Source organism: Dongia sp. agr-C8, assembly GCF_054658695.1.
Window position 1 is genome coordinate 218790 of sequence record NZ_BAAGHZ010000003.1, and the last position, 110144, is coordinate 328933.

108 protein-coding genes (2 of these 108 cut by a window edge) are annotated in these 110144 nt (G+C 66.6%); 46 read left to right on the forward strand and 62 right to left on the reverse strand.

All coding sequences use genetic code 11. The features are described 5' to 3' along the window. Together ACYQ4T_RS15215 and ACYQ4T_RS15220 are read left to right on the forward strand one after the other, a co-directional pair. On the forward strand, window positions 1-795 hold the 3' portion of the coding sequence (locus ACYQ4T_RS15215) for a phenylacetate--CoA ligase family protein (RefSeq protein ID WP_459855690.1). Its footprint begins 546 nt before the window's first position; 795 of the gene's 1341 nt are visible here — the last part of the coding sequence; its start codon lies beyond the left edge, outside the window; the stop codon is at window positions 793-795. After that, the gene (locus ACYQ4T_RS15220; RefSeq protein WP_459855692.1) at window positions 795-1559 is read left to right on the forward strand and encodes a citryl-CoA lyase; all 765 of its coding nucleotides are present in this window, start codon (window positions 795-797) and stop codon (window positions 1557-1559) included. Before ACYQ4T_RS15215 ends, ACYQ4T_RS15220 begins: the two co-directional genes overlap by 1 nt. Here the strand turns inward: ACYQ4T_RS15220 and ACYQ4T_RS15225 are convergent. The 4 genes from ACYQ4T_RS15225 to ACYQ4T_RS15240 form a co-directional block, all read right to left on the reverse strand. Further along, entirely contained in the window at window positions 1556-2044 is a 489-nt protein-coding gene (locus ACYQ4T_RS15225) for a VOC family protein (RefSeq protein ID WP_459855694.1), read from the reverse strand. The two genes, ACYQ4T_RS15220 and ACYQ4T_RS15225, sit on opposite strands and share 4 nt — an antisense overlap. 15 nt (window positions 2045-2059) lie before the next feature. Beyond that, window positions 2060-2737, reverse strand: a complete 678-nt coding sequence (locus tag ACYQ4T_RS15230) for a glutathione S-transferase family protein (RefSeq protein ID WP_459855696.1) — start codon at window positions 2735-2737, stop codon at window positions 2060-2062. Between the two features lie 106 nt (window positions 2738-2843). Further along, window positions 2844-4178, reverse strand: coding sequence for an ATP-binding protein (locus tag ACYQ4T_RS15235; RefSeq protein WP_459855698.1), 1335 nt, complete (start codon window positions 4176-4178; stop codon window positions 2844-2846). Further along, window positions 4175-5005 (reverse strand): response regulator, encoded by an 831-nt coding sequence (locus ACYQ4T_RS15240; protein ID WP_459855701.1) that lies wholly within the window; start codon window positions 5003-5005, stop codon window positions 4175-4177. The genes ACYQ4T_RS15235 and ACYQ4T_RS15240 overlap by 4 nt, the downstream gene beginning before the upstream one ends. A 249-nt stretch (window positions 5006-5254) precedes the next feature. On the opposite strand from ACYQ4T_RS15240, the gene ACYQ4T_RS15245 reads away from it, so the two are divergent. Next, a complete protein-coding gene (locus ACYQ4T_RS15245; protein ID WP_459855703.1) occupies window positions 5255-6817 on the forward strand; it encodes a DegQ family serine endoprotease in 1563 nt (520 codons plus the stop codon). A 202-nt stretch (window positions 6818-7019) separates the two neighbouring features. On the opposite strand, the gene ACYQ4T_RS15250 is transcribed toward ACYQ4T_RS15245, so the two are convergent. The 3 genes from ACYQ4T_RS15250 to ACYQ4T_RS15260 all read right to left on the reverse strand — a co-directional run bounded on the left by ACYQ4T_RS15250 (window position 7020) and on the right by ACYQ4T_RS15260 (window position 8572). Then, window positions 7020-7337 carry a hypothetical protein gene (locus ACYQ4T_RS15250; protein ID WP_459855705.1) on the reverse strand — a complete coding sequence of 106 codons (318 nt, stop codon included), beginning with the start codon at window positions 7335-7337 and terminating at the stop codon, window positions 7020-7022. Between the two features lie 84 nt (window positions 7338-7421). Beyond that, window positions 7422-8207, reverse strand: coding sequence for an enoyl-CoA hydratase (locus ACYQ4T_RS15255; protein ID WP_459855708.1), 786 nt, complete (start codon window positions 8205-8207; stop codon window positions 7422-7424). Window positions 8208-8215: 8 nt separating this feature from the next. Further along, window positions 8216-8572 carry a hypothetical protein gene (locus ACYQ4T_RS15260; protein WP_459855710.1) on the reverse strand — a complete coding sequence of 119 codons (357 nt, stop codon included), beginning with the start codon at window positions 8570-8572 and terminating at the stop codon, window positions 8216-8218. Window positions 8573-8827: 255 nt separating this feature from the next. On the opposite strand from ACYQ4T_RS15260, the gene ACYQ4T_RS15265 reads away from it, so the two are divergent. From ACYQ4T_RS15265 to ACYQ4T_RS15285, 5 genes are all read left to right on the forward strand, one after another. Further along, window positions 8828-9163 (forward strand): ArsR/SmtB family transcription factor, encoded by a 336-nt coding sequence (locus ACYQ4T_RS15265; protein WP_459855712.1) that lies wholly within the window; start codon window positions 8828-8830, stop codon window positions 9161-9163. Window positions 9164-9179: 16 nt separating this feature from the next. Continuing rightward, a complete protein-coding gene (locus ACYQ4T_RS15270) occupies window positions 9180-9686 on the forward strand; it encodes an arsenate reductase ArsC (RefSeq protein WP_459855714.1) in 507 nt (168 codons plus the stop codon). A gap of 2 nt (window positions 9687-9688) precedes the next feature. Continuing rightward, window positions 9689-10756: an ACR3 family arsenite efflux transporter gene (gene arsB, locus ACYQ4T_RS15275; RefSeq protein WP_459855717.1), complete on the forward strand. Its 1068-nt coding sequence runs from the start codon at window positions 9689-9691 to the stop codon at window positions 10754-10756. Between the two features lie 236 nt (window positions 10757-10992). After that, window positions 10993-11379, forward strand: coding sequence for a thioredoxin family protein (locus ACYQ4T_RS15280; protein WP_459855720.1), 387 nt, complete (start codon window positions 10993-10995; stop codon window positions 11377-11379). After that, window positions 11379-12086 carry a cytochrome c biogenesis CcdA family protein gene (locus ACYQ4T_RS15285; protein ID WP_459855723.1) on the forward strand — a complete coding sequence of 236 codons (708 nt, stop codon included), beginning with the start codon at window positions 11379-11381 and terminating at the stop codon, window positions 12084-12086. The genes ACYQ4T_RS15280 and ACYQ4T_RS15285 overlap by 1 nt, the downstream gene beginning before the upstream one ends. Before the next feature lie 30 nt (window positions 12087-12116). Here the strand turns inward: ACYQ4T_RS15285 and ACYQ4T_RS15290 are convergent, their stop codons facing one another. The 5 genes from ACYQ4T_RS15290 to mutM all read right to left on the reverse strand — a co-directional run bounded on the left by ACYQ4T_RS15290 (window position 12117) and on the right by mutM (window position 17249). Beyond that, window positions 12117-13349, reverse strand: coding sequence for an MFS transporter (locus tag ACYQ4T_RS15290; protein WP_459855725.1), 1233 nt, complete (start codon window positions 13347-13349; stop codon window positions 12117-12119). Next, the gene (locus ACYQ4T_RS15295; RefSeq protein WP_459855728.1) at window positions 13346-14749 is read right to left on the reverse strand and encodes an FAD-dependent oxidoreductase; all 1404 of its coding nucleotides are present in this window, start codon (window positions 14747-14749) and stop codon (window positions 13346-13348) included. Before ACYQ4T_RS15295 ends, ACYQ4T_RS15290 begins: the two co-directional genes overlap by 4 nt. Beyond that, window positions 14749-15063: an ArsR/SmtB family transcription factor gene (locus ACYQ4T_RS15300; protein ID WP_459855730.1), complete on the reverse strand. Its 315-nt coding sequence runs from the start codon at window positions 15061-15063 to the stop codon at window positions 14749-14751. Before ACYQ4T_RS15300 ends, ACYQ4T_RS15295 begins: the two co-directional genes overlap by 1 nt. Before the next feature lie 106 nt (window positions 15064-15169). Then, window positions 15170-16381, reverse strand: a complete 1212-nt coding sequence (locus tag ACYQ4T_RS15305) for an adenylate/guanylate cyclase domain-containing protein (RefSeq protein ID WP_459855733.1) — start codon at window positions 16379-16381, stop codon at window positions 15170-15172. A gap of 43 nt (window positions 16382-16424) precedes the next feature. Continuing rightward, the gene (gene mutM, locus ACYQ4T_RS15310; RefSeq protein WP_459855735.1) at window positions 16425-17249 is read right to left on the reverse strand and encodes a bifunctional DNA-formamidopyrimidine glycosylase/DNA-(apurinic or apyrimidinic site) lyase; all 825 of its coding nucleotides are present in this window, start codon (window positions 17247-17249) and stop codon (window positions 16425-16427) included. Between the two features lie 286 nt (window positions 17250-17535). Here mutM and ubiE point away from each other — a divergent pair, with 286 nt between their 5' ends. Together ubiE and ubiB are read left to right on the forward strand one after the other, a co-directional pair. After that, window positions 17536-18285, forward strand: coding sequence for a bifunctional demethylmenaquinone methyltransferase/2-methoxy-6-polyprenyl-1,4-benzoquinol methylase UbiE (gene ubiE, locus ACYQ4T_RS15315; protein ID WP_459855738.1), 750 nt, complete (start codon window positions 17536-17538; stop codon window positions 18283-18285). A 4-nt stretch (window positions 18286-18289) separates the two neighbouring features. After that, window positions 18290-19846 carry a 2-polyprenylphenol 6-hydroxylase gene (ubiB, locus tag ACYQ4T_RS15320; protein ID WP_459855741.1) on the forward strand — a complete coding sequence of 519 codons (1557 nt, stop codon included), beginning with the start codon at window positions 18290-18292 and terminating at the stop codon, window positions 19844-19846. Here ubiB and ACYQ4T_RS15325 read toward each other — a convergent pair whose 3' ends face one another. The 3 genes from ACYQ4T_RS15325 to ACYQ4T_RS15335 are packed head-to-tail and all read right to left on the reverse strand — an operon-like array spanning window position 19847 to window position 22906. Beyond that, window positions 19847-20962, reverse strand: a complete 1116-nt coding sequence (locus ACYQ4T_RS15325; RefSeq protein WP_459855744.1) for an AAA family ATPase — start codon at window positions 20960-20962, stop codon at window positions 19847-19849. Beyond that, a complete protein-coding gene (gene pnuC / locus ACYQ4T_RS15330) occupies window positions 20959-21573 on the reverse strand; it encodes a nicotinamide riboside transporter PnuC (protein ID WP_459855747.1) in 615 nt (204 codons plus the stop codon). Before pnuC ends, ACYQ4T_RS15325 begins: the two co-directional genes overlap by 4 nt. A gap of 4 nt (window positions 21574-21577) precedes the next feature. Beyond that, entirely contained in the window at window positions 21578-22906 is a 1329-nt protein-coding gene (locus ACYQ4T_RS15335) for an NAD(P)/FAD-dependent oxidoreductase (RefSeq protein ID WP_459855750.1), read from the reverse strand. Window positions 22907-23165: 259 nt separating this feature from the next. On the opposite strand from ACYQ4T_RS15335, the gene coaBC reads away from it, so the two are divergent. From coaBC to ACYQ4T_RS15370, 7 genes are all read left to right on the forward strand, one after another. After that, window positions 23166-24374, forward strand: coding sequence for a bifunctional phosphopantothenoylcysteine decarboxylase/phosphopantothenate--cysteine ligase CoaBC (coaBC, locus tag ACYQ4T_RS15340; RefSeq protein ID WP_459855753.1), 1209 nt, complete (start codon window positions 23166-23168; stop codon window positions 24372-24374). Next, entirely contained in the window at window positions 24367-24852 is a 486-nt protein-coding gene (dut, locus tag ACYQ4T_RS15345; protein ID WP_459855755.1) for a dUTP diphosphatase, read from the forward strand. The genes coaBC and dut overlap by 8 nt, the downstream gene beginning before the upstream one ends. A 10-nt stretch (window positions 24853-24862) precedes the next feature. Beyond that, on the forward strand, window positions 24863-25318 hold the full coding sequence (locus ACYQ4T_RS15350) for an RrF2 family transcriptional regulator (RefSeq protein ID WP_459858009.1): 456 nt from the start codon (window positions 24863-24865) through the stop codon (window positions 25316-25318). Window positions 25319-25368: 50 nt separating this feature from the next. Next, window positions 25369-26331, forward strand: a complete 963-nt coding sequence (cysK, locus tag ACYQ4T_RS15355) for a cysteine synthase A (protein ID WP_459855757.1) — start codon at window positions 25369-25371, stop codon at window positions 26329-26331. 176 nt (window positions 26332-26507) lie between these two features. Further along, window positions 26508-27272 (forward strand): molybdopterin-synthase adenylyltransferase MoeB, encoded by a 765-nt coding sequence (moeB, locus tag ACYQ4T_RS15360; RefSeq protein ID WP_459858012.1) that lies wholly within the window; start codon window positions 26508-26510, stop codon window positions 27270-27272. Window positions 27273-27299: 27 nt separating this feature from the next. After that, complete coding sequence (locus ACYQ4T_RS15365) at window positions 27300-27710, forward strand: VOC family protein (RefSeq protein ID WP_459855759.1); 411 nt, start codon at window positions 27300-27302, stop codon at window positions 27708-27710. A 174-nt stretch (window positions 27711-27884) separates the two neighbouring features. Further along, window positions 27885-29021, forward strand: a complete 1137-nt coding sequence (locus ACYQ4T_RS15370; RefSeq protein ID WP_459855762.1) for a calcium-binding protein — start codon at window positions 27885-27887, stop codon at window positions 29019-29021. A 1-nt stretch (window position 29022) separates the two neighbouring features. Here ACYQ4T_RS15370 and ACYQ4T_RS15375 read toward each other — a convergent pair whose 3' ends face one another. Genes ACYQ4T_RS15375 through ACYQ4T_RS15385 form a run of 3 tightly spaced genes read right to left on the reverse strand, consistent with a single transcriptional unit; the run spans window position 29023 to window position 30885 of the window. Further along, window positions 29023-29373, reverse strand: coding sequence for a GFA family protein (locus tag ACYQ4T_RS15375; protein ID WP_459855765.1), 351 nt, complete (start codon window positions 29371-29373; stop codon window positions 29023-29025). A 43-nt stretch (window positions 29374-29416) separates the two neighbouring features. Then, window positions 29417-29905 carry a GNAT family N-acetyltransferase gene (locus ACYQ4T_RS15380; protein ID WP_459858014.1) on the reverse strand — a complete coding sequence of 163 codons (489 nt, stop codon included), beginning with the start codon at window positions 29903-29905 and terminating at the stop codon, window positions 29417-29419. Further along, the gene (locus ACYQ4T_RS15385) at window positions 29902-30885 is read right to left on the reverse strand and encodes a 2-hydroxyacid dehydrogenase (RefSeq protein WP_459855767.1); all 984 of its coding nucleotides are present in this window, start codon (window positions 30883-30885) and stop codon (window positions 29902-29904) included. Before ACYQ4T_RS15385 ends, ACYQ4T_RS15380 begins: the two co-directional genes overlap by 4 nt. Before the next feature lie 162 nt (window positions 30886-31047). On the opposite strand from ACYQ4T_RS15385, the gene ACYQ4T_RS15390 reads away from it, so the two are divergent. Next, window positions 31048-31548 (forward strand): SH3 domain-containing protein, encoded by a 501-nt coding sequence (locus ACYQ4T_RS15390; RefSeq protein WP_459855769.1) that lies wholly within the window; start codon window positions 31048-31050, stop codon window positions 31546-31548. A gap of 128 nt (window positions 31549-31676) precedes the next feature. Here the strand turns inward: ACYQ4T_RS15390 and ACYQ4T_RS15395 are convergent, their stop codons facing one another. From ACYQ4T_RS15395 to queA, 12 genes are all read right to left on the reverse strand, one after another. Beyond that, window positions 31677-33884, reverse strand: coding sequence for a spermidine synthase (locus ACYQ4T_RS15395; protein ID WP_459855771.1), 2208 nt, complete (start codon window positions 33882-33884; stop codon window positions 31677-31679). 196 nt (window positions 33885-34080) lie between these two features. Then, window positions 34081-34677 (reverse strand): DUF3501 family protein, encoded by a 597-nt coding sequence (locus ACYQ4T_RS15400; protein WP_459855773.1) that lies wholly within the window; start codon window positions 34675-34677, stop codon window positions 34081-34083. 17 nt (window positions 34678-34694) lie between these two features. Beyond that, complete coding sequence (locus ACYQ4T_RS15405; RefSeq protein WP_459855775.1) at window positions 34695-36023, reverse strand: heterodisulfide reductase-related iron-sulfur binding cluster; 1329 nt, start codon at window positions 36021-36023, stop codon at window positions 34695-34697. A 97-nt stretch (window positions 36024-36120) separates the two neighbouring features. Further along, window positions 36121-36540, reverse strand: coding sequence for a rubrerythrin family protein (locus ACYQ4T_RS15410; RefSeq protein ID WP_395020918.1), 420 nt, complete (start codon window positions 36538-36540; stop codon window positions 36121-36123). 200 nt (window positions 36541-36740) lie between these two features. Next, window positions 36741-37154 (reverse strand): iron response transcriptional regulator IrrA, encoded by a 414-nt coding sequence (gene irrA, locus ACYQ4T_RS15415; protein WP_459855778.1) that lies wholly within the window; start codon window positions 37152-37154, stop codon window positions 36741-36743. 75 nt (window positions 37155-37229) lie between these two features. Next, the gene (locus ACYQ4T_RS15420) at window positions 37230-38960 is read right to left on the reverse strand and encodes an SH3 domain-containing protein (RefSeq protein ID WP_459855780.1); all 1731 of its coding nucleotides are present in this window, start codon (window positions 38958-38960) and stop codon (window positions 37230-37232) included. 171 nt (window positions 38961-39131) lie between these two features. Then, a complete protein-coding gene (locus ACYQ4T_RS15425; RefSeq protein ID WP_459855782.1) occupies window positions 39132-40859 on the reverse strand; it encodes a caspase family protein in 1728 nt (575 codons plus the stop codon). Window positions 40860-41038: 179 nt separating this feature from the next. After that, on the reverse strand, window positions 41039-42160 hold the full coding sequence (queG, locus tag ACYQ4T_RS15430) for a tRNA epoxyqueuosine(34) reductase QueG (protein ID WP_459855784.1): 1122 nt from the start codon (window positions 42158-42160) through the stop codon (window positions 41039-41041). Between the two features lie 8 nt (window positions 42161-42168). After that, on the reverse strand, window positions 42169-42633 hold the full coding sequence (gene queF / locus ACYQ4T_RS15435; RefSeq protein WP_459855786.1) for a preQ(1) synthase: 465 nt from the start codon (window positions 42631-42633) through the stop codon (window positions 42169-42171). 10 nt (window positions 42634-42643) lie between these two features. Continuing rightward, window positions 42644-43459 (reverse strand): Cof-type HAD-IIB family hydrolase, encoded by an 816-nt coding sequence (locus ACYQ4T_RS15440; RefSeq protein WP_459855789.1) that lies wholly within the window; start codon window positions 43457-43459, stop codon window positions 42644-42646. Continuing rightward, the gene (gene tgt / locus ACYQ4T_RS15445) at window positions 43456-44571 is read right to left on the reverse strand and encodes a tRNA guanosine(34) transglycosylase Tgt (protein WP_459855791.1); all 1116 of its coding nucleotides are present in this window, start codon (window positions 44569-44571) and stop codon (window positions 43456-43458) included. The genes ACYQ4T_RS15440 and tgt overlap by 4 nt, the downstream gene beginning before the upstream one ends. Beyond that, a complete protein-coding gene (queA, locus tag ACYQ4T_RS15450) occupies window positions 44568-45716 on the reverse strand; it encodes a tRNA preQ1(34) S-adenosylmethionine ribosyltransferase-isomerase QueA (protein WP_459858017.1) in 1149 nt (382 codons plus the stop codon). Before queA ends, tgt begins: the two co-directional genes overlap by 4 nt. Before the next feature lie 105 nt (window positions 45717-45821). Here queA and ACYQ4T_RS15455 point away from each other — a divergent pair, with 105 nt between their 5' ends. Next, window positions 45822-46535 carry a queuosine precursor transporter gene (locus ACYQ4T_RS15455; protein WP_459855794.1) on the forward strand — a complete coding sequence of 238 codons (714 nt, stop codon included), beginning with the start codon at window positions 45822-45824 and terminating at the stop codon, window positions 46533-46535. Here the strand turns inward: ACYQ4T_RS15455 and ACYQ4T_RS15460 are convergent. The 9 genes from ACYQ4T_RS15460 to ACYQ4T_RS15500 form a co-directional block, all read right to left on the reverse strand. Next, the gene (locus ACYQ4T_RS15460; RefSeq protein WP_459855797.1) at window positions 46510-47433 is read right to left on the reverse strand and encodes a DMT family transporter; all 924 of its coding nucleotides are present in this window, start codon (window positions 47431-47433) and stop codon (window positions 46510-46512) included. The two genes, ACYQ4T_RS15455 and ACYQ4T_RS15460, sit on opposite strands and share 26 nt — an antisense overlap. A gap of 2 nt (window positions 47434-47435) precedes the next feature. Further along, complete coding sequence (locus ACYQ4T_RS15465) at window positions 47436-48341, reverse strand: DMT family transporter (RefSeq protein ID WP_459855799.1); 906 nt, start codon at window positions 48339-48341, stop codon at window positions 47436-47438. 22 nt (window positions 48342-48363) lie between these two features. After that, window positions 48364-49764: an NAD(P)H-dependent flavin oxidoreductase gene (locus ACYQ4T_RS15470; protein WP_459855801.1), complete on the reverse strand. Its 1401-nt coding sequence runs from the start codon at window positions 49762-49764 to the stop codon at window positions 48364-48366. A 151-nt stretch (window positions 49765-49915) separates the two neighbouring features. After that, a complete protein-coding gene (locus ACYQ4T_RS15475) occupies window positions 49916-50665 on the reverse strand; it encodes a glycerophosphodiester phosphodiesterase family protein (protein ID WP_459855804.1) in 750 nt (249 codons plus the stop codon). 11 nt (window positions 50666-50676) lie between these two features. Continuing rightward, window positions 50677-52842, reverse strand: coding sequence for a polyribonucleotide nucleotidyltransferase (gene pnp, locus ACYQ4T_RS15480; protein WP_459855807.1), 2166 nt, complete (start codon window positions 52840-52842; stop codon window positions 50677-50679). A 230-nt stretch (window positions 52843-53072) separates the two neighbouring features. Then, the gene (gene rpsO / locus ACYQ4T_RS15485; protein ID WP_459855809.1) at window positions 53073-53342 is read right to left on the reverse strand and encodes a 30S ribosomal protein S15; all 270 of its coding nucleotides are present in this window, start codon (window positions 53340-53342) and stop codon (window positions 53073-53075) included. A 22-nt stretch (window positions 53343-53364) separates the two neighbouring features. Continuing rightward, the gene (gene truB / locus ACYQ4T_RS15490; RefSeq protein WP_459855812.1) at window positions 53365-54291 is read right to left on the reverse strand and encodes a tRNA pseudouridine(55) synthase TruB; all 927 of its coding nucleotides are present in this window, start codon (window positions 54289-54291) and stop codon (window positions 53365-53367) included. Continuing rightward, window positions 54291-54872, reverse strand: a complete 582-nt coding sequence (gene rbfA / locus ACYQ4T_RS15495; RefSeq protein WP_459855814.1) for a 30S ribosome-binding factor RbfA — start codon at window positions 54870-54872, stop codon at window positions 54291-54293. The genes truB and rbfA overlap by 1 nt, the downstream gene beginning before the upstream one ends. Before the next feature lie 34 nt (window positions 54873-54906). Then, window positions 54907-55437, reverse strand: coding sequence for a GrpB family protein (locus ACYQ4T_RS15500; protein WP_459855816.1), 531 nt, complete (start codon window positions 55435-55437; stop codon window positions 54907-54909). Window positions 55438-55601: 164 nt separating this feature from the next. On the opposite strand from ACYQ4T_RS15500, the gene ACYQ4T_RS15505 reads away from it, so the two are divergent. Together ACYQ4T_RS15505 and ACYQ4T_RS15510 are read left to right on the forward strand one after the other, a co-directional pair. Beyond that, complete coding sequence (locus ACYQ4T_RS15505) at window positions 55602-56354, forward strand: MarC family protein (protein WP_459855818.1); 753 nt, start codon at window positions 55602-55604, stop codon at window positions 56352-56354. A gap of 133 nt (window positions 56355-56487) precedes the next feature. Continuing rightward, entirely contained in the window at window positions 56488-57939 is a 1452-nt protein-coding gene (locus tag ACYQ4T_RS15510) for a DUF2252 domain-containing protein (protein WP_459855820.1), read from the forward strand. A 10-nt stretch (window positions 57940-57949) separates the two neighbouring features. Here the strand turns inward: ACYQ4T_RS15510 and ACYQ4T_RS15515 are convergent, their stop codons facing one another. After that, window positions 57950-58633 carry a TetR family transcriptional regulator C-terminal domain-containing protein gene (locus ACYQ4T_RS15515; RefSeq protein WP_459855822.1) on the reverse strand — a complete coding sequence of 228 codons (684 nt, stop codon included), beginning with the start codon at window positions 58631-58633 and terminating at the stop codon, window positions 57950-57952. Between the two features lie 224 nt (window positions 58634-58857). Between ACYQ4T_RS15515 and ACYQ4T_RS15520 the strand changes: the two genes are divergently transcribed. Further along, a complete protein-coding gene (locus ACYQ4T_RS15520) occupies window positions 58858-60123 on the forward strand; it encodes a polyamine ABC transporter substrate-binding protein (protein WP_459855824.1) in 1266 nt (421 codons plus the stop codon). Between the two features lie 121 nt (window positions 60124-60244). Here the strand turns inward: ACYQ4T_RS15520 and infB are convergent, their stop codons facing one another. Genes infB through rimP form a run of 4 tightly spaced genes read right to left on the reverse strand, consistent with a single transcriptional unit; the run spans window position 60245 to window position 65642 of the window. After that, complete coding sequence (infB, locus tag ACYQ4T_RS15525; protein WP_459855826.1) at window positions 60245-62833, reverse strand: translation initiation factor IF-2; 2589 nt, start codon at window positions 62831-62833, stop codon at window positions 60245-60247. 36 nt (window positions 62834-62869) lie between these two features. Continuing rightward, complete coding sequence (locus ACYQ4T_RS15530) at window positions 62870-63538, reverse strand: RNA-binding protein (RefSeq protein ID WP_459855828.1); 669 nt, start codon at window positions 63536-63538, stop codon at window positions 62870-62872. A 20-nt stretch (window positions 63539-63558) separates the two neighbouring features. Beyond that, the gene (gene nusA / locus ACYQ4T_RS15535) at window positions 63559-65064 is read right to left on the reverse strand and encodes a transcription termination factor NusA (protein ID WP_459858020.1); all 1506 of its coding nucleotides are present in this window, start codon (window positions 65062-65064) and stop codon (window positions 63559-63561) included. A gap of 59 nt (window positions 65065-65123) precedes the next feature. Then, window positions 65124-65642: a ribosome maturation factor RimP gene (gene rimP / locus ACYQ4T_RS15540; RefSeq protein ID WP_459855830.1), complete on the reverse strand. Its 519-nt coding sequence runs from the start codon at window positions 65640-65642 to the stop codon at window positions 65124-65126. 493 nt (window positions 65643-66135) lie between these two features. On the opposite strand from rimP, the gene ACYQ4T_RS15545 reads away from it, so the two are divergent. Further along, window positions 66136-67950 (forward strand): S8 family peptidase, encoded by a 1815-nt coding sequence (locus ACYQ4T_RS15545; RefSeq protein WP_459855832.1) that lies wholly within the window; start codon window positions 66136-66138, stop codon window positions 67948-67950. Window positions 67951-68038: 88 nt separating this feature from the next. Then, complete coding sequence (locus ACYQ4T_RS15550) at window positions 68039-68854, forward strand: hypothetical protein (RefSeq protein ID WP_459855834.1); 816 nt, start codon at window positions 68039-68041, stop codon at window positions 68852-68854. Between the two features lie 4 nt (window positions 68855-68858). Here ACYQ4T_RS15550 and ACYQ4T_RS15555 read toward each other — a convergent pair whose 3' ends face one another. Beyond that, the gene (locus ACYQ4T_RS15555; RefSeq protein ID WP_459855836.1) at window positions 68859-69863 is read right to left on the reverse strand and encodes a Gfo/Idh/MocA family protein; all 1005 of its coding nucleotides are present in this window, start codon (window positions 69861-69863) and stop codon (window positions 68859-68861) included. A 128-nt stretch (window positions 69864-69991) separates the two neighbouring features. Between ACYQ4T_RS15555 and ACYQ4T_RS15560 the strand changes: the two genes are divergently transcribed. Continuing rightward, a complete protein-coding gene (locus ACYQ4T_RS15560) occupies window positions 69992-70939 on the forward strand; it encodes a 2-hydroxyacid dehydrogenase (RefSeq protein ID WP_459855839.1) in 948 nt (315 codons plus the stop codon). Window positions 70940-71021: 82 nt separating this feature from the next. Here the strand turns inward: ACYQ4T_RS15560 and ACYQ4T_RS15565 are convergent, their stop codons facing one another. The 3 genes from ACYQ4T_RS15565 to ACYQ4T_RS15575 form a co-directional block, all read right to left on the reverse strand. Further along, a complete protein-coding gene (locus ACYQ4T_RS15565; protein WP_459855842.1) occupies window positions 71022-71729 on the reverse strand; it encodes a hypothetical protein in 708 nt (235 codons plus the stop codon). Next, window positions 71729-72544: a class II aldolase/adducin family protein gene (locus ACYQ4T_RS15570; RefSeq protein ID WP_459855845.1), complete on the reverse strand. Its 816-nt coding sequence runs from the start codon at window positions 72542-72544 to the stop codon at window positions 71729-71731. Before ACYQ4T_RS15570 ends, ACYQ4T_RS15565 begins: the two co-directional genes overlap by 1 nt. A 63-nt stretch (window positions 72545-72607) precedes the next feature. Next, window positions 72608-73024: a response regulator transcription factor gene (locus ACYQ4T_RS15575; RefSeq protein ID WP_459855847.1), complete on the reverse strand. Its 417-nt coding sequence runs from the start codon at window positions 73022-73024 to the stop codon at window positions 72608-72610. A gap of 225 nt (window positions 73025-73249) precedes the next feature. Between ACYQ4T_RS15575 and ACYQ4T_RS15580 the strand changes: the two genes are divergently transcribed. The 3 genes from ACYQ4T_RS15580 to htpG all read left to right on the forward strand — a co-directional run bounded on the left by ACYQ4T_RS15580 (window position 73250) and on the right by htpG (window position 77489). Beyond that, window positions 73250-73639 (forward strand): putative pterin-binding protein, encoded by a 390-nt coding sequence (locus tag ACYQ4T_RS15580; RefSeq protein ID WP_459855849.1) that lies wholly within the window; start codon window positions 73250-73252, stop codon window positions 73637-73639. Beyond that, entirely contained in the window at window positions 73636-75510 is a 1875-nt protein-coding gene (locus ACYQ4T_RS15585) for a two-component system sensor histidine kinase NtrB (RefSeq protein ID WP_459855851.1), read from the forward strand. The genes ACYQ4T_RS15580 and ACYQ4T_RS15585 overlap by 4 nt, the downstream gene beginning before the upstream one ends. Window positions 75511-75611: 101 nt before the next feature. Continuing rightward, window positions 75612-77489 (forward strand): molecular chaperone HtpG, encoded by a 1878-nt coding sequence (gene htpG, locus ACYQ4T_RS15590; protein ID WP_459855853.1) that lies wholly within the window; start codon window positions 75612-75614, stop codon window positions 77487-77489. Between the two features lie 10 nt (window positions 77490-77499). Here htpG and ACYQ4T_RS15595 read toward each other — a convergent pair whose 3' ends face one another. From ACYQ4T_RS15595 to ACYQ4T_RS15615, 5 genes are all read right to left on the reverse strand, one after another. Then, window positions 77500-78051: a hypothetical protein gene (locus ACYQ4T_RS15595; RefSeq protein ID WP_459855855.1), complete on the reverse strand. Its 552-nt coding sequence runs from the start codon at window positions 78049-78051 to the stop codon at window positions 77500-77502. A gap of 91 nt (window positions 78052-78142) precedes the next feature. Then, the gene (locus tag ACYQ4T_RS15600) at window positions 78143-80182 is read right to left on the reverse strand and encodes a hypothetical protein (protein WP_459855857.1); all 2040 of its coding nucleotides are present in this window, start codon (window positions 80180-80182) and stop codon (window positions 78143-78145) included. 99 nt (window positions 80183-80281) lie between these two features. Beyond that, on the reverse strand, window positions 80282-81229 hold the full coding sequence (gene lhpI, locus ACYQ4T_RS15605; protein WP_459855859.1) for a bifunctional Delta(1)-pyrroline-2-carboxylate/Delta(1)-piperideine-2-carboxylate reductase: 948 nt from the start codon (window positions 81227-81229) through the stop codon (window positions 80282-80284). Between the two features lie 65 nt (window positions 81230-81294). Further along, the gene (locus ACYQ4T_RS15610) at window positions 81295-82170 is read right to left on the reverse strand and encodes a DUF1223 domain-containing protein (RefSeq protein WP_459855861.1); all 876 of its coding nucleotides are present in this window, start codon (window positions 82168-82170) and stop codon (window positions 81295-81297) included. Window positions 82171-82400: 230 nt separating this feature from the next. Continuing rightward, window positions 82401-82571: a DUF1674 domain-containing protein gene (locus ACYQ4T_RS15615; RefSeq protein WP_459855863.1), complete on the reverse strand. Its 171-nt coding sequence runs from the start codon at window positions 82569-82571 to the stop codon at window positions 82401-82403. A 69-nt stretch (window positions 82572-82640) separates the two neighbouring features. Here ACYQ4T_RS15615 and htpX point away from each other — a divergent pair, with 69 nt between their 5' ends. Continuing rightward, window positions 82641-83570, forward strand: a complete 930-nt coding sequence (gene htpX / locus ACYQ4T_RS15620) for a zinc metalloprotease HtpX (protein ID WP_459855865.1) — start codon at window positions 82641-82643, stop codon at window positions 83568-83570. On the opposite strand, the gene ACYQ4T_RS15625 is transcribed toward htpX, so the two are convergent. Further along, window positions 83567-84571 carry a GlxA family transcriptional regulator gene (locus tag ACYQ4T_RS15625; protein ID WP_459855867.1) on the reverse strand — a complete coding sequence of 335 codons (1005 nt, stop codon included), beginning with the start codon at window positions 84569-84571 and terminating at the stop codon, window positions 83567-83569. The genes htpX and ACYQ4T_RS15625 overlap by 4 nt on opposite strands. Window positions 84572-84638: 67 nt before the next feature. Between ACYQ4T_RS15625 and ACYQ4T_RS15630 the strand changes: the two genes are divergently transcribed. Continuing rightward, window positions 84639-84893: a DUF1272 domain-containing protein gene (locus tag ACYQ4T_RS15630; RefSeq protein WP_459855869.1), complete on the forward strand. Its 255-nt coding sequence runs from the start codon at window positions 84639-84641 to the stop codon at window positions 84891-84893. A 24-nt stretch (window positions 84894-84917) separates the two neighbouring features. On the opposite strand, the gene ACYQ4T_RS15635 is transcribed toward ACYQ4T_RS15630, so the two are convergent. The 3 genes from ACYQ4T_RS15635 to ACYQ4T_RS15645 all read right to left on the reverse strand — a co-directional run bounded on the left by ACYQ4T_RS15635 (window position 84918) and on the right by ACYQ4T_RS15645 (window position 88740). Next, the gene (locus ACYQ4T_RS15635; RefSeq protein WP_459855871.1) at window positions 84918-85979 is read right to left on the reverse strand and encodes a calcium-binding protein; all 1062 of its coding nucleotides are present in this window, start codon (window positions 85977-85979) and stop codon (window positions 84918-84920) included. A 303-nt stretch (window positions 85980-86282) separates the two neighbouring features. Continuing rightward, window positions 86283-87350, reverse strand: coding sequence for a calcium-binding protein (locus ACYQ4T_RS15640; protein WP_459855873.1), 1068 nt, complete (start codon window positions 87348-87350; stop codon window positions 86283-86285). Window positions 87351-87504: 154 nt separating this feature from the next. Continuing rightward, a complete protein-coding gene (locus ACYQ4T_RS15645; RefSeq protein WP_459855875.1) occupies window positions 87505-88740 on the reverse strand; it encodes an MFS transporter in 1236 nt (411 codons plus the stop codon). 134 nt (window positions 88741-88874) lie between these two features. Between ACYQ4T_RS15645 and ACYQ4T_RS15650 the strand changes: the two genes are divergently transcribed. From ACYQ4T_RS15650 to ACYQ4T_RS15660, 3 genes are all read left to right on the forward strand, one after another. Continuing rightward, entirely contained in the window at window positions 88875-90215 is a 1341-nt protein-coding gene (locus ACYQ4T_RS15650; RefSeq protein WP_459855877.1) for an RsmB/NOP family class I SAM-dependent RNA methyltransferase, read from the forward strand. Next, on the forward strand, window positions 90215-90895 hold the full coding sequence (locus ACYQ4T_RS15655; protein ID WP_459855879.1) for a hypothetical protein: 681 nt from the start codon (window positions 90215-90217) through the stop codon (window positions 90893-90895). The genes ACYQ4T_RS15650 and ACYQ4T_RS15655 overlap by 1 nt, the downstream gene beginning before the upstream one ends. Before the next feature lie 123 nt (window positions 90896-91018). After that, the gene (locus ACYQ4T_RS15660) at window positions 91019-91846 is read left to right on the forward strand and encodes a PAS domain-containing protein (RefSeq protein ID WP_459855881.1); all 828 of its coding nucleotides are present in this window, start codon (window positions 91019-91021) and stop codon (window positions 91844-91846) included. Here the strand turns inward: ACYQ4T_RS15660 and ACYQ4T_RS15665 are convergent. Next, complete coding sequence (locus tag ACYQ4T_RS15665) at window positions 91843-92304, reverse strand: YaiI/YqxD family protein (RefSeq protein ID WP_459858023.1); 462 nt, start codon at window positions 92302-92304, stop codon at window positions 91843-91845. The genes ACYQ4T_RS15660 and ACYQ4T_RS15665 overlap by 4 nt on opposite strands. Window positions 92305-92362: 58 nt before the next feature. Here ACYQ4T_RS15665 and ACYQ4T_RS15670 point away from each other — a divergent pair, with 58 nt between their 5' ends. From ACYQ4T_RS15670 to ACYQ4T_RS15680, 3 genes are all read left to right on the forward strand, one after another. After that, entirely contained in the window at window positions 92363-92614 is a 252-nt protein-coding gene (locus ACYQ4T_RS15670) for a type II toxin-antitoxin system Phd/YefM family antitoxin (RefSeq protein WP_459855883.1), read from the forward strand. Further along, entirely contained in the window at window positions 92604-93014 is a 411-nt protein-coding gene (locus ACYQ4T_RS15675) for a putative toxin-antitoxin system toxin component, PIN family (protein ID WP_459855885.1), read from the forward strand. The genes ACYQ4T_RS15670 and ACYQ4T_RS15675 overlap by 11 nt, the downstream gene beginning before the upstream one ends. A gap of 129 nt (window positions 93015-93143) precedes the next feature. Continuing rightward, the gene (locus ACYQ4T_RS15680; RefSeq protein ID WP_459855888.1) at window positions 93144-93791 is read left to right on the forward strand and encodes a CPBP family intramembrane glutamic endopeptidase; all 648 of its coding nucleotides are present in this window, start codon (window positions 93144-93146) and stop codon (window positions 93789-93791) included. Window positions 93792-93793: 2 nt separating this feature from the next. On the opposite strand, the gene tdh is transcribed toward ACYQ4T_RS15680, so the two are convergent. Further along, window positions 93794-94819, reverse strand: coding sequence for an L-threonine 3-dehydrogenase (tdh, locus tag ACYQ4T_RS15685; RefSeq protein ID WP_459855890.1), 1026 nt, complete (start codon window positions 94817-94819; stop codon window positions 93794-93796). A gap of 217 nt (window positions 94820-95036) precedes the next feature. Continuing rightward, window positions 95037-96239: a glycine C-acetyltransferase gene (locus ACYQ4T_RS15690; protein ID WP_459855893.1), complete on the reverse strand. Its 1203-nt coding sequence runs from the start codon at window positions 96237-96239 to the stop codon at window positions 95037-95039. 230 nt (window positions 96240-96469) lie between these two features. On the opposite strand from ACYQ4T_RS15690, the gene rpe reads away from it, so the two are divergent. The 3 genes from rpe (at window position 96470) to purH (ending at window position 100742) form a co-directional block, all read left to right on the forward strand. Beyond that, window positions 96470-97144 carry a ribulose-phosphate 3-epimerase gene (gene rpe, locus ACYQ4T_RS15695; protein WP_459855896.1) on the forward strand — a complete coding sequence of 225 codons (675 nt, stop codon included), beginning with the start codon at window positions 96470-96472 and terminating at the stop codon, window positions 97142-97144. A gap of 8 nt (window positions 97145-97152) precedes the next feature. Further along, entirely contained in the window at window positions 97153-98997 is a 1845-nt protein-coding gene (locus ACYQ4T_RS15700; RefSeq protein ID WP_459855899.1) for a heparinase II/III family protein, read from the forward strand. A 161-nt stretch (window positions 98998-99158) separates the two neighbouring features. Beyond that, window positions 99159-100742 carry a bifunctional phosphoribosylaminoimidazolecarboxamide formyltransferase/IMP cyclohydrolase gene (purH, locus tag ACYQ4T_RS15705; RefSeq protein ID WP_459855902.1) on the forward strand — a complete coding sequence of 528 codons (1584 nt, stop codon included), beginning with the start codon at window positions 99159-99161 and terminating at the stop codon, window positions 100740-100742. A gap of 74 nt (window positions 100743-100816) precedes the next feature. On the opposite strand, the gene ACYQ4T_RS15710 is transcribed toward purH, so the two are convergent. Beyond that, the gene (locus tag ACYQ4T_RS15710; RefSeq protein ID WP_459855905.1) at window positions 100817-101404 is read right to left on the reverse strand and encodes a GNAT family N-acetyltransferase; all 588 of its coding nucleotides are present in this window, start codon (window positions 101402-101404) and stop codon (window positions 100817-100819) included. 89 nt (window positions 101405-101493) lie between these two features. After that, complete coding sequence (gene acnA, locus ACYQ4T_RS15715; RefSeq protein WP_459855908.1) at window positions 101494-104205, reverse strand: aconitate hydratase AcnA; 2712 nt, start codon at window positions 104203-104205, stop codon at window positions 101494-101496. Window positions 104206-104881: 676 nt separating this feature from the next. On the opposite strand from acnA, the gene ccmA reads away from it, so the two are divergent. The 7 genes from ccmA to ACYQ4T_RS15750 all read left to right on the forward strand — a co-directional run. Then, a complete protein-coding gene (gene ccmA / locus ACYQ4T_RS15720; RefSeq protein WP_459855910.1) occupies window positions 104882-105493 on the forward strand; it encodes a heme ABC exporter ATP-binding protein CcmA in 612 nt (203 codons plus the stop codon). Window positions 105494-105500: 7 nt separating this feature from the next. Then, the gene (gene ccmB, locus ACYQ4T_RS15725; protein ID WP_459855912.1) at window positions 105501-106166 is read left to right on the forward strand and encodes a heme exporter protein CcmB; all 666 of its coding nucleotides are present in this window, start codon (window positions 105501-105503) and stop codon (window positions 106164-106166) included. A gap of 224 nt (window positions 106167-106390) precedes the next feature. Continuing rightward, a complete protein-coding gene (locus ACYQ4T_RS15730; protein ID WP_459855913.1) occupies window positions 106391-107122 on the forward strand; it encodes an OmpA family protein in 732 nt (243 codons plus the stop codon). Between the two features lie 220 nt (window positions 107123-107342). Further along, on the forward strand, window positions 107343-108134 hold the full coding sequence (locus ACYQ4T_RS15735) for a heme ABC transporter permease (RefSeq protein ID WP_459855916.1): 792 nt from the start codon (window positions 107343-107345) through the stop codon (window positions 108132-108134). Continuing rightward, window positions 108131-108289, forward strand: a complete 159-nt coding sequence (gene ccmD / locus ACYQ4T_RS15740) for a heme exporter protein CcmD (RefSeq protein ID WP_459855919.1) — start codon at window positions 108131-108133, stop codon at window positions 108287-108289. The genes ACYQ4T_RS15735 and ccmD overlap by 4 nt, the downstream gene beginning before the upstream one ends. 8 nt (window positions 108290-108297) lie before the next feature. Further along, window positions 108298-108786 carry a cytochrome c maturation protein CcmE gene (ccmE, locus tag ACYQ4T_RS15745; RefSeq protein WP_459858025.1) on the forward strand — a complete coding sequence of 163 codons (489 nt, stop codon included), beginning with the start codon at window positions 108298-108300 and terminating at the stop codon, window positions 108784-108786. After that, on the forward strand, window positions 108783-110144 hold the 5' portion of the coding sequence (locus tag ACYQ4T_RS15750) for a heme lyase CcmF/NrfE family subunit (protein WP_459855921.1). The gene runs 615 nt beyond the window's last position; only the first 1362 of its 1977 coding nucleotides appear in the window; the start codon lies at window positions 108783-108785; its stop codon lies off the right edge, out of view. The genes ccmE and ACYQ4T_RS15750 overlap by 4 nt, the downstream gene beginning before the upstream one ends.

Genomic DNA, 110144 nt, shown 5'->3' on the forward strand with positions numbered 1-110144 from the left:
CAGGTGATCCGGCCGGAAGCCCTGGTCTGCACGCCCTCCTATGCGCAGTATCTCGGCGAATGGCTGCGCGGGCGCGGGATCGATCCGGCCGGCCTCGGCCTGAAGCGCATCTCGGTCGCGGGCGAGCCCGGCGGCGGCGAGCCCGCGTTCCGCGCAGCGATCGAAGCCACGTTCGGCGCCAAGGTGTGCGAGGCCATGGGCATCGGCGATGTCTCGATCTCGCTCTGGGGCGAATGCGAGCACCAGCAGGGCATGCATTTCTGCGGCGGCGACTTCGTGCATGTCGAGCTGATCGATCCCATGAGCGGGGAGGCGCTGGCGCTGGAAGATGGCGCCGAGGGCGAGCTGGTCTATACCGCGCTCCAGCGCGAGGCCGCGCCGCCCTTTCGCTTCCGCAGCCGCGACCATGTGGTGATCTGGACCGCACCCTGCGCCTGCGGCCGCCGCACGCTCCGCACCCGCTGCATCGGCCGCACCGACGACATGCTGATCGTGCGCGGCGTCAACCTGTTCCCGACCGCGATCCGCGACGTGGTCGCCGGCTTCCGCCCGGCGGTGAGCGGCGCGCTGTTGATCAAGCCGTCCGCTCCCGGCACGCGCCAGGAGCCGCCGGTGCCGATCGATGTGGAGCTGGCTGAGGGCGGTGCGGCGCCTGCGGATCTCGCCGAGAGAATCGAGGCGGCGATCCGCGCCAAACTGGTCGTGGCGACCCGCGTCACCCTGGTGCCCTTCGCCAGCCTGCCGCGCAGCGAATACAAGACCAAGCTGGTGAAGCCCAACCTGGACAAACATTGATGGCACAACTGCCGAAGACCCATATCGCCACTTCCGATGCCGATTCGATCACCGTGCGCGGCCGCGATCTCGTCAACGAGTTGATGGGCCGGCACAGCTACACCGAGGTGCTCTATTTCTTGATCACCGGGCGCATGCCGAAAGCGGGAGAGACCAAGGTGCTCGACGCCTGTCTCGTTACGCTGATGGAGCATGGCTTGACGCCGAGCGCAATTGTCACGCGCCTGGTCGCCGACAATGTGCCCGACGAACCGCAAGCCGCGTTGGCTGCGGGCCTGCTCACGGTCGGCAACGTCTTCGTGGGCACGATGGAAGGCTGCGCGCGGGTCCTGAAGATCGGCGTCGAGACGGCGGGTGATGCAGAGACCTATTGCCGCGACGTGGTCGAGGCGCACCGCCAGGAACGCCGCGCCTTGCCCGGCTTCGGCCATCCGATCCACAAGCCGGACGATCCGCGGCCGCCGCGCCTCTTCGCGATCGCCGCCGAAGCCGGTTGCGAAGGCCGCTACATCGCGCTGCTGAAGACCCTGGGCGCCGAGCTCGACCGCCGGGCCGGACGGCATCTCACCATCAATGCGACCGGCGCCATCGCCGCCCTGCTGCTGGAGATCGGCCTGCCGCCCGAGAGCCTGCGCGGCATCGCCGTGGTGTCCCGCGCCGGCGGATTGGTCGGTCATCTCCTTGAGGAACGCGCGACCCATTCCGGCCGCGCGATATGGGAGCTGGTGGATGGCGCGATCTCGTACGAGGATCCGGAGGCTTAAGCCGCCGCGGTCTTGCCCTTCTGCCAACGGTCGAGAATGTCTCGAGCCTTGTTGGTCGCGGGATCCATCGCCTTGTCGTGACCGGGCTTCTTGGCGGTGAGCTCGATCACATAGCCGTTGGGATCGCGGAAGTAGATCGAGTCGATGAAGCCGTGATCGGAGATGCCGCGCACCTCGCGGCCTTCGGCCTTGCCCTTGGCCATCATCTTCAAGAGCGCCTCGTGCTCGACCTCGAGCGCGATATGGAGATCGAAGTCGTGCTGCTCCTTGAAGGTGAACGGCCGGTCCGGCGCCTCGAAGAAGGCGAGATAGGAGCCGTCGTCCATCTCATAGAAGGTGTGCAGCACGTCGGTGTCGCGGCCGGTCTTGGTCTCCTTGATCCAGAGCGAGCCGGCCAGCGGCAGGCCTAGAAAATCCTCAAAGAAGCGCCGCGTCTCCTCGGAGTCGCGGCAGCGATAGGCGTTGTGGTGGAGGCCTTTGATCATGACGATCCTCCTCGATTAAACCGCGGCGAACTCTTTGCCCTTGAGGCTGGCGGTCAACTCGTTGAATGGGCCGAACACCTCGGCATAGCCCGGCCGCTGCTTCATGCCGTCGAGCCAGCGCTTCACATTGGGATAGTTCGCGAAGTCGCAGCCGACCAGCTCGCCGCTGGTGAGAATGCCGAGTCCGAAATAGTCGGCGATGGTGATCCGGTCGCCCACCAGATGATTGCGCTTCGGGCCGAGGAGCTTCTGGTCGAGAATACCGAGCCAGCCTTGGCAGCGCTCCTTGGCCCAATCGAGCGTGCCCTTTTGCAGCTCGTCGCTGGGGCGCTTGTGGCCGGGAAACACCTGCGGATAGACCAGGCCATAGCCGAAGTCGCGGTAGAAGTTGACGTTGATCCAATCCATCAGCTCGTTGATCTTGGCGCGGGTCTTGATGTCGCCCGCCGGATATGCCGGCGATCCCGCCTTCTCCGCCAGATATTTCAGGATCGCCGAGCTCTCGGTCAGGATGAAACCGTCATCGTCGAGCACCGGCACCATCTTGCTCGGATTGAGGCTGGTGAACGGCTCCTTGACATGCTCGCCGCTGAACAGATCGACGGTGACTTCGTCGACCTTGATTCCGGCATCATGCACGAAGAACAGCACGCATCGACTGGTGGTCGATAGCGGATGGCAATGGAGCTTCATCGTCTCCTCCCCGACTGTCATGGTTCGAGCTTATTGCTCGTTATTCGTGCCAAGGATAGAAGCCGAAACGGGCAGAGTCCACCCGGCCCAAGCGGTGCGATTCCTGCTATTTCGGCAGGGTGACGGTCGCCTGAAGCCCGCCGTCCGGGCGGTTTTTCAGCAGGATATCGCCGCCATGGGCGCGGACGACGCTGCGCGCGATGGCGAGCCCCAGCCCTGCCCCGCCGGACTCCCGGTTGCGCGACGCCTCCAGCCGGTAGAACGGGCGGAACACGCGCTCGAGCTCGGCCTCGGGGATGCCGGGACCGTCGTCCGCGATGCCGATCTCGAACTCCTTCGGCGTCTGGCCGAGCCGCACCCGGGCCGACTTGCCGTAAACGACGGCGTTCTCGACCAGGTTGGCAACGGCACGCTTCAGCGCGATCGGCTGTGCCTCGATGCTCGCGTCTTTCAGCGCCGGATCGATCTCCAGCGTCACATGCGCCATGCCTTCGACGCTGTCGGCGACCAATTGCTTGAGGTCGAGCCTGGCGCGGGCTTCCGGATTGGCATCCTCGCGCGCCAGCGCCAAGGTCTCCTTGATCATGGCCTCCATCTCGTCGAGATCGCGCAGCATCTTCTCGCGCTGCTCCGGATCCTCGACGAACTCGGCGCGCAATTTCAGCCGCGTGATCGGGGTGCGAAGATCATGCGAGATCGCGGCCACCATCTGCATCCGGTCCTCGAGCAGGCGGCGGATGCGGCCCTGCATCTCGTTGAAGGCACGGGCGGCGCGGCGCACCTCGCTGGCGCCGGTCTCCTGCAAAGCCTCGGTGCGCCCCGAGCGGCCGAGCGCCTCGGCGGCCCGGGTGAGACTTTCCAGCGGGCGCGTGACCCGGCGGAAGGCGTAGTAGCTCAAGCCCAGCACCAGCAGCACGCTGGCGGCGGTCCAGGCGATGACGCGGATGGTGGCGAGCGGCAGCGATTCGATCGCCGCGAACTCGAAGTTGATCCAGGCGCCGTCCCGCAGCGCAATCGAGGCGCGGATCGGCATCAGGCCCCGGGCCTTCTGGTCGTCGGTCGGCGCCGCCTCGGCGACGCGGATCTCCTGCCAGCCGGTGCCGTGCAGGCGCTCCGCCACCGCCTTGGCCAGATGGCCGAGGCGGCGGTTGCGGACCTCGTCGTCGGGCACATTGGAGCGGCTGGTGACCTCGACGGTCATCGATGGGCCGCTGAACGACTGCGCGACGCTCGGGCGCAGCACCGGGGCGGTATGCTGCAGGAAAGTGGCGAAGGTCGCGACCCGCTCGGCGGCACGGAGATCCTCGATCTCCACGATCGCCTCGTTGCGGTCCATGTTGTGGGCAAGCGCGGTCAGCGCCTGGCTCGCGGCAAGCCCCGCGACCAGAATCAGCGCCAGCCATCCGAGGATGCTGTCGGGCGCGAAGCGCCGGAACTTCATGAGCCGGATTTCATGAGCGGCGGATTCGCGGATCCCTCTCCTGTCGCCGGATTGGCGGCCCCGGACGCGGGCTTGCCGCCGCGGGTCACTTCCGGCGCGAACATGTAGCCGCCGCCGCGCACCGTGGTGATGATCTTGGGCTCCGCCGGGTCGCGTTCCACCTTGCGCCGCAGCCGCCCGACCTGGACGTCGATGCTGCGGTCGAAGGGCTGCGCGGCGCGACCCTTGCACAAGTCGAGCAGCTGGTCGCGGGAGAGCACCCGGCGCGGCCGTTGCGCCAGCGCCGAGAGGAGGTCGAACTCGCCGGCGGAAAGATCGATGTCGTTGCCTTCCGGTCCGGTCAAGCGTCGGGCGCCGAGGTCGAGCTGCCAGCCGTCGAAATGCAGGATCATCGCGCTGTCGGCCTCGCCGATCGGCCGGCCGCCATCCTCGCTGCGGCGGAGCACGGCGCGGATCCGCGCCAGGAGCTCGCGCGGGTTGAACGGTTTCGGCAGATAGTCGTCGGCGCCCATCTCCAGGCCGACGATGCGGTCGGTGTCCTCGCCGGCGGCCGTCAGCATGATGATCGGCGTGCGCGCGGCACCGGCACCGGACGGGCCCGGGATGCCCTGGGCCCTGAGCTGGGCGCAAATCTGCAGCCCGGTCTCGCCCGGCATCATGACGTCGAGAACAATGAGGTCGATCTTCGCGTCGGCCAGGATCTTGCGCATGTCGCGGCCGTCGGCGGCGGTGCTGGCCCGGAAGCCGTGCTTCTGCAGGAAGCGCGAGAGCAGGTCGCGGATCTCGCGGTCGTCATCCACGATCAGGATATGCGGGGTCTTTTCCATCAGTCTTCTTACGCCTCGAAACGCTCAGATTCGGAGATGCCGAAAGGGTGCCGCGGTCATCTTGTAAGCGCGCCGCGCCGGCGCGACCGGAAAAGTGTAACCGATTGTAACAGCCTCTCCAGGCGTCGCAATTCGTTACCAATCGAGGCTTTGGTCGACATCGCGTTGCGGCGATAACACCCCAATATCCTTCGCAACAGAGCGGGGGCACTTCCCCAGCCTCGACACCTTTCCGGAGGATCCAGTCTAATGTTCGATCTCTTCAAACAGAACCGCGTGGCGCGCAAGCTGGCCTTGGCCGCGACCGCGGCCAGCTTCGTGGCGGTCCCCGCCTTCGTCGGCGGCCTCGCCCTCAGGGACGTGCCGGTGATCCAGCCGGCGCATGCGGAGACCAGCCTCACCGACCAGGCCGGCGGCGCCGTGCAGATGGTGCCGGCGACCTTCGCCGACCTCGCCGCGCACGTGACGCCCGCCGTGGTCAACATCTCCTCGACCCATGTCGAGACCGCCGACGTGCAGCAGCCCAACATGCCGGACCTGCGCGGCACGCCCTTCGAGCAGTTCTTCAAGCAGTTCATGGAGAACCAGGGCCAGGGCAGCAAGCCGATGAAGCGCAAGGCCACCGCCTTGGGCTCAGGCTTCGTGATCGACCCGACCGGCTACATCGTCACCAACAACCACGTGATCGAGTCCGCGACCGATATCCAGGTAACCACGACCGACGGCGTGGATCATCCGGCCAAGCTGATCGGCGCCGACCCTAAGACCGATCTGGCGCTGCTGAAGATCGAGACGACCAAGCCGCTCGCCTATGTCGAGTTCGGCGACAGCGACAAGGCGCGGGTCGGCGACTGGGTGTTGGCGGTCGGCAATCCGTTCGGCCTCGGCGGCACGGTCACGACCGGCATCGTCTCGGCCCGGAGCCGCGACATCCATGAAGGTCCGTTCGACGACTTCCTGCAGATCGACGCCTCGATCAACCAGGGCAATTCCGGCGGCCCGACCTTCGACATGAAGGGCAACGTGGTCGGCATCAACACCGCGATCTTCTCGCCCTCGGGCGGGTCGGTCGGCATCGGCTTCGCGATCCCGTCCAACCTCGCCAAGCCGATCCTGGCCGAGCTCAAGGACAAGGGCTCGATCCAGCGCGGCTATCTCGGCGTCGAGATCCAGCAGGTGACCCCGGAGATCGCCAAGGCGATCGGCCTCGACGAGCCGAAGGGCGCGCTGGTCGCCAGCATCCAGCCGGACAGCCCGGCGGCCAAGGCCAAGCTCGAGCCCGGCGACGTGATCGTCTCCTACAACAACCAGCCGGTCCACGAGATGCGCGACCTGCCGCGCCTCGTCGCGGAGACTGATCCCAACGCCAAGGCGGAGCTCGGCGTCTTCCGCGACCACAAGGAGATCACCGTCTCCACCACGGTCGGCAAGATGAAGGACGACGAGAAGGTCGCGAGCAACGACGCGCAGAGCCAGGACGACGGCGCTGCCGATTCGAACAGCGGCGTGCAGGTCTCGGCGCTCGGCGCGACCCTGGCGCCGGTCACGGCGCAGACCCGGCAGATGTTCAATCTCGAGGACGGCGAAAAGGGCGTCGTGGTCGCCGACCTCGACTCCGACGGCCCGCTGGCCGACCAGGGCATCCGCCCCGGCGACGTGATCAAGCGGGTCTCGGACTCCGCGGTGGCTTCGCCGGCGGACGTGAAGCGCCTCGCCGAGAAGGCGAAGGAGAACAAGGAGAATGTGCTGCTGATGCTGGTCGATCGCGGCGGCCGCAGCCTGTTCGTCGCGGTGAAGCTCGACAACGCATAACGCTGATCAGAGATAGGACCCTACGGGCTGCGGCCAGCCCCTGCCTCCACGCCCCGCGAGGCCGTAACCGGAAGGTCCTTTCGTCGGCGCGGGTTCCACCCCATCCCCCGGAACCCGCGCCGACAACCCCTAAAGCCCCCTGCCCAACCCCCACGACTGAAAAGCCCGCCTCGCAAGAGGCGGGCTTCTTTCTGCTGGGCCCTCAGCGCGTGTTTTCGTCGGTGAGCAGCTTGGTGAGAATCGCGCGCCATTGCGCGGTGGGCGGGCGGTATTTGATGTCGAGGCCGCGGGAATCGTTGGAGATCACGACGCCGTAGGTCGGCAGCCGGCGCTCCTTGCCCTGGAGATCCATGACGAAGGAGAAGTCGAGGCGCTGCTTCGGCGCGATCCAGTCCGGCGCGCCGCCGATCATCACCTCCTGGATGTTCATGCCGACGACCGGGTAGAGCTTCAGGTCGATCGACACTTGCATGCACTTCAGGGTGAAGCGCGGCAGGGTTGAGGCTACGGGATGCGACATGGTGCTTGCGCCGGGTCCAACAATCGTTCGACCCTAGAGAACCGCAATATGGTTACGAAACCGTTAGCCCCGAGCGGTTTCCCTCTACCGGTTCTTGAAGGCGGGTTTCCGCTTATCGACGAAGGCGGCCATGCCCTCCTTCTGGTCCTCGGTGGCGAAGCTGGCGTGGAACATCCGGCGCTCGAACTGGATGCCCTCGGCGAGCGTGGTCTCGAAGGCCCGGTTGACCGATTCCTTGGCCATCATCGCCACCGGCAGGGACATGGACGCGATCTTCTCCGCCGCCGCCATGGCCTCTTCCAGCAGCTTTTCCGCCGGCACCACGCGGGCGACCAGGCCGGCCCGCTCGGCTTCCGCCGCGTCCATCATCCGGCCGGTGAGCACGAGATCCATCGCCTTGGCCTTGCCGAGAGCGCGGGTCAGGCGCTGGGTCCCCCCGGCGCCGGGGATGATGCCCAAGGTGATCTCCGGCTGGCCGAACTTCGCGGTCTCGGCGGCGATGATGAAGTCGCACATCATCGCCATCTCGCAGCCGCCGCCGAGCGCAAAGCCCGCGACCGCCGCGATCACCGGCTTGCGGCATTGGGCGACCCGCTCCCAGCCGATGGTGATGAAGTCCTGGGTATAGACCTCGATGAAGCTCCGGTCCTTCATCTCCTTGATGTCGGCACCCGCGGCAAACGCCTTCTCCGAGCCGGTGATGACGATGGCGCCGATCCCGGCATCCGCCTCGAAGGCGTCCAACGCCCGGCCGAGTTCCGCCACCAGCGCGTCGCAGAGCGCGTTCAGCGCCTTCGGCCGGTTGAGGGTGATGAGGCCGACCCGGCCCTGGCTGGAGACGAGGATGTTCTCGAAGGCGGTGCTGCTCACGTGGGGGCTCACTGATTCTGGGAAGAGAGGGTGTAGCTGACGTTGACCGGGCCGGCGTCGGGACCCCAGACGTCGATCTTCAGGATCTCGTTCTTGCGGTGATAGGTGCCGGCCTTCTGGCGGTCCCAGCCCAAGGCCGGCAGGGTGTCGTCGTAGAAGTCGAGCACGGCGGCGGGCTTCAGGTTGCCGGTCGCATAGGCGTTGACGATCCGCCCCAAGGGCGTGTCGAAGACCGTCGCCTTCTCGACCTGCTCCTTCAGCCCCTCGGCCAGGGGCAAGTCACTGACCGCCTTCAGGTATTCGGCGGCCGAGGCGGGCATGGCGGCGGCGAGGAGCAGGATCAGGACAGCAATCCAGCGGCGCATTTGACCTCTCCGGAACGGGGGTGCCCCTTCTAGCCCGGATATTCGCCGGAGGCCAGTTCGCGCGAGAGCCGGGACCGGCTTCGCGATTCTGTACATGCACTGTCTATGCAGGCGGGCAAAAAGCGGCTGAGAACCGGACCCGTGCTGCGTCCGGGTTTGCCTTAGCAACGCAGTATAGTTCTTCTTTTGTTCGAGCGCAAGCGGCCATTCCAAGCTCGGCTTGACAGGCCCATACACTTCTGTATTTCTCGAAATATGAAAAAGATACTCGCCCTCGAAGCCTTCGGCGCACTCTCCCAGGAGACCCGGCTGGACATCTTCCGCCGGCTGATCCGCGAATTCCCGGAGCCGATGGCGGCAGGAGACCTGGCCAGGGAGCTCGACGTCCCGCCGAGCACGCTGTCGACCCATCTCGGCATCCTCAGCCGCGCCGGCCTGGTGAAGGCCGAACGGCAGGGGCGCACGATCCTCTATGCCGCCGACACCGAGGGCGCCCGCGCCCTGCTCTCCTACCTGATCAAGGATTGCTGCCGCGGCCAGCCGGAGATTTGCCAGCCGCTGCTGGAAGCCGCAACACCCGCCTGCTGCTGAATTGGGAGCGACCGAAATGGGTCTGGTCTTCAACGTACTCTTTCTCTGCACCGGCAACTCCGCCCGGAGCATCCTGGCCGAAGCGATCCTGAACCGCGAGGGCAAGGGCAAGTTCGTCGGCTATAGCGCCGGCAGTCAGCCGAAGGGCCAGGTGCATCCCTTCGCGATCGACCTCTTGAAGAAGCTCAACCACCCGACGGATCAACTGCGGTCGAAAAGCTGGGACGAGTTCGCAGCACCCGGTGCGCCGGAGATGGATTTCGTCTTCACCGTCTGCGACAACGCGGCGAGCGAGGTCTGCCCGATCTGGCCCGGCCAGCCGATGACGGCGCATTGGGGCCTGCCCGATCCGGCTGCGGCCGAGGGGTCAGAGGTGGAGCGGCGGCTCGCCTTCGCCGACGCCTATCGCCAGCTCAGCAATCGGATCTCGATCTTCACCAGCCTGCCGATCGCATCGCTCGATCGCCTGAGCCTGCAGCGGCGGCTCGAGGATATCGGCCGCAAATTCCCGGAATCGGCCTGATCATGTCCGCCTTCGAGCGCTACCTCACCCTCTGGGTCGGCTTGTGCATCCTGCTCGGCATCGCGCTCGGGCATTTCATGCCCGGCGTCTTCACCGCGATCGGCGGCGCGGAAATCGCGCAGGTCAACCTGCCGGTCGCGCTGCTGATCTGGCTGATGATCATCCCGATGCTGATGAAGATCGACTTCGCGGCCTTGGGCCGGGTCAAGGAGCATTGGCGCGGCATCGGCGTCACCCTCTTCATCAACTGGGCGGTGAAGCCCTTCTCGATGGCGGCGCTGGGCTGGCTCTTCATCGGCAGCCTGTTCCGCGACTATCTGCCGGCGGAGCAGATCGATTCCTACATCGCCGGCTTGATTCTGCTGGCGGCCGCGCCCTGCACCGCCATGGTCTTCGTCTGGAGCAATCTCTCCGACGGCGAGCCGCATTTCACCCTGAGCCAGGTGGCGCTCAACGACGTGATCATGGTCTTCGCCTTCGCGCCGATCGTCGGGCTGCTGCTCGGGCTTTCGGCGATCACCGTGCCTTGGCAGACCTTGCTGCTCTCGGTGCTGCTCTACATCGTCGTCCCGGTGATCATCGCCCAGGTCGCGCGGCGCAGCTTGCTCGCCGGCGGGGCCGAGCGGTTCCGCGCGGCGCTGGCGAAGATCCAGCCGGTCTCGCTGCTCGCCTTGCTGACCACGCTGGTCCTGCTGTTCGGCTTCCAGGGCGAGCAGATCATCGCCCAGCCGCTGGTGATCGGCCTGCTGGCGATCCCGATTCTGATCCAGGTCTATTTCAACGCCGGCCTCGCCTATCTGCTGAACCGGGTGACCGGCGAGGCGCATTGCGTCGCCGCACCCTCGGCCTTGATCGGCGCCAGCAACTTCTTCGAGCTGGCGGTGGCGGCGGCGATCAGCCTGTTCGGCTTCCATTCCGGCGCCGCGCTGGCGACGGTCGTCGGCGTGCTGATCGAGGTGCCGGTGATGCTGTCGGTGGTGAAGATCGTCAATGCCAGCAAGGGCTGGTATGAGCGCGGCGCGGGCGCGCGGGCACAGGCTGCGCTGGGCGGGGCCAGCGAAAGGGACTAGGACGAGCCGCCGTGCGGGCCGCATCCGTTGCCCGACGCCAGGTCTTCCAGGATCACGCAGGCACTGGCCGCACCGCCCGCGCAGGCCGCGTTTCAGCCTGCGACAAAGCGCGCGCGGTTGAGCTCGAGCGGCGCGAACCCTTCCCCTGTAACCATTCCGATCTTTCAAACGCACTGTTCTTGGCCGAGACAGGACCTCAAGCCGCTTGAGGTTCAAGAGAACAAGGAGATCGTGACATGAGGCTGCTGCGCCGAACCTTCCTGCTTTCGACCCTGCTGCTCCCCTTTGCAACGGCGCAGGCCGCGACGCGACAGAGTTTCGATCCCGCCGCCTTCCAGCAGGCGCAGGCCGCGGGCAAGTCCATTCTCGTTCACGTGACGGCGCCCTGGTGTCCCACCTGCAAGCGGCAGAAGCCCATCGTGGCGCAGCTCGAGCAGGACGCCAAGTTCGGCGAACTTATGATCTTCGAGGTCGACTTCGACAGCCAGAAGGATGCCCTGCAGCTGCTTCAGGTGCAGGCGCAGAGCACGATGATCGCGTTCAAGGGCAAGACCGAGACCGGCCGCGCGGTCGGCATCACGGATCCGGAACAGATCGAGGCGCTGATGGACAAAGCGCTCTGATGGCGCTGGCATTCCTGGCCGGCCTGCTCTCGACGCTCTCGCCTTGCGTCCTGCCGCTGTTGCCGGTCGTCTTCGGTGCGGCGGTCTCCGAGCACAAGCTGGCGCCGCTGGCCCTGGCGGCGGGTATCGCGCTTTCCTTCACCGGCATCGGCCTGTTCGTCGCGCTCGCCGGCTTCGCGCTGGGGCTGGATGCCGGCCTGATCCGCATCGGCGCCGCGCTCCTGATGATGGCCGTGGGTGTCGTGCTCGCGGTGCCGCCGATCCACGGCCGGTTGGTCGCCGCAGCGGGCCCGGTGAGCAACTGGGCGTCCGACCGGTTCGGCGGCTTCTCGGTTGCAGGCCCGCAGGGCCAGTTCGGCCTCGGCCTGCTGCTGGGCGCGGTCTGGTCGCCCTGCGTCGGGCCGACGCTCGGCGCGGCTTCCCTGCTGGCGGCGCAGGGCCGCAACATCGGCCAGGTGACCGGCACCATGCTGCTGTTCGGCATCGGCGCCGCGGTTCCGCTGCTGCTCGTGGGCCTGGCGTCGCGCAGGCTGCTCGACCGCTGGCGCGACCGCATCATGCTGGCGCAGTCATCGCTGCGCATGCTGCTCGGCGTCGTGCTGGTGCTGTTCGGCCTGCTGGTGCTGACCGGCGCCGACCGCAAGATTGCCACCGCGATCGAGAACGTGGCGCCCGATTGGTTGACAGGCCTGACGACACGCTTCTAGCCTGCCGCCGCCGTCCTGGTCGACCCGCGCTCAGTCTCGAGCGGGCGGGCGCCGCAGCGGTGCGGTCATCGCCAGCAGGACCATCCCCAAGGCGAAATTGCCGAAGGCGACGATCCCGACAGTGCCGAGCGTGGCTTCGGCGCCGAGGCCGGCGATCAGCACGGCACCCAGCGAAGGCGCGGCGGCCTGGGCGATCAGGCTCGGCATCGCCAGCTTGCCCATGATCGGCGCGTAATTCGCGGCGCCGAACAACGCCAGCGGCAGCGTCGCCCGGGCAATCGATTCCAGGCCGATCCCGGCGCCGTAGAGGATCAGCGCGACCGCGACCAGCGGGATGCCGGCCCAGAACAGGCCGAGGCCCAGCGCCATGAAGGTCACCGAGGCGATCTTGGTCCAGATCGGATGGTGGTAGCGGCTGATCAGCATCTCGGTGAAACGCGCGCCGACTTGCGCCGGACCGATCATCGCCCCCAGCGCAACCGCCGCACCGAGCGAGATGCCGCGAGCCTGGAGCAGGGTCATCAGATGGACGGAGATGAGGGTCGTCAAGGTCGAGCTGACCATGATCGCGACCGCGAGCAGGATGAAGATCGCGCGCAGGCGCTGCGGCTGCTGCGCGGCGGCCGGACTGACGAGGGCCTTGTCCGCTTCCGCCCAGGACGGCGCATACCGGTCGCCGATCGCGATCAGATAGAGCGGCAGCGAGAACAGGAGATGGATCGCGGCATAGGTGCCGCAGGCGCCGCGCCAGCCGAGTTCCGTCACCAGGAAAGCCGAGAGCGGCCAGCAGGCGGTGCTGGCCAGTCCGCCGAACAGCGTGAGCGTGGTGATGTGGTGGCGCGCGGCGTGGCCGTAGAGTCGGCCCAAGGTCGAGAAGGCCGCGTCATAAAGGCCTGCGCCCATCCCGAGGCCGATCAGAACCCAGGCGGCGATGAAGCTGGGCAGGTTCGGCGATAGCGCGAGGCCGAGCTGACCGCTGCCGATCAGGATCGCGCTCGCCGCCAGCACCGGTCGTCCGCCGCGGCGGTGGATCTGCCGGCCGACCAGCGGCGAGACCAGGCCGGCGATCAGCAGCCCCAGCGACAGCCCCGCGACGACCCAGGTCAGCGGCCAGCCGGTATCGGCGGCGATCGGCTGCGCCAGCACCGCGAGCAGGTAATAGGACGAGCCCCAAGCCAGGATCTGGGTGAGCCCGAGCGCGGGGACGATCAACTTCGGGGACGGGACCGCGACCGCAGCGCCTTCGGCGGTCGAAAGGGTCAAGCGGCGACGCCGCAGCCGCAGCCCTTCCGGCCTTCGTCCTTGGCGACCTCGTCGGCGACGCAGCAGGCATCTTCCCGCACGATCGCCGGACCGCCGCAGCATGCCGCGGCCTTGGCGGCGACCGGCGCGCAGCAGCCGGCACCGTCTTCGTCGAAATCAGTTTGGCAGATGCCGGTATCGGGCAGGACCAGCTGCACGTTGTCGGCGGCCACCATGTCGCCGGCGATCGCCGCCGCCACGGAGCGCGCCTGCTCATAGCCGGTCAGCAGCAGGAAGGTGGGCGCGCGGCCATAGCTCTTGACGCCGATCGTGTAGAAGCCGGGCTCGGGATGCGCGAGTTCGCGGTGCCCGTGCGGCTCGACCGAGCCGCAGGAATGCAGGTTGGGGTCGATCATCGGCCCCAGCAGCTTGACGCTTTCCAGCCAGGGATCGAGCTCGAGCCGGAGCTCGCGGGTCATCTCGAGATCGGGGCGCTGGCCGGTCGCGACGATCACCTCATCGACCACCGGCAGAGTGACGGGCTCGCCATCGACCCGGCCCGAGAGCGTGACGCCGTTGCCCGAGCGCGCGATGGATTCGGTCGCGAAGCCGGTGACCAAAGTGACCCGGCCGGACTCGACCAGGCTCTTCAGATGCTGGCCGAGCCTGCCGCGCGCCGCCAGCTCGTCCGCATCGCCGCCGCCGTAGATCTTCGCCATGTTCCTGCCGCGCACGACCCAGAGCAGCGTCCCGGCCGCTTCAAGCTTGGTCAGGTCGAGCAGCACGTTGATCGCGGAATAGCCGGCGCCGACCACGGCGACGCGCTTGCCCGCATAGCAATCGCGCTGGCGCCCCAGGATGTCGGGCATGCCATAGGCGAGATGATCCAGCGCCTCCGCCTCGCCGACCGCCGGCAGGCCGGAGGCGCCGAGCGGGTTCGGATTCTGCCAGGTGCCGGATGCGTCGATCACCACGCGGGCGAGATCGACGCGCTCGGCGCCGTCGCGCTTGCGGATGCGGAGCGCGAAGGGCTTGGTCTCGCGGCCGCGGCTCGCCACTTTGTCGATGCCCTGGCGCGAGATTGCCGTGACCTTGGCGCCGGTCTCGATCGCATCGGCGAGGCCGGGCACGCGGCTCAGCGGCGTGAGATAGCGGTCCACCAGATCGCCGCCGGTGGGCAGGGCATTGCCCTGCGGCAGCGACCAGCCCTCGGCCTCCAGCAGCCGGCGCGAGACCGGGTCGATGCTCTGCTCCCAGCTGGTGAAGATCCGCACATGCGCCCAATCCCGGAGATTGGCGCCGACCGCGTTCCCGGCTTCATAGACCCGGACGGGAATGCCGCGCGCGACCAGGTTCGCCGCGGCCGCGAGGCCGATCGGTCCAGCGCCGATCACGGCAATCGGGAGGTCGTTCATCGTCATCAGGCCACCTTCTTTCCGCCGGCGCAGGCCGCGTCCATACAGCATTCGTCGACCAGATAACCGACCAACCCGTTCATCGCGTCGTAGTTGGCGCGGCAGATCAGGGTCGTCGCCTGCCGCTCCTGGGTGATGAGCCCGGCTTCCCGCAGGTGCCGGATGTGATGCGATAGAGTCGACGCCGCGAGATCGAGCTTCGCCTGCAAGGTGCCGACGGAAAGCCCGTCCTGCCCCGCCCGCACCAAGGCGCGGTAGAGCTTCAGCCGAAGCGGGTTGCCGAGGGATTCGAGCTGGTGGGCGGCTATTTCGAGTTTCATGGAAATAAGATGCGCGCGAAGCTGGGCGCCGTCAAGGGGTATTTCGAGAAAAATGGAAATATAAGAGGCGACGTGCGCGGATTGCGGCACGGCAGAATCCGCACGGCTAGGACGCCCGGCGGGCGCTGCGGTCGATGGTGAAGAGTTCCTGCGGCTGGCCGACGCCGCGCAAGGCGTAGCGGCCGAGCGAGACCAGGTCGCGGCGGCGCGGCCCCGCCCCCTCGGCAAAGGCCGAGGAGACGATCACCCGCTGGTCCAGCGAGCGGCACATGCCGCCGATGCGGCTGGCCTCGTTGACCGCGGGACCCAGCACGGTGAAGTCGAGGCGGTTGGCGCTGCCGAAATTTCCGAACAGCAGATCGCCGCAATGGAGCGCCAGATAGAAGTCGGTGGTGCGCTGGCCCTGGGCCAGCCGCGCTTCGCTGAGCGCCGCGATCCTCGCCTCGGCGCGGAAGGCGGCATCCAGGGCGTTCGACCGCGCGATGCCCATGTCGTCATGACCGAAGATCGCGAGGATGCCGTCACCGATGAATTTCAGCACCTCGCCGCCATGCGCCTCGATCGATTCCACCAGGCAGGCGGCGTATTCGTTGAGGAAGCTCAAGAGATGCTCGCGCTCGACCTCGTCGGCGATGCGGGTGAAATGCTGCAGGTCGCTGTACCAGATGATGGTCTGGATCGCATCGGCCTGGCCGCGGTTGATGTTGCCCCCCAGCACGCGTTGCGCGGCGCCGGCGCCGAGATAGGTTTCCAGCAGGGTGCGGATGGTGCCGTGGAGCGCCCGGCTCTGATAGCTGAGCGCGAAGGCCGAGGCGACCCGATCGAGCTGCGCGATCTCGAGATCGCTGTAACCGCCGGGCCGGTCGATGGTCCAGGACGAGACCATGCTGCCGACCTTGCCGCTGACTTCCGGATCGCCGTTGCGGTGGATCAGCGCATAGTAATCCGTGCAGCCCTCCGCCTTCAAAGTATCCAGCAACTCATACTCGCCGAGGCGATAATCGCCGTCGAGGCGACGGCGCATGGAAGTCTCATTGCCCTCGACCAGGGTGCGAAACGGACTCTTCTCCCAATCCGCGAGCGAGACGCGGTCGTGGAAATATTCCTCGCGCTGCACCGGCTCGCCGCGCACCCAGCGAAAGCCGCGGGAATCGATGGTGGGATGCAGCAGGCCGGACCCCGCCGCGACACGTTTCAAGGGGAGCCCACCGGCGACGAAGCGATCGCAGAGACCCTGCAGCAACTCGCTTTCGCTGCTCCCGGCGAAAGCCGCCTGGATCAGCCAGTCCACGGCGGCGGTGACGGCTTGTTCCTGCATAAAATCGATAGCCCTTTGGGGTGACGCTGTCGTTCGCAGATGGTTAGCGCTGGCACTTCGGACAATAGAAAGTGCTGCGGCCACCCTGGGTGATGCGGCGGATTTTGCCCGGGCCGTTGGGGCAGGGCTGGCCTTCCTTCTCGTAAACCCGCCAGCGGTGCTGGAAATAACCGAGCTCGCCGTCGGCCTGGACATAGTCCCGCAGCGAGGAGCCGCCGGCCGCGACGGCTTCGTTCAGCACGGTCTTGATCGACCGGGCGAGCTTCTCGGCGCGGTCGCCCTGCACGGTATAGGCCAGGCGCTTCGGGCTGATGCCGGCGCGGAACAAGGCTTCCGAGGCGTAGATGTTGCCGACGCCCGCGACCACTTTCTGGTCGAGGATCGCGGCCTTGATCGAGGTCTTCTTGCCCTTCAAAACCGCGGCGAGAATCGGGCCGCTGAATTCATTGCCGAGCGGCTCGGGGCCGATGCCCTTGATCAGCTTGTGCTGCTCCAGCTGGTCGGTGCGGACTAGGTCCATCATGCCGAAGCGGCGCGCGTCGTTGAAGCGCAGGCACCAGCCGTCATCGGTCTCCATGATCACATGGTCATGGGTCTCGAGCGTCTCCGGCCGGCCCTTGGAGAGCAGCATCCGTCCCGACATGCCGAGATGCGCCAGCAAGGCATTGCCGTCGTCCAATTCGGCGACGATGTATTTCGCGCGCCGCCGCACCTTGATCACCTTGCGTCCGGTCAGTTTCTCGGTGAAGCCCTTCGGAAAGGGCCAGCGCAGATCGCCGCGCCTGGTCTCGACCTTGACCAGCTTGTGGCGCTCCAGCCTCTTCGCGAGGCCGCGGGCGACGGTTTCGACTTCGGGCAGCTCGGGCATGGGACCCTTGGAAAGGCGCTGGGGGATGTTCGACGGAAGTTCCAAACTTAGCGCGTCGGCTGCCGTGTTCCAAGGTCGGCCACTGCCAGCGCGTGTCAGGAGCGGAGAGAATCATTGCGGGGCACCCCCTCCCAACCCTCCCCCAAAGATGGGGGAGGGCTCCGCACCGCGCTCTGTTTTCTCCCTCCCCCGTCTTCGGGGGAGGGTTGGGGTGGGGGTGCCCCAGACTTGATGCCGCATCGCCGCGCACTGGCCTATTCAGACTCCCGCCGCTATTGTCCGGCGCATGAATGAAGGACAGCAAGAAACCTGGTTCGGCTTCCGCCGCGTCGATGCGGCGGAGAAGACCGAACTCGTGCGCGGGGTGTTCTCCTCGGTCGCCGGCCGCTATGACCTGATGAACGACCTGATGTCGGGCGGCATCCATCGGCTCTGGAAAGGGGCGATGATCGACTGGCTGAACCCCCGCAACGGCCAGCGCTTCCTCGATGTCGGCGGCGGCACCGGCGACATCGCCTTCCGCATCCACGAACGGGCGCCGGAGAGTGCGATCACGGTCTGCGACCTGACGCCGGAAATGCTGAGCGTGGGGCGCGACCGGGCGATCGACCGCGGCGTGCTGTCGGGGATCGACTGGGTCTCCGGCAATGCCGAATCGCTGCCGGTCTCCGAGATGCAATTCGACGCCTATACCATCGCCTTCTGCCTGCGCAATGTCGGCGACCAAGCCAAGGCCTTGCGCGAGGCCTATCGCGCGCTGCGGCCCGGCGGGCGGTTCCTCTGCCTGGAATTCTCGCATGTCGCGGTGCCGGCGATCGCCAAGCTCTACGATGTCTATTCCTTCAAGGTGCTGCCCTGGCTCGGGCAGCATGTGGCGCAGGACCGCGACTCCTATCAGTACCTGGTGGAGTCGATCCGGCGCTTTCCCACCCAGGACCACCTGGCCGGCATGATCGCGGAAGCCGGATTCCAGAACGTGTCCTATCGCAATCTCTCCGCCGGGATCGCGGCGCTCCATTCGGGCTGGCGGATCTAGATTCATGCTGCGGGCATTCCGGTCACTCTATCGCCTGTTCCAGATGGCGCGCAGCGCGGCGCGGCACGGGGCACTGTCGCCGTTCGAGGAAGCGCTGGCCGGCGCCGGCCTGACGCCGGTCGTCCTCTTCCTCATCCGCGTGATCTTCGGCCGGCCGGTCGGCGATCTCCGACCCGGCGAACGCCTGGCCAATGCGCTGAGCGAGCTCGGGCCTGCCTTCATCAAGTTCGGCCAGGTGCTGTCCACGCGCTCGGATCTCTTGGGCGAAGAGGTCGCGGCCGATCTCGCCAAGCTGCAGGACCAGCTGCCGCATTTCAGTTCCTTCGCGGCGCGCAGCACGATCGAGGCGGAGCTCGGCGCGCCGATCGATCTGCTCTACCTGCAATTCGACGACGTGCCGGTCTCGGCCGCCTCGATCAGCCAGGTCCATTTCGCGGTCACCACGCCGGATGCGGCACACCCCGAGGGCCGCGCCGTCGCGGTCAAGGTGTTGCGCCCCGATATCGAGCTCGCTTTCGCGCGCGACATCGACCTGCTGCTCTGGATCGCCGAGGTCATCGAGCGCACGCAGCCGAAGCTGCGCCGCCTCAAACCCGTCGAGGTGGTGAAGACCTTCGCGGCGACGGTGCGGGTCGAGATGGACCTGCGGCTGGAAGCGGCCTCGGCCTCGGAGCTCCGGGGGAATTTCGAGGGCGATCCCACCTATCGCGTGCCGGAGATCGACTGGAGCCGGACCGCGCGCCGCGTCATGACCCAGCAGCGGCTCTCCGGCATTCCCTTCGACGACGCGCCGGCGATGCGCGCGGCCGGCCTGGATGTCGACGAGATCCTGACCAAGGCCGCGGGCGTCTTCTTCCACCAGGCCTTCCGCGACGGCTATTTCCACGGCGATCAGCATCCCGGGAACATGAGCGTCGGCCTGGACGGCGCGATCCAGGTTGTCGACTTCGGCATCATGGGCCGGATCGACAAGAAGACCCGCTATTTCCTGGCCGACATGCTGATGGGCTTCGTCGAGCACGATTACGCGCGGATCGCCCAGGTCTATGTCGATGCCGGCTATCTGCCGGCCTCGCAATCGGTCGAGGACTTCACTTTGGCCTTGCGCTCGATCGGCGAGCCGATCCACGGCAAGCCGCTGGCGGAGATTTCCTTCGCCCGGATCCTCGGCCAGATCTTCGCCGCCGCCGAGACCTTCGACATGGAAGTGCAGCCACAGCTGCTCCTGCTGCAGAAGAACATGCTGATCGCCGAGGGCGTCTCGCGGCAATTGAACCCGCATCTCAACATCTGGCAGCTCGCCCAGCCGCTGATCGAGCAATGGATGATCGAGAATCGCGGACCGCAGGCGCGGATCGAGCAGGCGGGCGCGGAATTCGTCCACGCGATCGAGCGCCTGCCGGCGGTGATGCGCAACATCGACCGGCTGGTCGGCCACCTGGCCGAAGGCGGCCTGAAGCTCGATCCGGAAGCGCTGAAGGTCATCAACCGCACCGGCAGCAACTGGTGGCTCTGGATCATCATCGCCGTGCTGGCCGCGGGGCTGCTGTTCACCCGCTGATCACGTCTCCGGCGAGAGCGGCGGCGCGAAGCTGAAGGCCGTGCGCAGTTCGGCTTCGATCGCTTCGACCGCCGCCGTCAGGCGCTGCCGGCGATCGCCCCGCAGGACCACGAAGCGGCGCCCGGTCTCGGTGAGGCGGGCGACGAAGCGCTCGGTCATCCATTCCCGCGGCTGCGAGTCTTCGCGCAGGCCGTCCGGCGCGTAGGGCACATCGGCCGGATGGGTCAGCAGATAGAGCGGATGCCGCCGCGACGCCGCGATCGCCGCGACGGCCGCATTGTCGCCGCCGACATAATGCTCATGCCAGACCGTGGTCGCGAAGGCATCGGTGTCGCAGATGAGGATCGGCCCGCCCAAGGCCGCCGCCGCGTCCTCTTGCGCAAGCTGGGTCCGCGCCACATGCGCGAACTCGGCGCTTTCCCAGGGGAGATCCTCCTTCGCCGGCGGCGGCTTGCCGGCGAGCTGGGCCGCGGCGCGGGCGCGCGCAAATTTCTCGAGCGAATAGGCGCGGCCGAACTCCGCAACTGATCGCGTCAGGCCATGGGCGCCGCCGCGGGCCCGCCAATGGTCGGCGAGCGCGGAAACCAGCGTGGTCGTGCCGGTCGATCCGGCGCCGAGCACGACCGCGCGGAAGGCAAGCCCGGCACGGGTCGGCGCCGCCAGGTATTCCCAGCCGGCGACGAGATCGCGGCGGATCGCGCGGGCGGAGACCGGCACCAGGCGGCGATCGGGATCGACCGCGACAGGGACCGCCGCGAAGCGCCGCGCCAGCTCGGGCCCGTAGGCTTCGGAGCTGAAGACCGCGGTGACGCGCGGCGCCTCCAGGGCGGCGAGGCCCTCGCGCATCAAGGCGACATGCGCTGCCCAGGCCGCATCGCTTTCGAAGTCGACCGGGTGCTCGTCCATCACCCCGGTCACCCGGACGTTCGATTCGCCGGCATGCGCGTCGGCCAGCCAGGCGACGCGGTCGGCGAGCGGGATCGATTCCACCGCCGAGGCCATGACGACGACGCTCACGCGCCGGCAAGCCGCGGCGGCGGTGCGGATCACCAGGTGGTGGCCGAGATGCGGCGGATAGAACTTGCCGATCACCAGGGCATGGTCGCCGGCGCTCATGCCGCAACAGGCGTCGAACGCCGGCGCAGGTCCCGGAGCCAGTACCAGAGGCCGAAGCAGCAGATCACCAGGAAGACCGCGTAGAGACCGGCGAAGAACGGCAGCCCGCGCTCGAGATAGACCGGGATCGAGATGACATCGACCAGGATCCAGACATACCAGCTCTCGACCGCGCGCCGCGCCTGCAGCCAGGTGGCGAGCACGCTCAAGGTCAGGATCGAGGCGTCGAACACCGGCAGGCGGCCGTCGGTCCAGTAGGTGAGCGCGAGGTAAATGCCCGCGGTGGCGACGATCGTGACGGCGAAGGCGACCAGAAGATCGCGCCAGGGGCAGCGGATGACCGGCGCGGGCGTGCCGCCGCCGCGCCAATGGATCCAGCCGTAGAGGCTCAAGACCGCGAAGAAGACCTGCAGCGCCGAATCGGCGTAGAGCTTCACATGGACGAGGATCACGAAGGAACAGGCCACATTGACCAGGCCGACGGGCCAGTTCAGCACGTGGTTCCTCGCGGCCAGGGCGACCGTGACCAGGCCGGTGACGACGGCGATCAGCTCCAGCGCGCTCGACGGCTGGCCGAGCAGCGTGACCGGTGCGAACAGAAGATCGAGCATCGCCTCAGATTCCGCCGATCAGCTCGATCTTCGAGCCGTCGAAGAAGCGACCGAGCCGGAAGTCCTTCGGGTCCACCACCGGACGCGCGTTGGTGACGAGGTCGGCGGCGAGCTTGCCGGCGGCCGGGCCGATGCCGAAACCGTGGCCCGAGAAGCCGGTGGCGATCACGAAGCCCGGCAGGCTATCCACCGGCGAGATCACCGGCACCGCGTCGGGCGTGACATCGATCATGCCCGCCCAATGCTGCGCGATCCTGGCGCCGGCGAAGCCCGGATGGTCATCGATCAGGGCCTTGAGCGCGCCTTCGGTCGCCTTCCGGTTCGGCACCGGGTCGAGGATGCGCGTCTTCTCGAACGGCGTCACGTGATCGAGCTGCCAGCTGCGCGGCGTGTTCCATTCCTGGAGGAAGGCGCCGCTGAGATGGATGCGCAGGGCCTTCCATTGGCTGCGCAGGGCCGGCGCGAATTTGGTGAGATAGCGGAAGCTGGCGGGCACGATCTCGACATCGTTGGCATCGCCGTCCGCGATCGTATAGCCACCGTCGAGGCGCTTGCGGAAGGCGTATTTCGAAGACCAGGTCGCGGTTTCCGGCAGGCCTTCCAGCGGCTCGGTGCGCAGCACCGAGTTCATCACCTTCAATTGCGGCAGATCGATGCCGAGACTGCCGCAGAAGAGATTGGACCAGGCGCCGCCGGCCAGCACGACGCCGGAGCAATCGACGCGCCCGCGCTCGGTGACCACGCCGGAGACCCGGCCGCCCGCGCGCTCGATGCCGCGCACCGCGCAGTTCTCCATGACGACGGCGCCCTTGGCCTGTGCCGCGCGGGCGATCGCGGGGGCGGCCTTCTGCGGCTCGGCCCGGCCGTCGGAAGCGGTGTAGAGCGCGCCGGCGAATTTGGTCTTCATGCCGGGAAGGAGATTCGCGGTCTCTTGCGATGACAGCATGCGCGTGTCGAGCTGATAGGGGCGCGCGTGTTCGATCCAGCCGGCGTTGCGCGCGACCTCGGCTTCGTTGGCGCAGGTGTAGAGGATGCCCGCCCTGCGAAAGCCGGTCTCGCTGCCGGTGCGTGCGTTCAAGCCGTCCCAGATCCGCAGCGATTCGATGATCAGCGGCAGCTCGCGGGGATCGCGGCCCATCTTGCGGACCCAGCCCCAGTTGCGGCTGGACTGTTCCGCGGCGATCTTGCCCTTCTCGCAAAGCACGACCGAGAGGCCGCGCTCCGCCAATTCAAGCGCCGCCGAAGTGCCGATGATGCCGCCGCCGATGACGACGACGTCGGCCTTGGCGGGAAGCGCGCCGTCGCTGGTGATGCTGTCGGGTGTCGGACCCATGAACTGATGATTCCCCGGGATCAGAATGAAGGCGGCGGATACTAGAGGGCCGGCGGCTGCCGGCAAACCCGCCGCGATTTAACCATGCTGCGCCATTTTCCCCGCGGAAAGTGGGGAACGCGGCGACCTTGTCGGGGTTAAGCCGTTGGGACACGCCTCATACTCAATCCACGCAGCCTTGATGGTTAATTCCGCCAAACTTGAAAATAGTGCCTTTGCGGAATAAATACTGGCAAGAACTGTGGAATTTGGAGGTCCGATGCTGGCGGGGAAGCGGATTCTGCTGATCGTCGCCGGCGGCATTGCCGCCTACAAGACGCTGGAGCTGATCCGGCGCGGGCGGGAGCGCGGCCTTTCCTTCCGGGTGATCCTGACCAAGGGCGGCGCCGCGTTCGTGACGCCGCTGAGCCTCTCGGCCATCTCCGAGCACAAGGTCTACCAGGAACTGTTCTCGCTGACCGATGAAAGCGAGATGGGTCATATCCGTCTCTCGCGCGAGGCGGATCTGGTGGTCGTGGCACCCGCCACCGCCGATATCATGGCGAAGCTCGCCCACGGGATCGCCGACGATCTCGCCACCACGACCTTGCTCGCGACCTCGGCGCCGGTGCTGCTGGCGCCGTCGATGAACGTGCTGATGTGGCAGAATGCGGCGACCCAGGCCAATATCGCGATGCTGAAGGCGCGGCAGATCCGGATGGTCGGGCCCGATGCCGGGGATCTCGCCTGCGGCGAAGTCGGATCCGGCCGCATGGCGGAGCCCAACGACATCCTGAAGGCGATCGAGACCTTGCTGGCCGATGCCGCGTTGAAAGGTTTGCGCGCCCTGGTGACCTCCGGCCCGACTTTCGAGGCGATCGATCCCGTGCGCTATATCGCCAACCGTTCCTCCGGCAAGCAGGGCCATGCCATCGCCGCGGCGCTCGCACGCATGGGTGCGGAGACCATCCTGGTTTCCGGTCCGACGCGCTTGCCCGATCCACCCGGCGTCACCACCCGGCATATCGAGACCGCGGCGGAGATGCTGGCGGCCTGCGAGGCGAGCCTGCCCGTGGATGTGGGCGTGTTCGCCGCCGCCGTGGCCGACTGGAAAGTGGCGAAGCCTGCCAACCAGAAGATCAAAAAGGACGATTCCGGCCGCACCCCGGCGCTGGAACTTGCCGCCAATCCCGACATTTTACAGAGCATGGCGCAGGCTGGCTCCAAACGCCCGAAATTGGTGATCGGCTTTGCCGCCGAGACCGAGAATCTCATCGCCAACGCCCAGGCGAAGCTGGCGAAGAAGGGCTGCGACTGGATCCTGGCCAATGATGTCTCGCCGGACCGCGGCACATTCGGCGGCGACCGTAACACCATCCATCTGGTGACGAACGACCGCAGCGAGGATTGGCCGGATCTCTCCAAGCTCGAGGTCGCCGACCGCCTCGGCCAACGCATCGCCGCGCATTTTGGAAGAGTGAATGCCTGAGTCCGCCATCATCGTCAAAGTCACCCGCCTGCCCCATGGCGCCGACCTGCCGCTGCCGCATTACGCCACGGCGGAGAGTGCGGGGCTCGACCTGGTCGCCGCCGTCGCCGACGAGTTTCGCCTGGCCCCCGGGGAACGGGCGTTGATCCCGACCGGCTTCGCGATGGCTTTGCCGCCGGGCTATGAGGCGCAGGTGCGGCCGCGTTCCGGCCTCGCGCTGAAGCACGGCGTCACCACCTTGAACACGCCCGGCACCATCGACGCCGACTATCGCGGCGAGGTCGGCGTCATCCTGATCAACCACGGCCAGGAGGTCTTCACCATCAAGCGCGGCGACCGGATCGCGCAGATGGTGGTGGCGCCGGTCACCCGCCTGCAATGGTCCGAGCAGGCTACACTGGACAGCACGGCGCGCGGCACCGGGGGCTTCGGCTCCACAGGAATCAAGATTTCAGTATCGGAGGGTCTCCATGGATAGGGCGGTTGCCATGTTGCACCCTTCCAAGCGCCTCCTCTTCGCGATCGAGGCGGTGCTGGACATTGCCTATTACGGCGGCTCCCAGCCGGTGCAGTCCGGGGAGATTTCCGGCCGCCAGGGCATCCCCCGGCGCTACCTGGAACAGGTCTTGCAGCATCTGGTGCGGGCGGGCATCCTGGCGGGGCATCGTGGCCCGAAAGGCGGCTACATGCTGGCCAAGGAGCGGCGCCGCATTTCCATGGGCGAGATCGTTCGCGCGGTCCGCCAGTTCGAAGGCGGAAGCGATCCGGTCGAGACCGCTTCCGGATCAAGGGTCGGGCTCGAAGTCGTTCGTCCGCTCTGGCGCCAGCTGCAGCTCGAAATGCTGGCCAAACTCGATGCCGTGACGCTGGAGGATCTGTGCACCAAGGCGCAGAACGCCGGCATACGTTCGGACGCGCATCAACGTTTGGATTTCAGCATCTAGGCCCAAACCAGGCCTGATCATCGAGCTTCACATTCTTCTCAGGGGCGGTCATGACCGAAGCAGCGGCCCGGTTTCGCGGGCGGATTTACGACACCTTCTTGGACACCATCGGCGCGACGCCGATCGTGCGGCTGGCGAAGCTCGCCAAGTCGGAGAATGTGAAGGCCGATCTCCTGGCCAAATGCGAGTTCTTCAATCCGCTCTCCTCGGTGAAGGACCGGATCGGCCTCGCCATGATCGACGCGCTGGAGGCCGAGGGCAAGCTGAAGCCGGGCGCCACCCTGATCGAGCCGACCTCCGGAAATACCGGCATCGCGCTGGCCTTCGTCGCGGCGGCGAAGGGCTACCGGTTGATCCTCACGATGCCGGAGAGCATGTCGATCGAACGGCGCAAGATGCTGCGGCTGCTGGGCGCGGAGCTGGAACTGACGCCGGCGCCGCGCGGGATGTCGGGCGCGATCCAGCGCGCCGAGCAGCTGCTGAAGGAAATTCCGAACTCGATCATGCCGCAGCAGTTCAGCAACCCGGCCAACCCGGAGATCCACCGCAAGACCACCGCGGAGGAGATCATTGCCGACACCGGCGGCAAGCTCGATTACTTCCTCGCCGGCGTCGGCACCGCCGGCACCATCACCGGCGTCGGCGAGGTGATCAAGGCGAAGATTCCGGGTGTCAAAGTGGTCGCGATCGAGCCCGAGGATTCGCCGGTGATTTCGGGCGGTCAGCCCGGCCCGCACAAGATCCAGGGCATCGGCGCCGGCTTCATTCCCGACAACTTGAACCGCGCCATCATCGACGAAGTCCTCACCGTCTCGAATGCCAACGCCTTTGCGATGGCGCGCAAGGCCGCCCGGGTCGAAGGCATGCCGGTCGGCATTTCCTCCGGGGGTGCGCTCGCCGCCGCGTGTGAGCTTGGCCGCCGCCCCGGCATGGAGGGAAAACGCATACTTGTGATCCTGCCCTCTTTTGCGGAGCGTTACCTCTCGACGGCCTTGTTCGAGGGTTTAGAATAGCGGCCTATGTGTCGCACCGACCCTTGCAGCCCTCTCGGTCGTCATCCCGCGACTTGGTCGCGGGATCCACGCCTTTGCGTGCGACCGAAGAAAGGCGTGGATGCCGGGACCAAGTCCCGGCATGACGGTTCAGTGTGGAGCGACCACCGTACCCACCGAACCGAAAGCACCGCGTGATGCTCGAACTCAGCGACCGCCAGCTCGAACGCTATGCTCGCCATGTCATCCTCGACGAGGTGGGCGAGGAAGGCCAGGCCAAGCTCATCGCCGCCCGCGTGCTGGTGGTGGGTGCGGGCGGCCTGGGCGCGCCGCTGCTGCTCTATCTCGGCGCCGCGGGCATCGGCACCCTGGGCGTGGTCGATGACGACACCGTCGATCTCTCCAACCTGCAGCGTCAGGTGATCCACGACGAGACGACGCTCGGGATGCCGAAGGTCGACAGCGCCAGGCAGCGGCTGGAGAAGCTCAACCCCGACGTCACGGTGGTCACGCACCAGGAGCGGCTCAATGCCGAGAATGTCGAGCGGCTGATCGCGGGCTACGACATCATCGCCGACGGCAGCGACAATTTCCGCACCCGCTATCTGCTGAACGATGTCTGCTTCAAGCTGAAGAAGACCCTGGTCAGCGCGGCGCTGCTGCGCTTCGACGGCCAGCTCTCGACCTACAAGGCGCATCTCGGCGACGGCCACCCCTGCTATCGTTGCATCTTCCCGGAGCAGCCGCCCGCCGATCTCATCCCGCGCTGCGAGGAGGCCGGCATCTTCGGCGCGGTCGCCGGCGTCATGGGCTGCCTGCAGGCGACCGAGGTCTTGAAGGAGATTCTGGGCTTGGGCGATTCGCTCTCCGGCAAACTGATGATCTATGACGCGCTGGCGCCCGCCTTCCGCACCGTGCGCATCGCCAAGGATCCCGATTGTCCGTGCTGCTCCAGAATTTGAGCGCGGCGGGTGATGCAAGACCCGCTGATGTCCCAAGGCTATGACATCTGGACGCCGACGCTCCGGATCGTCCGCCCGACGGACAATATCGAGGCCTTGCTGCCGTTCTATTGCGAGGGGCTCGGCTTCCAGATCCTGACCCGGTTCGAGGATCACGAGGGTTTCGCCGGCGTGATCCTCGGCCATCCCGGACAGGCCTATCACCTCGCTTTCACCCATCACAAAGGCCACAAGGCCGGGCGCGCGCCGACCAAGGACAACCTGCTGGTGCTGTATTTGCCGCAGCGCCTCGCCTACCAGGCGGCGATCGGGGCGATGGTCGAGGCCGGATACAGGCCGGTCGCCTCGAACAACCCGTATTGGGACCAGTACGGCAAGACCTTCGAGGATCCCGACGGCTATCGCGTCGTGCTCACCAACCAGAGCTGGGACCGTTAGCGTTAGCGTTTTCCGGCCGGTTTGACCGCGTGGTGTGCGGGCGGAGATTTCCCGCCCGGAATCGGTGCGGATCGTCACGTTCCGGGTCAGATGTCACCAACCCCGCGGCCGGCGGCGCGACCGATTTCGGACGGCGTCCTGATCGTCAGGCGCGATGCTCCGAAGGAGGATCCCATGCCCGCTTTCATGCTCAAGCAGCTGCCCTGGTGGATGCAGGCACAGACCACGATCGGCGACGCCAGCGACAACACATTGTATGGCGGCAGCCTGGTCCACAATCTCATCGACGGCGGCGACGGCAATGACTCGCTTTGGGGCAATGTCGGCGACGATACCCTGCTCGGCGGCACCGGCCGCGACAACCTCTACGGCGGCAGCGGCAACGACACGCTCTGGGGCGGCGATGGCGACGACACCTGGCTGGACGGCCAGGACGGCGACGATCACGTCTACGGCCAGGCGGGAGACGACCTCGTGCTGGGGGGCGCGGGCGACGATTTCCTCTCCGGCGGCTATGGCAACGACACGCTGATCGCCGGCACCGGGCATGACGAGCTGCACGGCGAAGAGGGCGACGATACGCTGGCCGCGGGGGACGACGGCAGCCTGCTGTACGGCGACCAGGGCAATGACACGATCTTCGGCGCCGGCGGCACCGACATCGTCTACGGCGGCGACGGCGATGACGACGTCTATGCCTATGGCGGATACGACGAGCTGCATGGCGGCGCCGGAGACGACCAGCTGCGACTTTACGACGGCGGCGGGGCAGCCTTCGGCGACGACGGCAACGACTTCCTCGGCGGCGGCAACGACGTCGACGGGCTGTTCGGCGGTGACGGCGAAGACCTGCTGATGGGCGGCGGCGGCAACGACACGCTGTGGGGCGGTGCCGGCCATGACAACGTCGATGCCGGCGGCGGCGACGATTTTCTCATCGCGACCGTCGATGACATCCGCAAGGACGACATCCACGGCGGCGCCGGAGCCGACACGCTGTTCATCACCGAGGACATCTCGATCTATCTCGGCGTCGAGAAAGGCCACATCAAGGGCGTCGATATCATCGACTGCCAGAATGCGTCGGTCTCATTGCACCTGACGCCGCAGGATGTGCTCGACTTCACCGATTCCGGCTGGCTGCGGGTGTATGGCGAGGAACACGACAAGGTGGAATCACTGGGCAACAACTGGCACCAGGAAACCCCCTATCTCGACAACGGTCACGTGATGGACACCTATAGCGCCAGCGTGAACGGACAGACGGTCTACCTTTCGGTCGAGCAGTCGATCAACACGGCGATTGCCTGAGCTAAAGCGACGCCCCGTCGAACTGCTGCACCTGGAGCGCATCGAGATCGGCTTCCGGCACGCAGCGCAGGTTGATGGCGCGCGTGTCGGTGCCGTCCGGACTGATGGCGGCGCCGAAGACATGGATGCCACAGGTCTTGCAGAACTGGTGCGCGATGCGGTGCTTGTTGAACTTGTAGGCCGCGAGCGCGCCTTCACCCTGGTCGAGCTTGAACTTCGCGACCGGGAAGAAGGCCATCAGCACGCCTTTGCGGCGGCAGATCGAGCAGTTGCAGCTCATCGCCTGTTTCGGCAGATCGGCATCGACGGTGAACTTGACCGCGCCGCAGTGACAGCTGCCTTGGAACGCCATGATGCTTTCTCCCACGTCTTTTACGTGGTGGAAGCCTAGCACATCAGGCGAGCTTCAGCTCCATGTAGACCGAGGATTCGTTGTCCGGGTAATCGCCGAATGGGCCGCGGCTGGCGAAGCCGACCGAGCGGTAGAGGCTCAGGGCCTCGAGCTGCTTGTTGCCGGTCTCGAGCCGCAGCACACCGATGCCGCGTTCCTTCGCATGGCCGAGCAGGCGGTCGAGGATCAGGCGGCCGATGCGCCGGCCGCGCGCGGCGGGCGCCACATACATGCGCTTCACCTCGGCCCAGGCGAGGCCGGCCGCGTCGGCGGAGCGCAGCGCCACGGCGCCGAAGCCGAGCAGCCGTGCCCCGTCGCGTGCGACGTAGAAGGCGATGCCCGGCTGCTGCAGCGCCGAGATATCGAGCAGGAAGTTCTCGTCGGCGGAATAGAGCGTGGCGTAATAGCGATCCGCCTCTTCCAGGAGCGCGCGGATCTCCGGCTGGTCGGGATCCTCGATCCCGATCCGGACCGGCGACGATTCAGTGTTCAGAGCATTGCCTCCAGCACGCGGTCGGGCGGCTTGTGGCCGTCGGCGAAGGTCTTGATGTTGATGATGACCTTCTCGCCCATGTCGACCCGGCCTTCGATCGTCGCCGAGCCCATATGCGGGAGCAGGACGACGTTGTCGAGGCGGAGCAGCTTCGGGTTGACCGCAGGCTCGTGCTCGAAGACGTCGAGCCCGGCGCCGGCGATTTCCTTCTTCTCCAGCATGCGGGTCAGCGCATTCTCGTCCACGACCTCGCCGCGGGCAGTGTTGACCAGATAGGCGTGCTTCTGCATCAGCTTCAGCCGCCGCGCCGAGAGCAGGTGGTAGGTCGCCGGCGTGTGCGGGCAGTTGATGGAGATGATGTCCATCCGCGCCAGCATCTGGTCGAGACTCTCCCAATAGGTCGCCTCGAGCTGCTGCTCGAGGGAGGGATGGACGCGGCGGCGGTTGTGGTAATGCACCGAGAGGCCGAAGCCCCGGGCCCGCCGGGCGACCGCCGTGCCGATCCGCCCCATGCCGACGATGCCGAGGCGCTTGCCGGAGATCCGGTGGCCGAGCATGAACATCGGCCCCCAGCCCTTCCAGTCGCCGGAGCGGATCAGCCGCTCGCCTTCGGAGACCCGGCGCGCCACGGCCAGGAGCAACGCCATGGTCATGTCGGCGGTGTCCTCGGTCAGGACGCCGGGCGTGTTGGTGACGGTGATGCCGCGCTGCCGGGCGCTGGCGAGATCGATGTGATCGACACCGGTGCCGAAGGAGGCGATGAGGCGCAAATTGGGGCCGGCCTGGGAGAGGACGGCGTTGTCGATCCGGTCGGTCACGGTCGGGACCAGGACGTCGGCGGTCTTCACCGCCTCGATGAGCTCGGCCTGCTCGAGCGGCCGGTCCTCGAGATTGAGCTTCACCCGGAACAGCTCCATCATCCGGGTCTCGACGCTGTCCGGAAGCTTCCGCGTGACGACGACATAGGGCTTGCCGGGCATTGAGAGACCTCTCGGATGCGCCTCCCCCGGCGCTGGAACTCATGCAATAGCAAGCCGGGCGCCGCATTGTCCAGCGCTCGGCCCCGATCCCGCCAAAGGGTGGAAAATCCAATCCAAGTCGCGGCTTGACGCGAGTCCGATCCCAATTAGATTGGTCGGGAAATGCCCGATTCGCTCGCCGCGCGCGTCCTCTTCGGCCTGATGATGCTCGCCTGCGTCATTCCGGCGCAGCCGACCCATGCGCAGGAGAACCTGCCGCTGCCGCGCTTTGCCTCGTTCAAGTCGAGCGAGGTCAACCTGCGCGCCGGGCCGGGCGAGAATTATCCCAAGCAATGGGTCTACCAGCGCTCCGGCATGCCGGTGGAGATCTTCGAGGAATGGGACACCTGGCGGCGGATCCGCGACTACCAGGGCGTCACCGGCTGGGTGAGCGTCAACCTGCTGACCAGCAAGCGCATGGCGATCGTGATCGAGACCCGCCGGACCCTGCATGATTCCCCGAGCGAGGCCGCGCGGCCGGTCGCCGAGCTGGATCCCGGCGTGATCGCCCGGATCGAGGAATGCAAGGACGACTGGTGCAAGCTCGAGGTCAAGGGCTACGAGGGCTGGCTGAAGCGCAGCTGGATCTGGGGCGTCAACCCGACCGAGAATTTCAAGGAATGAATTGAAGCGTCATTGCCGGGCTTGAACCGGCAATCTCGCGCCGACCGGAACCAGATGACCGGGTCCCGCCCGCGAATGCGGACATTCGTCCGCGGGGCCCGGGCATGACGACCAGAATGTCGGCTCGGCTATCGCCAGGGCCAGCGGATCACCGAGAGAATATCGACATAGTCATCGGTCCAGACCCGCCCTTTCATGAGCACCGGGAAGCGCTGCCAGCGCGCATCCGTCGCCAGGGATCCGAGATCCGATTCGTCCCGTGCCAGCACCGCCCATTCCGAGGGGGAGATCAGACTGTCCGCCGGCGACGCGCCGGGGAAGAACTGAAAGCGCCCGACCAGGTTCCGGTCCGCCGCCAGCCGCGCGACCGCGGGCAGCAGCTCGATGTTTCGGTTCGAGAGATGCATCAGGAGCATGCCGCCGGGCTGCAGCTTGCTGATGTAGAGATCGAGAGCTTCCCGGGTCAGCAGATGCACCGGAATCGAATCCGAGCCGAAAGCATCGAGCACCAGCAGGCGATAGGAATCATCGGGTTCGAGCGCCAGCTTCAAGCGGCCGTCGCCGAGCACGACCCGTGCATCGGGCGTGCAGTTTTCCAGATAGGAGAAGTATTCGGGGTTGCGCGCGGTCGCGAGGATCGCGGGATCGATCTCGAAATAGGTCCAAGCCTCGCCGGGTTGGCGCAAGCAGGCCATGGCGCCGGCGCCGAGGCCGATGACCCCAACCGGCGAGACCGGTTGTGCCGCGCGCATCGCCGCGATCGCCTGCCCGGCCGGTCCTGCCTTCGCGTAGTAGAGCAGCGGCTCGCGCTGCCGCGCCGCATCGGTGAATTGCGCGCCATGGGTCGTGTTGCCATGCATCAGGAAATGTACCGGCACGGTATCCGACCCGCCGAGCTCGATCCGATGCACGCCGAAGAAGCTGCGATAGCGCGCCAGCTCCGGCCGAAGCGAGATGTCCGAACCGGCGGCCAGCACCGCAGCCGCCAGCAGAGTCATGGCGACGGGTTTCCGTCGCGCGGCAAAGCAGAGCACCGCCGCGACCGCTTTCGCCACGACCAGTCCTTGCAGCGCGCCATGCCCTGATGCAAAAGTCATAACGCCGCGCAGGACGAGGAACAGCGCAACCGCCGCGGCGAGCCATTTCCAATTCAGCCAGGCTTTCGGGTCGATGCCGCGCCCGATCGCCCAGAGCGCGATCGCGGCGAAGACGGCGAGCGGATATTCATAGACTCCCGAGAAGACGAGCGGCGCCAGCACCGCATTGAACAGCCCGCCGAGCGCACCGCCGAGCGACATCAGCAGGAAGAACTCGGTGAGCTGCCGGGGCGCCGGCCGCAACGCCACCAGCTCCGAATGGCAGCTCAGCGCCAGGAAAAACAGCAGCGCGAGGCCGATCGCGATCTGCGGCAGCCCGATGCTGGTTTCGAAGCCCGACACCAGGACCGCGATGGTCGCGACATAGGGAATGCTGCGCGCCACCCCTTCGCGTGTCAGCAGCGGCCGCCGCGCGAAGGCAATGACGAAAGTCAGCAGATAGACCATCAATGGCAGGATCCAGAGCAGCGGCACCGAGGCGATGTCGGTGGAGATCTGCAGGGTCACGCCGAGAAACAGGCTGGAGGGTGCCGCCGCGAGCGCCAGCCAGTGCAGGCGGCGCTTCCAGTTGAGGTCGCGCCCGGCATCGGGTGCCGGCATGCAGAGCACGACCGGCGGAACATATTGGCGCAACGTGACCCAGCCGCAGGCGATCAAGCCCGCCAGCAGGACCAGGTAGGTCGCCGCCCAAAACCCGCTCTGGTCCTTGAGGCCGAGCTCGGGCTCGACCAGGAGCGGATAGAGGATCAGCGCGGCGAGACTGCCGAGATTGCTGGCGGCGTAGAGGAAATAGGGATCGCCGGCATCCTTGGCGCCGGTCAGCGAGTACCAGCGCTGCAGCAAAGGCGCGGTCGCCGAGACCACCACGAAGGGCAGGCCGACCGTCAGCGCCATCATCAGGATGAGATCGCCTTGCGGCGGCCGATCGGCGGGCGGGGCCCAGGATTCCGGCACGACGACGGGCAGCAGGAAGATCGCGGCCACGGCGAGGAACGCGTGCGCCGCCATCTGCAGGGGCGGCTTCAACCGCGCGGAGATGACATGGGCGTAGAAATAGCCGGCGAGCAGCGCGATCTGGAAGAACAGCGAGACAGTGATCCAGACCGAGGCGGCGCCGCCGAGCTTGGGCAGGATCATCCGCCCCAGCATCGGCTGGATCAGGAACACCAGCCAGGCGCTGAGCAGCATCGTGCCGGCGAACAGCCAGGTGCTGCGCGAGGTCGGCGCTTGCGCTCCCACTCTCTCCCCCGATTCGGCTCGTCGCTAAGCAGCATACCGGCAAAGCAGGAGTCTGAGTATGCCAGTAGCTCCAGTCGTCATCCCGGGACTTGGTCCCGGGATCCACGCCTTTCCATCGAGCGGCACCCAAGGCGTGGATCCCGGCGCCTAGCGCCGGGATGACGGAAAGAGCGCGTTTAGACTGGATGCAAGAGGCTCAGGCGAAATCGCCGGCCAGTTCGGCGCGGATTTCTTCCGGGAGGACGGCCATGTGGCTGTATTCCGGGTGGCTGAAGCCGAGGATCACCTGGCGGTCCTTCGCGCGGAACAGGGCGACCTGCTCGGGCGTGAAGGGGAAATGGATGAACTGCACCGAGGAGGCCTTGCCCTCTTCGTTGGTGCGGTCCTGGTCGGCCTCGGGCACGCCCTTCACCATTTCGCCGTCGAGCTTGATGAAGGCGGTGTTCTCGACACCGCCCAACCGCGCCAGGAACCGCGCGCGGCGCACCGGGTCGTCGATCTCGAACATGACGGTCGCGGTCAATTCGCTGCCCTGGGGGATCAGCGGGTTGTAGGCGCGGAGCTCGTCCTCGATCTGCGCCTCGCCGCCCTTCTCGATATGCAGCATCTCCTGGACCTGCTGCAGCATGGTCTCGTAGCATTCGAAATAGAAGGTCGCGACCGGGCCGACTTCCATCCGCCGCTTGCGCTTGCGCGCGACCACCGCCTTGCGGAGTTCCGCGCGCTTCGCCGCGTATTCCGTGGGCGGCAGGATGTCGGCACGGCTGATCGCCGTCTTCTTGGCAGCAGTCATCGAAGAACTCCGAAGTTTCAGTTCAGCCCGTAGGCGCGGGCGAAGAGCTGGATCGGGTGCCAGGCGTGTTCCGGCGCCTTCCCGGCATCCAGCCGCTCCATGCCCTGGACGATATGCTCGCCGGCCAGGGGGCATTCCGAGGCGACAAAAGCCTTGCCCGCCGTGACCGCCTGGCGTGCCACCGGACGGCCGACCTTCAGCGCGGTCTGGAAGTTGCCCTTGAAGATGCCCCAGGAACCGCCATGGCCGGAGCAGCGCTCGATCACCGCGAGGTCGGCGTCGGGAATGAGCTTCAGCATCTCCGCCGCCTTCTGGCCCATGTTCTGGGCGCGGGAATGGCAGGCGATATGCACCGCCATCCCACCCGGCAGGGCGCTCAAGCCGGGCGCCAGACCTTCCCGTCTTGCTATATCGACCACGTATTCGCTGACGTCGTAGGTCGCGTCGGCGAGCGTCTTGATCCGCGCGTCGTTGGGCAGGATCAGCGGCCATTCGAATTTCAGCATCAGCGCGCAGGACGGGACCAGCGCGATCACGTCATAGCCGTCGGCGACGTAAGGCAGCAGCGCGTCGGCGACGGTCACCGCATGCTCGGCAACGCGGGCGACATCGCCGCGCTCCAGATGCGGCATGCCGCAGCAGCGCGGGTAGACCACCTCGGTCGCGACGCCGTTCCGCGCCAGGACGGCGCGGGCCGCGGTGCCGATCTCGGGATTGTTGTAGTTGGCGAAGCAGGTCGCGTAGAGCACCGCTTTGCGGCCGAAGGCGGGTGCCCCGGTGTTGACCTCGGGCTTCTCTTCGGCGGCGCGCAGCACCAGGGTGCGGCCGTGGAATTTCGGCAGATAGGCCTCGCGGTCGACATGCGCGACCTTTTCCAGCACGGCGCGGGCGAGGCCGTTCTCCGCGGCGGCATTGGCGAGCGGCGCCACGAGCGCAGCGGCCTTGCCGTTGCGATCGGTCTCGGTGAACTGCGCGCCGATCTTGTCTTCCTTGCCGGCCTTCAATTCGGCCGCACGGTAGCGCAGCATCAGATGCGGGAAGTCGAGCGCCCATTCATGCGGCGGCACATAGGGACACTTGGTCATGAAGCAGAGGTCGCAGAGCGTGCAGGCATCGACCACCTGCTTGTAGTCCTTGGGATCGACGCCGGCCATTTCGTCGGGCGAGGCATCGACCAGGTCGAACAGGCGCGGGAAGGAATCGCAGAGATTGAAGCAGCGGCGACAGCCATGGCAGATGTCGAAGACGCGGTGCATCTCCGCTTCGATCTTCGCCATGTCATAGAAATCGGGATCCTGCCACGCGATCGGGTGGCGGACCGGTGGCTCTAGGCTGCCTTCGCGCATCGCCCTATCCGAGAGAGGTTCGACCGGAGAGTAAGCATCGGCCGGACCGCCGCTCAAACCGAGCGGCGGCACCGGCGGATGTCATCAGCTGAAAGAATCAGCCGAGCGTGTCGAGCGCCTTCTGGAAGCGGCCGGCATGCGACTTCTCGGCCTTGGCCAGGGTCTCGAACCAGTCGGCGATCTCGTCAAAGCCCTCTTCGCGGGCGGTGCGGGCCATCCCCGGGTACATATCGGTGTACTCATGGGTCTCGCCGGCGATCGCCGCCTTGAGGTTCGGCGCGGTGCCGCCGATCGGGAGACCCGTCGCGGGATCTCCGGTCGCTTCGAGGAACTCGAGATGGCCGTGGGCATGGCCGGTCTCGCCCTCAGCGGTCGAGCGGAACACGGCGGCGACGTCGTTGTAGCCTTCGACATCGGCCTTTTGTGCGAAATAGAGATAGCGGCGGTTGGCCTGGCTCTCGCCGGCGAACGCCGCCTTCAGGTTGCCTTCGGTCTTGGAGTTCTTGAGGTTTGCCATTTGCTTGCTCCCTTTGCAGTGGCGGAGTCGTTTCTCGGCAGTGTTCTTGTTGAAACGATCTCAAGGCCGGGCCGGCGCAGAAACGACCCGATCCTCGGCGCGAATCATAGGCAGCCGAAACTGCCCCTGTCAACAGATTAGAACTACTCTAAAGCGAGCGTCTTGCGACTGAAATAAAAGGCGAAACGAGCAACCAGTTGTCAGTCGCGGGTGACGCGGACAATGACTTCGACGCGCTCGATGCGGGTCCCCTGCGGCGGGTCCGGCAGGCGCGCGAGGGCCACGGAATCCCCGGGAATGTCCTCGAGATGGCCGTTGGATTCGATGAAGAAGTGGTGGTGGTCCGAGGTGTTGGTATCGAAGTAGGACCGACCCGGCTGCACCACCACCTCGCGCAGCAGGCCTGCGGTGGTGAACTGGTGGAGCGTGTTGTAGACGGTCGCGAGCGACACCCGGACCCGCGCCGAAGTGGCTTCCTGGTGCAGCTGCTCGGCGGTGACATGGCGATCGCCGGCGTCGAACAGCAGCTTGGCCAGGGACATGCGCTGGCGGGTCGGACGCAGACCGGCGGACCGCAGCTTCTGGACCATGGGGGTGAAGGGGCGCGCTTCCATGACGGGAATATTGCCATATCCGCCGAAGGCTTGGAACCCGATTTTATAATCGTTAAAGAACCGGTCCGGATGTCCTTAGCCGCCCATATTGGCGAGCCGGGCCTTGGCCGCGGCGAATTCCAGCGTCCAATAGGCGCGGGTTGCCACCGCCGCCTGCAGTGCGCTACGCGCCGCGTCCTTGTCGCCGGAGAGATAGGCCCATTCGCCGGCGAAGAAGTTCAAGGCGCAGAGCTGCTCGAAGCCGGTGTTGGCGTCGCGGTCCTTCGCCGCCGCCTTGGCCTTCGCGAGCGGGGTGGCGCCGGAGAGCGTGTCATAGATCGGTCCCGGCCAGGCCTCGCCCGAGGCGCCCTTGCCGCTTTCGAGCGCGGCAGTGGCCCCGCCGGCATCGCCCTTCGCCTTCTTCGCGAGCGCGGCCCAGAGCGGCGCGGTCGGCGCGCTGGAGGCCGACGCCTGGCTCGCCGCGGCGTCGTTGTTGCCGGTGAAGTAGTTCACCGCCGCCAGGATCAAGGAGCGCCGGTTGGCATCGGCGGCGCTGCCGCGCTCGAGCGCAACCTTGGCCGCGGCGAGATCGCCGCGCGCGATGTTGATCTCGCCCAGCTTCTCGTAATAGAGCGCCGGGTCGTTGGGCACCAGCAAGGCGCGCTCGACCTCGAGCTTCGCCTTCTCGAAATCGCCGACCCCGATATAGGAGAGGCTGCGGTAAAAGACGATGTCGCTGTCCTGGTTGTCGAGCTGAGCCGCCTTCTCGAAGGCGGCGCGCGCTTCCGGGAAGCGGCGCTGGTCGAGCCGCACCAGGCCGATCCGGGTGTAGATCGAGGGATCGCGCGGCGCCAGGACAGCGGCCTGCTCGTATTTGCGGATTGCCTCGTCGCGGCGCTTCGCCTGGTTGAGCGCCGCGGCGAGATCGCCCAAGGCCGCGATCTTCGCCTTGTCATCGGTTGCCTTGGCGACCAGGCGCTCGCAGGCGGCGACGCGACCGTTGCCCGAGGCCGCGGAGGTCGGCTTGCAGATCTCCTCGTCAGGGCCGGTCGGTTCCGGCGCGGCAGCCGGCTCAGCCTTCTTCTTCTGCGCGACGGCGACCGGCTTCTCGCTCAGCACCGAGCGGTGCATGTAGCCGCCCTGCCCGGCGACCTCAACCCGCCACCACTTGCCGTCGGTGGAAAGACCGGTCGCTTTCACCTCGGTATTGGTCTTCAGCTTGGTGACCAGCGCCGCCTTGGAATCCGGCTCGGCCCGTACCTGGCCGCCGTTGGTGGCATAGAGCGTCGCATTCTGCGCGACGAAGGTCAGTGCCGGTGCGACGGCAGCAGGCTCGTTTGCGGGAGGCTCGATGGCGGCGGGCTGGGCCGGTTGCTCGACGGCGGCCGCTGGGGCGGCCGGCGCCGGGGCGCCGTATTGCTCGACCCTGAGCTTGGCGAGATCGACGAACTCGCCGTTCGGGTATTTCTCGAGATAGGCCTTGTAGTCGTCGGCGTTCTTGCTGGACTTGATCGAGTTCCAGTAGGCGATGTCCTGCTGCTGCGGATCCGCCGCCGGCTCGGCCGGTGCGGCTGCCGGCGCCGCCACCGTGTATTTCTTCACCCGCAGCTTGGCGAGATCGGCGAAGTTGCCGTTGGGGTATTTGTCGAGATAGCCCTGGTAGTCCTCGGCCTGCTTGCTGTCCTTGATCGCATTCCAGTAATCGAGCTCGCTCTGCGCTTGAACGGTCTGGACGGGCATCGCTGCGGATGGGTCGGCGCTCGCGGGCAGGCTCGGAAACGACGCCGCCAGGAGCAGCGCGAAAGACCATGCAAGCTTCGGATTCATTCGGAACGTCGCTCCCTGCTGATCGGTGGCGGTCGTTGACCCGAGCGCGTAGCTCACGCCGGTGACGCAGAGCCAACCGCATAACAGGATGCTCAACAGGGCGCGGCCGGCCAAGGCACGCATCGCCCGGTCCTCCCCCGGTGCCCGCCCCGACCGCCGGAGCCGGCGGCCTTACTTTACAACGGATTGCATCGGGACATAACCCTCGCCGCGCCCGGTCGGGAGGGAGACCTTGTACCAGCGCCCGTCGCTGCTCTGCGCGGTGGCGATCAGCGGCCCGCCCTGCTTCGCCTGAAAGATCGGCTGGCCGCCCGCGGCGTCGAAGATCATGGTGCCGGCGCGGACGTTGATGGTCTTGTAGATGTCGTTGAAGGACAGCGAAGACGCCGTTTGCTGCGGCTGGGGCTGCGGCATGGGCTGCCCCTGCGGGATGGTGATCCCGAATTGACTGGCCGCCTGCGACAGAAACTGCTGGGCCACATCGTTGCCTTGCGGCACGGAAGGCTGCGGTTCCGACGCGGCAACCGGCACGAGGGCCTCGGCGCCGAGGGTCTGCGGCTGGGCCGGTTGCGCCGGTGCGGCGGAAGCCATCTGCACCGGCTGCTCGGAGACCACGCTGTTGTGCATGAAGCCGGTCTGGCCGTCGGCCAGCACCACACGCCACCACTTGCCGTCGGTCGAGATGCCCGACGCCGTCACTTCGGCATTGGTCGGCAGCTTGGAGAGCATCTGCGCCTTGGAACTCGGCTCGGCGCGCACCTGGCCGCCGTCCTTGGCATAGACGGTCTGGTTCTGCCCGATGAAGCTGGGCCCCGCCGCCGGCTTGGCCATGGTCTGCGCGGCGGCATCGGGTTGTTTCGATGCGGTCTGCCCCGCATCAGCGCTCGCGACCTGGGTGCTGCCCCCCTTCAGCTCCGCGAGCTTGGCCTTCGCACGCTCGACATAGAGGCCGTTGGGGTATTTCAGCAGATAGAGTTCGATGGCATCCGAATCGCTGCCGTCGGCGACGCTGTCCCAATAGGTCTTTTCCACGGCCAAGGGATCATCCGCGGCGGGGGCGGCGGGCGTTGCCGGGGCCGGGGTGAGCGCAGCCACCTGCCCCGCCTCCGGCGGCTTGAAATAGAAGCGGCCGGTGAGCGAGGAGGAATCCCAGGGCGTCTGCGTGTTGCCAGTCGAGGCCAGCACCTTGGTGCGCACTTCCTGGAACACGTCGGCAATGGAGAGGCCGGGCTGGGTGATGACCTCCGCCAGGGCCGTTGTATAGGGGCTGTTGACGCCGTCGCCGTCCGCGGCGGTCGAGCCCGGCGCGGTCGAATAGGCGATGAAGCTGCCGCGCGGCGTCGCCTTGATCTCGGCCAAGCCGCGGCTGGCGCTGCGGGCGGAGCTCGGCAGCGGGTTGTTGCGGCAGGCATCGAGGATGATGATGTTCACCGCGCTGCCGGCGAAATCCATCTGCTGCAGCACCGTCGAGGCGGCGACCGCCTGCAGCGCCACATCGGCTTCGCGTTCGAGCTTGGCGTCGACCGGGATCAGGTAATTCTCGCCGGCCACCTGCACGCCGTGACCGGCATAGAAGAAGAGACCCGTGCCTTCGGAGCCCGCCGCCGCCAGCTTCTTGCTGAACGCGGCGATCGCCTGCTTGATCTGGTCCGCGCTGGCATCCTCCGCCTCGACCACGTCGAAGCCGACGCTCTTCAGCGTCTTGACCATCAGCTTGGCGTCGTTGGCGGGATTGGGCAGCGCCGGCAAGCCGCCCTGATAGGCCGAGTTGCCGATGACCAGCGCGACGCGCGGCTCGGCCAGCGCCGGATCCGCGAAGACCAACCCGAACGCGAGCGCACAGCCGGCGCTCAGAGCGCCCAAGGCTTTCACGCGACGCCGAGAGAAGGAAAGCTTCATGACTGTCAGGTCCCGCGCGGCCGGCGCGCTGAAACGACCGAACCGCGAAAAAAGTCCAGAGGAATGGCGAAGATTATAGGCCTATTCGGCACCAGCTCATAGCCGAGCCGGGGCTGCTGCCCCACACTCAAGTGCAAGAAATTTAACCCTAAATTGACAGCGGCGGTGCTTTGACGGCCTCAGCGCAAGGCCGCGCTTTCATCCATGCCGATGCGCCATTCCTCGGCCACCCCCAAATGGGGGTCTTCTGCGGCGGGCTTGAGCGCCCGCATCTCGGCCGACGAGCAAAGCCGTCCCAGGGCCCAGACCGCGGCCTCGCGGACGAGGGGCGAGGGGTCGGCAAGATGCGGCCGGGCGGCGGCCTTCAGCGCCCCGGCACCGCTGTTGCCGATGGCGATCAGGACGTTGCGCAGGAACCGATCGCGGCCGATCCGCTTCACCGGCGAGCCGGCGAAGCGCTGGCGGAAGGCCGCGTCGTCCAGCGTTGCCAGCTCGGCCAGCGCCGGCGCAGTGAGATCGGCGCGGGCTTTCAGCTCCGGCTGCACTGCGGCCTGGGCGAATTTGTTCCAGGGGCAGACGGCGAGGCAGACGTCGCAGCCATAGATCCGGTTGCCGATCAACGGCCGGAGCTCGCGCGGGATCGCGCCCTTATGCTCGATGGTGAGGTAGGAAATGCAGCGCCGCGCATCGATCCGATAGGGCGCGGGGAAGGCCTGTGTCGGGCAGGCATCGAGGCAGCGCCGGCATGCGCCGCAATGATCGCTTTCAGGCGCCTCGGCTTCGAGGTCGATGGCGAGGAACACCTCGCCGAGGAACAGCCAGGACCCGAGATCGCGCGAGACCAGGTTGGTGTGCTTGCCCTGCCAGCCGATGCCGCCGGCTTGCGCGAGCGGCTTTTCCATCACCGGCGCGGTATCGACGAAGACCTTCACCTCGGTCTTGTGGGTGTCGGCAATCCAGCGGCCGAGGGCTTTCAGCTTCTTCTTCAGCACGTCGTGGTAGTCGCGGTGCCTCGCATAGACCGAGATGTTGGCGCAGTCGCCCGGCAGATCGAGCGGCGCTTCTTCGGGTCCGTAATTCAGGCCGAGGACGACGACGCTTTTCGCCTCGGGCCAGAGCAACTTGGGATCGCCGCGGCGATCCGCCTTGGCGGGCATCCAATCCATCTCGCCATGCAGGCCCTGGGCGATGAAGGTCTTGAGATTCTCTTGTGCTTCCGGCGCGAGTTCCGCCTTGGCAAAGCCCACGGCATCGAAGCCGAGCTCCAGGGCTTTGCTGCGGATGGCGTCGCGGAGGCTCATGCTCCGCGCTATCCCCGACCGCGGTAGGGCTCGACCTTCTGATCCGGCACCCATAGATCGGCCGGCTTCTTGCCCTTCTCGAAGAAGACATCGATCGGCATGCCGCCGCGCGGATACCAATAGCCGCCGATGCGGATCCATTTGGGCGCGATCGCCTGGATCAGGTCCTTGGCGATGTCGAGCGTGGTGCCTTCGTGGAAGCCGCCATGGTTGCGGTAGGAATGGAGATAGAGCTTCAGCGACTTCGATTCGACCAGCCATTTGCCGGGCAGGTAGTCGATGACGAAATGCGCGAAGTCCGGCTGCCCCGTGACCGGGCAGAGGCAGGTGAATTCCGGCGCGGTGAATCGCACGGTGTAATTCTCACGCGGATGCGGGTTGGGCACGCGCTCCAGGGTCTTGACGCTGGGTTCGGCCGGCAGATCGCTCTTCGCGCCGAGCTGCGTGAGGGCGGTGTATTTCGACTTGGCCATTGCGTGTCTCCTACTCCGCGGCCTTCGAGCGGGCCGCGACCAGCGCCTCGATGACCTGGGCGACGCCGTCCTGGTCATTCGTGCCGGTGGTTTCGTAACCTTCCGCCATCACGTCGGGATGGGCGTTGCCGACGGCGACGCCGCGGCCGACAAAGGAGAGCATCGCGAGATCGTTCGGCATGTCGCCGAAGGCCACCACGTTCTTAGGGTCGACGCCGAGCCGCTTGCATGCATCGGCGAGGCCGAGTGCCTTCGAGACCCCGGCCGCGGCCACTTCGACGAAATGCATGCCGGAGAAGGTCACCGAGAGTTCGTTGCCCGCGACGGCGCGGACCAGCTCCGCCAAGGTCTCCACCGCGTGATCGGGGTGATGCACCGCGAGCTTGATCACGTCCTCGGCGCAGAGCGCGTCGATGTCGCCAATCTTCGGTGCGATTCCGCTGACCCAGGTATCGGGCCGCGGGAAATGCGGCTCGGTGCCGACATGATGGCCGTGCTCGGTGGCGAAGCAGACGCTCGGCTCGCGCTCGCGCAGGCGCAGGATGATGCTTTTCAGGACATCGCGCGGCACATGCCGGTTCTCGATCACGGCCTGTCTATCGAAATCGTAGAGAATGGCGCCGTTGGAGGCGACCCCTATGTTCTTGAGCCCGAGCTGATCCGCGATCGGCTGCATCGTGCGCGGCGGGCGGCCGCTGGCCAGCACCATCTGGAAGCCGGCCTTGACGGCCGCCTTGACCGCGGCGACGGTGCGTGGCGAGAGGCTGCCGTCATGGCGCAGCAAGGTTCCGTCGAGGTCGCTGGCGATCAACTGGATGTCGGTCACTCTTTCTCGCTTTCCGCTCGTTGGGCGTGGAAGTCGGCGACGAAGGCATCGAGATTTCCGGCCTCGATCGCACGGCGCAGGCCCTGCATCACTTCCTGATAATAATGCAGGTTGTGCCAGGTCAGCAGCATCGGCCCCAGCATCTCCTTGGCCTTGATCAGATGGTGGAAATAGCCGCGCGAATAGTTGCGGCAGGCCGGGCAGGTGCAATCCGGATCGATCGGACCGGTGTCGTCGGCGTGGCGGGCGTTGCGCATGTTGAGCTCGCCGCGCCGGGTGAAGGCGAGGCCGGTGCGGCCCGAGCGCGTCGGCATCACGCAGTCGAACATGTCGATGCCGCGCTGGACCGCGCCGACGATGTCCTCCGGACGGCCGACACCCATCAGGTAGCGCGGCCGATCCTGGGGTAGGAAATCCGGCGTGAAGTCGAGCACGCGGAACATCTCCTGCTGGCCCTCGCCGATGGCGAGGCCGCCGATCGCATAGCCTTCGAAGCCGATCTCGCCCAGCGTCTTCGCCGACTCTTCGCGCAGGTCCCGGTAGATCCCACCCTGCACGATGCCGAACTGGTGATAGCCCGCGCGTTCCCGGAAGGCCTTGCGGCTGCGCGCGGCCCAGCGCATCGAGAGGCGCATGGAATCCGCGGCCTGCTGCTCGGTTGCCGGGAAGGGCGTGCATTCGTCGAAGCACATGGTGATGTCGGCATCGAGCAGGCGCTGGATCTCGATCGAGCGTTCCGGGGTCAGCATGATCTTCGCGCCGTCGATATGCGAGCGGAAGGCGACGCCCTCCTCGGTGATCTTGCGGAGCTGCGACAGGCTCATGACCTGGAAGCCGCCGGAATCGGTCAGGATCGGCCCCGGCCAGTTGGCAAACTTGTGCAGGCCGCCGAAATGCGCGACCCGCTCGGCGCCCGGGCGCAGCATCAGGTGGTAGGTGTTGCCGAGGATGATCTCGGCGCCGGTCGCCTTCACCGATTCCGGCAGCATCGCCTTCACCGTGCCCGCGGTGCCGACCGGCATGAAGGCCGGCGTGTTGACGATGCCATGGGCGGTCTTGAGCTGGCCGCGCCGCGCCTTGCCGTCGGTGGCGAGGATCTGGAAATGACTCACGCGGCATTCTCCAAAAGACAGGCATCGCCGTAGGAGAAGAAGCGGTAGCCGCTGTCGATCGCGTGCTGGTAGGCCGCGCGCATTTTCTCGGTGCCGGCGAAGGCGCAGACCAGCATGAAGAGCGTCGATTTCGGCAGGTGGAAATTGGTCAGCAGCAGATCGGCGGAACGCACGGTCTTTCCCGGATGGATGAAGATATCGGTCTCGCGCGCGAAGGGCTGCAGCTTGCCTTGCGTATCGAGCGCGCTTTCCAGCAGGCGCAGCGAGGTGGTGCCGACGGCGACGATGCGCCGGCCTTCGGCACGGGCGCGGTTGAAGGCCGCGGCGGTCGCGGCCGAGACTTCGCCCCATTCCGCATGCATCTTGTGTTCGGCGATGTCGTCGACCTTGACCGGCAGGAAAGTGCCGGCACCGACATGCAGGGTCACCCGCGCCTGTTCGACGCCGCGCTGCTCCAGTGCGGCGAGGAGCGCGGGCGTGAAGTGGAGACCCGCGGTCGGCGCGGCGACGGCGCCTTCGCGCGCGGCGAAGATGGTCTGGTAATCGGCATCGTCCTCGGCCGAGACAGCCCGCAGCTTGCGGATATAGGGCGGCAGCGGCATCGAACCGATGCTGTGGAGTGCGGCCATGACCTCGGTCTCGGCGCAGTCGAAGCGGAGGGAGATTTCGCCGGAGTCTTTCTTTTCAAGAATGGTTGCCGTCAGTGCGGCGGCACCCCCTCCCCAGCCCTCCCCCGAAGACGGGGGAGGGAAAGGACGGTCTCGCTGCGCCCCTCCCCCGGCTTCGGGGGAGGTTGGGAGGGGGTGCGACTGATGACTCGCACCGAACGTGACGACATCCCCCAGCTTCAGCTTCTTCCCCGGCTTGGCGAAAGCGTCCCACTCCCGGGCATCCTCGGCCGAGCGGCGGATCAGGGTGACCTCGATCCGGGCCTCGCCCTTGCGGCCTTCGAGCTGGGCCGGGATCACCTTGGTGTCGTTGACGATCATCAGGTCCCCGGCCCGGAGGATCCCCGGCAGCTCGCGGACCGACCGATCCTCCAGCGCCGCCCCGACCACCAGCAAACGCGCGGAATCCCTGGGCTTTGCCGGGTGTTGCGCGATGCGGTCCGGGGGCAGGGGGAAGTCGAAATCGGCGGTTTTCAGGCCCATTGCGCGGGGCTATAACAGCGCGCGTTCGGGAAAGCCACCCCCGGAAATTCAACCCAGATCCGCCCGTTTGGGCCGCCCGATTGGACCCCCGAGACCTCGATGCAAACCAAGCTTCCCAAGGCCGAACATTCCACGCTGTATGTCGCGGTGGTGGCGTTCTTCGTCGCCGACCTGCTGATCTCCAACGTGATCGCGGTGAAGATGATCTCGCCCTTCACCGTGTTCGGCTATCCGGTGACGCTGCAGGCCGCCGACCTGATCTTCCCGGTCACCTATATCCTCGGCGACGTGCTGACCGAGGTCTATGGCTTCAAGCGGGCGCGCAAGGCGATCTGGATCGGCTTCGGCTGCAATCTCTTCGCCGCGGCGGCGATCTATCTCGGCCAGCAGCTCCCGGCCAACCCGGAATGGCACGACCAGGGCGCCTATGACGCGATCCTCGGCACCCAGTTCCGCATCCTCGGCGCCTCCTTCGCCGCCTATCTGGTGGGCGAGTTCGTGAACTCCACCATCCTCGCCAAGATGAAGGTCTGGACCGCGGGTCGCTATCTCTGGAGCCGCACGATCGGCTCGACCATCGTCGGCCAAGGCTGCGACAGCGCCATCTTCTGCACCCTCGCTTTCTACGGCGAGCCTTGGATGCCGAACGAGGCGCTGCTGAGCCTCATCATCTTTCAATGGCTGTTCAAGGTCGCCTACGAGACCGCGGCGACGCCGCTCACCTATCTGGTGGTGAATTATCTGAAGCGCCACGAAGGCGTCGACGTCTACGACCGGGACACCAAGTTCAACCCGTTCGCGCTGGCGGATTAGCCCTCGCCCGCCGCCACTCCGCCCAGGCGAAGAAGGCGATGGCGAAGAGGATGATGCCCAAGCCTGTGGCCTCCAGCGGCGCCGGGCGTTCGGCGAGCTGGATCCAGCTCGATGCGAGGCCGATCGCCGGTGCCAGCAGCACGCCGAGCGCCACCATGCCGGCTTCCAGGCGCGAGATCAGCAGGAACCAAAGATAGACCGCGACCACGGTCGCGAGCAGCGTCGTATAGGTGAGCGCGCCGATGAAGGGCCAGGTCCATTGGATCGCGTGCTCGCCGGGCACGAAGGGGATGAAGAGGCCCATCGAGAGGCCGCCGACCAGGAGCTGCCAGGCGGCGAAGACCGTCGGCTCGTCGCCGTGCTTCTTGTGGAAATGCTGGTAGAGCAGCACGCCGCTCGCCCAGCAGACGCCGGCGATGATCGCGAGCAGCACCGGCATCAATTGCGCGACGCCACCGGCCAGCGCCACCAGCAAGGTGCCGACGCCGGCGAGAGAAGCGGCGATCCAGCGCCGCGGCCCCGCGCGCTCGCCGAGGAAGAGGAAGCCGAGCAGCAGCACCCAGAAGGGCATGGTGTAGGTGAGGACGGCGCTCTTGCCCGCCTCGCCGAACTTCACGGCGATGGCGCCGAGGCCGAAATTGCCGGCGGTCTGCACGATGCCGACGATGATCGCGGCCTTCGGTGATTTGAGACGCAGGCTGCCGCCGCGCAGCTTCACGATCGCCAGCATCAGGGGCGCGGCGATGATGCAGCGGATCGCGGTGTAGGTCATGCCGCCGCAATAATAGAGGCCGATCTTCATCACCGCCCAGTGATAGCCCCAGATGATCGAGAGGCCGACGATGATGATGAGCGACATGCTCGGCGACAGCGTCCGGCTGCGGACGTCGCTTGCCATCGTCAGCCCTCGGCCTGGGCGGTGACCGGCAGCTTCTTGCGCTGGCTCAGAACCATGACGGCGATCCCGGTCAGGATCAGCGCCATGCCGACGGCGTCGGGCCCGGTCGGCCGCTCGCCCAGCTGCAGCCAGCCGGCGGCGATGCCGACCAGCGGCACGATCAACACGATCAGCGAGAGCACGTTGGCCTCGATCCGCTGCTGCAGCATGAACCAGAGCAGGAAGGCCACGGCGCTCGCCGGGCCGACATTGTAGATCAGCGCCAGGACGAGGCTGGTGGTCCAGTGCAGCGGCGCTTCCGGTACGATGAAGGCCAGTGCGGTCAGCACCACCCCGCCGATGCAGAGCTGCCAGGCGGTCAGCGTCAGCGCGTCGATCCGGCCGCTGTGACGGCGCATCAGCGCCTGGGTCACGATGGTGCCGGCGCCCCAGCAGATGCTGGCCGAGAGCGCGAAGACGATCGGCTCCCACGAAACCGCCTTGCCGTTCAGGAAGGTCATCACCATGACGCCGGTGAAGGCCACCAAGGTCGCCAGCCATTGCATCGGACGCGGCCGTTCTTTCAGGAACAGGAAGCCGAGGATCATCACCCAGACGGGCAGCGTGTAGTTGAGCACGGCACTCTTGCCGGCCTGGCCGCCGTGGAGCGCCATGGCGATCAGGCCTTGCGCCAACGCCGTTTGAAGCAGGCCTATTAAGGCCACGGTCCAGGGCTCGACGATCTTGAAGCTGCGCCGGAGAGCGAGCAGCACCAACCCCAGGATGATCGCGCCGCCGAGGCAGCGGATCGCGGCGAAGGCGACCGGACCGGCATCCGCCAGACCGATCTTCATCACCACCCAATTGTAACCCCAGCAGACGGCAAGGCCGAGCAGCAGCAGGAGCGATCCGGCATGCGATCGGGACAAGGTGGGTGATCCTTACTGGTGACTAGTCGCCGGTGACCAGGCGCTCGACCAGTTGCTTGACGGTGGGGATGAAGCCGTTCGCGTAGAAGGGATCGTCCTTGAAGCGATAGGCCTTGTTGCCGGCGAACATCAGCTGGTCGTCGATCTTGTCCGAGTGGCTGATCTCCTGCAGCGTCTTCTGGATGCAGAAGCTGCGGGGATCGGCCTTGCGGCCGGTGGTGCCCTGCTCGTTCTGCGACCAGTTGGAGAAATTGCAGGCCGAAAGACAGCCCATGCAGTTGATCTGGTCGGTCAGGATCTCGTTGGCCTTCGCGGGGGTCACGAAGATCAGGGTGGAATCCGGCGTGCGGAGCGCCTCGGTCAGGCCCTGGTCGACCCAGCTCTGGGCCCGGAGCTTGTCGGCCGCGGTCAAGTAGACCAAGCGGCCGCGGGCGCCGACCGGGAAGGGCCATTCATGCTCGCCGACTTTGTTCTGGCTGTAGGCGACCTGGTGCTCGGCCCGCGCTTTCAGCTCGTCGAGGAACGGGTTGCTGACCGCCGACGAATAGAAACCGGTCGGGCTGAAGCGGTTGAGATACACGTCGCCCTCGTTCAAGTGCAGCAGGCGCTGCTTCCAGGCGTCGGAGATCGGGCTCTCCTGGGTGAGCAGCGGCCTTGTGCCGAACTGAAAGGCGATCGGCCCCATCTCCGGGTTGCCGATCCAGTCGGCCCATTCACGCAGGTACCAGACGCCGCCCGCCATGATGATCGGCGTCTCGGCGAGGCCGCATTCGTCGCGCATCAGCTGTCTGAGCTCGAGCACGCGCGGATAGGGATCCTGCGGCTTCTTCGGGTCCTCGACATTGGAGAGGCCGTTATGACCGCCCGCCAGCCACGGGTCCTCGTAGACCACGCCGCCGAGCAGGTCGTGGAACTTGTGATAGGCGCGCTTCCAGAGCGCGCGGAAAGCCCTGGCAGACGACACGATCGGATAATAGTGGATGCCGTAATGGGCGCAGATCTCGGCGATCTTGTAGGGCATGCCGGCGCCGCAGGTCACGCCATGGATCAGGCCCTTGGCGCCTTCGAGCACGCCGTGCAGCACCCGCTCCGCCCCGGCCATTTCCCAGAGCACGTTCATGTGGATGCGGCCGCGGCCGTTGGAGGCCTCGTAGGCGATCTTCGCCTGGGTAATGCCGCCCTTGATCGCGTAGGCCAAGAGCTCCTCATGGCGCTCGCGCCGGGTCTTGCCGTGGTAGATCTGCGGGATCGGGTTGCCGTGCTCGTCGTAGGAATCGGCGTTGACGCCGGAGAAGGTGCCGATGCCGCCGGCCGCCGCCCAGGCGCCGGAGGATTCGCCATTGGACACCGAAATGCCCTTGCCGCCTTCCACCAGCGGCAGCACATCGATCCCCGACATCTTCAGCGTGTTCAGCGGCTTCAAACTCTTACTCCCAGGCAGATGGACTCGATGGTCCTTCATTCTCCGTCATGCCGGGACTTGGTCCCGGCATCCACGCCTTTCAACGGTGCGACTTCCAAGGCGTGGATCCCGGGGCCTAGCCCCGGGATGACGGCTCAAGCAGAGCCGTCAATTATACGCCTTTGGCCAAGCGGGCCAAGACGGCGCCGGGGGCGTCGGTGAAGACGCCGTCGGCGCCCCATTCGATCAGCCGCGCGGCGCGTTCCGGTGCATTGACGGTATAGACCAGCACGCCATAGCCGGCTTGGCGCAGCTCGGCCATCCAGCTCTGGGTGGCATGGTCGCTGTCGATGTTCATGGTGGCGGCCGCAACGCTGCGCGCCTTGGCCAGCCAATCGACCTCGCGGCCCCAGATCAGATAGCCACGCGGGAATTCCGGCGCCTCGGCCTGCGCCGTGCGCAGGCATTCCAGCTCGAAGCTGGAGATGAGCGGCTTCGGCTTCGATGCGGGCCAGAGCTGGCGCAGCTCCTGCATCACCGCCTTCGCCAGCGCGGCGTGGCGTTTCTCCGGGTCGCCTTTGATCTCGACATTGGCCATGAGGTCGAGTTCGTTGAGGAGTGCAATGGTCTCGGCCAGGGTCGGGAGCTTGGCACCCTCGAACTTCCGGCCAAACCAGAAGCCGGCATCGAGGGCTTTAAGCTCGGCGATTGATTTCAGGTGCGCCGGGCCTTTGCCGCTGGTGGTACGGTCGAGCGTGTCGTCGTGCAGCACGAAACACTGGCCGTCGGCCGAGAGACCGACGTCGAACTCGACCCACTTCGCGCCCTGCCTCGCCGCCTCGCGGAAGCCTTCCAGGGTGTTCTCGGGGGCGGCCAAGGCCGCACCCCGATGCCCGATCACCTGCGGCAGGTGCAACGCCACGCGGGCGTCTCCTACTCCGCCTGACGATCCGCGTTGCGCGCGGCGCGGCGCTCGGCGTCTTCCTTGGCGATCTGGTCGCTGATGTCGGCGCCGGTCGCCTGATCGACCACCTTCATCGAGAGCTTCACCTTGCCGCGGTCATCCATGCCGATGACCTTCACCTTCACCGCCTGGCCGACCTGCACGACGTCGCCGACCTGCTTCACCCGCTGCGGCGCGAGCTCGGAGATGTGCACCAGGCCGTCGCGGCTGCCCAGGAAGTTCACGAAGGCGCCGAAGTCCATGATCTTCACGACCTTGCCGTCGTAGATCACGCCCTGCTCCGGCTCGGCCACGATCCCCTTGATCCAGTTGATCGCCTTCTCGGCGGCGGCGGCATCGACCGCCGCGACCTTGATCGTGCCATCGTCCTCGATGTCGATCTTGGCGCCGGTCATCTCGGTGATCTCGCGGATCACCTTGCCGCCGGTGCCGATCACTTCGCGGATCTTGTCCTTCGGGATGTTGATGACGGTGATGCGCGGCGCGTTCTGGTTCACGCTGTCGCGCGCGCCGGTCAAGGCTTTCGCCATCTCGCCCAGGATGTGGAGCCGGCCGCCCTTGGCCTGCTCCAGCGCGATCTTCATGATCTCGGCGGTGATGGACGTGATCTTGATGTCCATCTGCAGGGCGGTGATGCCCTGGTCGGTGCCGGCCACCTTGAAGTCCATGTCGCCGAGGTGATCCTCGTCGCCCAGGATGTCCGAGAGGACGGCGAAGCGCTCGCCTTCCTTGATCAGGCCCATGGCGATGCCCGCCACCGGACGCTTCAGCGGAACGCCCGCGTCCATCAGCGAGAGCGAGGTGCCGCAAACCGTTGCCATCGAGCTGGAGCCGTTGGATTCGGTGATCTCCGAGACGACGCGGAGCGTGTAGGGGAAGTCGTCGCCCACGGGGAGCATCGGGCGCACGGCGCGCCAGGCGAGCTTGCCATGGCCGATCTCGCGGCGGCCCGGCGAGCCCATGCGGCCGGCTTCGCCGGTCGAATAGGGCGGAAAGTTGTAGTGCAGCATGAACTTCTCGCGGTACTCGCCCGCGAGCGCGTCGATGATCTGCTCATCCTGGCCGGTGCCGAGGGTGGCAACGACGAGGGCCTGCGTCTCGCCGCGGGTGAACAGCGCCGAGCCGTGGGCGCGCGGCAGCACGCCGACTTCCGAGACGATCGGGCGCACGGTCTTCAGGTCGCGGCCGTCGATCCGGCTCGAGGTGTCGAGGATGTTGCCGCGGACGATGTCCTTCTCGAGCTCCTTGAAGAGCTTGCCGACCAGCTCGGCCTTCTTCTCGTCGGTGCCGATCGCTTCCTTGGCCTTGGTCTTGACGTCGGCCACCTGATTGGTGCGGTCCTGCTTCGCGGTGACCTTGTAGGCGGCGGCGAGCGGCGCGGAGAACTGCGCCTTCAACGCGCTGTAGACTTCCTCGGCGGCGGGGTCCTTGTCGGCAAGGGCCCAGGGCTCCTTCGCCGCCTGCTCGGCCAGCTCGATGATCGCGTTGATCACCGGCTGGAACTGCTGGTGGCCGAAGTTGACGGCGCCCAGCATGACGTCCTCGGAAAGCTCCTGCGCCTCGGATTCGACCATCAGCACGCCCTCGGCAGTGCCGGCGACGACGAGGTCGAGCTTCGATTCCGGCAGGTCGCTGAGCTTCGGGTTCAGCACGTACTCGCCGTTGATGTAGCCGACGCGCGCGGCGCCGATCGGGCCCATGAAGGGGATGCCGGAGAGCGTCAGCGCGGCGGAAGCGCCGACCAGCGCGACGATGTCCGGATCGTTCTCCATGTCGTGGGAGAGGGTGGTGCAGACCACCTGGGTCTCATGGCGATAGGCGGCGTGGAACAGCGGGCGGATCGGGCGATCGATCAGGCGCGAGGTGAGAATCTCCTTCTCGGACGGGCGGCCTTCGCGCTTGAAGAAGCCGCCGGGGATCTTGCCCGCGGCGAAGGTCTTCTCCTGGTAGTTGACGGTCAGCGGGAAGAAGTCCACGCCCGGCTTCGGCGCCTTGGCGCCGACCGCGGTGCAGAGCACCACGGTATCGCCATAGGTGGCGAGCACGGCGCCATCGGCCTGGCGCGCGATGCGGCCGGTCTCGAGCACCAGCTTGCGGCCACCCCAGTTGAGTTCTTTCCGGAAAATCTTGAACATTCGTTGAGTCCTTTCAGACTCCCGACCCATCCAGATTGATCGGCGGGAGTTTCATACAGCGTTGCGACCGATGCGACGCCGGACCCGCGGAAGCAACGCTGCTCAAGTTTTGTGATGCGTTGCTTGCGTCGGCCCGGCCCCGAAAGATCCCGCTTGCCGGTCGCGGTAATTGGGCGGGATCCTGAATGCGACAATCCCGCCCCTTTGCAGGGACGGGATTGCTGGTGTCGTTAGCGGCGCAGGCCGAGACGGCTGATGATCTCGGTGTAGCGCGCGTTGTTCTTCTTCTTGAGATAGTCGAGCAGGCGACGGCGCTGTCCGACCATGACCAGCAGGCCGCGGCGGGAATGGAAATCCTTCTCGTGGCCCTGCAGGTGTTCCGTCAGATTCTTGATCCGCTCGGAGAGGATCGCGATCTGAACTTCAGGGGAGCCGGTGTCGTTGGCGCCCTTGGCGTATTCCTTGATGACTTCCGATTTCCGCTCTGCGGTAATCGACATCGGGTTTCTCCTTTCGAGAAATCTAAAGGTTCATCACGCGCACCGGGACGAGCTCGCCTGCTTCGAAACGGGTCAAAGCAACCAGCCTGCCTTCCGACATGGCGCAAACCATGTCGCCCGGGGCAAATCCCCGGATACGGTCGCGGTCTAGACGGTGGAGAAGCCCAACCGGTTGTCCGGACCGAAGGCGTATCGCCTCGGTGGCCGTCAAGGCCAGCGCCGGGATGTCGTCCAGCGCGGTCTCGATCGGCAAAACGTGCTTAAAAGCGGCGGGACTATGTCCCAAAGCCTTCAGGGGGTCCAGCGAAATCGCCCCCGCCTCGGTGAAGGGCCCGACCCCCGTCCGGCGCAGAGCTGAGACGTGACCGACCGAGCCCAAGGCCAGCGCGATATCCCGGGCTAAGGCCCTCATATAAGTGCCTTTTCCGCACTTTACCGCGAAGGTCGCATGGTCCGGGTCGGGCCGTTCTACGAGGGTCAGATCGTGGATTTCCACGGTCCGGGGCGCGAGCTCCACCACCTCCCCGTCCCGGGCCAGGTCATAGGCCCGCTCGCCCTGGACCTTGATGGCCGAGAAGGCCGGTGGGACCTGGGTGACCGAGCCGGTGAACCGCGGCAGGACCGCCCGGATCTCGTCGTCGGTCGGCCGGTGGTCGGAACGGGCGGTCACCTCGCCCTCGCCGTCATCGGTCGAGCGAGCTTCGCCGAATCTCAGAGTAAAACGGTAGGACTTTTCCCCGTCCATGACGAAGGACATGGTCTTGGTGGCTTCGCCGAGTGCAATCGGCAGCACGCCGCTCGCCAGCGGGTCGAGGGTGCCGCCGTGGCCGGCCTTCTGGGCATCGAACAGCCGCTTCACCGCCCCCACCGCCGCGGTCGAGGTGATGCCGACCGGCTTGTCGAGGATCACCCAGCCATCGACCTTCTGGCCCTTCTTGCGCCGGGCCATCAGTGTTCTTCTTCGTCGTTCCGGCGGTGTTTCGCACCCCCACCCCGGCCCGCCCCCGATTCGGGGGCGGGAGAAGAATCCCCCTCCCCCGAATCGGGGGAGGGTTGGGGTGGGGGTGTGTCTGTTTCGGCAGTATCGTCGTCTTCGAGCTCGAACTCATCGTCGTCGCCATCGGGCGCGAGGTCGCGGGCGACGGCGGGGTCGTGCAATACGGCTTCGATCCGGCTCGCCTCGTCGAAGCTCTCGTCGAGCTTGAAGCGGATGGTCGGCGAGAACTGCAGCCGCACTTCCTTGGCCAGCATCCCGCGGAAATAGCCGGCGGCGCGATTGAGCGCCTTGATCAGCGGCCCGGCGTCATAGCCCTCGACCGTGGCGCCCAGCGGCACCACGAAGGCGGTCGCGTTGCGGAGATCGGGGCTGATCCGGACCTCGGTCACGGTGACGCTCTTGCCGTAGAGATCGGGATCGTCGAGCCGATCCATCTCGAAGGTCAGGATATGCGACAGCGCATGGCGAATCTCTTCGCCGACCCGCAAGGGGCGCTGTCCGGTAGGGGTGGAGGATTTCTTCTTTCTGGGCATTTCCGCGCTGCAATTGCCCGGATCGCTCCCCGAGTCAAGCGCCCCGCGCGGAATACCAGGCCAGCGCCTGCGCCTCCGCCTGGTCGATCCAGGGCTGCTTCTCGGCGCCGTAGGCATGGGAATCGCCGGGATGCAGGTCCCGCGCGCGGCGCTTCACCGCGGCATAGGCGGCGGCCGCGCCCGGATGGGCGCGCAGATAGTCCCGAAAGGCGAGATGGCGGCGCGCCGCCGGCGACCCCATGGTGAAGAAATGGAGCTGCGCCACGCGGCGATCCCCGATCTCCGCCGTGCAGTACCGGCGCCCGGGAATGCCGACTTCGCCATGCCAGCGATAGCCGAGCGCTTCGACCGCCCCGCGCTCCAGATCCAGCGCGGTGAGATCGCTGACCAGCGGCATGAGATCGATGATCGGCTTCGCGATCAACCCGGGCACCGCGGTCGAGCCGATGTGATGCACGGCGAGCAGCACCGGCTCCAGCACCCGCAGCCGCGCGATGCGCTCCATCGCCTGGCGCGGCCAGTCGGGATGATAGTCGACGAGACGGACCGGAAACGCGCTGAGCATCCGGCGATGCTACCGCTTTCCGATCGCTGCGCCCACCTTCGCGCGGCGCCGACCGTTACCGTAAAGTACTTCCGCGCGCCTCGGCGGCACCGGAGACTGCCCGCGGCCGTCGGTCGAACGGCAGGTCTCGATCTGTTAGGCCCCATAAGGGAGCTGGCGCGGCGATGCTGCATTGGCGGGAAACGGGCCGGATCATCGGGGCGGCGGCCATCGGCGCGCTGGCGCTGTTCTCGCTTGGCGCGGCCGCGCAGGCGCAGGCCACCGGCGCCCCCGAGTGGCCGGCGGTGCGGATTCCGGACCTTTCCCAGGTCTTCGTCCTGTTCTTCGTCATGCTGGGCCCGATCAAGATCATCGCGCCCTTTGCCGTGATGACCAAGGACGCGTCGGAGAGCGCCTGCCGCAAGCTTGCATTCCAAGCTTTCGGCGTCTCCAGCGCCACCGCCCTGATCGCCGCCGGCGCCGGGCGCGCGATCCTCAACAACTGGAACGTTTCCCTGGGCGCGCTCCTGATTGCCGGCGGGTTCATCCTGTTCCTGGTCGCGCTGCGGCAGGTGCTGCAGCAATACGCGCCCGCGACCGACACGGAATCCGCGCATCCCGCTGCGCCGACCGGCAGCGCCGCCATTCGCCTGGCATTCCCGACCATCGTGACGCCCTACGGCATCGCCACCTTGATCATCGTGCTCTCGATCAGCCCGAGCTTCCGCTACGTCGCCGGCGTCGGCGCCGCGTTGATCGGGGTGATGGCGCTCGATCTCCTCGCCATGCTGTATGCGCGCAGGATCCTCAAGGCGATCGGGACGATGCCGCTGCAAATCATTGGCACCGTCCTGAGCGTCATGCAGGTGGCGCTCGGCGTCCAGCTGATGCTGGGCGGCCTGCGCACGATCGGGCTGCTCGGGCCACTGCCCACGTGAACGCAGATCCTGTTCCCTGGGATTCCGCCAGGTTGACTCATGTCAATGATTCGGCCGCCGAACCCGGATGTCATTCCATTCCGGCATGCCCGAAGTCTCCTGACCGGCGCCGGCAAAGATCATGAGGAAGAAGATGAGCAGAGACCAGACGCTCTCTCGCACAAAAGACGGCGCGGTCCAGGCCGCCGCGGCGGCGGCAGGGTCTTCCGAAGTTCCGGGACCGGATCGACCCTCGGCCGCATTGCGCGCGGCGGGAAGGGCGCTCCGCGACAAGCTTCCCCGCCACGACCAAGGCGTCTTCAAGCGCGACAAGAAGGTCGACGCACTCGCCATCCTGCGCGCCGGCGACCAGGGTCGCGTGAAGCAGCTGCTCCCGATCCGCTACGGCCGCATGCTGCAATCGCCGTTCACCTTCTTCCGCGGCTCCGCCGCGGTGATGGCGGCGGACCTCGCCAGGACGCCCAGCACCGGAATCCATGTCCAGGCCTGCGGCGATTGCCATCTGATGAATTTCGGCGGCTTCGCCACGCCCGAGCGCAACATCCTGTTCGACATCAACGATTTCGACGAGACGGCGCAGGCGCCCTGGGAATGGGACCTCAAGCGCCTGACGACCTCCTTCATGCTGGCAGCGCGCAGCATCGGCCTGCCGGATGCCAAGGGACGCGACATCGCGACCAGCTGCGCGCGCAGCTATCGCAAGCATCTCGAGGCCTATTCGGAGATGAGCCCGCTCGATGTCTGGTATTCCCGCATCACGCTCGACGACCTGGTGGAGGCGGCGCCGGCGGCGCTCAGGAAGTCCCATGGGGCCGCGCTGCAGGGCCGGATCAAGAAAGCGACGGCCGACAATTCCTCGGAGCTGGTCTATCCCGAACTCGCCGGCATGGTCGGCGGCCAGATTCGGATCCATGATGCACCGCCGCTGATATTTCATCCCGACGACATGAGCGCGGACGAGTGGCATGCGCTCCTGGAGGCTGGCCTGCGCGACTATCAGAAGACGCTGGCCGAGGACCGGCGCATGCTGCTGGACCAGTACCGACTGGTGGACGGTGCCGTGAAGGTGGTCGGGATCGGCAGCGTCGGCACCAGGTGCCTGGTCATCTTGCTCATGTCGGCCAACAACGACCCGCTGTTCCTGCAATGGAAGGAGGCCGGGCAATCCGTGCTCGAGCCCTATGCGGGCAAGAGCGCTTACCCGCATCCCGGCCAACGCGTGGTCATGGGGCAGCGGCTGATGCAGCCGGCCACGGATGTGTTCATGGGATGGGCGACCGGGCGCGGCGGCAAGCGCGGCTACATGCGCCAGCTGCGGGATGTGAAGATCAAGCCGCTGGTGGAGACAATGGACGCAGCGGCCCTGTCCTTCTACGCGAAGATGTGCGGCTGGGTTCTGGCCCGCGCCCATACCAAGGCGAGCGCGCGGGAGCTGGAGATCGCCGGCTATCTGGGTGGTCAGGACAATTTCGACGCGGCGATGGGCCGGTTCGCCGTCGCCTATGCCGACCAGGCGGAGCGCGACCACGCCATGCTGAAGAAAGCCGTGCGCGCCGGAAAGATTGCGGTCCACACCGAGGCGTAGCCCGGGACGGCTACTTCCGGATCGGCCCCTTCGGCGTGAAGTGCCGCGGGAACAGCATGGCGAGATGCGCGAGCGCGGTCTTGCGGGTCTCGTTCAAGGTCATTGGCGTCGAAGTCGAGGTGAGCTCCATCCAGAGCCCGCCGCCCAGCGCATCGATGCTGCGCGCGCAGATCCGCGCGTCATGGCCCTGGTAGCGCCCTTCCTTGATCAGCGCCGCGCAGAGCTCGGTCATCAGCCGCAGGTATTCGACATTCCGCGCGCCGAACTCGGCGAGGTATTCGCGCCGCAGCCGCCCCTCGGCCCAGAACGCCTTCCAGGCCATGATCTTCTTCGGGGTGCAGATGCTGGTCGCGAACTCGGCATCGGCCAGCACCCACAGCTTCTCGGCGGCACTCGGCCCGCTCGCCGCCAGCGCCCGCTGCCAGTTGTCGTGATACTCGCGCGCCACCATGCGCTGCGCCTCCAGCAGCAGCAGGTCCTTGGTGCGGAAATGCGAAAGCACCAGTGCGGTCGAGATGCCGATCGCGCGCGCGACATGCCCGATCGTGATCTCGGCGAAGCCGGTCTCGGCCAGCACGTCGAGCGTCACCTCGAGGATCTGCCGGCGGCGGTCACTGCCCTTCGCGCGCCGGCGCGGCGGAATTGCCGCCGCCGTGCTCCGCAACTCCGCCGCCTTGCCGCGCTTTCGCTCCATCGCGCGCACCATCCCATCGCCGTTTGACAGTCTGATTGCTAATTGACCGATGAGTCAGCGTCAATCCCAGGAAATCTTCGTGGCGCTCGGGCAAAGCGGTCATTAATCAATTGAAATAATTGCCATTATTGAGATCCGCTGGGCGCGGTCCTGAGCCAGCCGGTCTTGCCGTAATTGACTCTCCAGTTATAAAATCACCGAAACGGCCAAACGGGGGACAGATCATGGGAAACGGGATCTCGATGCAGCGCGTGATCGCCGCGCTGGCGCAGGGGCGCATGACGCGGCGCGAGGTGGTGAAACTGCTGATGGCGTCGGGCGCGGCGGCGACGCTGCTGCCGGGGCTCGGGCGCGCCGAGGATGCGACGGTCGGCGGCATTCCGCTGGCGCGTCCCGACCAGCCGGTCACGCTTCCCACCTTCCAGAAGCCGATCGAGAGCGGCTTGAAGCCGGAGAGCGGCGGCGACTTCTTCATCTTCAACTACGATGAATATGTCGATCCGAAGCTGATGACCGACTTCGGCAAGAAATACGGCGTCAACGTCGTGCTGAACATCTTCGCCGACATCGACGAGGCGATCAGCAAGCTCGCCAACGGCACGGTCGAAGCCGACGTCACCGAGCTCACCAACAACCGCATCGCCCAGGCGGTCGCCGGCAAGCTGCTGCAGCCGATCAACCACGACTATATCCCGAACCTGAAGGCCAATGTCTGGCCTTCACTGCACAGCCCCTACTACGACCAGGGCTCGCAATACACCGTGCCCTACACGGTCTATTCCACCGGCCTCGGCTGGCGCGCCGATCTGGTCGCCGAGGACATCGCGGCCATGGACAATCCCTGGTCCATTCTCTGGCAGGCCGAGAAGTACAAGGGCCATGTCGGCATTCTCTCGGATTCGCGCGAGGCGATGGTGCTGCCGATGCTCTATCGCGGCAAGCTCGACGTGAACACCGAGGATCCCGCGGCCTACGCGGCGGCGCTCGAAGACCTGATGGCGCTGATCCCGATCTGCAACCCGAAGATCGTCTCGACCGGCTATCAGACCCTGCCCGACGGCAACACCTCCCTCCACCATATCTGGTCGGGGCAGATGCTGGCGGCGGCGATGTACAACGCGCCGGACGGCTTCGATACCCACAAGCTGAAATACTGGGCGGCGCCCAAGGGCAAGGTGCCCGTGCAGAACGACGTCTGGGCGGTCACCGCCCGGTCGAAGAAGCCGGTGCTGGCGCATCTCTGGCTCGACTTCCTGCTGGACAACGACAATGCCTATCAGAACTTTGTGGACTACAACGGCTATCAGCCGCCGATCACTTCAATCACCGCGGAACGCCTGATCGCGGCCAACCTGATTCCCGACACCCTGCACAGCGCGCTGCTCAGCGCCGACGACTTCGGCCCGGGGACGCTGCAGGAAGGCCAGCTCACGCCGACCGGCCAGAAGCTGGTGCAGGAGGCCTACGCAAAGTTCAGCTCGGGCGCCTGAGCCTCGCGCCGCCCACTCGCTCGAGCCGGTTGCGGCAGTGAGCGCAAAAAACAAGGAGGCCGGATGTCACCATCCGGCCTCCTGATCTCTCACTTCGTCATGCGCGGGTGACGATGTCAGCTTAAGCCAGCGCCCGGGCGACTTCTTCCATCTCGAAGCATTCGATGACGTCGCCTTTCTGGATGTTGTCGTAGTTCTCGAAGGCCATGCCGCATTCGAAGCCTTCCTTCACCTCGCGGACCTCGTCCTTGAAGCGGCGGAGGGTCTTGAGCGTGCCCTCGTGGATCACCACGTTGTCGCGCAGCAGGCGCACCTTGGCGCCGCGCTTGACCTGGCCTTCGGTCACCATGCAGCCGGCGACCTTGCCGACCTTGGTGATGTTGAAGATCTCGCGGATCTCGGCGTTGCCCAGGAACTGCTCGCGCAGCGTCGGCGCCAGCATGCCCGACAAGGCCGCCTTGGCGTCATCCACCACGTTGTAGATGATCGAGTAGTAGCGGATGTCGACATGGTCGCGCTTGGCCAGTTCGCGCGCCTGAGGATTCGCGCGGACGTTGAAGCCGATGATGAGGCCGGCCGATGCCCGCGCCAGCGTCACGTCGGATTCGTTGATGCCGCCGACGCCGGAATGCAGGATCCGCACCGCGACCTCGTCGGTCGAGAGGTTGTTGAGGCTGTTGACGATCGCCTCGACCGAGCCTTGGACGTCGGCCTTGATCACCACCGGCAGTTCCTTCGCCTCGCCGGTCGCGATCTTGGAGAACATCTCCTCGAGCGTGCCGCGAGCCCCCGCCGCCGCCTGCTTCTGGCGGAGCTGATGCTGGCGGAACTCGGTGATCTCGCGGGCGCGGGCCTCGGATTCCACCACCGAGAAGACGTCGCCGGCCTGCGGCGTGCCCTGGAGACCGAGCACCTCGACCGGGGTGGCGGGACCGGCGGTCTCGACGTTTGCGCCGCGCTCATCGAGCATGGCGCGGACGCGGCCCCATTCGGTGCCGGCGACGAAGATGTCACCGACATGGAGCGTGCCCTTCTGCACCAGCAGGGTGGCGACGGCACCACGGCCGCGCTCCAGCTTGGCCTCGATCACGGCGCCCTGGGCCATGCGGTCCGGGTTCGCCTTCAAGTCGAGGATTTCCGCCTGCAGCAGCAGGGTTTCCTCGAGCTTGTCGAGATTCATCTTGGTCTTGGCCGAGACTTCGACGGTCAGCACGTCGCCGCCCAGCTCTTCGGTCACCAGCTCGTGGTTCAGGAGCTCCTGGCGGACCTTCTGCGCATTGGCGTCCGGCTTGTCCATCTTGTTGATGGCGACCAGGATCGGCACTTCCGCGGCCTTGGCATGGCGGATCGCCTCGACGGTCTGCGGCATGATGCCATCATCGCCGGCAACCACCAGCACGACGATGTCGGTGACATTGGCGCCGCGGGCGCGCATCTCGGTGAAGGCCGCGTGGCCGGGGGTATCGATGAAGGTGATCTTCTTCCCCGACGGGGTCGTCACCTGATAGGCGCCGATATGCTGGGTGATGCCGCCCGCCTCGTGGGCCGCGACATCGGCCTGGCGGATCGCGTCCAGCAGCGAGGTCTTGCCGTGATCGACATGGCCCATGATGGTGACGACCGGCGGCCGCGGCTGCATATGCTCCGGCGCGTCCTCTTCACCCTCGACACCGACTTCGACGTCGGCCGCCGAGACCCGGCGCATGCGATGACCGAACTCGCTGATCACCAGTTCCGCGGTGTCGGCATCGATAGTCTGGTTGATCGTCGCCATTACGCCCATTTTCATCAGTGCTTTGATCACGTCGCCGCCGCGCTCCGCCATGCGGTTCGCCAGCTCCTGGACGGTGATCGCTTCCGGCACGATGACGTCGCGCACGACCTTCAAGGCCGCGCCCTGATCCTGCATCAGCGCGCGCTTCTCCTTCTCGGTGCGGCGGCGGAAAGCCGCCACCGAGCGCGTGCGCTCCGAGGTCTCGGCGTCGAGCGCCTGGACGACGGTCAGCTTGGCGCCGCGACGGCGCTCGTCGCCGCGGGTGCGGGTCGGCGCGGGCTTCGGGGCCACGGCGGGACGACCCGGCCCGGCGACGCGGCGACGCGGCGCGTCGTCCGCTTCCTCGGTCGCCTGCTTGGCCATCGCCTTGTTGAGATGCATCTTGCCGACATGGGCATGGGCACCCGCATCGGCGGTCTTCTCGGCGCGCGCGGCCGTCACCGCCGCGGCCTGCGCCTGGGTCTCGCGCGCCACCTTGGTGGCTTCCTCGGCGGCCTTCCGCTCTTCCTCTTCGCGGCGGCGCTTGTCGACTTCGGCCTTCTCGCGCTCGGACCTTTCGGCGGCGCGCTTGGCCTCTTCTTCCTCGAACTGCTTGCGGACGTCCTCGTCGCGCTTGGCCTGCTCGAGCGCCTTGGTGCGGGCGACCCGCTCATGCTCGGTCAGGGTGTGATGCGGGCGATCGTCGACCTCCGGGGCCGGCGGCGGGGTGGTAAGGCCCAGCTTCGCCTCGGCCTCGTGCGGAACCTCGGTCATCTTGCCGCCGGCGCCCTGGGTGTAGGTGCGCTTCTTCTTCAGCTCGACCGTGACCGTCTTGGTGCGGCCATGCGGAAAGCTCTGGCGAACCTGGCCGCCATCGACCGTCTTCTTCAGCTCCAGCTTGCCCGGCGAGGACAGCTTGAGCGGTTTCCGGGTCGGGGCTTCGGTTTCGTTGCTCATCGTTGCTTCAGTTCCAGTTCCGCTTGGTCGCTTCGTTTACTCGGTTCGAGGCTGAGCCGATGCGTGGCCCGCACCGGCAACCCCGTCGTCAGAGAGTCCTTGTTGGCGCCGCAGCACCATCTTGAGGCGGTTGGCTAAGCCGCCCGGCGCAACCGCGACATGCACCGCGTGGTCCCGCCCGATGGCCCGGCCGAGCTGCTCGGCTGTCAGCGGCGACCATATCTCTACCCCAGGAAGGGTGTGTCGCGCCAGCTTTGCGCGCCCATCCGCCCCGGCATCCTTGGCTTCGATCAGCAAAACCGCCTTGCCGGTGCGCAAAGCGACATCGACCTTTTCGAAACCGGTCACCAAACTGCCACTTCGCCGGGCCAGGCCCAGCAGATCGACGACCTGCCGGTCGATGAGGCCCGCCACCCGGTCCACCAGATCGGGATCCGGCCTGACCGGTGCCCGCATCGCCTTGGCGAAGGCGTTCTTCTTGACCGCCTCGGCCAGGACCTTGCGGCTGGCGGTGACCCAATAACCCCGGCCGGGAAGATTTTCCGAAAGGTCCGGCACGATCGCATTGTCGGGCCCGAGCACGAAACGGATCAGCTGGTCCTTCTCCAGGGCCTGCCGGGTCACGATGCAGCTCCGCTCGGGCATGGAACGGCCGTCCGCATCGCCTTGCGGCGCCGCGTCTTCCCCGTCCAGGACCGTGGTCATCGCTGCTTCCATGCCGTTCCTTAGGCCTTCTTCTCGTCCTCAAACCAATGGGCGCGGGCGGCCATGATGATGGCGTTGGCGTCCTCGGTCGAAACCTCGAAATCCTTGAGGATTCCGTCCTTCTCGTCGTTGAGTTCGTCGGCGGCGAGGTCGGCGAGGTCGTCCAGCGACTTGATACCCTTCTCGCCCAGCGCGACCAGCATGGCCGGGGTCAGGCCCTCGATGGCGGCGACATCATCGGCAACGCCGAGCTCGCGGCGGCGCGCGTTCATGCGCTCGGCCTCGGCCTCGATCCAGGCCAGGGCCCGGGTCTTCAGCTCGGAGGCGACGTCCTCGTCGAAGCCCTCGATGCCGGCCAGATCCTCGGTCGGCACGAAGGCGACTTCTTCGATGGAGGTGAACCCTTCGGTCACCAGCAATTGGGCAATGACGTCATCGACATCAAGGGCGTCCATGAACATCTGCGAACGGGTCTTGAACTCTTCCTGACGCCGCTTGCTCTCCTGCTCTTCGGTCAGGATGTCGATGTCGAAGCCGGTGAGCTGCGACGCCAGGCGCACGTTCTGGCCGCGGCGGCCGATCGCGAGCGACAGCTGCTCGTCAGGAACGACGACCTCGATACGGCCCGAATCCTCGTCGAGCACGACCTTGGCGACTTCGGCCGGCGCCAGCGCGTTGACCACGAAGGTCGCCGGATCCGGCGACCAGGGAATGATGTCGATCTTCTCGCCCTGGAGCTCCTGGACCACGGCCTGGACGCGGCTGCCGCGCATTCCGACGCAGGCGCCCACCGGATCGATGCCGCTGTCATGGGAGATGACGGCGATCTTGGCGCGGCTGCCCGGGTCGCGGGCGACGGCCTTGATCTCGATGATGCCGTCATAGATCTCCGGCACTTCCTGCGCGAACAGCTTCGCCATGAAATCGGGATGGGTGCGGGAGAGGAAGATCTGCGGGCCGCGCGGCTCCTCGCGGACGTCGAGGATCAGGGCGCGGACGCGATCGCCGTTGCGGAAGGTCTCGCGCGGCAGCAGCTCGTCCCGGCGCAGCATGGCCTCGCCACGCCCGAGGTCCACGGTCACGTTGCCGAACTCGACGCGCTTCACCAGGCCGTTGATGATCTCGCCCTTGCGGTCCTTGAACTCCTCGAACTGGCGCTTGCGCTCGCTCTCGCGGACCTTCTGGACGATGACCTGTTTCGCGGTCTGGGCGGCGATGCGGCCGAAATCGATCGGCGGCAGCTCGTCGATGATGAAGTCGCCGACCTTCAGGCTGGCGTCGCGGCGGTGCGCGGCCTTCAAGGGGATCTGGGTCGCCTCGTTCTCGACGACCGTATCGACCACTTCCTGCACGCGGGTCAGCTTGATCTCACCGGTCTTGCGGTCGATCGCCGCCCGGATGTCGTGCTCATGGCCATACTTGGAGCGGCCGGCCTTCTGGATTGCCTGCTCCATCGCAATCAGCACTTCGTCGCGGTCGATGCTCTTCTCGCGGGCGACCGCGTCGGCGACCTGCAGCAGCTCCATCCGGGGGATGGCGATCGTGGTGTCCATGGCCATGGCTTCTTCTCTCTAACCTCGGTCTCTCAATTCAGGTTTTCTGGTTCGTCGTTGGCGCCACCGTCATTCGCCTCATGCGCGGCAATGAGATCGTCGGTCAGCACCAGCTTGGCTTTTTCGATTTCTTCCAGCGGCAGCGCGAGCGCCGCGCCTTCCACTTCGATCTTCACGCTCTGCGCTTCCAGGCCCAGCAGCTTGCCCTTGAAGCGCTTGCGGCCGTCGATCGGTGCCCTGGTCTCGAGCTTCGCCTCGAAGCCGGCAAAGCGCGCGTAATCCTTGGGCCGCGTCAGCGGCCGGTCGATGCCCGGCGAGGAGACTTCCAGCGAATAGGCGCCCTCGATCGGGTCCTCGACATCCATGACCGCGGAGATCGCCCGCGACAGATGCGTGCAATCGTCGAGCGACATGTTGAGCCCATCCTTGCGCTCCGCCATGACCTGCAGGGTCTTGCGGTGCCCGCCGGAGACGGTGAGGCGCACGAGCTCGTAGCCCATGCCTTCCACAGTCGGCGTGATGATGCGTTCGATCTCCTGGCTCAGCGCCATGCTTCTCTGTCAGTCCGTGTCGCTATTCCTCAGGCGCCGCATGAGAAGCGGGCAATAAAAAAGGCGGGCCGTTGGCCCACCCTTATCTGGATCTCATAACGACCCTGGGATTTGCCGGGAATATAGGCTTTTCCAGCGGCGAGGCAAGCGCGAAGTCAGGATCGTCGCCCGGGAAGGTTGCCTGCGCGCGCGGGTGCCGCCTTGCATTGACGGCGTCACCCGTCCGGAGAGGAAAAAAGATCCTAAACCATTGATATTATTGATAAGATGGCAAGAGAGCCGGAGCGGCGATACGGCATTTCGTACATGCGCTGTCTATGCAACCGGCGATGGCCGAGGCGGGCGCAGCGAGAGCGCAAAATGGAAATGTACTCTTTTTGTTCCAGTCGGTCAATCTGTCCTGGCCAGGGGCGCCCATCACAAGCGCTGCGATATTCCGAAATCCGGCGTAGATTAGCCCGTGTGGGACGGACCCTTTCCATGGGGGACCGAGATGGCGAGGGGCGTTCGAAAAGCAGCCGCCAAGCGGCGTCACCGTGGCAAGCCCAAGCCCGCAAGGACCAAGCCGCGCGCCAAGCCAAAGGCCAAGGCGAAGCCCGCGACCGCGGGCGCAATCACAAGGCGGGCCGCGCAGCGGCTGATCGCGCGCAGCATTGGGGTGCGCGACCCCAATCGAGCCTTCGAACCGATCGAGCGCGATCCCGGCCTGCTCTCGCTGGTGATCGAGGCGGCGCCGACCGCGAGCGCCGCGACGTTGCGCCAGCATCTGGAGCAGGTCTATGGCGACGTCAACCTGGAGCGCCTGTTTCCGGGCTACCGCGCCGGCGAAGACATCCCCTCGCTCAGGAACTACTACGTGGCGACCCTGCCGGCGGTCAGCCTCAGCAGTCTCATCGCCAACCCGCATGACATCGCCTATGCGGCGGTCGAGAAGGGCTTGGTCGCCGGCGCGGAGCCGGATCTCCCGGCCTCGCCGCTCAACGTCATCTGCAAGGACCCGCGCGCGGAATCCCACCCGGACAAGCGCTGGTCACTGACCCAGATGCGCGTGCCGCGGGCCTGGAACAAGCTGGCCGATGCCGGTAAGGATCGCGGCGGCGGGATCACCATCGGGCATATCGACACCGGGATAACCAACCACGCGCTGCTGTCCCGCCAAACCAACCCGATCGGCGGCTTCGACGAGATCCGGGGCACCCCCAGGGGCGAGGATCCGCTTCCGAGCGGCCAGAGCTCGGCGCTCGGCGAGTTCTTCGGCCATGGGACGCAGACCGCCAGCATCATCGCCGCCGATCCCGGCACCAATAGCACCGAGCTGAGCGGCATCGCGCCCGATGCGAAGCTGGAGCCGATGCGGGTGACGCGGTCGGTCGTCCTGGTCTCGCCCAGCATTGCCGCCCAAGGCATCGACCGCGCGGTGCGCCAGAACTGCGACATCCTCTCGATCAGCCTCGGCGGCGTCACCGGGACCGGCGTCTGGGCGGCAATCCGCAACGCCTATGCCCGGGACATGCTGATCTGCTGCGCCGCGGGGCAATGCGTGCCGGTCGTGGTCTGCCCGGCGCTCTATCCGCAATCGATCGCCGTCGGCGGCGCACGGCGCCGGACCGATGCCGGCGGCGGCATCATGGAGGGCCCCTGGAGCCGCAGTGCCTGGGGACGCCTGGACATCGCCGCCTCCGCCGAGAATGTCTGGAATGCCACGGCCAGCCGGCTACTGCCTTCAGAGGGCACCAAGCAATCGGAAGGGACATCGTTTGCAGCACCCGCGGTGGCGGCGATCGGCGCGCTATGGCTGCGCTTCCATGACGACAAGGGTTTGAAGGCGCGCTACCGCCGACGCACCGCGCTCAACCGTGTCTTCCGGCAAGTGCTCGCGGCTTCGGCGCGCATGACGCCCTATTGGCCGGACCATGGCTGGGGCCCTGGCATCGTCGATGCGGAAGCCGCGCTGAACGCCTCGCTGCCGCCGCCCGGGCCGCTGATCCCGATGCCGCAGTTCCTGCTCGACAACGACCAGCCGGATCTCTTCGGCCTGTTCGAGCGCATCTTCTGGGACCAGCCGGCGGCGGCGATCCGCGCCGTGCTCGGTCGGATGTTCGGCGCCGCCGATCCCGAAGCCTTGCGCGATCAGCTGCAGTTATACGGCGGCGAGCTCACGCGCTTGCTGCAGCAGACCGAGGAGAATTTCGACCGGGTGCGCGACGCCGTCGCCGCCGAAGCGCAAGGCCAGGCCGACCGCGCGGCGGAAGCGGCGCATCACGTCGCCCAGTCCGCCTCCGACAAGCTGCGCTCGGTGTTCGGCTAGGCGGCATCAAGCGCGATTTGGCGGCGCTCCCACTCACGCGCTATGGTATGCTGATCGTTGGCACCAGCCGAAGCAGCCTCGAATCTCGATGACGCAGCCGGACATCCAGGACGAGGCCGCCGCCGGACAGCGTGAATATGCCTTCGCCAAGGCCTATACCGAAGCGCGGGCTCGGCGCGGGCACGGGCGGCGATATCTCGCCGGCCTCGGATGGCTGGGTGCGATCGTATTGCCGATCCTCTACGCCGCGGTGACGCCTTGGCTGTCGGCCGGGGCCGCTCCGGCATGGATGCGTGCCACCGCGTATCTGGGTGAGGCTTTCACCATTCCCTTTCCGAAGCTGGGTATCGTCGCGCAGCAGATCTTCGGGTCCGATCCAGACGGCGCGTCGAAATTCCTCAGCATCGCCGGCGTCGATCTCCTTTGCATTGTCGGCGCCTGCCTGTGCGTCTTCAGCTTCCTGCCGCGACCACGCCTGCGCCCAACGGCAGACGGCATGCAGATCTCGTTCCTCAACGATCTCGCCAAGGGATTCCGCCTGGGAAAGAAGCGGCATGCGGTGAGGGTCGGGGGCGAGGCCGGCGGCCTGGCTTCCGCCATGCTCGTCGTCGCGCTCATTCTGTGGGGCCTTCACGCGCTGTTTCTGCAGCCGATGCAGAAGGGAACATTCTTCGCGGATGTCCGGGTGGATTGCGCGGTGAATACAGCTCCGCTGGAGCTGGAAGACACGGGCGAGCCCATCACGCCCAATTGTCTCGAGACCCAAGCTTGGGAAATCGCCTGGGGCGCCAGCTTCTCAGCGGTCGTGGTCCCGATCGCCCTGCTAATCGCGCTCAACTACGCGATCTATCCCTTCTGGCTCCTGAGCGGCCGGCCGACGCGGGATGACCGCGCCGGCCACTGAGGCCCTAGACCGCCTCCCACTTGCCGCTGTCGCCGCTCTTATAGAGCGCGTCGATGATGCGCATCTGCTGCACGGCGTCGGTGATCGGGAAGGGCCAGGCTGCTTCCTTGCGGACCGCCTTCGAGAAGGCCTCGGCCTGCAGCGTGTACTGGTCGCAGGGCTCGACGGCGATGGTTTCGATGCTGCTGCCCTTCAAGTCCTTGCCGCTGTCCTTGAATACCCGGCAGGGATAGCCCGGGGGCGCGTTGAACGGAATCTCGATCTCGATCCTCCCCTTGGTGCCGAAGACCTGGACCCGCTGGTAGGGGACGAGCTGGGTCGAGACCATGAATGAGAGCTGGCGATTCCCGGGGAACTTCACCAGCGCGCTGGCCAGGCGGTCGGTGCCGAACTTCGGATCACGGTCGATGATCGAGACCACGCGCTCGGGCTCCATGCCGAAGAACCAGCGGCCGGAGATGATGCAGTAACAGCCGATGTCGTAAATGCCGCCGCCGCCGATGTCGTTCATGTTGCGGACATTGTTGGGGTCGTCGTTGAAATAGCTGAAGCTGACCTGGACCGCGCGCACCTCGCCGATCTGGCCCTCGGCCACCAGCTTGCGCGCCGTCAGCCATTGCGGATGCCAGCGCACCATGAAGGCTTCCGCCACCAGCTTGCCGGAGGCGCGCTCGGCTTCGACCAGCTGCTCGGCTTCGGCGGCGGTCAAGGCAATCGGCTTTTCGCAGAGCACATGCTTGCCGGCTTTGAGCGCCTGGATCGTCACCGGCACGTGGAGATGATTGGGGAGCGGGTTGTAGACCGCCTCGATCTCCGGATCGGCGAACAGCTCTTCATAGGAGCCATAGGCCTTGGGGATGCCGAGCTGCTTGGCGGCCGCCTGGGCCTTGCCGAGATCGCGCGAGGCGATGCCGCGGAACTCGACGCCCTTGGCTTTGAGCATGGCCGGATTGACCTTCTCCATGCCGATCAAAGCCGTGCTGACGACGCCCCAAACCACCGGTTTCATCGCTCCACTCCCCTGTGCTGCATGTTCGGAAAGGCCGCGAGTTTAGGGGCTCGGTCCGGCTCCGTCGAGATGCTGGATCACGCCGCGGAGTTCGGCCAGAATGAATCGGAACCTGCCGGGGACATGACTTGCCGCTGATCGCTTCACCCGACGCCTCGCCGGAAACGGTCGGCCTGCTCCAGAGCTGGAAGCTGCCGGAGGGCGTGACCTTGGCGGTCGAGACCGGCACGGTCGACAACGACGCGCTGCTGATCGAGCGCTGTGCCAAGGCCGATGCGATCCTCCTGAACTGGGCAAAAGTCTCAAAGGCGGCGATCGAGGCCTGCCCCAACCTGAAGATCATCTCCTTCCTCGGCATCGGCGTGGACGGCTTCGTCGATTTCGACGCGGCGAAGGCACGCGGGATCCGGGTCGCCAATACGCCCGGCTACGGCGACCGCACGGTGGCCGAGCATGCGATCGCCTTGATGTTCGGCGTCGCCCGAAGGGTGGTGCAGTTCGACGGCATCGTGCGCGGCGGCGGCTGGGCCGAGCATCCCTCGGGCCTCGAACTCAAGGGCCGGCGCATCGGCCTGGTCGGCTTCGGGCCGATCGCGCGGGAGACTGCCCGCATGGCGCTGGGCTTAGGGATGGAGGTGGTGGCCTGGACCCGCAGCGCCGGCCGCTATCGCCGCAATTTCTCGACCGTGAAATTCATCGACCTGGCCGAGCTCTTCGCCACTTCGGATGTGGTGTCGCTGCATCTTTCGCTGAACGACGCGACCCGCGGGCTGATCGATGCGGTGCTGCTCAATACCCTGAAGCCCAACGCGATCGTCATCAACACCGCGCGGGGTGGATTGATGGACTACGACTGCCTGGAGAAGCTCCTGGCCGAGAACAAGATCTACGGCGCCGGGCTGGACGTCTTCCCGATCGAGCCGATGGCGGAGCGGCCACTGATGCATCTGCCGAACGTGGTGCTGACCCCGCATATCGGCTTCAACAGCACCGCGGCCCTGGAGCGGCTGGTGCGCGGCGGGTTGGACAATATCCTCAACTTCTTCGCCGGGAAGCCGCAGAATTTGATCGTCTGAAGCGCCTCATCTCGCGGGAGCAGATGGCCGGGTCAATCCCCGGAGCCAAGTCCGGGGACGGCCATGACGGCGAAAGGAAGGTTCAGGGCTGGCGCTTCAGGGTCTCGGTACCGGCCTTCTTCGGCGCGGCGATATTGTAGCTTCCGTCGCCGGTCTTCTTGACGCCGAGGCCGGCCCAAATTCCATCCAGAGTGTCGGCGTCGGTTGCCTTGTAGGCCACGACGCCGGGCAGCTTTTCCGGGTTGCTGCTATAGGCCACGACCAGCATGTCGTCGAGCAGGACGCCGACGCCGATGCTCGGCGGCTTGGCGATCGGCCAGTAGAAGACGAAGGTGTTGCCGGTGCGCTTGATCTCGATCGTGCCGGTGTAGTTGGTGAGGCCGTCGCGATTCTGCCCGAGCGTCACCTGGTAGGTGCCGCTGAGATCGGGCGAGCCTTCGAGCGTCTCCTTGCCCAGCTCCGACTTGAGATCGCCGCTGTCGACCCAGAGGCCTTCCAGCCTGCCGCCATTGACCTTGTAGACCGCGACGCCGAACTTGGTGTCGGCGCCGCCATAGCCGACGCCGATCTTGTCGCCCAGACGAATGCCGATGCCCTTATAGGCGGCGCCGCCGGCGAGCTTCCACAACACGATGTGGACCTTGCCGAGCTGTTCGATCTGGACCGCCGCCTTGTAGTTGCGACCTTGCGGATCGACGCCGGCGGCCGCGTATTTTCCGACCAGATCGTCCGCCGTCGCCGGGCCGAGCGCGGCAACGAGGAAGACCAGCGCCAGGAAGAGCCGGCGCATCAGTTTTTGTAGCCCGGGTCGATCCGGTCCAGCAGGCGCAAGAGCGCGCTCCAGGCGAGATCGTAGCCGTCGGGATCGCTCAAGGTACGGCCGTCGCTCGAAGGCAGCGGCGGCGCGTTGAACTGGCGCTCGGCATGCTCGCAGACATTCTTCGGCGGGATCAGCAGCGCTTGGCCGCCGGCTTGCGCCGTCAATTGGATCTCGCAGGCCTTCTCCAGGTAGTACATGCGCAGGAAAGCCTGCTGCGCGTCCTTACCGACGGTCAGGAGGCCGTGGTTCCGGAGGATCATCACCGACTTGGTGCCGAGGTCCGCCACCAGCCGCTTCTGCTCGTCGAGATCGAGGGCGATGCCTTCGTAATCGTGGTAGGCGACGTTGTTGTAGAACTCGAGGTTGATTTGGTTGACCGGCAGCAACCCGTCCTTCTGCGCGGCGATGGCGCAGCCCGCCTTGGTGTGGGTGTGGAGCACGCAATGGGCATCCTCGCGCGCGCCGTGGATCGCGCTGTGGATCACGAAGCCCGCCGGGTTGACCGGATAGGGCGTGGGCTCGACCGCCTGGCCCTGGAGATCGATCTTCACCAGGTTGGAGGCGGTGATCTCGTCGAAGAACAGGCCGTAGGGATTGATCAGGAAGTGATGCTCCGGCCCCGGAATCCGCATCGAAATATGTGTGAAGATCAGGTCGGTCATCTTGAAATGGGCGATCAGCCGGTAGCAGGCGGCGAGCTCGCGGCGCAGACGCCATTCCTCATCCGAGCGGGCGCTCGCCGGCGTGTTGGAAGCCGGAACGGGCTGCAGGCGGGTGGCGGCCATTTCATCCTCCGCGAGGGCAATAGCCCGGCATGCTGCCAGAACTCGCGGCGATTATGAAGCGGGTCAGTTCGGGCGGGCGGGCGAGCCCTCGGCGAGCACTCTGGCGACCGTCGCGAGGAAGCTTTCCGTGACGAAGGGCTTGGCAATGGTCGCGGCGGCGCCGAAATCATCCGCGACCTGAAGATAGTCGATGCGCAGCATCGGGCTGCCGCCGGAGATCGCAATGACCGGTGTTCCGGGCCAGCGGCGCTTGACCAGATTGAGGGTCTCGATCCCGTCGCCGTCCGGCATGAAGATGTCGGTGATGACCAGCTTCGGTCCCCAGTCTTCCAGCAGGCCGGCTGCAACCAGTCCGTTCTCGGCCGTGGTCACGGCGTAGCCGGCGCGCTCCAGCATCAGGGAGACGGCTTCCCGCACCGTCTCGTCGTCTTCGACCAGCAGGACCGTGGTTTTGCTGGCAGTCATCTCGTTCGCTGACATCTTCCCTCCCTCGGGCCGCGCGACGCCGGATCGGTACCGGCAAAGCCGCCCGGAAACTATCCGAATAGGTGTTAATTCCGCCTTAAATCACGCATGCCATCCTCGCCGGGGCGTCAACACGATTGGGCAGGAGTGGTCATGCGGGCATTTCGCCTTGTATTGGCAGCGGTTTGTGCGGGTTTCATCGGATGCGCGGCGGCGGCGGCACAGGACCAGCCGGAGTCCTTGGCCCTGGCCATCGGCACCGCGGGCTATAAGGTCACGGTCGCCGATCTGGAAAAGATGCCGCAGGCCCGGATCGTCACGGCGACCCCCTTCCTGCCGGGAAAGACCACCTTCGACGGCGTGCTGCTGCGCGACCTGCTGAAGGCCGCCGGGCTCGCTTCGCCGAAGCTGGTGATGACGGCGCTGAACGATTACAGCGTCGAAGTCCCGCTCAGCGATGCGGCGAACTACGACGTGATCGTCGCCTACAAGGTTGACGGCAAGTATATGCGGGTGCGGGACAAGGGGCCGTTCTGGCTGATCTATCCGCTGGACCAGCATCCCGAGCTGCAAAACGAAGCAACCGCCACCAAGATGATCTGGCAGATGAAGACGATCGGCGAAGAATGAAGCCGCGCGTCCTTCGTCTCTTTCACTGGATCCTGGTCGCCGCCGCCCTGACATCGCTCGCGGCAGGCACCTATCTCGCACAGGCGCTGATCCAGCAAAGCCAGCTGATCGAGCATACCTATCGCCAAGGCAGTTGGGGCGCCGTGCAGATGGACTCCGAGGCCCTGAAGCTGGCCTTGGCGCTCGAGCGCTTCCGTCGCGACCGGACGGCGGAAAATGCGCAAGCGCTGGATCTCCAGCGCGAGATCTACATCAGCCGCCTACTGTTCCTCCGGGATTCCGCGGAGGCTCACCAGATTCGTGCCTTGCCGCAACTCGATGCCGATCTCTCCAGTCTCGACGGCACCATGGGCATGGTCGATACGAGCGTGGATCACGTCATCGACGGCGACCGGGCGGCGGAGGATCCATTGGCCTCGCTGATCGCCGCGCAGCGGCTGAAGACGCGGAACATGACCCAGTATCTCCTGCTGAACGACTCGACCCTGCTCAATCGCGCACGCTTGAGCGAGGTGCTCGAGCAGATGATCGGCTCGGTGCTGCTGCTGCTGCTCGCCGGCGGCGCGCTGGTCTATCTCACGATCCGGCAGGCCGGCGCCGCGAAGGCGTCCGCGCGCGAGGCCAGGGCCGCACGCGCCGAGACCATCCGCCAGCGCGAGCGGCTGGAAAGCGCGCTCGACACCTCGGCCGACCCGTTCGTCGTCAGCGATCGCCAGGGCCGGGTGGTCTTTGCCAACCAGGCCTATCGCGCCTTGCTCGCCGGGCAGACCGCCAGCGCCGATCCCGGGGCGGCGCTCGACCGGCTGTTGCAGGCGGAGGCCCGCATGCTGGATGACAGCGACCCGGCGGCCGCTGCGCTCAAAGCGGACTTCCCGGCCCGGGTCACCACGCCCGCCGACAACTTCCTCGCGCGCCTCATCGATGGCCGGACCTTCCTCTATCGCGCCCATCGCGGCCCGGAGGGCGGGCTGGTGCTGATGCGCACCGATCTCACCGAGCGGACGCGTCTCGAGCGCGAGCGGGCCGAGTTCCGCGACCAGTTCCACCATGCCATGAAGATGGAGGCGATCGGGCGCCTGGCCGGCGGCATCGCCCATGACTTCAACAACGTGCTGACCGCGATCCTGACCTTTGCCGAAATGCTGAAGGCGGACCTGGCCGACCGGCCGCAGCAGCAGCGGATGGCGGACAAGATCGTCGGCGGCGCCACGCGGGCCTCCGGCCTGGTCAAGCAGATCCTGAGCTTCTCCCGCAAGGACGCCGCAAGCGAAGGTCGGATCGAGGCAGAGGTGGACGTGGTCGCCATCGCCAAGGAGACCCTGGCGCTGCTCCGCGCCACCACGCCCCAGAGCATGCTGACGTCTCTCACCGGCAGCGAATCCGCCGCGATCCGGGCCGATGCCGGGCAGATATCGCAGATCATCATGAATCTGTGCGTCAACGCCCGCGATGCGATCGGCATGCGGCCGGGCGCCATCGAAGTCGCGATCCGCCAGCCGGCCTTCGACCTTGCGGCCGACCGGATCGGCGCCAAGCACATGCCGCCCACCGGCGGCGCGCCGCTCGCGGTCGTGACCAGCACCGACGGTCGGACGCATTTCGTTCATGTCGGCACGCAGCCACCCGACCGGCCCTGCATATGCCTCAGCGTCCGGGACAATGGCGGCGGCATCCCGCGCGCGGTCCTGGAACATATGTTCGAGCCCTTCTACACGACCAAGGGATTCGGCCAAGGGAGCGGGCTCGGGCTCGCCGCCGTGCACGGCATCGTCCTGGGCCTCGAGGGGACCATCTCGGTCGAGACCAACGAGGGCCTGGGCACGACGTTCCGGATCTACCTGCCGATGACGCAAATGGCCAAGGCCGCCTGAAGCCGCCGCCCTGAACCTCCGCAAAACCGCATCTTGAATCCGGAGGGGAAATTCCGCATATCAGCGGCCGCAATCAGGCTTTTGCGGAGGAGTATCGGATCATGGTGGCGGAGCGGACCGCTGAGAAACACGGGTTCCAGGCGGAGGTCAGCCGCCTGCTCGACATCGTGGCGCATTCGCTCTACAGCGACAAATCGGTCTTTCTGCGGGAGCTCATTTCCAACGCCTCCGATGCCTGCGACCGGCTGCGCTATCTGAGCCTGACCCAGGCCGGCCTGCTGGGCGACGACCCGGATCTCGCCGTCACCATCACGATCGACAAGCCGAACCGGCGCTTGACCATCGCCGACAACGGGATCGGCATGAGCCATGACGAGCTCATTGCCAATCTCGGCACCATCGCCAAGTCGGGCTCCGCCCAGTTCATGAGCGAGCTCGAAGCCGAAACCAGCGGCGACAAGAAGGTCTCGCTGATCGGCCAGTTCGGTGTCGGCTTCTATTCGGCCTTCATGGTGGCGGACAAGGTCACGGTCACCTCGAAACGCGCCGGGGAAGACAATGCCTGGACCTGGGAATCCGAAGGCCGCGGCGAGTTCAGCGTGACGCCGGCCGAGAAGACGGGCCGCGGCACCGAGATCGCCCTCCACATCAAGGCGGGCGAGGAGCAGTGGCTGGACGGCGCCAACGTCTCCAAGGTCGTCGCCAAATATTCCGACCACATCGCCCTGCCGGTGCGGCTGAACGACGGCACGGGGGAAAAGCACGTCAACCAGGCGGCGGCGCTCTGGACGCGCTCCAAGTCGGAGATCACGCCGGAGCAGTATACCGAGTTCTATCACCACATCGCGCATGCCTTCGACGCGCCCTGGGCGACCCTGCATTTCAAGGCCGAGGGCAAGATCGACTATACCGGGCTGATCTTCGTGCCCAGCGCCAAGCCCTTCGACCTCTTTCACCCCGACCGCAAGCAGTCGCTGAAGCTCTATGTGAAGCGGGTCTTCATCACCGATCATTGCGAGGACCTGCTGCCGGGCTGGCTGCGCTTCCTCAAAGGCGTGGTGGATTCCGAGGACCTGCCGCTCAACATCAGCCGCGAGACCCTGCAGGCCAATCCGCTGATCGCCAAGATCCGCGCCGGCCTCGTGAAGAAGGTGCTGGGCGAGCTCGCCAAGGTGGCCGAGAACGAGCCGGAACGGTACCTCAAGTTCTGGGACAGCTTCGGCGCCGTGCTGAAGGAAGGCATCTACGAGGACGAGGCGAACCGCGCCGCACTCCTGAAGCTCGCACGCTTCCGCACCACGGCCGGGGATACGCCGGTCAGCCTTGCCGATTACGTCGGCCGGATGAAGGAAGGCCAGAGCGGGATCTACACGATCAGCGGCGACGAGGTCGAGGCGTTGCAGCGCTCGCCGCATCTCGAAGGCTTCCGCAAGAAGGGCGTCGAGGTGCTGCTGCTGACCGATGCGGTCGATGAGTTCTGGATGCAGGCGGTGAGCGATTACGACGGCAAGCCGTTCAAGTCGGCGACCCGCGGCGCCGCCGAGCTCGACGCGGTGAAGAAGGCGGACGGCGAGAAGGACGAGAAGCCGGAACCCAAGGCGGAAGGCATCGACAACCTGATCGCGCTGATGCGCCTCACCTTGAAGGACGCGGTCAAGGACGTGCGGGTCTCCGATCGGCTGACCGACAGCGCCTGCTGCCTGGTCGCGGCCGAGGGCGATCTCGACATGCATCTGGAAAAGCTGCTGCGCCAGCACAAGAAGCTGGAAGCTTCGCTGCCGCGGGTGCTGGAAATCAACGGCACCCATCCGATGATCGCCAGCCTGGCCAAAGCCGTCTCCAAGGGCGGCCAGAACAGCGCGCTCGACGACGCCTGCTGGCTGCTCTTGGACCAGGCGCGGATCCAGGACGGCGAGGCCCTGCCCGACCCGGCTGCATTTGCGCGCAGGATGAACGCTTTCGTGCAGCGGGGTTTGTGACAGGTCCGGTTCAGTCCGGAACCGCCTTGGCGCAATTGGAGATCACGAGGTCGATCGCAGCCTCGGCGCCGTCGAGGGTGAAGCTGCTGCGGTCGAGCGGGGCATCGGAATCGCCCATCACCAGCGTGACCGAGCGGTGCTTCTTCAGTGCCACCACGACCGCGGCGAAACCGGATTCGTAATCCTCGATGGCGTAGCCCGTGTCGCCGCTCATCCAGCGCTGCGTGAGCGTGCTGTTGCCATCCAATGTCAGCGTCACCGGGCGCCATGTCTCCTCGATGGACAAGCTGGAGCCGAACGTGACGCCGAGGAGCACGCCTTTCTGCTTCGAGGTGCAGCCGATCAGCAGCGCGGCGTCGCGCTCGACATTGGCGATACCGGCATGGGCATAGAGAACCCGGTCGCCCCGCCTCTCCACATGCGAGTACCAGGTGTCGGTCGGCGCGAATGCAGGAACCCCTTCACGCGATGGATTCCTGTCGCCGGTCGTCGGGGCCTGGACGCATCCGGCCAGCAGCAGCGCGGCCGCTAGCGGCAGCTGCCCGATCCGCCCACCCCGCATTCGCCCGCCCGCCCCATTGCCCTGCAACGCCCGATGGCAGCGAGTGTGGGGCTCACCTCCCGCCTTGTCAAACAACCGGATGCCGGCCGCGTCACTCCGCGATGTTCGCTTCCAGGATCTCGCTGCCTTCGAATCGGTCGGCGAGGATCCAGCGACCGGTCGGCGTGGTCGGGCCGCCCGAGGTGAAGCGGCGCAGCTTGTTGGCGTAGAGATACCATTTGCCCTCGCGCTGCTCGGCGGTGGTGACCTGGAACTCGTCCCAGACCCAGTGATACACGCTGACCACCAGGTCGCTGCTGGTGTTCTCGTCGATGCTGCCGGTCATCTTGTCGAAATGCTGCAGGTCGGCATTCACCACCAGCCGCTTCCACTGGTAGGCATATTCCGGTCGCTTCAATACCTCCTCGGCGATCGCGACAAGCTCGGCGCTTGATGAGCGCGCCTCTGGCATGCGCACCGAAGCCAGCGCCTCGGCATGGCTGCCTTGGTATTTCTCCAGCGCGCCGGCGATCTTGGCGCGCTGGGCGGCGCGGTCGGGCGCGTCGGTCCGCGCCACCGCCGCATCCAGCGCCGATGCCGCATCGACGGCGACCAGGCCGGCCGCGAGGTTGTTCTGGTATTCCTCGAACTTGCCGGCGCCGGTCATGAGGTTGGCCTGGTCGTCGGCATTGCCGGCATCGGCGTTGTTCAGCAGTTCGGCATAGGTGAGACCCTGCTGGACCGCGGCGTCGAGCGTGGCCTGGGTGTTCAGCAGCGACTGGTTGACCTCCTGCGGCGTCGTCACGGCCAGCGCCGCCTGGGAACGGTTGAAGCTTTCGATCTGCTCCGGGTTCAGCGGCACCTTACCGTTGATGCTGTCGAGCCAGGTGAGATCCTCCGCGCTCTGCCGGCGGATCTCGGCGATCGCCGCGCCGTAAGCCGCCGCCTCGTCCTTGGTCGCACTGCCGGCCAGCGGCGGCGGCACCTTGAAGGCGCGGGCATGGCCATCGATCTCGGCAAGCCGCGCATTCACGTCGCCATATTGCGCGGTGGCGGCGCCGGCGGACTGCGCGCGCTGGTCGATGGCGCCGGCGACCTGGGTGATGTCCTGGCCGAGCGCAATGACGCCGGCATCCTGCGGCGCCGCCAGGGCGTCGAGATCCGCGCGCAGGCCATCGAGATCGCGGCGCAGGCCATCGACCGTCTCCGCCACGACGAAGTCGGTCGAAGTCAGGGCATTGACCCGGTCGATCTCTTTCTGGAGCGCTTCCTTCAGCGCCGCGACCCGCTTCTCGACGATGGCGGATCTCAGCTTGGCGCGATGGGCATCCGTCGCCTGCCATTCCGGCGTGCTCTTGTCCGGCAAGGCGTTGAGGGTCTGGCTGATGCGGTCGAGATCGGCGAGGAAGCGCTCGCCGAGGCGTTTGTCCCCGGGCTGCATCGGCTCGACCTGGCGCTCGATCAGCGAGAGCTCGTGCTCGGCGCGTTCGACATTGACGTCGCCGCGGGTGCTTGGCGACGGTGCCGCGCCATCGCTGTTGGCAGCGGCGATCAGCGCGTTCATTTGCGCGACGAGGTCATTGTAGCCATTGGCCGCGGCGACCCAAGCGGGATCGCTGGCATTCTGCGAAGCGCTGAGCTCCCGCGCCAGCGCGTCAAGCTCGGCGCGCTGCTGCTTGATCTTGTCGATCTCGGAAGGCTGGGTCGAGGCGACCGCTGCTTTCAGCTGCTCGAGATGCGCCTGCGCGGCGGCGACCTTGGGATCGGACGAAGGCGCGGCCGGTTCCGCCGGCGCCGCGGGTTCCGCACCCGTCGCCCCGGGCTCAACAGGCGCGGCGCCCGGCGTCTTGCCGGCCGCGAGGTCGGCGAGGGCCGCCTCGGCCTTCGCGACGCGGTCGGCGGCAGAGGGGTAATCCGGATCGCTCTTGTCGGCGCCGTCGAGCCTCTGCTTGGTGACCGTCAGGAGATTCTGCAGCCGCTTGATGCCGGCACCCTGGCCCGGCGTCAGCGCCGAGATCTGCGGCTCCAAGCGGGCGAGATCGTCGAGCGCCGCCTTGACCGCGGCGTCCTGCGCCCAGGCCGGAACGGAAAGGACGGCGCCCGCGATTGCGAGGACCGCCCACACGCGCACCAACGCCAAGACCCGCGTCATCGCTTCCCCCCAATACGTGCAGGCGTTCCGCCTGTCGCCGCCACGCAGGAAAGAATACCCCGCGGCCGGAGCTTGGCAACGGGGCTTAGGGTTAAGACCCTACATCCGCTCCAGCATCAGCTTGGCGGCGGCGAGGTCCTCGATGGCCGTGCCGACGGATTTGAACAGCGTGATCTCATCGTCGCGCGTGCGGCCCGGATGCTTGCCTTTGCACAGGTCGACGAGGTCAGCCACGACCTTGCTCTCCTGGATGACGCCGGATTTCAGCGGCTGGACCAAGTCGCCGCCTTCCTTCAGCGCGCCGCCGCGGGTGTCGCAGAAGAGCGTCGCGCGCTTGACCGCCTCGTCGTCGGATTCGCGGAGTTCGGGCGTGTAGGCGCCCACCAGGTCGAGATGCGCGCCGGGCTTCAGCCAGGCGCCGCGGATCAAGGGCGCGGACGAGAGCGTCGCGCAGGAGATGATGTCGGCCGACCGCGCCGCCGCTTCGAGATCGGGCGCGACCTCGACGGCGATACCGGCCCTGGCGAGTTGCGCAGCTTTCGCCGCCGCCTGCTCCGGCTTGCGCGCCCAGAGCAGGGTCTTCGTGATGGGGCGCGCGGCGCGGTGCGCCTCGATCAGCGGGCGCGACAGCGCGCCGGCGCCGACCATGAGATGCGTCGCGGCGTCCTGGCGGGCGCAGAAGCTCGCCGCCAGCGCCGAGGCCGCGGCCGTGCGGCGCACCGTCAACGTGGTGCCCTCCATCAGCACCTTGGGGATGCCGGTGGCACCATCGAGCAGCAGATAGATGCCCTGCACCGCGGGGAGATGGCGGGCGCCGTTGCCGGGCGTGATGGTGACGAGCTTGACGCCGACCGACTTCCCGCCTTCCCAGGCCGGCATCAACAGCAGGGTCTGCTCCGGCTCGCCGGGGATTTCGACGGCGTGGTGATGGCGCACCGGCACCGTCCAGTCGGCGGCGAAAGCGGCCTTCAGCGCCGCGATCAGCGACGGGTAGTCGAGCTTGGCGTCGAGCGTCGCCGATGAGACGAAGGGAATGTTGTCGGTCATGGATGCCCCTGGTGTTGCGCGGGCAAGCTACGCGTTTTCGGCGCGTTCGGGAACCGGCCGCGCGGCTACCAGGCGTCGCCGAAGTCGAAGGCGACGGCGGCGACGATCGGGCCGTAGTCGGCGAGGTTGGCGATGATGGCGCAGCCGTTGGGATTGGCGGCCTTGGCCTTGGCGTCGAGCTTCAGCGGCAAGGTGCTGCGGCCGCCGTTCCAGACCGCCACCTTCTGCAGCGAGCGCACGGTGTTGAAGGATTCCGACTTGTGGCCATTGTTCTCGCCGCTGTTGATCGCCGACTCGTCCTTGTACTGGTAGGTGACCAGCCAGATCGTCGCCGGCACCGGCAGCTTCGCTTCGGGCAGTTCCAGCAGGACCTGGCCGGTCTGCGGGTCGCGCACCACCTCGATCGGGTACATCTTCTGGCGGGCCTTGGCCTCGCGGATCCGCTGCTCGATGATGGCGCGGTTGGCACCCTGGGCATCGCTGGAGCCGGCGACCACGACCTGCGGCGTGTAGACCATGTGCTGGCCGAGCGTCATCGCATAGGCGCGCTGGCGGCCGACATAGACGGGGTCGGCGAACTGATCCTTCCAGCCGATATAGTCCCAGTAGTCGACATGGAAGGAGAGCGGCAGCACGTCCTTCCGCCGCGCGAGCGTGCCGAGATAGGCATCGGCCGCGGGGCAGTTGCTGCAGCCCTGCGCGGTGAAGAGCTCGATCACGATCGGCCGCGATTCGGTTTCCGGGCGGATCAACTGGCGCTGCGGCGCGGGCGCGGCGACGCCGACCCCGGCCGCCGGCATGTTGGCGGCGGGGATCGTGCCTGGAGTCACCGCCTCGTAGCCCGGCGGGGGCGAGGGTTGGGTGCCAATCACCGGCACGCTGGGCGGCTTCGGCGTGGTGAGCGGCGTCGGCAGCGGCACCGCGGGCGCTTCCTGCGCCACGGCCGAACTTCCAAGATTCAAGGCCGCGAAGGCGGCCAAGCCGCCCGCGAGCAATACAACAAGGCCCGCACTCCGCCATTGTCTCAGGAGGGGGCCGTCAGGGTACCAACCGAAGCGCATATCGCCAGAACCTAAGTCCGCCAAGGAAGCAGCGGCCAATCACGTTCGGGTGACGGTGTAAGCCTCTGGAATTCCATGCCTTAAGACTAACCGGGCCGGGTGAAGAAAGGCTAAAAATCGGATACCCGTCCGTTGCGCTCCCAGTCTCCGTAGCGGGTCGGCTCGGGGCCCTTGGGGCCGCCGATCTCCTTGGGCAGAGCGGGCTTCGCCGCCGGGGAATGCGGGGGCGATTCGGGTGGGGTTGCGGGCATGGATTGGGGCGACTTCGGCTTCTCGGTCATGCGGCGACGCTAGCTTGAAAAACCCGGGCGGCACCACGATTTTCTGCGGGAAAGGAGATCGATACGTCCATGGGTTACGCACGCACCGCTCTGCTTCTTGCGGCTTTGACCGGCCTGTTCCTGGCCTGCGGCTGGCTGATCGGCGGCCAGACCGGCATGATGTTCGCCTTCGGCCTGGCGCTGGTGATGAATGTCGGGAGCTACTGGTTCTCCGACAAGCTGGTCCTGCGCATGTACGGCGCCCAGCCGGTGGAGAACACCGACTTGAACGCGATCGTCGAGGAGCTGGCGGCGCGCGGCGGCATGCCGGTGCCGAAGGTCTATCTGATCGACAGCGACCAGCCGAATGCCTTCGCCACCGGGCGCAATCCCGAAAATGCCGCGGTCGCCGCGACCCGCGGCTTGATGCGGCGCCTCAACCGCGACGAAGTCCGCGCGGTGCTGGCGCATGAGCTCGGCCATGTCCGGAACCGCGACAGCCTGACCATGACCATCACCGCGGTGCTGGCGGGTGCCATCGGCATGCTGGCGCAGTCGCTGTTCTTCTTCGGCGGTCTCGGCGGGCGCGACCGGGAATCGCCGCTGGGCGGAATCGGCGCGCTGCTGGTGATGATCCTGGCGCCGATCGCCGCGATGCTGGTGCAGATGGCGATCTCGCGCAGCCGGGAATACGAGGCCGATCGCGCCGGTGCCGAGCTTTCCGGCGAACCGCGCGCGCTGGCCTCGGCCCTGCACAAGATTTCCAACGCCGCGGCGGCGATCCCCAACCCGCGCGCCGAGCAGAATCCGGCCAGCGCGCATCTCTTCATCGTCAACCCGCTGCATGGCAGCGGGGCCGACAACCTGTTCTCGACTCACCCCTCGACCGAGAACCGGATCGCGCGGCTGCTGGCGATGGAAAGCGGCGCTTCGGCGCCGGCGCCGCAACCAACGCGGCCGGGGCGGAGCTTCATCCCGCAGACCGAGCCTTCGCAGCGCCCGCGCGGGCCCTGGGGTTAACCTGGAGGGCTGACCGCGAAACGCGCGCGGTAATCGTTGGGCGCGACGCCCAGACGGCGCAGGAAGGCGCGGCGCATCCGCTCCTCATCGCCGAAGCCGCAACCGGCGGCGATCCGCTTCACCGGATGGTTCGATCCGACCAGGGCCCGCGCGGCGGCCTCGACCCGCAGGGATTCGACCAGCTTGGCCGGCGTCAGCCCGTCGGCGCGATCGGTGAAGAGGCGCGCGAAGGTCCGCGGCGCCATGCCGGCTTTTTCCGCCAGGGCCGCAACCGAAAGATCGCCGGCGAGATTCTCCGCGACGTAGCCGGTGATCGCGTGGAGCGCATCGTCGCGCCTGCAGGCGCCGGCCTGGGCCAGGAGTGCGGCGCTGAATTGCGCCTGGCCGCCGGGGCGCTGCAGGAACATCACCATTTGCTTGGCGACGTCCATGGACAAAGCGGCGCCGTGGTCGCGCCCGATCAGCGCCACGGCGAGATCGATGCCCGCCGTCACGCCGGCGGAGGTCCAGACCGGGCCGTCCTCGACGAAGATCGGGTCCAGTTCCAGCTTCACGCCGGGATAGCGGGCGCGAAAGATGTCGGTCATCGACCAATGGGTGACCGCGCGGCGGCCTTCCAGCAATCCCGCCTCGGCCAGCAGGAAAGCGCCGGAGCAGACCGAGCAGCTGCGCCGTGCCCTCGCACCCGCCTTGGCGATCCAGCGCAGCAGCGGCCGGTCGAGGATGGTCTCCTGGATGAAGGAGCCGCCGGAGACGATGAGGGTGTCGATGCCGTCGGGTGATACCGTCCGCGCCCGCGTGGTCTCGACCACCAGGCCGGACGAGGTCCTGATCGGCCCGCCGGAGATCGAGACATAGCGGAGCTCGTAGAGCGGACCGCGCGCCGGGTCGTGACGGTTGGCGATCCCGAAGGCATCGGAGGGGCCGGCGATGTCGGTCGCCAGCGCGCCTTCGAACACCACGAAGACCACGTTGCGGGGTTTGGCAGGAAACGAGGGCATAACGTCATTTATGCCAAGACGCCGCGGCGGTAAACCGGAATCGCTCCACCGATGAAAGGATCGAGCGATGCTGGAACTCAGGCCGAATTGCGAATGCGGCGACCGCGACCTGCCGCCGGAGAGTACCGAGGCGCGGATCTGCACCTATGAATGCACCTTCTGCGCCGCCTGCGCCGAGACGGTGTTCGCCGGGGTCTGCCCGAACTGCGGCGGCAACCTGGTGCCGCGGCCGATACGCCCGGCGGCGAAGTTGCTGAAGGACCCGGCCTCGCAGAAACGGCAGCTCCGCTCCGGCCCCTGCGGCGCCCGCACCGCCGCCTGAGGCGGCGGCGCGGTGCGTTTCCGCTTACGGGTTGACGACCAGGTTGATGGCCGCGTCGAGCTGGGTCAGGCTGGTCCAGCCCTGGTTCTGGAACCCGTCGAACTCGATCGTGGCGCCGCTCCCGGCGAACTTGATCAGCAGATCGCCGTCATCCGTGCTGGTGACCTTGACGTTCGGATCCAGCAGATCCAGCACGCCGTTGAGGCCCAGCATGTCGTCCTCGGCCACGTTGAAGTCGGTGATGACGTCGTGGCCGGAGAGCGCCGCGTCGAAGCTGAAGCAATCCATCCCGGTGCCGCCGGTCAGGGTGTCATTGCCCTCCTCGCCTTGCAGCCGGTCGTTGCCCGCGCCGCCGTCCAGGACGTCATCGCCGGGCGCGCCGACATCATTGTAGTTGCTGTGGTCGCCGCGGATGTCGTCGTTGCCGCCGCCGCCGGAAATCCAGTCGTTGCCGCCTTCGCCATACAGCCGATCATCGTCGGCACCGCCATAGATCGTGTCGGCATCCTTGCCGCCGTGGATGCGGTCGCCATCGTCGCTGCCGTAGATGGTGTCGTTGCCGTCGTCGCCCTTGATCCGGCCGCCGTCCGTCCCGGCATAAATGGTGTCGTTGCCCGAGCCGCCATTGATCGTATCGACGCCGGCACCGCCGTAGATGGTGTCGTTGCCATAACCGCCGTCGATGTCGTCCCAGCCGGCGCCGCCATAGATCGTGTCGTTGCCGGACCCGCCGTTGATCGTGTCATCGCCGCTGGCGTTGCCGATGGGCAGGAGCACTTCGCCGTCGCCGTAGATCACGTCGTCGCCGGTTCCGCCCAGGATCGTGTCGTTGTCATCGCCGCCGACCAGGTAGTCGTTCTCGGTGCCGCCGTCGATCTTGTCTTCGCCGTCGCCGCCGTAGATCTTGTCCGCGCCGCCATTGCCATAGAGCTTGTCGTCGCCGGCATAGCCGTAGATCGCTTCGTTCTTGGCGCCGCCGATCAGGGTGTTGGCGAGCTCGTCGCCGTAGATCGGCCACAGGATGTTGGGCTGCGGCATCGGATTGCCGGGCAGATTGGGTCCGGGATTGCTGCTGTTCGAAGCCATGACACGTTCCTCCTCTTGTCCCCGCAGGGGCGGTGTGTACCAGTCCCCAGACCTGTCGCCGGGCCCTCCGGCCCGGTTTGCGCCGGAGGGCGCTTAAGCCAGGGGACTGTGAGGAGCGTCACGCCGATTCACCGGTATTCTCGGCAAGTGGCCGGTGTTTTGCCGGGTTTTTGCGCTGCAACCGGATGAATTGCGGTTCGGTGACCGTCAGGCGTCGGTCTGGGCCTTCGACCTGGCGCCAAAACAAAGCCACCCCCGCCGGTCAGGGCGGGGGTGGCTGGGGTAGGCCGCGGACCGGCGGGGCTACGGCTGGTAGGTGATGTTGATGGCGGCGTCGAGCTGGCCGAGATTGGCGTAGTTCGCCGCCTGGAAGCCGTTGAGCTCGAGCGTGGCGCCGCTGCCCGCGAATTGCAGCAGCACGTCGCCGTCGGCCGAGGCGCCGAGCGAGACATTGGGATCGTTGGCGTCGAGCACATGCTCCAGCACCAGCGTGTCCTCGGCGGCGTTGAAGTCCATGATCACGTCATTCCCGCTCAAGGTCGCGTCGATGTAGAAGCGGTCGTTGTCGGCGCCGCCCCACATCGTGTCGCTGCCGTCGTCGCCGAACAGCCGGTCGTTGCCGTCGCCGCCCGAGAGCAGGTCGTCGCCGTCGATGCCGTTGTTGTTGTAGGAGCCGTCGCCGTAGAGATCGTCGTTGCCGGCGCCGCCGACGATGACGTCGCCGCCGCCTTCGCCATAGAGGCGGTCGTTGCCGTCGCCGCCGCTGAGCCCGTCCTTGCCGTCGCCGCCGTAGAGCCGGTCCTGGCCGGCCTCGCCGTAGAGGATGTCCTCGCCCTGGTTGCCGTAGAGGAAGTCGTTGTCGGCCTCGCCGTGCATCACGTCGTTGCCGAGCCCGCCATAGAGGTCGTCGTAGCCGGTGCCGCCCCAGAGCGCGTCGTCGCCGCTGTCGCCATGGATCTCGTCGTTGCCGGAATTGCCGTAGACGCTGTCGTTGCCGGCGCCGCCGCGCAGGTAATCGTCACCGGTGGGCGTGCCGACCGTCGGATTGTTGAAGGTCTGGTCGGTGTCGCCGTAGATCGCGTCGTCGCCGTTGCCGCCCCAGATCGAGTCATTGCCGTGGCCGCCGACCAGGAGGTCGTTCTGGTCGCCGCCGTCGATCGAATCATTGCCGGCGCCGCCATAGACCTTGTCGGCGCCGCCGCCGGCGCTGATGACGTCGTCGCCGCCGTTGCCGTTGATGATCTCGTTCTTGGAGCTGCCGGTCAGCGTGTTGGCGAGCTCGTCGCCGTTGATGAACCAGTAGACCGGGATCTGGCTCGGGGGGAGGGTGCCGGGCTGGGTGGAGCCGGGATTGCTGCTGTTCAAAGCCATGACACACTCCTGTCTGTCCAAAGGGTGGGGTGCAAAGCCTCTCCCCAGACCCGTCGCAGGGCCGGACCGACAGGTTTCCGATGGCGGTCAGGAATGAAGTCTGGCTGTGACGACAGTCACGCCGGGGGGCACGCCAGGGGGCACGCCGATGGGGTCACGCCGTTTGGGGCAAGCGCCGGCGCCAGGCCAGGAAGGCCGCGCCGGCCAGGGAGACGAGGCCGAAGCCGAAGATGAATCCAGCCGCCCCCACCATCCCGCCATGGTCGGCGAGATAGGCGGCGAGCGGAGCGGCGACGGCGCCGCTGAGGAAGCTCAGGAGATAGAGAAGCGCATAGCCGCGGCCGCGGAAGGCCGGCGGCAGGACCAGGGCCGCGGCGGCGTCGCCCAGGGTCGCCAAGGCGAAGATCGCCATGAAGAGCAGCAGCAGCCCGGCGCCGAAGCCATAGAGACTGTCGGAGGCCATCAGCAGCCCGCCCAGCACTTGCATCGCGGCGGCCGGCGCGAGCAGCGCGAGCGCCGACCAGCGGGCCAGCAGGCGGCCGACCAGGATCTGCGCCCCGGCGCCGAACAGGGTGACGATCGAGCCGATCAGGCCGATGGTGCCGAGGCTTGCCGCGACCGCTTGCGGATCGGCGCTGAACGCCGCGCCGCGTTCGCTCAAGAGCTTCGGCAAAGCGATGGTGGCGAGGTTGAAGATCACGCCATCGACCGCGGCGAGGATGGAGAGGATGACCAGGGCGATGCGGATTGTGCCCGGCGCCGGCGCGGCGGATCGCGCTGCCGCTTCGGCATGAGCGCCGAAGCCGAGCCCAGGCGGCTGCGAGAACGCCAGGGCCACGGCGGCGATCGCCGGGATGACGAAGGCCGCGCGCCAGCCGAACAGCGCGATGAGGCCAGCGGTGGCCAGCGGCGCCATGGCGATGCCGACATTGCCGAAGACGCCGTTGAGAGCGAAGGCGCTGCCGGAGGCCGCGCCCCAGCCGGCGATCACGCTGTTGGCGACCGGGTGATAGATGGCGCCGGCGACGCCGATGCCGGTGAGCGCGACCGCCAGCCAGACGGCGCCGAGCCCCGGCGTCGCCGGCGCGAAAGCCGCCATCGCCAGGGTCGCGGCGACGCCCCAGGCGAAGAGCTTGAGCAGGCCCGGTGCGCCGCGCCGGTCAGCGAGCCAGCCCCAGGCGACGGCGAGCGCGCCGAAAGCAATGAAGCCGCCGGTCGCCAGCGCCAGCCGCGCGCCGTAGGTGGCGCCGTATTCCGGACCCATCTCCAGCGCCGCGGTGGCGAAGATCAGCATCGAGAAATGCGCGAGGAAATGCCCGCCGCCCAGCCAGCGCAGCTGGATCTTGCGGTGGGACTGGCCGGTCGGGAGATCGAGCGTGGTCGCGGTCATGGGCTGGAGAATGCCCTTTGATCGGGCACTGGTCGAGAGCCGGCGGGGCCTGCCGGCGCCGTGCGCCGCGCCCTCGGCCGGGCGCCGCAGGATTTCCTGCGCGACCGCGACGCCGTTCAAGGCTAGAAGACGGAATGGCAACCAGCAGGAAAACATCGCCGAAACCCGAGGTCTCCGCGCGCGGCCTGGCGCTCGACCTGATGGCGCGTGTCCTCGAGCAGAAGCGCCCCTTGGAAGACGCCTTCGAGCGACACCCCGACCTGGCTGCGCTCGAGAACCGCGACCGGCAATTCGTGCGGGCGCTGACCACGGCGACCTTGCGGCATCTGGCGCGGATCGACCGCATCATCGCGCTTTGCCTGGAACGGCCGCTGCCGGCGCGGGCGCGCAGCATCACCGATGTGCTGCGGCTCGGCGCCGCGCAATTGCTGGTGCTGAAGACGCCGGCCCATGCCGCGGTGGACAGCATGGTGGCGCTGGCCGCGGGGCTCGGCGGGATGGCAGGCTACAAGGGCCTGGTCAACGCGGTGCTGCGGCGGATCGCCAATGAAGGCGATGCGCTTCTGGCGCAAGTGCCGCCCGGCGCAGCGAGTCTGCCGGGCTGGCTCTGGGAGTCGTGGTCTGCGGCCTATGGCGCCGAGCAGGCGGCGGCGATTGCCGGCGCGCTGCTGGATGAGCCGCCGCTCGACTTCACGGTGAAGCGGCCGGTGGAGAGCGCGCAATGGGCGGAGGCCCTGCATGCGCGGATCCTCCCCGGGGGCACGTTGCGGCGCGCGCCGCATGATCCGGAACGCCCGCAGCGCCTCGACGAGGCACCGGGCTTCGCCGAGGGCGCCTGGTGGGTGCAGGATTTCGCCGCGGCATTGCCGGTGAAGCTGCTGGGCAATGTCTTCGGCCGGCGCGTGCTCGATCTCTGCGCCGCACCCGGCGGCAAGACCGCCCAGCTCGCGGCGGCCGGCGCCAAGGTGACGGCGCTCGACCGCTCGCAGGACCGGCTGCGCAGACTGAAGCAGAATCTCGACCGCCTCGGGTTGATCGCCGAATGCGACGCGGCGGATGCGACGATCTGGAATGCGGCGTCTGACTTCGACATCGTGCTGCTGGATGCGCCCTGCTCCTCCACCGGCACCTTGCGGCGGCATCCCGACGTCGCCTGGCTCAAGGACCCGCGCGACATCGTGAAGCTCGCCGCCGCGCAGGACCGGCTGATCGACGCGGCCCTGCGCCTGACACGGCCCGGCGGGACGCTGCTCTACTGCGTCTGCTCGCTGCAGCCGGAGGAAGGACCGGCGCGCATCGAAGCGGCTTTGGCGCGGCACGGCGATCTGCAGCGCGCACCGCTCAGCGAGAGCGAGGTGTTCGGCTTGCGCGAACTGCTGACGCCGCTGGGCGATCTGCGCACCCTGCCCTGCCATCTCCCGAGCGAAGGCGGCATGGACGGGTTCTATGCGGCGCGGCTGGTGAAGATTGCGTGATGCGCGCGGTTGATCCGAGCATCGCGCTCGCCGCACGCAACAATGCTGAGTGGTGCGACGCGGTCACGCGGAGCTGGGGTCAGCCTTGCCGCTTCGAGGCGGAGTTCTGGATCAATCCAGGCGAAGCGCCGCCCTTCTACCCGAACGCGGTGACCTTGGAACCACGCGAGCAGGTGCCGCCGGCGATCGCGTCGGCTCGGGAAGACTTCGCGGTCAAGGACAGTTTCGCCGCCCTCGATCTTTCGGCGCACGGCTATGCGCCTTTGTTCGACGCGACCTGGATCTGGCGCGACCCGCAGCCCGTGCAGCAATCGGACATCGCGCCAAGGCGGGTGCTGCGGGATGCGGCATCGCTGGCGCGCTGGGAACAGGCCTGGCGCGGTGATGAGACCGCGCTCGACCTGTTCCGGCCTTCGCTGCTCCAGGAGCCGGACCACGCTTTCATCGCCGCCGAGGTCGATGGGCGGATCGTCGCCGGCTGCGTCGCCAGCCGGTCGGCCGCGGTGGTCGGGCTCTCCAACCTGTTCGGGCCTGACGAGCTGGCCGCCGGATGCCTGGCCGCCGTCCAGGACTTCGCCCCCGGCCTGCCGGTGGTGGGCTATGAGCAGGATCCGGCGCTGGCACTGATGAAAAGCCTGGGATTCCAAGAGCTCGGGCCGCTGCGGGTGTGGCTCCGGTAGACCGGTTAAAGGGCTGAGATCTGCCGGTTATCCCCAAATTTCGCGTTTAGGATTGACGTCTGGTTAACCTTGCGCCGGGATAATCGGACGGGTTTTCACGGCACCTTCAGGCGGAACTCCACCATGGCCGATACCTGGGACATGTCCTTCCTGGTCGATCAGGCGACCCAGATCCAGGAGGCGCGGGGCAATCTCTCCCGGCATTTCGGCATGCTGCAGCAAGTGCTGATCGGCAAGCATCTGGTCAATTTCATCGGCGACGACGATCGCCTGCACGTCATGCGGATGATGGGCCGACTCTCGCAGCGGAGCTGGAACGAGGTGGTCCAGGTCACCTTGCGCACGCCGATGAGCGGCGAGAACAAGCTGGCACTCCAGGCGCGCCCGGGCTCCGGGCCGATGGCCTGGTGGCTGATGCTGTCGGAGAGCGGCGCCGAGAATGCGCGGCCGATCGCCGAAGTGAGCGACGGCGACGCGCTGGCGAGCGAGGATGAATTTTCCGCGGTGGCTGCCGCCGCGGCGGCCAGCGCCGGACGGGCGCTCGATCTCTCGGTCTTCCGCGCCCAGGCGCTGACGGTGTCGCCCTCGGGCGCCGGCCTCTCGGCCGCCAAGCATGCCGAGCTCGACCAGAAGATCGGCGAAACCTTGATCGACAGCGCGGCGGGCGGCGTGGTCTCGCGCCCGGAACCCGGCCATTACACGCTGATGCACGACAAGGACGTCGCGGCCGCGGACATCGCCGGCAAGATCACCGAGACCGCGGCCGAGGTCGGCGTTTCGGCCGACAAGCTCGGCCTCTCGCACAAGACCGAGGCGATGCCGGCGGATGCCGACGCCGAGGCGATGCGCGATCTGATGCGCAACATGCGCCAGAGCCTGTCCGGCCGGGGCGAGAACAAGTCGAGCGGCGGCTTCATGAGCAAGATGAAGAGCCTGGTCGGGATCAACTAGGCGCCGCTTCGCAGCGCCGCCTGCACCACCGCATCCAAGGCATTCAGGAAGCGCGAGCGGTCCGCCTTGGAGAAGGGCGGCGGTCCGCCGGTATTGACGCCGGTCTCGCGGAGATGGCGCCCGACCTCGCGCCCCGCCAGCGCATTGCCGATATTGTTCTCGGTCCAGAGCTTGCCGTTGGCGGCCAGCGCCCGCGCCTGTTTCTTCAGGCAGCGCGAGGCCAGCGGGATGTCGTTGGTGACGCAGATGTCGCTTTGCGTGATGCGCTCGGCGATCCAGTCATCGGCCGCATCGGCGCCTTCCGCCACGATGACCATCTGGATGCGCGGGTTGCCGGTGGGCCGGATCGGCCGCGAGCCGTTGGAAACGACGAAGACCGCGAGCCCGACGCGATCGGCCACGCGATAGACCTCCTCGCGCACCGGGCAGGCATCGGCATCGATGTAGATCGCGGTCATCATTCGTCCATATTGACTATTTCGTCCAAAATAGACATATTGTCGGCGGAGGTGCAAGATGCGCCAGTTTTCAGCGACCGAAGCCAAGCAGCGTCTCGCCGAGCTCTTGGATGCGGCCCAGAGTGAGCCGGTCGTCATTCGCCGTCAGCAGCGCGACGTCGCGATCGTGATGTCACCTCGAGAATACGACCGGTTGCGCGGCGCCAACATTGCGGAACTCCAGCGGTTCTGTGATCGCATCGGTGCGCGCGCGAAGGAGCGAGGGCTGACCGAGGAAAAGTTGCAGCAGCTCTTGGCCGATGACGACTGAGCTTCGAATCGTCATTGATACCAACACCTATGTCAGTCGCCTGCTTGATCCCGGATCCGTACCAGCGCAGGCGGTCGATCGAGCCTTCAACGACGGCACTGTCCTGCTGTCCGACGCGACGCTTGAGGAGCTTGCGGATGTCCTGGATCGCCCCAAGTTCGACGCTTACCTTTCGCTCGAAGAGCGCCGGACTTTCATACGGCTGGTCGGAAGCGCCGCGAAGATCATTCCGATCCATCGCCATTTCCAAGTTTGCCGCGACGCAAAGGATGACAAGTTTCTCGATCTCGCCGTCAACGGCGAAGCCAGCGTGATCATAACGGGCGACCAGGATCTGCTTGCTCTCGATCCGTTTCACGGCGTCGCCATCATCACGCCGGCAGCTTATCTCAAGCGATAATCACGACCTGCAGGCATCGGCATCGATGTAGATTTGCGGCATGCTTTGGGCCGGGCTCGGGCGTGAAAGTCGCAGATTCTGTGACGCGGATCATGCGAGGCGATCCGCCAGGCCTTCTAATATGACGGCATGAGGTCGGCCGGCAACGGCGAGCTTGCGATTCCGGCGGTGCGCCCGATCACCGCCTGGCTGGTGCTTGTCCTCTGCGTGGACGTGGCGGTGCAGTTCATCCGCCTGCAGCAGAGGGATCCCGCTTCCTGGCTGTTCTGGGACTATTCCGGGCGCGCCGCCGCGTTGCTGCTGCTTGCCGTCGATCCGGCGGTGCGCGCCGCGGTCTATCGGCGCGAGCGGCTCCAAATCTCCCTCGCGATCGTCATCAACTGGGGGCTGCTGCTGATCCCCATCACCTGGGTCGCGCTGATCGTGGGGCTTATCTGCGGCGCGCTGCTGCCCGAGCTGCGCCTCGGCTACTATCCCCGGCCGGAGGGCTGGTTGCGGGTGCTCGATCTCACCTTCGGCATCGCCCTGGTCGCCTGGCACGAGGAGATCGTCTTCCGGCGCGTGATGCGCTTGGCGCTCCAGGGCCTCGGCGACGGCCGGGCGATGATCCTCGTCAGCAGCGCCGTGTTTGGCGCTTATCACTGGTGGACGGGTGTGCCCAACATGATCATCGCCGGCGTCTTCGGCCTGGTCTTCATGCGGCTCTATTGCCGATCAGGCGCGCTTTGGCCGATCGTCGCGATCCATTACCTGGCGGACCTCTGGTTCTTCATCTGAGATCACGCCCAGTCGAGAATCACCTTGCCGGACTTGCCGCTGAGCATGGTCTCGAAGCCGGCGACGTAGTCCTTGACCGGGAAGTGGTGGGTCAGGATCGGGTTGAGGTTCAAGCCCGATTGCAGCATCGCCACCATCTTGTACCAGGTCTCGAACATCTCGCGGCCGTAGATGCCCTTGATCTCCAGGCCCTTGAAGATGACCTGGTTCCAGTCGATCGCGGTGTTGGCCGGAGGAATCCCGAGCAGCGCCACCTTGCCGCCGTGGTTCATATGCTCGAGCATGGTGGTGAAGGCCGAGGGCACGCCGGACATTTCCAGGCCGACGTCGAAGCCTTCGACCATGCCGAGCTCGGTCATCACGTCCTTCAGCTTCTCGCGGGTCACGTTGACGGCGCGGTGCGCGCCCATCTGCTTCGCAAGATCGAGGCGGTAGTCGTTGACGTCGGTCACCACCACGAAGCGGGCGCCGACATGGCGCGCGATCGCCACGGCCATGATGCCGATCGGACCGGCGCCGGTGATCAGCACGTCCTCGCCGACCAGGTTGAAGGCCAATGCGGTGTGGGTCGCGTTGCCGAAGGGGTCGAAGATCGCGGCCAGGTTCGAGTTGATGTTGTCCGGAATCTTGAAGGCGTTGAAAGCGGGGATGCTCAGGTATTCCGCGAAGGCGCCGGGTCGGTTCACGCCGACGCCGAAGGTGTTGCGGCAGAGATGGCGGCGGCCCGCGCGGCAGTTGCGGCAATAGCCGCAGGTGATGTGGCCTTCGCCGGAGACCCGGTCGCCGAGGTTGAAGCCGCGCACCTCCTGGCCCATGGCGACGATCTCGCCGACATATTCATGGCCGACATGCATGCCGACCGGAATGGTCTTCGCCGCCCAGTCGTCCCATTTCCAGATATGGATGTCGGTGCCGCAGATCGCGGTCTTGTGGATCCTGATCAGCACGTCGTTATGGCCGACCTCGGGCTCCTTGACGTCCTGGAGCTTGAGGCCGGGTCCGGCTTCGGTCTTGACGAGGGCTTTCATGGGATGTGTCTCGCGATGTAAGCGGGGAGAGCCTTCGACCCCTCACCCCGGCCCTCTCCCGCAAGGGGCGAGGGGATTCTTTTGGGCGCTTCCGCGCCGAAGGTTCCGATCGAGAATAGGTTGTGAAACATCCCCCTCGCCCCCGCCGACGAATGTCGGCCCACGCCGACGGGCGGGAGAGGGTTGGGGTGAGGGGTCGATGCCTCCATCCGCGTCGTCACTTGATCGCGCCCATCGCCTTGCCGACCTTCCCAAAGGCGGCGACGGCGCGGTCGATGTCTTCGGTGGAATGGGCGGCGCTCATCTGCGTCCTGATGCGGGCCTGGCCCTTGGGCACGACCGGGAAACTGAAGCCGATCACGTAGATCCCTTCCTTCAGCAAGGCGTCGGCCATCGCCGTCGCGAGCTTGGCCTCGCCCAGCATCACCGGGATGATCGGATGACCGGCGCCGGCCAGGGTGAAGCCGAGCTTGGACATTTCCGCGCGGAAGCGCTCGCCGTTGGCGGCGAGCTTCCGGCGCAAGTCGGCGCCTTCCTTCGATCCGAGGAGATCGAGCACCGCCAGCGAGGCGGCGGCGATGTTCGGCGCGAGAGAATTGGAGAAGAGATAGGGCCGCGAGCGCTGGCGCAGGAGATCGACCACCGGCTGCTTCGCGGAGGTATAGCCGCCGGAGGCGCCGCCCAAAGCCTTGCCGAGCGTGCCGGTGTAGATGTCGATCCGGTCGGCAACGCCACAGAGCTCGGGCGAGCCGCGGCCGTTGGCGCCGACGAAGCCGACCGCGTGGCTGTCATCGACCATGACGATCGCCTGGTATTTCTCGGCGAGGTCGCAGATGCCCTTCAGGTTGGCGATGATGCCGTCCATCGAGAAGACGCCGTCGGTCGCGATCATCTTGAAGCGGGCGCCGGCGGCGTCGGCCGCCTGCAATTCCCGCTCCAGCGCCGCCATGTCGTTGTTGGCGTAGCGGAAGCGCTTGGCCTTGCAGAGCCGCACGCCGTCGATGATGCTGGCATGGTTGAGCGCGTCGGAGATGACCGCGTCTTCCTCGCCGAGCAGGGTCTCGAACAAGCCGCCGTTGGCGTCGAAGCAGCTGCCGTAGAGGATGGTGTCCTCGGTGCCGAGGAAGGCGGAGAGCTTCGCCTCCAGTTCCTTGTGCAGGGTCTGGGTCCCGCAGATGAAGCGCACCGAGGCCATGCCGAAGCCGTGCTGGTCCAGGCCGCGCTTGGCCGCTTCGATCAGGCGCGGATCGTCGGCGAGGCCGAGATAGTTGTTGGCGCAGAAGTTGAGGACCTTGGTCCCGTCCTCCAGGGTGATGTGGGAATCCTGCGGCGTGGCGATCTTGCGCTCGGCTTTCCAGAAGCCGTCGGCGCGGATCGTGTCGAGCGTCTGGGTGACGGAAGCGAGGAAGGCGGCGTTCATGCGGGCGGAGGGGCTGTTGGGATGATGACCGGATATACGCCATTGGCCCGTCTTTTGGCAGGCCGGTCCAATGATTTTTCCACAAGCGGAGCGTGACGGCGTCGACTCGGGAATTGTCCCCCGCCGATCCGGGTCCGAAAAAGCCGGATTTCCGCGCCCCCGTTGGGCTTTGGGGCGGCGCCCAGAATGCCCCGTGACAGGCCGGGACGGCGCTGGTAATCCTCCCAGCCATGCAACAGCCGACCAGAATTGCGCCTTCAATTCTGTCCGCCGATTTCGCCCGCCTGGGCGCGGAGGTGGAGGCGATCGATGCTGCCGGGGCGGATTACATTCACGTCGATGTCATGGACGGGCATTTCGTGCCCAACCTGACCATCGGGCCGATGGTGGTGAAGGCGCTCCGCCCCCACAGCAACAAAGTCTTCGACGTCCATCTGATGATCGCGCCGGTCGATCCTTACGTGCCGGAATTCGCGGCGGCCGGCGCCGACATCATCACCTTCCATCCGGAAGCGGGGCCGCATGCCCATCGCACCGTGCAGCTGGTCAAGTCGCTGGGCAAGAAGGCCGGGATCTCGCTCAACCCCGGGACGCCGGTCGATGTGGTCGATTACCTGCTGCCGAATGTCGATCTCGTCCTGGTGATGAGCGTCAACCCGGGCTTCGGCGGGCAGAAGTTCATCCCGCAGGCGCTGGACAAGATCGCGGCGCTCCGGCGCAAGATCGACGCGGTCTCGGAAGCGCAGAACGGCCGGCCGATCGATCTCGAGGTCGATGGCGGGATCGCCGCCGACACCGCGCCCGCCGCGATCAAGGCCGGCGCCGACGTGCTGGTGGCGGGCACCGCGAGCTTCCAGGGCGGATCGGCGCGTTACGCCGAGAACATCGCACGCCTCAGGACGTGAGACCCCGGGTGGCCGACGGTCTCACCCGCGCAACAAACCCTGAGCCGAACGACGCCGAACGCGCCGCCGACCCCCGGTCGACTTCGGGCGCGGGCACTGCCCGACAGGGCACGCGCCCCGGCAACCAGCGCCCGCATCTCGTCTGGCCGCGGCTGCAGATGATGTTCGCGGAGCCGGCGGGGCTGATCCTCTCACAGGCGCGGCGCAAGCTCCTGCAGCCGCTTTATCGCAGCGGGCCCTATCGGCTTTCCTTGGGCCGCGTCGGCCCGGGGGATTTCCTCACTGCCTTCGACGCGGCGCCGTTCTCGACGCCCTGGCCGGCCGATGCGCAGGCAGGCCAGGCGATGCTCGCCGGCGAGTTCCGCTTTGCCGGCGAGACCGTGCGCGAGCCGCGGCCGTTGAGCCGGCCGACCGGCGCCACGCCAGCCTGGCGCGAGGGCATGGACCGTTTCGACTGGCTGAACGATCTCAGGGCCGCCCAGGCACCGCAAGCCGTCGCGGTCGAGCTGACCCGGCGCTGGCTCGGCGAGAATCTGCGCTATCGCGAGGACAGCTGGCGCGGTGACATTCTGGCGGCGCGCTTGCGGAACCTGCTGCTGAACAGCGGCCATCTTGTGAGCGGCGGCGACGCCGCGGCGGATGCGGGCTTCAAGGCGCTGCTGATGGGCAGTCTCTACCGCCAGGCCGCGCATCTGGCGCGCGCCTTGCCCGACGGACTCTATGGCGCGGCCCTGCTGGAAGCGGTGATCGCGCTGATGCTGGCCGGCCTGATGCTGCCGCGCGGCGAGCGCCTGCTGGTCAAGGGCCGCAAGCTCTTCGGCCGCGAATTGCCGCGGCAATTGCTGGCCGACGGCGGCCATGTCGAGCGCAGCCCGCAGCTGATGCTGGAGCTGCTGATCCGGTTGATCGATCTGCGCGATGTCTTCACCGCGGCGCGCCGGCCGCTGCCGGACTCGCTGCAGATCACCATCGAGACCATGGCCTCGGTGGTGCTGATGCTCTGCCACGGCAACGGCCAGCTCGCGCGGTTCAACGACACGGCGGAGCTCGATCCCAAGCTGGTCGAAGCGGCCTTGCGCCGGTCCGGCGGCAAGCTGCGGCCGCTCAACCAGCTGCCGCTGACCGGTTTTCAGCGCATGGAATGCGCGCGCACGCTCGTGCTGGTCGATTGCGGCGCGCCGCCGCGGCACGGGCTCGATTATCATGCGCATGCGGGGACACTCGCCTTCGAGATGTCGATCGACGGCGACCCGCTGATCGTCAATTGCGGCGCGCATCCCTGGTCCAAGGAATGGCAGCAGGTGCAGCGCACCTCGGCGGCGCATTCGACCATGATCGTCGACAACGTGAACTCGTCGATGCTGCTGCCGCCGAAGAAGGCGTTCGGCGGCGGGATCCGGATGGGCGGCATCGCCTTGAAGCCCGACATCGTCACGTCGCGGCGCGAGGAGACCAACGGCCAGATCTGGCTCGACCTCTCGCATAACGGCTATGAGGAAGGCTTCGGCCTCATCCACCGCCGGCGGCTCTATCTCTCCGCCAATGGCGAGGATTTCATGGGCGAGGACCAGCTGGTCGGCAAGGGCGGCAATTCCTTTGCGCTCCGCTTCCATCTTCATCCGGGCGTCCAGGTCTCGATCACGCAGAACGGCCAGGCGGCGCTGATGAAGCTCGCCAAGGGCTCGTTCTGGCGGATGCGGGTGCAGGGCGGCGAGCTCGCGCTGGCCGAGAGTGCTGCGATCGGCGCCGGCGGCAAGGTGCGAAGGACGCAGCAACTGGTGGTCTTGGGCGCGATCGAGAGCGACAAGACCGAGGTGAAATGGCTGATCCAGCGCGAGGGGGGACGAAGGTGAGCGCGTCTCCTCTTGCTCGGGTGTTTCGCACCCCCACCCTAACCCTCCCCCGATTCGGGGGAGGGGACTACAGCGAGACCGCCCTCTTCCCCCTCCCCCGAATCGGGGGAGGGCCGGGGTGGGGGTCCGTGACAACAGTTTCAAGCAAAGCATAGAGAGCTATGACAACCGACCGACCCATTCGCCGTGCACTGATTTCCGTCTCCGACAAATCGGGCCTCGAGGCCTTTGCAAAATTTCTGAGCAGCAACGGCGTCGAGATTCTCTCGACCGGCGGCTCGGCCGAGGCCTTGCGCAAGGCCGGCGTCGCGGTGATCGATGTCTCGGCGCATACCGGCTTTCCCGAGATCATGGACGGGCGGGTGAAGACCCTGCACCCGAAGATCCATGGCGGCCTGCTGTCGCGACGGGATTTGCCGAAACATGTCGAGGTGCAGAAGACCCATGGGATCGCCGATATCGATCTGCTGGTCTCGAACCTCTATCCCTTCGAGGCGACGGTCGCGGCGGGCAAGCCCTGGGAAGACTGCATCGAGAATATCGACATCGGCGGCCCGGCGCTGATCCGCGCCGCAGCGAAGAACCACGACTTCGTCACCATCGTGGTCGATCCCGCCGACTATGCCGTGGTGATCGCGGAGATGACCGCCAACAAGGGCGCGACGACGCTGGACACAAGGCGGCGCCTGGCCCGCGCAGCTTATGCGCGGACAGCGGCCTATGACGCGGCGATCTCGCGCTGGATGGCCGAGCAGGCCGGGGAAACCTTCCCGCCGCGGATCACTTTTGCCGGGACACGCGCGCAGGTGCTGCGCTACGGCGAGAACCCGCACCAGGAAGCGGCGGTGTACCTGACCGGCGAGCAGCGGCCTGGCATCGCGCTCGGCAAGCAGCTCCAGGGCAAGGAGCTCTCCTACAACAACTTCAACGATGCCGATGCGGCTTTCGAATTGGTCGCGGAGTTTGATGAGGGTGCCGCGATCGCCATCATCAAACACGCCAATCCCTGCGGCGTCGCCACCGGCGCCGACTTAAAGGATGCCTATCTGCGCGCGCTGGCCTGCGACCCGGTCTCGGCCTTCGGCGGCATCATCGCCGCCAACCGGGTGCTGGACGGCGCGGTCGCCGCGGAGATCGCCAAGATCTTCTCCGAGGTGATCATCGCCCCGGGCTTCACGCCGGAGGCGCTCAGCGTCCTGGGCGCGAAGAAGAATCTGCGGCTGGTCGAGACCGGCGGCATGCCATCGCCCGCGATGGCGGGGCTGACGGTGCGCACGATTGCCGGTGCATTGCTGGTGCAGACCAACGACGCGAAGAAGACCGGCGCCGGCGACTTGAAGGTTGTGACCAAACGCGCGCCGAGTCCGCGGGAGATCGCCGACCTGCTGTTCGCCTTCAAGGTGGCGAAGCATGCGAAATCGAACGCGATCGTCTATGCGAAGAACGGCGCCACGGTCGGCGTCGGCGCCGGGCAGATGAGCCGGGTCGATTCCTCGCGCATCGCCGCCTGGAAGGCGGCGGAGGCGGCGAAGACCGCGGGCGATGCGACAAGCTGGGCCAAGGGTTCGGTCGTGGCGTCGGACGCTTTCTTCCCGTTCGCCGACGGCTTGCTGGCGGCGGCGGAGGCCGGCGCGACGGCGGTGATCCAGCCGGGCGGCTCGATGCGCGACGACGATGTGGTCAAGGCGGCGGACGAGGCCGGCCTCGCCATGGTCTTCACCGGCATCCGGCATTTCCGGCACTGATGGAGAGCGGCGACCGGCGCTGCGACTTTCTCCCGAAAGATCCCGCGCGCCGGTGCCCCCGCTTTTCCCAGACCTCAGCCCCGGTGTTGGCCCGGTTTGTTGGTTGTGCGAGGCCGGTTATCGCGGATCACTGAGCGCGGTGCTTTGCGGTGGATCAAATTCGCTCTCCGAATCTGCCGGTCGATCGGGATCGACATCGGTTGCGCCACGATCCCGCGCCAGCGCCAGCGCGGCCCGACCGGCACGAATCCCATCCGCAGATAGGCTGTCAGCGCACCGGGCACCGAGCCCAGCGTCACCGTCTCGGCCGCGGGATGCCGCCGATGCACCGCCTCGATCAAGGCGCGCACCAGGCGCGCGCCGATGCCGCGGCCGTGCCAGTCTTCGGCGACATGAAGCTGCGTGATGTGCGTTTCGCTGCGCACCGCGCCGAAGCCGATGACGCGGCTGCCGGTCACGGCAACGAAGGCCGGCGACCAAGTGGGATCGGCAATGCCGTTCAGGCGCGCGCCGACCGGGCCGGGCTGCGCATTGGCGCGGAGGATGGCGACGCCCTCCGGCGTCACCTCGCGCGAGAGATAACGCGGGATCAGGGATTGGATCAGCGCCGCGATCTCCTGGTGATCGGCGGGGAGCGGCGCGCGGATGACGATCTTTTCCATCAGCCGTCACCCCCGGGCTTGACCCGGGGGTCTCTCGAAAGTTCGGCACGAGATGGCCGGGTCAAGCCCGGCCATGACGCACAAATGGATCAGGCCGCGTTCTTCGCCAGGCTGCGGAGCACATACGGCAGGATGCCGCCGTTCTTGAAGTATTCGACCTCGTCCGCGGTGTCGATGCGGCAGGTGACGGTGAAGTCCTGGGTCTGGCCGTTGGCGCGGCGGAGCTTCACCTTCACATCCATGCGCGGCTTGATGCCGCCGGCGATGCCGGTCAAGTCGAAGGTCTCGGTGCCGTCGAGGTTCAGCGACTTCCGCGTCATGTCGCCCTGGAACTGCAGCGGCAGCACGCCCATGCCGACCAGGTTCGAGCGGTGGATGCGCTCGAAGCTCTCGGTGATGACCGCCTTCACGCCGAGCAGCACGGTGCCCTTGGCCGCCCAGTCGCGCGACGAGCCGGTGCCGTATTCCTTGCCGGCGATGATGACCAGCGGCACCTTCTGCGCCTGGTACTTCATCGAGGCGTCGTAGATCGACATGACTTCGCCGGACGGCATCAACTTGGTGATGCCGCCTTCGGTGCCCGGCACCATCTCGTTCTTCAGCCGGATGTTGGCGAAGGTGCCGCGCATCATTACCTCGTGATTGCCGCGCCGCGCGCCATAGGAGTTGAAGTCCTTGGCATCGACGCCGTGCTTGATCAGGTACTGGCCCGCGGGCCCGTCCTTCTTGATCGAGCCCGCCGGGCTGATGTGGTCGGTGGTGATCGAGTCGCCCAGGATCGCCAGCGGCCGTGCGCCGGTGATGTCGCCCGCCGCGGCGCCGACTTCCTTGGTCAGGTGCGTGAAATAGGGCGGGTTGGCGACATAGGTCGACTTCGCATCCCAGCCATAGGTCATGCCCTTGGTGGTCTTGACCTTGCGCCAGTTGGAGTCGCCCTTGAAGACGTCGGCATAGCGCTTCTTGAAATCAGACGGCTTCACGAACTTGGCGACCGCGTCGGCGATCTCCTTCGAAGTCGGCCAGATGTCCTTCAGGTAAACCGGCTGGCCCTTCTTGTCGTAGCCCAGGGGATCCTTGGTGATGTCGACCTTGAGGCTCCCGGCGATGGCGTAGGCGACGACCAGCATCGGCGAGGCGAGATAGTTCGCCTTGCAGGCGGGATTGACGCGGCCTTCGAAGTTGCGGTTGCCCGAGAGCACCGCGCCGGCGACCAGATCGCCCTTGGCGATCGCATCGGCGATCGGATCCGGCACCGGGCCGGAATTGCCGATGCAGGTGGTGCAGCCATAGCCGACCAGGTTGAACCCGAGCTTGTCGAGCGCGGTGTTGACGCCGGCATTCTTCAGATAGTCGGTGACGACCTGCGAACCCGGGGCCAGCGAGGTCTTGACCCAGGGCTTGGTCTTCAGGCCCTTGGCGACCGCGTTCCTGGCGAGCAGGCCGGCGCCGAGCATGACGCTGGGATTCGAAGTGTTGGTGCAGCTGGTGATCGCGGCGATCACGACCGCGCCGTCACCGAGCTCGTAATCGGCGCCGCGCACCGAGACCATGCTCTCGTTGCCCTTGCGGCCGAAGACATCGGTCAGCGCCGACTTGAAGGCGGCCGAGACTTGCGAGAGCGGCACGCGATCCTGCGGGCGCTTCGGCCCGGCGAGGCTCGGCTCCACGGTGTCCAGATCGAGGCTCAATGAATCGGTGAAGACTGGGTCCGGGGTCTTCTTGTCTCGCCACATGCCCTGCGCCTTGGCATACTTCTCGACCAGCGCGATGCGATCCGGCTTGCGGCCGGTGGCTTTCAGATAGCGGATGGTCTCGGCATCGACCGGGAAGAAGCCGCAGGTCGCGCCGTATTCCGGCGCCATGTTGGCGATGGTCGCGCGATCGGCGAGCGGCAGATCGTCGAGGCCGGCGCCGTAGAACTCGACGAACTTGCCGACCACGCCCTTCTTGCGCAGCATCTGGGTGACGGTGAGGACGAGATCGGTGGCGGTGGCGCCCTCGCGCAGCTTGCCCATCAGCTTGAAGCCGACCACTTCCGGGATCAGCATTGAGACCGGCTGGCCCAGCATCGCGGCTTCCGCCTCGATGCCGCCGACGCCCCAGCCGAGCACGGCCATGCCGTTCACCATCGTGGTGTGGCTGTCGGTGCCGACCAGCGTATCCGGATAGGCGATGGTCGCCGGGCGCTTGCCCTTCGGTGCTTCCTTCTCCTTCGCGGTCCAGACCACCTGCGCCAGGTTCTCGAGGTTGACCTGATGGCAGATTCCGGTTCCCGGCGGCACGACGCGGAAATTGTCGAAGGCGGTCGAGCCCCAGCGCAGGAAGGCATAGCGCTCGCCGTTGCGCTCGTATTCCAGCTCGACGTTCTTCTTGAAGGCGCCGGGTCCGGCGAAGAAGTCCACCATCACCGAATGGTCGATGACGAGATCGACCGGCGAGAGCGGGTTGATCTTGGTCGGATCGCCACCGAGCTTCACCATGGCCTCGCGCATCGCCGCGAGATCGACCACGGCGGGGACGCCGGTGAAGTCCTGCATCAGCACCCGGGCCGGGCGGTAGGCGATCTCGCGGTCCGACTTCCGGGTCTTGAGCCAGGCACCGATCGCGCGGATGTCCTCGATGGTGACCGTGCGCCCGTCTTCGTAGCGCAGCAGGTTCTCCAGCAGGACCTTCATGGAATTGGGGAGGGTCTTCAGGTCCCCGAGCGTCTTCTCGGCGGCCTTCAGGCTGAAATAATCATAGGACCGGGTCCCGACCTTCAGGGTTTTGCGGGTCTTCAGGCTGTTGAGTGCGGCAGGCACGTAGCGTCTCCGATGCTGTCGCGCCTGCCCTTCCCCGGCATGGGCGCGCGGTGGAATCCGGACCCGGGCCCGAGGAGGGGGTGATAAACGCGAATCGGCGGAGAAAATGCCGATCGGCCGGGGTCGGAAGATCGTATATCACGCGATTGAGATAGCAGGGAGTGGCTTTGCAGAGAAGGCCTGCATCCCTTTCAGAATCCACGGGAATTCTCGGCCTAGCCCAACCTGCTGCAGGGCCGAAATCACAATTTTGCCGCAATCCGGTCTTATTGCGGCCCCAGGGCGTTGCGACCGTCCGTGCCGGACAGAGATCATCCCCTCTGTTTGAAACGGTGTCGGCCCACCGTCGCATTGCCCCCTTCACTTTAGGGGTGCCCCTGACCGACGGCGATTTCTTCGGTATCGCCGGAAGAGGCCGACGGGCAGCGTCGTGTTACCCCCGAGCGACGCAGCCCAGAACGGGTTCGACGCCGCGTCCCACCCCATCCCCTTGGGGGCGCGGCGTCGGCCCACTTTCTTCTCTCCAAGAATTTCAGCCGTCATGCGCGGGCTTGACCCGCGCATCTGTTGCCGGTGCGAACTCCGCACGAGACCCCCGGGTCAAGCCCGGGGGTGACGGCTTGAAATGGGAATGGCAGTGTGCGGCCGTGATTCGCACCAACCACTCCTGTGCCTGATGGCTCTCTTCCAAGGTGATGCGCTGGGCTGCCGGCGGGGCGAGGCCCTGATTTTCGAGGCGGTCGACTTCGCGCTCGAGCCCGGCGATGCGCTCTGGCTCTCCGGGCCCAATGGCAGCGGCAAGTCGAGCCTGCTGCGGGTGATGGCGGGATTGCTGCCGCCGGTCGCGGGCAGCCTCACTTGGGACGGCGCGCCGATCGGGCAAGATCGCGACGCGCATCGTGCCCGGCAACGCTATCTCGGCCATCTCGACGCGGTGAAGACGCATCTTTCGGTCGCCGAGAATCTCAGCTTCTGGGCGGCCTACTGGGAAATCGCCGCGCGCACGGTGCCGACGGCACTCGATCGACTCGGCATCGCGCATCTGGCGGAAGCGCCCGCGCGGCATTTGTCGGCGGGACAAAGACGGCGCCTGGCGCTGGCGCGGCTTGCCCTCTCGGCGGCGCCACTCTGGCTGCTCGACGAGCCTTCCGCCGCGCTGGATACCGACGGCATCGAGCGTCTCGCCGCCTTGATCGGCGAAGCCCGCCGCGCCGGCGGCATCGTCATCTTCTCCAGCCATGACACTTTGCCGGTCCCGGGCATGAAGCAACTGGCGCTCGCCGCATGAGCGCATCATGAGCGCCTTCGTCGCCTTGCTCCGCCGCGATCTCAGGCTCGGCCTGCGCCAGGGCATCGATGCGCTGGTGGTGGTGCTGTTCTTCCTGGTGGCCGGCGCGATCTTTCCCTTCGCGGTCGGCCCGGAGCCGGAGCGGCTGAAGTCGATTTCCGGCGGCGTGGCGCTCGCCATGGCGGCGCTGGCGGCTTTGCTGTCGCTCGACCGGCTCTATCAGAGCGACCACGAGGACGGCAGCCTCGACCAGATCCTGCTCTCGCCCCTGCCGCTGGAGCTGGTGACGGTCGCCAAGTCGCTGTCCCACTGGCTGCTGACCGGTCTGCCGTTGCTGCTGGCGGCGCCGATCCTGGCGATGATGCTGAAGCTGCCGCCCGAGGGACATATTCCTTTGCTGCTCTCCCTCGCGCTTTCGACACCGATCCTAAGCCTGCTGGGCGGACTCGGCGCCGCCTTGACTCTGGGGGCCCGGCGCGGCGGCGTGCTGCTGACTTTCCTGGTCCTGCCGCTCTATGTCCCGGCCCTGATCCTGGGGGCGGCCGGCCTTGATGCCAGCCTGACCGGCGCCGGCGGCAACGCACATTGGCTGATTTTGGGGGGATTGGACATCGCCGCCCTGGCACTTTGCCCCTGGGCAACCGCGGCGGCGCTGCGCGAGGTCACGCCTTAGCCGGCCTCCATCACATTTTCGCAAATTGGGAAATTTGCAACGATCTGTTGCTCTACTGCCACAGTGGAGTGCTTTCCGTCACATAGCGCTGTAGAAAACTGGAATCCCCATGGATTCCGCCATTTGAATCGGCTTATCTTTGCGCCGTGCAGCGGTTAATGCGCCATTGACGCCGTTCCGCAGCAACGCCTATGACCGAAGATTGTCCCAGGGGGTCTTAAACCATGAATCGCGATTTCAAGCTTCTTGTGCTTGGTTCCAGCCTGTTGGCCTTGACGGCCTGCGCGGCTCCGAACCGTGAGCCCGATCTCTCCAACATCAAGTCCAACGTCGACCAGACCCGCGAAGGTGACTTCGGGGACTTCCTGTACAACCTGGTCGAAGCCGAGGACAAGGCGCGCGAAGCGTCCGACATCAAGGCGAGCCTCGATGCCGATGCTCCGTACCTCTACACGAACCTGCCGCTCCGCAAGAAGGGCGTGCAGCTCTCTGAAGAGGCGCTGGACCATCGCAAGAAGGCCGAAGCTGCGCTGAACCGGATCCTCGATCCGATCCGCGCCCGCCTCGCCTATCTCGAATCCCTCCACGTGCCGCAGGATGTCGGCCCGCTGAAGGCGTCGATCTACTTCGCCACCGGTTCTTCGCGCATCACTGCCGAAGAAGGCGGCAAGCTCGCCCAGGTCGGCAACTTCCTGAGCCAGTACCCGATCTCGCACATCCAGATCGATTGCTACACCGACACGAAGGGCTCGACCGGCGCCAACAAGGAACTGGCCCGTCGTCGTTGCGCTTCGACCGTCGAAGCTCTCAAGAAGGCCGGCGTTCCGCTGGCGGCCACCGTCGCGACCGACGCGGTCGGCGAGCCGAAGGACAGCCCGGATAACACGGACAACCAAGAGAACCGTCGCGTTGACGTCATGGTTGCCCCGCACGGCACCTACAACAAGGGCATGTAATTGTCCTGACGTCTGGTCTGCTTCGGCAGGCGAGACGGCGAGAACTGCAAGGAACGGGCGCCACCCCTGGGTGGCGCCCGATTTCTTTTGTACTCACGTCATCACCGGGCTTGACGGTGAAGGGAAGATCCAGCGGCGGATCGTCGCCCTTTGGATTGATCTCGGGCATTTGACCCGGATCACTGTTGCCCGGGGCCCGATCGCTGTATAAATCCGGCCCATGTCCGGATCTGCCTTTCACCGATTTGCCAATCCCGGCAGGTTCTTACGCCTCGCCAGCAAGGTGCTGCCCTGGCTTGCCGCGGCGACCGCGCTGAGCTTTGCAGTGGGACTCTATTTCGCGCTCTTTGCCTCGCCGCCGGACTACCAGCAAAAAGACACCGTGCGGATCATGTATGTCCACGTGCCCGCGGCCTGGATCGCCATGTTCGCCTATGGCTGGGTGGGGCTCGCCTCCGCCGCTTCGCTGATCTGGCGACACCCGCTGGCCGATGTCGCCGCCGAGGCCGCCTCGCCGGTCGGTGCCGTCTTCACCTTCATCGCCCTCGTCTCCGGCTCGCTCTGGGGCCGGCCGATGTGGGGCACCTATTGGGTTTGGGATGCGCGGCTGACCTCCTTCCTGCTGCTGCTCTTTCTCTATCTCGGCCATCTCGCTTTGCTGAATGCCTTCGACGACCGGCAGCGCGGCCGCCGCGTCGCCGCGGTGCTGGCGGTGGTCGGATTGATCGATCTGCCGATCATCAAGTTCGCGGTCGATTGGTGGAACACGCTGCACCAGCCGGCGAGCGTGCTGAAGATGGGCGGGCCGTCGATCGACGCCTCGATGCTGCGGCCGCTGCTGATCATGGCGCTGGCCTGCCAGTGCTACTTCTTCCTCGTGACCTTCATGCGGATGCGGGCCCTGCTGCTGGAAGCGCGGCAGCGCACCCTCGCCTATCGCCGCAACACCGCGCGACCGCGCGCGCCGGCGACGATGACCGCCGGGGGAACGACGGGAGGCAGCGGCGCATGAGCGAGTTTTTATCGATGGGCGGCTATGCCGCCTTCATCTGGCCGAGCTATGGCGTCGCCGCGCTGCTGCTGGTGGCGCTGTTCCTGCTTTCCGCGCGCCGGCTGCAAGCCGCCGAGCGCGTCCTCGATGACCAAGACGGCGTGGAAGAAGAATGAAGCAGCGGATGAAGCGCAAGACCCTGCGGCTCTATCTGCTGGTGGCGAGTCTCTGCCTGCTCGGCGTCGCCGTCGGCCTCGCGCTTTTCGCCTTCCAGAGCCGCATCGTCTATTTCTTCAGCCCGAGCGACATCGCCGCCGACCGGCCGGAGCCCGGCCGCGTGGTGCGCGTCGGCGGCCTGGTCGAGGCCGGCAGCGTCGATCGCTCCGGCGACGGCTCGACCATCCATTTCAAGGTCACCGACCTCAGCAACACGGTCGAGGTCACCTATCGGGGCGTGCTGCCGGATCTCTTCCGCGAGAGCCAGGGCGTCGTGGTCGAGGGCGCCTACGGCGTCGATGGGAAATTCACCGCCACCGAAGTGCTGGCCAAGCATGACGAGAAATACATGCCGCCGGAAGTCGCCAAGGCCCTGAAGGAATCCGGCCGCTGGCAGGAAGGCGCCACCACCGAGCCGACGAGCAACACGGGCACAGCCACGGGGGCCAATCCATGATCGCCGAGTTCGGCCATTACGCACTCGTGCTCGCCTTCGCGCTCTCGCTGGCGCAGTCGGTGCTGCCGATGATCGGCGCGCAGCGGGGCTTGCGACCCTGGATGTCCTTCGCGCGGCCGGCTGCCTTCGCGCAGTTCGGTTTTGTCGGCTTCGCTTTCCTGGCGCTGGTGATCTGCTTCGTGCGCTCCGACTTCTCGGTCGCCGCGGTCTATCGCTATTCGCATTCCCAGCAGCCGCTCATCTACAAGATCGCCGCCGCCTGGGGCAATCACGAGGGCTCGCTGCTGCTCTGGGTGCTGATCCTGGCGATCTTCGGCGCGCTGGTGGCGCTGTTCGGCGAGAACCTGCCGCCGCGCCTCAAGGCCCGCGCGCTTTCGGTGCAGGGCATGATCGGCTTCGCCTTCCTGGCCTTCATGCTGTTCACCTCCAATCCCTTCGACCGCCTGTCGCCGGCGCCGCTCGAGGGCCAGGAGCTCAACCCGCTGCTGCAGGATCCCGGCCTCGCGCTGCATCCGCCGATGCTTTATCTCGGCTATGTCGGCTTCTCGATGACTTTCTCCTTCGCGGTCGCCGCGATGATCGAAGGCCGGGTCGATGCCGCCTGGGCGCGCTGGGTGCGGCCCTGGACCCTGCTCGCCTGGACCACCTTGACCGCCGGCATCGCGCTGGGCGCGCATTGGGCCTATTACGAGCTCGGCTGGGGCGGCTGGTGGTTCTGGGATCCGGTGGAGAATGCCTCCTTCATGCCCTGGCTGGTCGGCACCGCGCTGCTGCATTGCCAGACGGTGGTCGAGAAGCGCGATGCGCTGAAGGTCTGGACCATCCTGCTCGCGATCATCGCCTTCGGCTTCAGCCTGCTCGGCACCTTCCTGGTGCGCTCCGGCGTCATCACCTCGGTCCATGCCTTCGCCCAGGATCCGGCGCGCGGGTTGTTCATCCTGTTGATCCTCGGGGTCGCGCTGGGCGGCTCCTTCGCGCTGTTCGCCTGGCGCGCGCCGCACTTGAACGCCGGAGGCTTGTTCGCGCCGATCAGCCGCGAGGGCGCCTTGGTGCTGAACAACCTGCTGCTCTCCGTCGGCGCCGCCACCGTGCTGCTCGGCACGCTCTATCCGCTGGCCATGTCGGTGATCGGCGGCAGCGCGGTCTCGGTCGGCTGGCCCTATTACATCGTCACCTTCGTGCCGCTGATGGTGCCGATGGTGTTGCTGATGGCGGTGGGGCCGCTGCTCGGGTGGAAGCGCGGCGATCTGCCGGGGGCGCTGCAGCGCCTGGCGGTCGCCGGCGTGCTGGCACTCTTCGCCGCCGGCTATACGCTCAACCGCGAGGTCGGCGGCTCCTGGCTGGCGCCGCTCGGCGTG

Coding starts and splice junctions, on each gene's coding strand:
- ACYQ4T_RS15400 (WP_459855773.1), bottom strand. CDS start 34,677: ATGACTGCTGCCAAGAAGACGGCGATCAGCCGTGCCGACATCCTGCCG.
- ACYQ4T_RS15385 (WP_459855767.1), bottom strand. CDS start 30,885: ATGCCCGGCAAGCCCTATGTCGTCGTCACGCGGAAGCTTCCGGACAGC.
- ACYQ4T_RS15295 (WP_459855728.1), bottom strand. CDS start 14,749: ATGACGATGAACGACCTCCCGATTGCCGTGATCGGCGCTGGACCGATC.
- ACYQ4T_RS15520 (WP_459855824.1), top strand. CDS start 58,858: ATGGGAAACGGGATCTCGATGCAGCGCGTGATCGCCGCGCTGGCGCAG.
- purH (WP_459855902.1), top strand. CDS start 99,159: ATGACAACCGACCGACCCATTCGCCGTGCACTGATTTCCGTCTCCGAC.
- ACYQ4T_RS15455 (WP_459855794.1), top strand. CDS start 45,822: ATGCAAACCAAGCTTCCCAAGGCCGAACATTCCACGCTGTATGTCGCG.
- ACYQ4T_RS15640 (WP_459855873.1), bottom strand. CDS start 87,350: ATGGCTTTGAACAGCAGCAATCCCGGCTCCACCCAGCCCGGCACCCTC.
- ACYQ4T_RS15300 (WP_459855730.1), bottom strand. CDS start 15,063: ATGAAACTCGAAATAGCCGCCCACCAGCTCGAATCCCTCGGCAACCCG.
- rbfA (WP_459855814.1), bottom strand. CDS start 54,872: ATGCCCAGAAAGAAGAAATCCTCCACCCCTACCGGACAGCGCCCCTTG.
- ACYQ4T_RS15550 (WP_459855834.1), top strand. CDS start 68,039: ATGACGCAGCCGGACATCCAGGACGAGGCCGCCGCCGGACAGCGTGAA.
- ACYQ4T_RS15280 (WP_459855720.1), top strand. CDS start 10,993: ATGAGGCTGCTGCGCCGAACCTTCCTGCTTTCGACCCTGCTGCTCCCC.
- ACYQ4T_RS15660 (WP_459855881.1), top strand. CDS start 91,019: ATGGCCGATACCTGGGACATGTCCTTCCTGGTCGATCAGGCGACCCAG.
- infB (WP_459855826.1), bottom strand. CDS start 62,833: ATGAGCAACGAAACCGAAGCCCCGACCCGGAAACCGCTCAAGCTGTCC.
- ACYQ4T_RS15260 (WP_459855710.1), bottom strand. CDS start 8,572: ATGCGCCGCTGGATTGCTGTCCTGATCCTGCTCCTCGCCGCCGCCATG.
- nusA (WP_459858020.1), bottom strand. CDS start 65,064: ATGGAGCTGCTGCAGGTCGCCGACGCGGTCGCCCGCGAGAAGAGCATC.
- ACYQ4T_RS15460 (WP_459855797.1), bottom strand. CDS start 47,433: ATGGCAAGCGACGTCCGCAGCCGGACGCTGTCGCCGAGCATGTCGCTC.
- rimP (WP_459855830.1), bottom strand. CDS start 65,642: ATGGCGCTGAGCCAGGAGATCGAACGCATCATCACGCCGACTGTGGAA.
- ccmB (WP_459855912.1), top strand. CDS start 105,501: ATGAGCGCCTTCGTCGCCTTGCTCCGCCGCGATCTCAGGCTCGGCCTG.
- arsB (WP_459855717.1), top strand. CDS start 9,689: ATGTCCGCCTTCGAGCGCTACCTCACCCTCTGGGTCGGCTTGTGCATC.
- moeB (WP_459858012.1), top strand. CDS start 26,508: ATGCTCGAACTCAGCGACCGCCAGCTCGAACGCTATGCTCGCCATGTC.
- ACYQ4T_RS15425 (WP_459855782.1), bottom strand. CDS start 40,859: ATGAAGCTTTCCTTCTCTCGGCGTCGCGTGAAAGCCTTGGGCGCTCTG.
- ACYQ4T_RS15545 (WP_459855832.1), top strand. CDS start 66,136: ATGGCGAGGGGCGTTCGAAAAGCAGCCGCCAAGCGGCGTCACCGTGGC.
- ACYQ4T_RS15730 (WP_459855913.1), top strand. CDS start 106,391: ATGAATCGCGATTTCAAGCTTCTTGTGCTTGGTTCCAGCCTGTTGGCC.
- ACYQ4T_RS15325 (WP_459855744.1), bottom strand. CDS start 20,962: ATGAGCGCCGGCGACCATGCCCTGGTGATCGGCAAGTTCTATCCGCCG.
- ACYQ4T_RS15615 (WP_459855863.1), bottom strand. CDS start 82,571: ATGACCGAGAAGCCGAAGTCGCCCCAATCCATGCCCGCAACCCCACCC.
- ACYQ4T_RS15555 (WP_459855836.1), bottom strand. CDS start 69,863: ATGAAACCGGTGGTTTGGGGCGTCGTCAGCACGGCTTTGATCGGCATG.
- ACYQ4T_RS15645 (WP_459855875.1), bottom strand. CDS start 88,740: ATGACCGCGACCACGCTCGATCTCCCGACCGGCCAGTCCCACCGCAAG.
- ACYQ4T_RS15710 (WP_459855905.1), bottom strand. CDS start 101,404: ATGGAAAAGATCGTCATCCGCGCGCCGCTCCCCGCCGATCACCAGGAG.
- ACYQ4T_RS15600 (WP_459855857.1), bottom strand. CDS start 80,182: ATGACGCGGGTCTTGGCGTTGGTGCGCGTGTGGGCGGTCCTCGCAATC.
- ACYQ4T_RS15265 (WP_459855712.1), top strand. CDS start 8,828: ATGAAAAAGATACTCGCCCTCGAAGCCTTCGGCGCACTCTCCCAGGAG.
- ACYQ4T_RS15370 (WP_459855762.1), top strand. CDS start 27,885: ATGCCCGCTTTCATGCTCAAGCAGCTGCCCTGGTGGATGCAGGCACAG.
- htpG (WP_459855853.1), top strand. CDS start 75,612: ATGGTGGCGGAGCGGACCGCTGAGAAACACGGGTTCCAGGCGGAGGTC.
- ACYQ4T_RS15630 (WP_459855869.1), top strand. CDS start 84,639: ATGCTGGAACTCAGGCCGAATTGCGAATGCGGCGACCGCGACCTGCCG.
- ACYQ4T_RS15285 (WP_459855723.1), top strand. CDS start 11,379: ATGGCGCTGGCATTCCTGGCCGGCCTGCTCTCGACGCTCTCGCCTTGC.
- ACYQ4T_RS15670 (WP_459855883.1), top strand. CDS start 92,363: ATGCGCCAGTTTTCAGCGACCGAAGCCAAGCAGCGTCTCGCCGAGCTC.
- ACYQ4T_RS15375 (WP_459855765.1), bottom strand. CDS start 29,373: ATGGCGTTCCAAGGCAGCTGTCACTGCGGCGCGGTCAAGTTCACCGTC.
- ACYQ4T_RS15680 (WP_459855888.1), top strand. CDS start 93,144: ATGAGGTCGGCCGGCAACGGCGAGCTTGCGATTCCGGCGGTGCGCCCG.
- ccmA (WP_459855910.1), top strand. CDS start 104,882: ATGGCTCTCTTCCAAGGTGATGCGCTGGGCTGCCGGCGGGGCGAGGCC.
- ACYQ4T_RS15240 (WP_459855701.1), bottom strand. CDS start 5,005: ATGGAAAAGACCCCGCATATCCTGATCGTGGATGACGACCGCGAGATC.
- ACYQ4T_RS15230 (WP_459855696.1), bottom strand. CDS start 2,737: ATGAAGCTCCATTGCCATCCGCTATCGACCACCAGTCGATGCGTGCTG.
- dut (WP_459855755.1), top strand. CDS start 24,367: ATGCCTGAGTCCGCCATCATCGTCAAAGTCACCCGCCTGCCCCATGGC.
- rpsO (WP_459855809.1), bottom strand. CDS start 53,342: ATGTCGATTACCGCAGAGCGGAAATCGGAAGTCATCAAGGAATACGCC.
- ACYQ4T_RS15405 (WP_459855775.1), bottom strand. CDS start 36,023: ATGCGCGAAGGCAGCCTAGAGCCACCGGTCCGCCACCCGATCGCGTGG.
- ACYQ4T_RS15225 (WP_459855694.1), bottom strand. CDS start 2,044: ATGATCAAAGGCCTCCACCACAACGCCTATCGCTGCCGCGACTCCGAG.
- ccmE (WP_459858025.1), top strand. CDS start 108,298: ATGAAGCGCAAGACCCTGCGGCTCTATCTGCTGGTGGCGAGTCTCTGC.
- ACYQ4T_RS15245 (WP_459855703.1), top strand. CDS start 5,255: ATGTTCGATCTCTTCAAACAGAACCGCGTGGCGCGCAAGCTGGCCTTG.
- ACYQ4T_RS15690 (WP_459855893.1), bottom strand. CDS start 96,239: ATGAACGCCGCCTTCCTCGCTTCCGTCACCCAGACGCTCGACACGATC.
- ubiE (WP_459855738.1), top strand. CDS start 17,536: ATGAATGAAGGACAGCAAGAAACCTGGTTCGGCTTCCGCCGCGTCGAT.
- queG (WP_459855784.1), bottom strand. CDS start 42,160: ATGAGCCTCCGCGACGCCATCCGCAGCAAAGCCCTGGAGCTCGGCTTC.
- ACYQ4T_RS15655 (WP_459855879.1), top strand. CDS start 90,215: ATGCGCGCGGTTGATCCGAGCATCGCGCTCGCCGCACGCAACAATGCT.
- ACYQ4T_RS15390 (WP_459855769.1), top strand. CDS start 31,048: ATGCCCGATTCGCTCGCCGCGCGCGTCCTCTTCGGCCTGATGATGCTC.
- ACYQ4T_RS15250 (WP_459855705.1), bottom strand. CDS start 7,337: ATGTCGCATCCCGTAGCCTCAACCCTGCCGCGCTTCACCCTGAAGTGC.
- ACYQ4T_RS15635 (WP_459855871.1), bottom strand. CDS start 85,979: ATGGCTTCGAACAGCAGCAATCCCGGACCCAATCTGCCCGGCAATCCG.
- lhpI (WP_459855859.1), bottom strand. CDS start 81,229: ATGACCGACAACATTCCCTTCGTCTCATCGGCGACGCTCGACGCCAAG.
- ACYQ4T_RS15410 (WP_395020918.1), bottom strand. CDS start 36,540: ATGGCAAACCTCAAGAACTCCAAGACCGAAGGCAACCTGAAGGCGGCG.
- coaBC (WP_459855753.1), top strand. CDS start 23,166: ATGCTGGCGGGGAAGCGGATTCTGCTGATCGTCGCCGGCGGCATTGCC.
- tdh (WP_459855890.1), bottom strand. CDS start 94,819: ATGAAAGCCCTCGTCAAGACCGAAGCCGGACCCGGCCTCAAGCTCCAG.
- rpe (WP_459855896.1), top strand. CDS start 96,470: ATGCAACAGCCGACCAGAATTGCGCCTTCAATTCTGTCCGCCGATTTC.
- ACYQ4T_RS15270 (WP_459855714.1), top strand. CDS start 9,180: ATGGGTCTGGTCTTCAACGTACTCTTTCTCTGCACCGGCAACTCCGCC.
- ACYQ4T_RS15585 (WP_459855851.1), top strand. CDS start 73,636: ATGAAGCCGCGCGTCCTTCGTCTCTTTCACTGGATCCTGGTCGCCGCC.
- ubiB (WP_459855741.1), top strand. CDS start 18,290: ATGCTGCGGGCATTCCGGTCACTCTATCGCCTGTTCCAGATGGCGCGC.
- ACYQ4T_RS15530 (WP_459855828.1), bottom strand. CDS start 63,538: ATGACCACGGTCCTGGACGGGGAAGACGCGGCGCCGCAAGGCGATGCG.
- truB (WP_459855812.1), bottom strand. CDS start 54,291: ATGGCCCGGCGCAAGAAGGGCCAGAAGGTCGATGGCTGGGTGATCCTC.
- queF (WP_459855786.1), bottom strand. CDS start 42,633: ATGGCCAAGTCGAAATACACCGCCCTCACGCAGCTCGGCGCGAAGAGC.
- pnuC (WP_459855747.1), bottom strand. CDS start 21,573: ATGCTCGATCTTCTGTTCGCACCGGTCACGCTGCTCGGCCAGCCGTCG.
- pnp (WP_459855807.1), bottom strand. CDS start 52,842: ATGTTCAAGATTTTCCGGAAAGAACTCAACTGGGGTGGCCGCAAGCTG.
- ACYQ4T_RS15365 (WP_459855759.1), top strand. CDS start 27,300: ATGTCCCAAGGCTATGACATCTGGACGCCGACGCTCCGGATCGTCCGC.
- ACYQ4T_RS15570 (WP_459855845.1), bottom strand. CDS start 72,544: ATGGCCGCCACCCGCCTGCAGCCCGTTCCGGCTTCCAACACGCCGGCG.
- ACYQ4T_RS15350 (WP_459858009.1), top strand. CDS start 24,863: ATGTTGCACCCTTCCAAGCGCCTCCTCTTCGCGATCGAGGCGGTGCTG.
- ACYQ4T_RS15220 (WP_459855692.1), top strand. CDS start 795: ATGGCACAACTGCCGAAGACCCATATCGCCACTTCCGATGCCGATTCG.
- htpX (WP_459855865.1), top strand. CDS start 82,641: ATGGGTTACGCACGCACCGCTCTGCTTCTTGCGGCTTTGACCGGCCTG.
- ACYQ4T_RS15515 (WP_459855822.1), bottom strand. CDS start 58,633: ATGGAGCGAAAGCGCGGCAAGGCGGCGGAGTTGCGGAGCACGGCGGCG.
- ACYQ4T_RS15335 (WP_459855750.1), bottom strand. CDS start 22,906: ATGGGTCCGACACCCGACAGCATCACCAGCGACGGCGCGCTTCCCGCC.
- ACYQ4T_RS15595 (WP_459855855.1), bottom strand. CDS start 78,051: ATGCGGGGTGGGCGGATCGGGCAGCTGCCGCTAGCGGCCGCGCTGCTG.
- ACYQ4T_RS15420 (WP_459855780.1), bottom strand. CDS start 38,960: ATGAATCCGAAGCTTGCATGGTCTTTCGCGCTGCTCCTGGCGGCGTCG.
- ACYQ4T_RS15235 (WP_459855698.1), bottom strand. CDS start 4,178: ATGAAGTTCCGGCGCTTCGCGCCCGACAGCATCCTCGGATGGCTGGCG.
- ACYQ4T_RS15510 (WP_459855820.1), top strand. CDS start 56,488: ATGAGCAGAGACCAGACGCTCTCTCGCACAAAAGACGGCGCGGTCCAG.
- mutM (WP_459855735.1), bottom strand. CDS start 17,249: ATGCCCGAGCTGCCCGAAGTCGAAACCGTCGCCCGCGGCCTCGCGAAG.
- ACYQ4T_RS15565 (WP_459855842.1), bottom strand. CDS start 71,729: ATGCGCCGGCTCTTCCTGGCGCTGGTCTTCCTCGTTGCCGCGCTCGGC.
- ACYQ4T_RS15625 (WP_459855867.1), bottom strand. CDS start 84,571: ATGCCCTCGTTTCCTGCCAAACCCCGCAACGTGGTCTTCGTGGTGTTC.
- ACYQ4T_RS15665 (WP_459858023.1), bottom strand. CDS start 92,304: ATGACCGCGATCTACATCGATGCCGATGCCTGCCCGGTGCGCGAGGAG.
- ACYQ4T_RS15675 (WP_459855885.1), top strand. CDS start 92,604: ATGACGACTGAGCTTCGAATCGTCATTGATACCAACACCTATGTCAGT.
- ccmD (WP_459855919.1), top strand. CDS start 108,131: ATGAGCGAGTTTTTATCGATGGGCGGCTATGCCGCCTTCATCTGGCCG.
- irrA (WP_459855778.1), bottom strand. CDS start 37,154: ATGGAAGCGCGCCCCTTCACCCCCATGGTCCAGAAGCTGCGGTCCGCC.
- ACYQ4T_RS15500 (WP_459855816.1), bottom strand. CDS start 55,437: ATGCTCAGCGCGTTTCCGGTCCGTCTCGTCGACTATCATCCCGACTGG.
- ACYQ4T_RS15575 (WP_459855847.1), bottom strand. CDS start 73,024: ATGTCAGCGAACGAGATGACTGCCAGCAAAACCACGGTCCTGCTGGTC.
- ACYQ4T_RS15650 (WP_459855877.1), top strand. CDS start 88,875: ATGGCAACCAGCAGGAAAACATCGCCGAAACCCGAGGTCTCCGCGCGC.
- ACYQ4T_RS15735 (WP_459855916.1), top strand. CDS start 107,343: ATGTCCGGATCTGCCTTTCACCGATTTGCCAATCCCGGCAGGTTCTTA.
- cysK (WP_459855757.1), top strand. CDS start 25,369: ATGACCGAAGCAGCGGCCCGGTTTCGCGGGCGGATTTACGACACCTTC.
- ACYQ4T_RS15305 (WP_459855733.1), bottom strand. CDS start 16,381: ATGCAGGAACAAGCCGTCACCGCCGCCGTGGACTGGCTGATCCAGGCG.
- ACYQ4T_RS15505 (WP_459855818.1), top strand. CDS start 55,602: ATGCTGCATTGGCGGGAAACGGGCCGGATCATCGGGGCGGCGGCCATC.